Raw genomic sequence first — 115,343 nt, forward strand, 5'->3', positions numbered from 1 at the left:
GAGGTGGTGCTCGATCCCGCCCAGCCGCTGGCGCCCGGCACCACGTACACCGCCACGCTCTCCGGGGTCCGGTCGACGGAGGGCACCACCCTCGCGACGACGACCTGGACGTTCGAGACCGAGGCGCAGCAGCCCACCACGACGACCCACACGCTGTTCGGGTCGACCACACCGGCGATCGGGGCCGTCGACGAGTCCGACCCGGTGGAGCTGGGCGTCGTCGTCACCCCGAGCGTGAGCGGCGACGTGACCCGGATCCGCTTCCACAAGGGCAGCGGCAACACGGGCACGCACGTCGGGTCGGTCTGGACGCTGGACGGCCGGCTCCTGGGCCGGGTGACCTTCACCGGGGAGTCCGCGAGCGGCTGGCAGAGCGCCGCCCTCGCCACCCCCGTGCGACTGACGGCGGGCACGTCGTACGTCGTCTCCTACCTCGCGCCCCGCGGGCACTACTCGGTGACGCCGGGCGGACTGAGGGCGGGGGCGGCCTCGGGGCCGCTCACCGCGGCCGCGCAGGACAACGGCCGGTACGTCTACGGCGCCGGCGGCGGCTTCCCCACCCGGTCGTGGGACGCGGCCAACTACTTCGTCGACCTCGAGTTCCGTCCCGCCGGCTGACACCCCGTCCGCCCCGTCGGCCCCGTCGGCCCCGTCGGCCGGGGACGGCCGGGTCTCAGGGGCCGGCGACGACGGTGGGCGACCAGGCCTGCTCGACGAGCAGCTGCGGCGCCGCGCCGGCGCGCTCGACGTCGAGCGACCAGACGTCGGTGACGCCGGCCTCGTCGGCGCGGGGCACGCCGTACATCAGGGTGTCGTCGTCGAGCCACGCCGCCTGGTCGTCCACGCCCCGGGTCTCGCCGGCGAGCACGGTCTCCTCGCCGCTGGCCAGGTCGAGCACCGCGAAGGACCAGTGCGTGCCGGGGGCGTCGTCGTCGACCTTGTACGCCAGGCGCGTGCCGTCGGGGGAGAGCGAGGGGCACTCGACGTTGGTGCGCAGGGCGGTGAGCGTGCGTGTGGTCAGGTCGCCGCGCACGAGGTGCGTGACGCCGCCGGTCGCGACGGTGGCGTAGAACCACCGGTCGTCGACGAACGTCACGCCCCACACGTTGCGGTCGACCGGGGCGACCTCGCGGCCGTCGACGACGAGCCGGAAGTCCTCCAGATCGCCGGCGTCGCCTCCCGACGAGCCGTCGGTCGCCCGGATCTCGGTCGCGGTGGAGAACCCGCTCTGCTGGTAGGAGTGGCCGGTGACGAAGGTCGTGGTCGCGACCAGCGAGCCGTCGGGGGAGAGCCGGGTGCGGCTCGGGATGCCCGGCAGCGGGGTGGTCGCCCGCGGTTCCAGGTCGGCCCCGAGCTCGACGAGCGCGTAGCGGGTGACGACGCCCCGCTGCACCTGGAGGCAGGAGACGCGCGAGCGCGACGCCGCCACCCGGTCGCACGCCACGTCGCCGACCGCTCGGGGACCGGCCGGGTCGTCGAGGGCGACCGCGGCGAGGTGGCCGTAGTCGCGGTCCAGCCCCGTGTGGCGGAAGACGATCGCCGGTCCGGCGGCGGTGAGGTCGGCGAGGTCGGTCAGCCGGTGCGAGGCGACCGCGACCGAGGGAGGCGTACGCGCCTGCTCGCGCTGCTCGGCGGCCTGGCGCAGGGCGAGACCCGCGGCCGCGAGGCCGACCAGCACGACGAGCGCCGTGAAGACCGCGACGCGAGCGCGCCGCGTCACGCCGGCACCGGCGCGCGGTCCACCCCGCGCACGGCGAGGAGGGCCGGCGGCACCAGGCAGGCCAGCACGGTCGCGACGACCAGGAGCGCGTTGGCCGGCCCGACCCAGAACCACAGCAGCCCGAAGCCCGCGGAGGCGCCCATGCGGCTCACCGCGACGACGGTCTGGGCGGTGGCGATGCCGCGGGCCCGGAAGGCGGGCGCCACGACGCGGCCCGCGACCGCGGCGAGCACGCCGTCGGTCGCGGCGTAGAACAGGCCGAGGAGCACGACGGTGAGGACGGTGGCACCCAGGGCGCCGACCGGCCACGCCGGCGCGAGGTACGCCGCCACCAGGGCGACGTGGCCGAGGACCATCGTGCGGGCGCGGCCCCAACGGTCGGCGAGGGCACCGAGGGGCACGGCGAGCAGCAGGTAGGTGACGCTCGTGCCCACGTAGAGCAGGGGGAACCAGTGCACCGCGAAGCCTCCCTGGTCGAGGAGCGCGAGGTAGAGGAAGCCGTCGCCGACCGTCACCAGCCCGAGCAGGCCGGCGACGACCAGCAGGCGACGCACGGCGGGAGACGCCAGCTCGCGCCAACCCCCGTCCGCCGGCCCGTCCGGCGGATCCGCGCTCGGAGCGCGCTCGGGGTCGCGGCGCGCCACGCGCGGCCGGTCCTCGACGAACAGGCCCAGCAGGGCCAGCCCGACCAGCGCGAACCCGAGCGAGACCACCATGACGGTCAGGTAGCCGCCGGGGATCCACCACAGCAACGCGAACGCGACGAGCGGTCCGAGGACGGCGCCGGTCGTGTCGAGCGCGCGGTGCACGCCGAAGGCCAGCCCCACGCTGTCTGCCGGTGCCGCGGCGCTGATCATCGCGTCGCGCGGCCCGGTGCGCAGGCCCTTGCCGACGCGGTCGAGGGCGACGATGGCGCCGACCGCGCCGGCGCCGGTCGCCACCAGCAGCCCGACCCGCGCCACGCAGCTCGTCGCGTAGCCGGCGAAGGCCACCCACTTCGGGCGCCCGGAGCGGTCCGCGCCCCAGCCGCCGGCGATCCGCACCAGCGCGCCGACGCCCTGGTAGAGGCTGTCGACGAAGCCGTACGCGACCGTCGACAGGCCGAGCCCGAGCGTCAGGTAGAGGGGCAGGACGGCGGCGACCGACTCCGACGAGACGTCCGTCAGGAGGCTGACGAGACCGAGGGTGACGACCACCCGCGGCACGCGCCGACGTCGGGGTGCGGTTGTCGCGGTGGCCGGGGGCGCGCCGTGGTCCTCGCGCACGGTCACGTACACGTCAGACGTCCTCGCGCAGCAGGGTGGCGAACAGGCTGTAGACGTCGCGCTCCGGACCGACGGTCACCACCACCGAGCTGCCGCCCCGGCGCAGCGCTACGGCGGAGCGGCCGGGAAGCGCGCTGGTCGCGACCTCCTCGAAGCCCTGGCGCCGCAGCTCGGCCAGGTAGAAGGCGACGACCTCGTCGCCCCCGGCCCCGGCCGCGACGAGCGCGACCTGGACGCGCTCGGTGGACGGCGACAGGCTGCTGGTGCGCACCGTCGAGCCGGGGACCGGCGGCACCACGTCGGCCGGGTACGACGGCACCAGCCGCCCGACGGCGCTCTCGGCCGAGGTGGGGAACGGCCCGTCGACCCGCGGCGTCGGCTCCTGCGCCTCGTCCGCGGCGCGCACGGCGTCGCCCGGCTGCTCGGTGGTCTCGGTGGTCGGCGCCGCCTCGATGCCGCCGGTGGGGCTGGAGCCGGGCGGCGGCGGGGCGCCGAGGGGGGCGGTGGCACCGGGCCCCGCGACGTCCCCGTCGCCCGGCTCGCCGGGCTCACCGGGCTCACGCGGCCCACCGGGGCCGTCGTCCGTGGGGCCCTCGCCCTGCGCGGCGTCACGACGCCCGTCGCCGCCGGGTCCGCCACCCGGTTCGCCGAGGAACGGCGACGTCACCACCACGAGCGTGACGGCGAGGACGACGGCGAGCAGCGCGGCGGCCGCGGCGCGACGCACGCCGATGGCCCGCAGAGCCTGTCTGGCGCTCATCCGACGACCTCCACCCGCGCTCCGACCTGCGCCCCGGGCGGTCGCCCGGGCGGGGACCGCGGGCCGAACCTAGGAGCGCTCGCGTCCCGACCGCGGCCGCCGCGGACCACTTACCCAATCCGGGGGAGAGGCACGTCACGCCCCCGGCGCAGCCAGGTGCCACCGGGTGGTCGGCCGCGCCCGGCCGGGTGGATAGGCTGGACCCCGTGACCCACTTCGATGTCCTCGTCCTTGGTGCTGGCCCCGGTGGATACGTCGCGGCGATCCGAGCTGCGCAGCTCGGTAAGTCCGTCGCCGTCGTGGAGGAGAAGTACTGGGGAGGTGTCTGCCTCAACGTCGGGTGCATCCCGTCCAAGGCCCTGCTCAAGAACGCCGAGCTCGCCCACACGCTGACCCACGACAAGGCCAAGTACGGCATCGAGGGCGACGCCACGATGTCCTACGGGCCGACCCACAAGCGGTCGCGCCAGGTGAGCGCCGGCATCGTCAAGGGCGTCCACTACCTGATGAAGAAGAACAAGATCACCGAGATCGACGGCTGGGGCACCTTCACGGGCCCGAAGGCGATCGACGTGAAGGACAAGGACGGCAACGTCACCTCGTACACGGCCGACGACGTCATCATCGCGGCCGGCGCGAAGGTCCGCACGGTGCCCGGCGTCGAGATCAGCGAGAACGTGGTCACCTACGAGGAGCAGATCCTCGACGAGACCCTGCCGAGCTCGGTCATCATCGGCGGCTCGGGCGCCATCGGCGTCGAGTTCGCCTACGTGATGAAGAACTTCGGCGTCGACGTCACGATCGTGGAGTACCTCGACCGGATCGTGCCCACCGAGGACGCCGACGTGTCCAAGGAGCTGCTGAAGCACTACAAGAAGCTCGGCATCAAGATCCTCACCTCGACGGCCGTCAAGGGCGTCGAGGACACGGGCTCGGGCGTCAAGGTGACCGTCGCCCCGGCCGCGGGCGGCGACGAGCAGGTCCTCGAGGCCGACAAGATGCTCGCCGCGTTCGGCTTCGCGCCGCGCCTCGAGGGCTACGGCCTGGAGAACACCGGCGTCGAGCTGACCGAACGGGGTGCGATCGCGATCGACGAGTACGGCCGCACGAACGTGGACGGCGTGTACGCGATCGGCGACGTCACCGGCAAGCTCATGCTGGCCCACGTCGCGGAGGCCATGGGCATCGTGGCCGCCGAGGTGATCGCCGGCGAGGAGACCATGCCGGTCGAGTACGACTTCGTCCCGCGCGCCACCTACTGCCACCCGCAGATCGGCTCGTTCGGCTACTCCGAGCAGCAGGCCAAGGACAAGGGCTACGACGTCAAGACGGCGACCTTCCCGTTCAGCGCGAACGGCAAGGCGCAGGGCCTCGGCGACGCCGTGGGCTTCGTCAAGGTGGTCGCCGACGCCGAGCACAACGAGATCCTCGGCGCCCACATGATCGGCCCGGACGTGACCGAGCTGCTGCCCGTGCTGACGCTGGCGCAGAAGTGGGACCTGACGGCGGACGAGGTGGGGCGCAACGTCTTCGCGCACCCGACGCTGACCGAGTCGGTCAAGGAGGCCATCCACGGCATCTCCGGCCACATGATCAACCTGTGACGTCACCCGACGGCCAGCAGCCCGCAGGTGGAGGGACCGACATGAACCGCGTCGTCATCATCGGGGGCGGCCCGGGCGGCTACGAGGCCGCCCTGGTCGCCGCGCAGGCGGGCGCCGACGTCACCGTCGTCGACAGCGACGGCCTCGGTGGGTCGGCCGTCATCACCGACTGCGTGCCCAGCAAGACGCTGATCGCCACGAGCGAGCTGATGACCGAGCTGGCCGGGTCGGCCGAGCTGGGCGTCGGCTTCCTCGGCGAGGCCGGCGACGCCGCCACCTCGATCCGGGTGGACCTCGGCAAGGTGAACGCCCGTGTCAAGCAGCTCGCCGCCGACCAGTCGGCCGACATCGAGCGGCGCCTGGTGCGCGAGGGCGTGCGCGTCCTGCAGGGACGCGGACGTCTCGACGGGCCGCAGCGGGTGCAGGTGGAGCTCGGCGACGGCGGCACGGAGACGATCGACGCCGGCGCCGTGCTGGTCGCGACGGGCGCCTCGCCCCGGGTCCTGCCGAGCGCCGTGCCCGACGGCGAGCGGATCCTGACCTGGGAGCAGGTCTACGACATCACCGACGTGCCCGAGAAGCTCGTGGTCGTCGGCTCGGGCGTCACCGGGGCGGAGTTCGCGTCGGCGTACCTCTCGCTCGGCATCGACGTCACGCTGGTCTCCTCGCGCGACCGGGTGCTGCCCGGCGAGGACGCCGACGCGGCGGCCGCGCTCGAGGACGTGCTGACGCGTCGTGGCATGAAGGTGCTCGGACGCTCGCGGATGGAGTCCGTGACCCGCGACGGCGACGTCGTCACCGTCCGGCTCACCGACGGCACCGAGGTGGAGTGCTCGCACTGCGTGCTGGCGCTCGGGTCGGTGCCGAACACCGCGGACCTCGGTCTGGAGGAGGCCGGCGTCCTCGTCGACGACGCCGGGTTCGTCCGGGTCGACCGGGTCTCGCGCACCACGGCGCGGGGCGTGTACGCCGCCGGCGACTGCACCGGCGTGCTGATGCTCGCCTCGGTCGCCGCCATGCAGGGCCGCATCGCGATGTCGCACCACCTCGGCGACGCCGTCGCGCCGCTGGACCTCAAGAAGGTGTCCTCCAACGTGTTCACGTCGCCGGAGATCGCGACCGTCGGGTGGACGCAGCAGGCGGTCGACTCCGGGGAGATCCAGGCGGAGACGGTCCTGCTGCCGCTGTCCGGCAACCCGCGCGCCAAGATGCAGGGCGTGCGCGACGGCTTCGTGAAGCTGCTGTGCCGGCCCGGCACCGGCATCATCGTCGGCGGCGTCGTGGTGGGTCCGCGGGCCTCGGAGCTGATCCACCCGGTGGCCGTGGCGGTGGGGGAGTCCCTGACCGCCGACCAGCTCGCCAGCGTGTTCACGGTCTACCCGTCGATGACCGGGTCGATCGCCGAGGCGGCCCGCCGCCTGCACCACGTCTGAGCGCCTCGCGCGCGTCCGTGCCGGAGCACCCCGTCGGGTGCTCCGGCACGGCCGTCTCGTCGTCGTGACGCGCCCGTCGCCGACCACCTCCGAACTACTCAGTTGTAGTTAGCACGATCAGATTGCAGCGCCGTCGCGCGCGTGGTCGGATCATCGTGCACACCAGTCACACGACCCCCACGGGTCGCACGCGTACCGCTCTCGGATCCCCCGTCCCCGTCCCTCGGAGCCTCCATGCCCTCCCGCAGCCCCCGTCCCCGCCTGCGCCTGCTCGGCGTCGTCCTGCTCGGCATCGGCATCGTGCTCGGGGCCCTCGGGCCCGCGACCGCGGTGCCGGTCAACCAGTCGATCACCATCCCCAGCCGGGCGACGGTGACCTTCACCGGGCACGGCTTCGGGCACGGCATCGGGATGTCGCAGTACGGCGCCCGCGGCGCCGCCCGCGCGGGTCTCAGCTCGTCGCAGATCCTCGGGTTCTACTACCCGGGCACGCAGCAGACGACGGCCGCGGACGTCTGGGTGGACGTGCGGATCACGAAGGACTCCGACGGCGACGTGCAGGTCGCGTACCGCAACAACCTGCAGGTGGTGGACCGCCACACGGGCAGCCGCTTCACCGTGCCCGGCGGCCGCTCGTCGACCTGGCGGCTCGCCAGCTGGGGCGATCGCACGACGCTGACCTACTGGGCGAACGGCCGCTGGACCAACTACCACTGGTCGCCCGGCACGCTGGAGTTCTACGCCGACGGCAGCCCGATCACCCTGCTGACGAACAACAACCGCACCCGCACGCAGTACCGCGGGTTCCTCAAGGCCGCCGTGCCCTCCCCGGGGTCGTGGCGCCGCGAGACCGTGAACTCGCTGCCGCTCGACTTCTACCTGCGCGGCGTCGTCCCGCACGAGATGCCGAGCAGCTGGGAGCCCGCGGCGCTGCAGGCCCAGGCCGTGGCCGCCCGCACGTACGCCATGCGCCTGCGCGCCCAGCCGGCCACCAGCTACTACCACCTGTGCGACACGACGAGCTGCCAGGTCTACGGCGGCTACGGCGCCGAGGCCCAGCGCTCCAGCGACGCGATCGTGGCGACGTCCCGCCGCATCCTGACGGTGAACGGCACGCCCGCGCTCACGCAGTACTCCTCGTCCAACGGCGGATGGTCCGCCCGTGGCTCGCAGTCGTACCTGCCGGCGAAGCAGGACCCGTACGACACCCCGGCGATCAACCCGAACCACAGCTGGCGGGTCTCCTTCACCGACGCGGACTTCGAGCGCCGCTGGCCCCAGCTCGGCGACCTGACCGGCCTGACCGTCACCGACCGCACCGGCGACGGCAAGTGGAGCGGCCGCGTGAACTCGCTCACCCTGCGCGGCACGCGGGGCTCGGTCACGCTGACCGGCGCGCAGGTGCGCTCCTCGTTCGGGCTGAAGTCCACCTGGTTCGCGGTCTCCGCGGCCCAGCGCTGATCCACGCGCTGCGCCGGTACGCCCGGTACGCCTCGGCGGGCTGTCCTCAGGGCAGCTCGCCGACGCGTACCTGGGCGCCGTGGCCCAGGTCGAGCACGTCGCCGGAGGCCAGGCGCGCCGGCACGGAGGTCAGCCGCACCGGCTGCTCGCCGCGACGGCACAGGAACGTGCCGTTCGTGGAGTCGAGGTCGGCGGCCGTGACGTCCCAGCCGTCGGGGCGGATCTCGAGGTGGGTCGCGGACACGTGGGGCTCGGGGATCGTCACCAGCACCGCCTCCTCCTCGCGGCCGGCCCGGGCCCGGGGCGCCCGCCCGACGACGACGGCCGCCTCGATGTCGACGTCCTGGCCGCTGCTGGTGGTCAGGCGGCCGAGGGAGGGGCGCGCCACGGGGCGCGGGGGGCCCGCGACCGGAGCGGCGCAGTAGCGGCAGGAGTCGCTGCCCGGCCGGTTCGGGTGGCTGTTCGAGCACAGCTCGCCGAGGACGGGGGTGCCCGGACCGCGCCACGGCCGGGGGCCCGGGGTGCTCGGCGCGCCGGGGGCCGGCACCAGGCCGAGAGGGCGTGCCGACGTCGAGGGGGAGTGGATCGTCGCGCCGTCGTGGACGACGGGCGCCGCGGCGGCGGGGCGATCGGCGGTCATCCGCCAGGCCGGGGCCGTCGCGGAGGAGCCGGCAGCCTGCGGCGTGCGTGGGCGCTGCAGCCGTCGGGCCCGCACGACACCGGAGAGCAGCGGCAGGAGCTCGTCCTCCTCGTCGGCCGGCTCCGTCGGGGCCGCGGGGGCGGCGGAGCGGACGGCGATCCACTCGACGTCCTCGGCGGTCCGTTCCGACCAGGTGGCGACGCCGCCGCCGGTGACGGAGCGGTCGACGGCCCCCCGCGCGCTGGCGACGAAGCTGCCGCGCGCGGCGAGGAGCACGCCGCGGTCGGCACCGGGCACGTGGAGGGCGGCGGCGAAGCCGGGCAGCTCGACCGTGCGGCGCCCGGTGGCCTGCAGGAGCACGTCGACGAAGGCGTCGAGCTCGAGGTCGCCCTCGAGCTGGTGCCAGAGCCGGCCCACCGCCTCGGCGCCGGCGCCGCGGTCGAGGACGGCGACGCCACCGGTCCAGGCCACGCCGAAGTGCTCGCCCGGCAGCCAGCTGACACTGACCGGGGTGGCCGCGAGGGCCCGCGCCCGGCGCTCGTCGCCGAGGGAGGGCCCCGAGGGGTCCGTCGAGTCGAGCTCGCTCACGCCTGATCCTCTCGTGTCGACGACCGGGCCCGCCGTTCCTGGACGGGTGTCAAGACGCGTGGGTCGGAGCCTAGCGGACGACGGCGACGAGGTCGCCGCCCTCGACGGGTCGCGTGCCGGTGAAGGGGAGCCGCTCGACGGTGCCCGCGCGGGGGGCGGTGATGGCGGCCTCCATCTTCATGGCCTCGATGGTCGCGAGGGTGGCGCCGGCCTCGACCTGGCTGCCCTGCTCGACGACGACGGTGACGACGCCCTGGAACGGGGCCGCCACGTGGCCGGGGTCGCTCGGGTCGGCCTTCTCCGTGGTGACCTCGTCGGCGGCCACCGAGCGGTCGCGCACGGAGATCGGTCGCAGCTGGCCGTTGATCGTGCACATCACGGTGCGCAGGCCCCGCTCGTCGGCCTCGCTGACGGCCTCGAGCCCGAGGATGAGGGTCTTGCCCTCGTCGAGCTCGACGGTGTGCTCGCCCCCGCGCCGCAGCCCGTACAGGTAGTCGAGGGTCGCGAGCCGTGAGAGGTCGCCGTAGGCCTCCCGTGCGGTCCGGAACTCCCGGGTGGGACCGGGGAAGAGGAGCTCGTTGAGGGCGTCGCGGCGTCCGGGCCCGGCGTCGGCGAGCGCCGCCTGCTGCGCGTCGTCCAGCGGGGTCTCGGCGGGGCGGGCGGCGCGGCCGGCGAGGGCCTTGGTGCGGAAGGGCTCGGGCCAGCCGCCGGGCGGGTCGCCGAGCTCGCCGTTGAGGAAGCCGATGACGGAGTCGGGGATGTCGTGCTCCCCGGGGTTCTCGGCGAACTCGGCGAAGCGCTCGGGGGTGTCGATGCCCTGGCCGACGAGCGAGAGCGCGAGGTCGCCGATGACCTTCGAGGACGGGGTGACCTTGGGGATGTTGCCGAGGATGTCGTTGGCCGCGGCGTAGGTGTCCTCGATCTGCTCGAAGCGCTCGCCGAGGCCCAGGGCGATGGCCTGCTGGCGCAGGTTGGACAGCTGGCCGCCCGGGATCTCGTGGCGGTAGACGCGCCCGGTGGGCGAGGAGAGGCCGGACTCGAAGGGGGCGTAGACGCGGCGCACGGCCTCCCAGTACGGCTCCAGGGCGCTGACGGCGCCCAGGGAGAGACCGGTCGCGCGAGCGGTGTGGTCCGTCGCCGCCACGAGCGCCGTGAGCGACGGCTGGCTCGTGGTGCCGGCCATCGTGGCGGTCGCGGCGTCGACGGCGTCGACGCCGGCGTCGACGGCGGCGAGGAGGGTGGCGAGCTGGCCGCCGGCGGTGTCGTGGGTGTGGAGGTGGACGGGGACCTCGAAGCGCTCGCGGAGGGCGGTGACGAGGGTGCGGGCGGCGGGGGCGCGCAGGAGGCCGGCCATGTCCTTGATCGCCAGGACGTGGGCGCCGGCGTCGACGATGCGTTCGGCCAGGCGCAGGTAGTAGTCGAGCGTGTAGAGCTGCTCGCCGGGGTCGGAGAGGTCGCCGGTGTAGCACAGGGCGACCTCGGCCAGGGCGGTTCCGGTGGCGCGCACGGCGTCGATGGCGGGGCGCATCTGGTCGACGTCGTTGAGGGCGTCGAAGATGCGGAACACGTCGATGCCGGTGGCCGCGGCCTCGGCGACGAAGGCGTCGGTGACGGCGGTGGGGTAGGGGGTGTAGCCGACGGTGTTGCGTCCGCGCAGCAGCATCTGCAGGTTGATGTTGGGCACCGCCTCGCGCAGGGCGGCGAGGCGCTCCCACGGGTCCTCGGACAGGAACCGCAGCGCGACGTCGTAGGTCGCGCCGCCCCACGCCTCGAGCGACCACAGCTGGGGCGTGAGCCGGGCGACGTGGCCGGCGACCCCGAGCAGGTCGTGGGTGCGCACCCGGGTGGCCAGCAGTGACTGGTGGGCGTCGCGGAAGGTGGTGTCGGTGACCGCGACGGCCTCCTGGGCGCGCAGGCGACGGGCGTACCCCTCGGGGCCCAGCTCCTGCAGCGCCTGGCGCGAGCCGGACGGGGGCGCGGTCTCGAGCACGTCGGCGTCGAGGTGGGGGAGCTTCTCCGTCGGGTCGAGGGAGACGGGCGCCTCGCCGTGCGGCCGGTTGACGGTGACGTCGGCGAGGTAGGTCAGCAGGCGGGTGCCGCGGTCGTTCGAGGCGCGTGCGCTCAGCAGCTCGGGGTGGGTCTCGATGAAGCTGGTCGTGACGCGTCCGGCGGTGAAGTCGGGGTCGGCCAGGACGGCCGAGAGGAACGCGATGTTCGTCGACACGCCGCGGATGCGGAACTCGGCGACCGCGCGGCGGGCCTTCTCGACCGCGAGCTCGAAGGTGCGGCCCCGGCACGTGAGCTTGGAGAGCATCGAGTCGAAGTGCGGGCTGATCTCGGCGCCGGCGTACGTCGTGCCGCCGTCGACCCGCACCCCGGGGCCGCCCGGGGAGCGGTAGGTGGTGATCTTGCCGGTGTCGGGGCGGAACCCGTTGGCGGGGTCCTCGGTGGTGATGCGGCACTGCAGGGCCGCGCCGCGCAGCTGGATCGAGTCCTGGCTCAGGCCGAGGTCGGCGAGGGTCTCGCCCGCGGCGATGCGCAGCTGGGACTGCACGAGGTCGACGTCGGTGACCTCCTCGGTCACGGTGTGCTCGACCTGGATGCGGGGGTTCATCTCGATGAAGACGTACTCCCCGTCCGGGTTCAGCAGGAACTCCACCGTGCCCGCGCAGGTGTAGCCGATGGCCTTCGCGAACCTCACCGCGTCCGCGCAGATCCGCTCGCGCAGCTCGGGGTCCAGGTGGGGGGCCGGGGCGATCTCCACGACCTTCTGGTGACGTCGCTGCACCGAGCAGTCGCGCTCGAACAGGTGGATGACCTCGCCGGTGGCGTCGGCCAGGATCTGCACCTCGATGTGGCGCGGCTCCACGACCGCCTGCTCGACGAACACCGTGGGGTCGCCGAACGCGGCCTCGCCCTCGCGCATGCACGTCTCGACGGCCTCGCGCAGCAGCTGCTGGTCGGGGCCGGGCTCGTCGACGCGGCGCATGCCGCGCCCGCCGCCGCCGGCGACCGCCTTGACGAACAGCGGGAACGGCAGCTCGGCGGCCGCCGCCACGATCGCGTCCACGTCGGTGGAGGGCTCCACGCTGCGCAGCACCGGTACGCCCGCCGCCTTCGCCGCCGCGATCGCCCGGGCCTTGTTGCCCGTCAGCTCCAGGACCTGCGCCGAGGGCCCCACGAACGTGATCCCCGCGGCCGCGCACGCCTCCGCCAGCGCAGGGTTCTCGGACAGGAAGCCGTAGCCGGGGTAGACCGCGTCGGCACCGGCGGCGACCGCGGTCGAGACCACGAGGTCGGGGTCGAGGTAGTTGCGCACCGGGTGGCCCTCGTCGCCGATCTCGTAGGCCTCGTCGGCCTTCAGCCGGTGCTCGGACCAGCGGTCCTCGTGCGGGAACACCGCCACGGTCCGCACGCCCAGCTCGTACGCCGCGCGGAACGCCCGGATCGCGATCTCGCCGCGGTTGGCCACCAGCACCTTCGAGAACATGGGGCCGAGGTTATCCAGGTCACGTTCCCGCCGGGGCGCGGGTGTCCGAGGAGTGGGTCAGCGGCGCCGACGGCTCGCCCCGCTCGGGGCACGGACCAGGAAGGTGCGCCCCGTCCGCCGCCGCAGCAGACCGATCAGCACCCACACCACGAACCCGCCGAACAGGCCGACGAAGACCCCGGCGACGACGCCGAAGACGGTGTCCTCGCGACCGGTCGCCTCCTCCTGGGCGGCCCGGCGCTCGTCCACGACGTCCTCGATCCCGTCGGGCAGCGCCCGCGCCCACTCCGTCATCCGCAGACCCGCGTCGCCGAGCATCTCGTACTGCTCGATGGCCTCGTAGGCGCTCGCCTCCTCCGGCGTCAGCGTGAACCCCTGCTCCTCGAGCTGGTACGAGGGCGGCAGGGGCCGGTCGCCGCTGAGCCGGACCTGGCCGGTGACCGTGCCGTCGGGGCTCTGCTCCCACAGCACCAGGAGACCGTCCACCGTCGCGTTCGCCATCATCTGGTCGAACGCGTGCCCCGCCTGGCGGTAGCCCGCGTTCCAGGACTCCTCCACGACCAGCACGAACATCGGTGCCTGCTCCTGGTCGATGACCTGCTCGAGGGCGGCCTCGTCCTCGGGGGACAGGTACGCCGACGAGCCGGGCGCCACGACGACGTGGTCGCCGTCGGCGAACGCGTCGAGCGCGTCCTGCACGACGTCGCCGGGGACGAGGTCGTCGCGGGTGGACGGCGCCGACCCGTCGAAGCGGCCGACGACCGCGAGGCAGGCGAGCACGCCGCACACCAGGCCGACGAGGGTCGGGGCCAGTCGGCGCACGAGGCCGTTCACGACGCACCTCCCGCGCGTCGCGCCCTGGCGACCTGGGTCCACAGGTCGTCGGTCAGGGCGCCGTAGCCCGTGCGGGCCCAGACGTCGTCGCGCGCGAAGTAGGGCTCGCGGCGCAGCCCGCGCTGCACCACGAAGGGGTGGGAGAGCGGGCCGCGGGCGCAGGCGCGGCAGACCGGCACCTCGACCCCGGCGGCGCCGACGTCACGCCGGTCGGTCGCCTCGCCGTGGAGCGGATTCACGTAGCAGGGGCGGTACGCCGGTGCGCCGGGGTCCTCGAGCGCGCGACGCGCGATGCGCGCCAGGACGAGGGCGCCGACGAGGTCCGGCTCGCGGCGGTGGCCGCGGCCCGCGTGGTCGAGCAGGGTGCGCGCGGCTGCCAGGGACCCGTCGACCCGGTCGCGCACCGCGTCGTCCAGACGCCGTCCGGCCCGCGCCGCACGCAGGTCCTCCACCTGCGCGACCTCGTCGGCCACCGCGGAGCGGAGCGTCGGGACCGCGTCCGACTCCGGCGACGTCGCGTCCTTCCTCAGGCGGACCGCCGCGGACCCGCCGGTGGGAGTGGTGGGCGCCGTGGCGCGCCAGGTGAGCGCGGTCCTCACGACGAGCGCGACCACGATCGTCACCAGCACGAGGGCGGTCGTCGGGACGAACGTCGCCTGGAACTCGTCCGAGGCGCTGCCGTCGCGGTCGTACTGCCACTCCGGCTTCTGCCAGACGCCGGCCAGGTACTGCGCGGGGTCCTCGCCGTTGTCGGCCAGCTGGTCGATGCCGTACGCGACCCCGCCGACGAGCGCGGTGACGGACCCGTCCTCGTCGGACTGTCCCGGCACCCAGTCGAGGCGGACGTCCTCCCACGCTCCGGTCCCGGCATCGGCCGGGTAGAGGGAGTGGGGGTCGGTGGCGGCGAAGTAGACACCGTCGCCGAGGCGGTCCGCGAGCCGCACCGCGAGGTCCTCGGCGGCCTCGCTGCCGTAGTCGCCCTGCGCCAGGCCGGGCACGTCCGGCACCAAGGCGACGTAGACCGGCACGCCCGCCTCCGCCGCCTCGGCGACCTTGGCCGTCAGGGCCGCGTCGACCTCGTCGCGCGCGCCGTTGCCGAAGAGGGGGTGCACGAGCACGGGGTCGTCCCGCAGGGCGGCGACGACCTCGTCGAGGGTGGGCGCGTCACCGAGGACGTCGCGGGCGAGGTCCTGGCCCGGGGGTGTGGGCTCCTGGCTCATCGGCGCGCCCGGTGCAGCGCGGTCACGAGGTCCGGGACGAGCGCGCCGAACCCGGTGTCGGCCCACGGACGGGCGTCCGTCTCGAAGTAGTGGCGGGGGCTCCCGTCGACCATGACGTCCAGGATGGCCGGCTTCCCGCCCCGCTTGAGGTCGCGGCGGCAGCGGGTGCACAACGGCGCGTGCAGCCGTTGTCCGCCGACCTCGACGTCCCGTTCCGTGGTCCCCGGACCGTGCAGGGGGTTGAGGAAGCACGGGGCCTGCGGCGACCACGCCCTGCCGCGCGACGCGGCCGCGAGCGCCGCGCGTCCGCGCTGCGCCAGCACCAGCCCGCCGACGCCGTCGAGCAGCGGCACGTCGTCGGCCGGGTCCTCGGGCCGGAGCACCCGGCGCGCCGCGTCGTAGTGGTCGAGGGCTGCCTGCCACGAGTCCGCGTCGCCGCGAGGGGTCAGCTCCGCGGCGTCGACGGCCTCGCCGAGCGCGAGGAGCTCGTCGCGACCACGGGTGACGACCCGGGCGTCGTGGGCGGCCCGCACGAGCTCGACCGCCGACGGCGGCAGCGTGTACGCCGCGCCGCGCGAGCCCTGTGCGGACGCGCGGACGCCTCGCTCGGGCGTACCCGGCCGGGCGCCGGAACGGGCGCGGCGGGAGAGCAGGACGCCGGCGACCACGATCGCGAGGACCGCGCCGGCGCCGAGGAGGACGGTGCCGCCCGCTCCGTCGGACCCCTCCTCCTGGGCGCGGTCCTGCTCGCGCGCCTCGCGCACGGAGCCGATGTAGCTGTCCCACTGCGTGAGGTCGCCGTCGACGCGGGCGGCCATCGACTCCGTGAGCAGGACCAGACCGTCGCCGAGGTCGTCCTCGACCTGGTTCACGTCGAGAGCGTCGAAGTCCGTCGGCAGCTTCTCGGAGACGGACCAGCCGCGGTCGGAGAGGGTGTACGGCGCGATGCCCTCCCGCTCGGCGTAGTCGGCGGAGTAGAACCAGTCGGTGGCGACGTAGAGGCCCTCCAGGGGATCGCCGTCCGTGACGCTGCGGTCGTGCACGCGGGTCAGCAGGCTGTCCATCGAGCCGAACCGGCCCGTCTCGGAGACGTCCTCGACCACCACGTAGACCGGGGCGCCGGCCTCGCGCAGCTCGGCGAGGTTGGCCTCGATCTGCTCCTGCTGCTCCGCCGGGACGAGCTGGGCGGCGCTGGGGTGCACGTACAGCCCGTCGGCTCGCAGCTCCGCGAGGATCGTCTGGACCTCGTCCTCCGCCACCGTCACCTCGTCTGGTCGTCCCCCACCCCGGACGGGGCCTGGCTCAGCGCCGCCGGGGATACCCGCGAAGGGCCGGTGGCACACCTATTCTGCGCCACCGGCCCGTTCGACCCCCAGGGGTGGTCGAGCATCAGGAGGACGCGGCGCGCAGCTTCTCCAGCAGGGGCTCGGCGGCCTCGGCGAGGAAGGCGTCGAGCGAGGAGTCGCCGACCTGGACGAGGGCGACGTCGGTGAAGCCGGCCTCCCAGAACGGCTTGACCGCCTCGACGATGGCGTCGAGGTCGGGGCCGCACGGGATGTTGTCCGCGACGTCCTCGGGCCGCACGAACTGGGTGGCCCCGGCGAAGCCCGCGGTCGTCGGCAGGTCGGCGTTGACCGACCAGCCGCCCGCGAACCAGCGGAACTGCTCGTGGGCGCGGGCGACCGCGGCGTCGCGGTCCGGGTCCCAGCAGATCGGGATCTGGCCGACCGCGCGCGCCGGACCGGAACCGATCGTGGGCGCGCCGTCGGTGCCGTTCCACGCGCTCACCAGGTCGGCGGAGGGCTCGGTGGCGACCAGGTGGTCCGACAGCGGGGCGAAGCGCTGCACCGCCTTCTCGCCCCCGACGGCGACGCCGATGCCCACGGGGGTCTCCGGGAGGTCCCAGATCCGGGCGGAGTCGACGCGGAAGTAGTCGCCCTCCCACGTCACGAGGTCGCCGGTGTGCAGCGCCCGGATGATCTCGATCGCCTCGACGAGCATGTCCTGGCGGGCGTCGACGCTCGGCCAGCCCTGCCCGACCACGTGCTCGTTGAGGTTCTCGCCGGCGCCGAGGCCGAGCGTGAAGCGGTCGTCGGAGAGCAGCGCCAGGGTCGCGGCCTTCTGCGCCACGACGGCCGGGTGGTAGCGGATCGTCGGGCAGGTCACGTAGGTCATCAGGTCCACGCGCTCGGTCGCCTGGGCCACCGCGCCCAGGACGCTCCAGGCGTACGGCGCGTGGCCCTGGGCCGCGAGCCAGGGGAAGTAGTGGTCGCTGGCGACCTCGAAGTCGAAGCGCGCCCGCTCGGCGGCCACGGCGTGGCGCACCAGGTCCTTCGGGCCGGACTGCTCGGTCATGAGGGTGTAGCCGAAGCGTGTCGTCATGGCCCCACTGGACCACCGGGCACCAAAGCCGCGGGGCCGGGCCGCCCGGAGGCGACCCGACCCCGTGGTCGGACGGTGCTGGGGTCGGCCGGTGCGGCCGCCGCCGGAGTCAGTCCTTGAGCTCGCAGACCACGCCGCCGTTGGTGACCGTGGCGCCCACCTCGGCGTCGAGACCCGTGACGGTGCCGGCCTTGTGCGCCTTGAGCGGCTGCTCCATCTTCATCGCCTCGATCACGACGATGGTGTCGCCCTCGGCGACCTCCTGGCCCTCGGAGACCACGACCTTGACGATCGTGCCCTGCATCGGGGAGGCCACCGCGTCGCCGGAGACGGCGGCGCCGGCCTTCTTGCCGCCCTTGCGCTTGGGCTTCTTCGCGCCCGCCGCGGGCCCGGCGGAGAGCCCGCCCAGACCGGCGGGAACGACGACCTCGAGGCGGCGACCGCCGACCTCGACGACGACCGTCTGGCGCTCGCCCGCCTCCTCGGCCTCGGCCGCCTCGCCGCCGAACGGCTCGATCTGGTTGTCGAACTCCGTCTCGATCCACTGGGTGTAGACGTCGAACGATCCCTCGCCGGAGGGGTTGGAGGAGCCGACGTACGCGGGGTCGGAGACCACCGCGCGGTGGAACGGGATCACCGTCGGCATGCCGTCGACCACGAACTCGCCGAGCGCGCGGCGGCTGCGCTCGAGCGCCTGCGTGCGGTCGCGGCCGGTGACGATCAGCTTGGCGACGAGGGAGTCGAACGAGCCCGGGACGGTCTCGCCGTTCTCGTAGCCGCCGTCGAGGCGCACGCCGGGGCCGCTCGGGGGGCTCCAGGCCGACAGCGTGCCGGGAGCGGGCATGAAGTTGCGCCCGCCGTCCTCGGCGTTGATCCGGAACTCGATCGAGTGCCCGCGGATCTCCGGGTCGCCGTAGCCGAGCTCCTCGCCGGCCGCGATCCGGAACATCTCGCGCACCAGGTCGATGCCCGTGACCTCCTCCGAGACGCAGTGCTCGACCTGCAGGCGGGTGTTGACCTCGAGGAAGGAGATGGTGCCGTCCTGGGCGACGAGGAACTCGCAGGTGCCGGCGCCGTAGTAGCCGGCCTCGCGCAGGATCCGCTTGGAGGACTCGTAGAGCTCCTCGAGCTGCGCGTCGCTGAGGAAGGGCGCGGGCGCCTCCTCGACCAGCTTCTGGTTGCGGCGCTGCAGCGAGCAGTCGCGGGTGGACACGACCACCACGTTGCCGTGCTGGTCGGCGAGGCACTGGGTCTCGACGTGGCGCGGCTTGTCGAGGAACTTCTCGACGAGGCACTCGCCGCGACCGAAGGCCGTCACGGCCTCGCGGACGGCCGACTCGTAGGCGTCGGGGATCTCCTCGAGGGTGCGCGCGACCTTGAGGCCGCGGCCGCCGCCGCCGAAGACCGCCTTGATCGCCACCGGCAGGCCGTTGTCCTTCGCGAACGCGACGACCTCGTCGGCGTCGGCGACCGGGTCCTTGGTGCCGGGCGCGAGCGGCGCGTTCGCCCGGTCCGCGATGTGCTTCGCCTTCGCCTTGTCGCCCAGCGCCTCGATGGCCGACGGCGGGGGACCGATCCACGTGAGCCCGGCGTCGATGACGGCCTGGGCGAAGTCGGCGTTCTCGGCGAGGAAGCCGTAGCCGGGGTGCACCGAGTCGGCGCCGCTCTGCTCGGCCACGGCCAGGATCTTGGCGATGTCGAGGTAGGACTCGGCGGGCGTCGCACCGCCGAGGGAGTGCGCCTGGTCGGCGAGCCGGACGAACAGCGCGTCGCGGTCCGGCTCGGCGTAGACGGCGACGCTGTCGATGCCCGCGTCCTTGCAGGCACGGACGACGCGGACCGCGATCTCACCGCGGTTCGCGATGAGCACTCGACGCAACGGCTTGATCTCGGGCACGGGCACTCCTCGACAGGTCGGTTCACGAGCGGCGACGGACCCTCCGGCGAGGGCAGCCGCTGGGGAGTCTAGGGCGAGGGCCGGACGTGTCGACGGGGGGTCCGGTCCTCGGTCCCATTTTTCCGGTACGTCGTCCCGCTGTCGATGCGGCGTCGCCGGGGCGCCCGGCGTCCGTCGGCCCGAGGTCGCCGGACGGTAACCTCGTCGCCGTGGGGGGACAGGGTCGGCGCTGGCGGCGCCTCGGCGCCGAGGTGAGCCGGTTCAGCCTCGTGGGCGTGGTGGCGACCTTCGTCGCCGTCGTCCTGTTCAACGTGCTGCTGCACGGGGCGTGGCTCGTGGAGCCGCTCCTGCGGGACCGGCCGCTGACCGCCTACGTGCTGGCGAACACCGTGGGGATGCTCGTCAGCTACAACGGCACCCGCTACTGGGTCTTCAAGCACCGCACGGCCCCCGGCGACGACAACGGCTTCTGGGCGTACGTGGTCATCAACGTCGCCACGATGGCGCTCCCGGTGGCCTGCCTGTGGTTCAGCCGCAACGTGCTGGGGTTCACCGACCCCGTCTCCGACAACGTCGCGGCCAACGTCGTCGGCCTGGCGCTGGGCTTCGCGGCCCGCTTCTACCTGTTCCGCCAGGTCGTGTTCAACCAGCCTCGGCGTCGCGTGGGCGCCACAGGTCCGGCCACGCGTGACCGAGTCGAGCCAGGAGCACCCTGAGCAGCGGCACGCTGACCCCCACCACGTTGTGCGGGTCGCCGTCGACGCCGGCGACGAAGGCTGCCCCGAGACCCTCGAGCGTGAAGCCGCCCGCGACCGCGAGCGGCTCGCCGGTGGCGACGTACGCCTCGATCTCGGCGTCGCTGGGCTCCGCGAAGCGCACGAGCGTGGAGCCGACCTCGACCTCGCCGCGACCGCTGGCCAGGTCCAGCACGGCGTGACCGGTGTGCAGGACGCCCGTGCGGCCCCGCATCCGGTGCCACCGCTCGACGGCGACCTCGGCGGTCCCGGGCTTGCCGTGCGCCTCGCCGTCGACCTCGAGGACGGAGTCGCAGCCGAGCACGACGGCGTCGACGGGCAGCTCGTCGCTCCGGGCGGCGACGGCGTCGCGCTTCAACCGCGCGAGCTCGGCGGACAGCTCCCGCGGCCCCAGGCCGTCGGCCACCGACTCGTCGACGCCGGAGACGACCACGAGGGGGTCGAGGCCGGCGGTCCGCAGGGTGCGCAGGCGGGCGGGGGAGGCGGAGGCGAGCACGAGGGTCGGCACACGGGCACCGTACGTGGCGGCCGTTTCGAGGAATGTCGGTGCGCTCGCCTACGTTGGCCCATCGCCCCCGCAGCTCCGTCGAGGAGACGTGGTCGGCCGCCCGCTCCACCCGACCGACCTGACGGAGGCCCCGACCCGTGCCGCGCACCACCTCGACCACCCGAGCCGGCCTGCGAGTGCTGGGGGTGGCGATCCGTCGGGAGCCCTGGGTCTTCGCGGTGGCGGCGATCGGCAGCGTCCTCTTCGGGGCGCTCACGGTCGCCGACGCCTGGGTGCTGGGCTGGGCCACGGAGAACGTCGTGCTGCCCGCGTTCGACACCGGCGAGGTGGGCTCCGGCGCTCTCGTCGCCGTGGTCGCGCTGTTCGTGGGCGTGGCCATCCTGCGGGCCGCGGGGATCGTCGCGCGGCGTCTGGGCGCGGGGATCATGCAGTACCGGATGGAGGCGCACGACCGGAAGGCCGTGACGCGGCAGTACCTCGCGCTGCCGATGGAGTGGCACCACCGCCACCCGACCGGTGTGCTGCTGTCCAACGCCAACTCCGACGTCCAGGCTGCCTGGGGCCCGGTCGCGCCCCTGCCGATGGCGGTCGGCACGATCGCGATGATGGTGATCGCCGTCGTCCAGATGGTGCTGACGGACCTCGTGCTGGCCCTGGTCGGCCTGCTGGTCTTCCCGGCCGTCATCGTGGTCAACCTGTGGTTCCAGCGGAAGACGTCGCCCCTGATGACGCGCGTCCAGGAGCTGCGCGGCGAGGTCAGCGAGATCGCCCACGAGTCCTTCGAGGGCGCCCTGGTCGTCAAGACCCTGGGCCGCGAGGCCGAGGAGACCCGCCGCTTCGCCGAGCGCAGCGCCGAGCTGCGCGACGTCGCGATCCGGGCGGGTCGGCTGCGGGCCGCGTTCGACCCGCTGCTGAACGCGCTGCCGAACGTCGGCGTCCTCCTCGTGCTGGTCGTCGGCGTCGCCCGGGTCACCACGGGGGCCAGCGACCCCGGGTCGGTGGTCACGGTGGCGTACCTGCTGACCATCGTCGGCTTCCCGATCCGCTCCATCGGCTGGTTGCTCGGCGACCTGCCCCGCAGCGTGGTGGGGTACGACCGGGTGCGGGCGGTCCTGTCCGCGGACGGCTCCCTGACCTACGGCCCCGAGAGCGTCGAGGGCTCCGACGTGCGCCGCGACGGCGCGCACCTCGAGGTCGACGGGGTCGACTTCTCCTACGTCGCGGGCGCGCCCGTGCTGCAGGACCTCTCGTTCGACGTCGCCCCCGGCCGGACGGTCGCCGTCGTCGGGGCGACGGCCTCGGGCAAGAGCACCCTCACCTCCCTGCTGACCCGATTGGTGGACCCCGACGCCGGTGCCGTGCGCATCGACGGCGTCGACCTCGCCGACCTGCGCTACGGCGCCCTGGCCGAGGCGGTGGCCGTCGTGGGACAGACGGCGTTCCTCTTCGACGACACCGTGCGGGGCAACGTGGCGCTGGGCACCGACGTGGACGACGAGGCGGTCTGGGCCGCCCTGCGCACCGCGCAGGCCGAGCAGTTCGTCCGACGGCTGCCGCACGGCCTCGACACCCAGCTGGGGGAGCGGGGCACGACCCTGTCGGGCGGCCAGCGACAGCGGTTGTCTCTGGCCCGCGCCCTCGTGCGCCGCCCGCGGCTGCTCGTGCTCGACGACGCCACGTCCGCGGTCGACCCTGAGGTCGAGGCCCGCATCCTCGGTGCGCTGCGTGCCACCAACGACGCGACGCTGCTCGTGGTCGCCTACCGCAAGGCCACCATCGCGCTGGCCGACGAGGTCGTCCACCTCGAGGACGGGCGCGTCGTGGACCGCGGCACCCACGCGGACCTGCTCTCCCGCGACGCGGGGTACGCCCGGCTGGTCACGGCCTACGACCTGCCCGATCCCGGGGGGCCCGGGGGCCCCGCCGGCACGACCGACCCGAGTGCGACGGAGGCCGTGCGATGAGCGTGAAGGTGGCCTCCGGCGAGGAGATCGGCGCGATGGCGACCATCCGTCGCGGCGTGCGGCACTCGCCCGAGCTCGCCGACGGGATCGTCGGCACCCTGCTGCTCGCGGTCGTCGCGACGGGCGGGCAGGTCGTGATCCCGATCGCGGTGCAGCAGACCCTCGACCGCGGCGTGAACGCGCCGGGCGGCACCGACGTCGGCTTCACCGCGCTGGTCGCGGCCCTGGCGGCCCTGGCCGTCCTCGTCACCGGGGTGGCGTCGTACTTCATGACCAAGCGCCTGTTCGTCGCCGCGGAGACGGGATTGGCGTCGCTGCGCGTCAAGGCCTTCCGCCACGTCCACGACCTGCCCCTGGGCACCCAGGACTCGGAACGTCGCGGGGCGCTGGTGTCGCGGGTGACCAGCGACATCGACCAGGTCAGCCAGTTCATCGTCTTCGGTGGCGTCCTCTTCGTGGTCAGCGTCGGCCAGGTGCTGGTCGCGACCGTCGTGATGGCGGTCTACGACTGGAAGCTGACCCTCGTCGTGTGGGTCTGCTTCGCCCCGCTCTTCCTGTCGTTGCGGTACTTCCAGCGCAAGCTCTCGGCGGCGTACGGCATCGTCCGCCGCCAGGTCGGCGTGATGCTCTCGGCCATCGCCGAGCCCGTCGTCGGGGCGGCCGTGGTCCGCGCGTACGCCGTCGAGGGGCGCACCCAGGAGCGCATCGACACCGCCGTCGACACCTACCGGGCCGCCGCGGTGCGGGCGCAGGGCTTCACCGCCGTGACCTTCTCGCTCGGCGGCATCTCGGCGGGGCTGGCCAACGCCGGCGTCATCGTGATCGGCGTGTGGCTGGGGCTGGCCGGCGACATCACGGCGGGCGAGATCCTCGCCTTCGCCTTCCTCGTGACCCTGTTCGTGGGCCCGGTGCAGATGGGCACGCAGATCCTCACGGACGCCCAGAACGCGATCGCCGGATGGCGGCGCACCATCGGTCTGCTGGACACCCCGGCCGAGCTCGTCGACCCGGGAGAGGCCGGCGCGGACCTGCCGGACCGCGCCGTGGACGTCGAGATCGACCACGTGTGGTTCTCCTACCCCGGCGGCGAGCCGGTGCTGCGCGACGTGACCCTGCGGATCCCCGCCGGTCGACGCGTCGCGGTGGTGGGGGAGACCGGGTCGGGCAAGTCGACGATCGCCAAGCTGCTGACCCGGCTCGCCGACCCCGACTCCGGCTCGATCCGGCTCGACGGCACCGACCTGCGCGACGTGCGGGGAGCGTCGCTGCGGCGCCGGGTCGTGCTCGTGCCGCAGGAGGGGTTCCTGTTCGACGACACCGTGCTCGCCAACGCGCGCTACGGCGACCTGGACGCCGACGAGGCCCGGGTCACGGCCGCCGCGGCCGAGCTCGGTCTCGACGACTGGCTGGCGGACCTGCCGCACGGCCTGGCCACCCGGGTGGGCCAGCGCGGCGAGTCGCTGTCGGCCGGGGAGCGCCAGCTCGTCGCGCTGCTGCGGGCCCACCTCGCCGACGCCGACCTGCTCGTCCTCGACGAGGCGACCAGCGCGGTCGACCCCGCGCTGGAGATGCGGATCAACCGGGCGCTGGAGCGGCTGATGGCCGGGCGCACCTCCGTGACGATCGCCCACCGGCTCTCGACCGCCGAGTCCGCCGACGACGTCGTCGTCGTCGACGCCGGCGAGGTGGTGCAGCACGGCCCGCACGCCGAGCTGGTCGGCCAGGCCGGCAGCGTGTACGCACGGCTGCACGCCTCCTGGATCGCCCAGCGGGAGGTGCGGGCGTGAGCGCGGGCCTCGACGCGGATACTGGTGGGGTGAGCCCGTTGCCCGCCGACCTCGCCGCCCGCCTCAAGCGCACCGCCGACGGGCTGGTGGCCGCGATCGTGCAGCAGCACGACACCGGCGAGGTGCTGATGCTCGGCTGGATGGACGACGAGGCGCTCGAGCGGACGCTGACCACCGGTCGCGCCACGTACTGGTCCCGCTCCCGCGGGGAGTACTGGGTCAAGGGCGCCACGTCCGGCCACCACCAGCACGTGCGCGAGGTCCGGCTCGACTGCGACGGCGACGCCCTGCTCGTGAAGGTCGACCAGGTCGGCGCCGCGTGCCACACGGGGGAGCGCACCTGCTTCGACGCGGACCTGCTGGAGCTGCGGTGAGCGGCGTCGGCCCCGGGGCCCGACGCACCTTCGGCCCCGTCGTCCTCGTCGGTGTGGCCGCCGCGGGCCTCGTCGCGTTCGGCGGCACCCGCACGTGGGCCGACACCGGCGGCGCGACGGGCCCGGTCGCCGGCCTCGGCCAGAGCGGGATCGCGACGACCGCCGACCTCGGCGAGTCGCCCCTCGCCGCTGCCCTCGGCCTCGTGGTCCTGGCCTGCTGGGGCGTGGTCCTGGTGACCCGCCGCTGGTTCCGCCGCGTGGTCGCGGGGCTCGGCGCCGTGGCGTCGCTGGGGGTCGTCGCAGTGGCGGTCGCGGCCGCCCGCACGCTGCCCGACGACGTCGCGGCCGAGCTCGCCCGCTCGGGCACGCCCGGCGTGGAGCCCACGCTGACCTGGTGGCTGGCCGCGACCGGCGTCGCCGCCCTGGTCAGCGCGCTGGCGTTCGCGGCCGCCGTGCGCCTCGCGCCGAGCTGGCCGGAGATGGGCTCGCGCTACGACGCCCCCGGGGGCGACGGCGCGGGGCGCGAGGCCGGCGCCGGCACCGCGGACACGTCGACCTCGACGTCGCTCGACCTCTGGAAGGCGATCGACGCGGGCGACGACCCGACCGCGGGCCCCACCGCCGGACCGACGCGCTGACCCGACCCGTCGTCCCGCGCCCCCCGCACCTAGACTCGTCCCCGGCCCGACCAGCAACCAGCAGCAACCCCGAGGAGCCCAGCATGGCCAACAACCACGGCAACACCCCCGCGGCGTGGACCGGTGTCTCGGTCGCCCTCCTGGGCTTCGCGGTGGGTTCGGTGGGCCTGATGCTCGACCCGATCAACATGGTGGTCTTCTGGGTCGGCCTCGCCCTCGCCGTCGGCGCCTTCTTCCTGTTCCTCGTGCTGGCCAAGATGGGTCTGCACGAGGAGAAGCACTGACCTCGGTGACCGTCCTCGACGACATCGTCGCCGGCGTCCGGGAGGACCTCGCCGAGCGCGAGGCCCTGGTCCCGCTCGCCGAGCTCCGGGCGCGTCTCGGTGACGTCGCCCCGGCGCTCGACCCGCTGCCCGGCTTCCGCGGCCCCGGCACCGGCGTGATCGCCGAGGTCAAGCGCCGCAGCCCCAGCAAGGGGCACCTGGCGGACATCCCCGACCCGGTCGCGCTGGCGCAGCAGTACGCGGCCGGCGGCGCGGCCGCCATCAGCGTCCTGACGGAGCAGCGCCGCTTCGGCGGCTCGCTCGGCGACCTGGTCGCCGTGCGCGCGGCGGTGGACGTCCCGCTGCTGCGCAAGGACTTCGTCGTCACCGACTACCAGGTCCTCGAGGCGCGCGCGGCCGGCGCCGACCTGGTCCTGCTCATCGTCGCCGCGCTCGACGACCCCACGCTGCACCGCCTGCACGACCTGGCCCGCGACCTCGGGATGACCGTGCTCGTCGAGGTCCACGACGAGGCGGAGACCGAGCGCGCGGCAGCGCTCGACCTGCAGCTGCTGGGGGTCAACGCCCGCGACCTCAAGACGCTCGAGGTGCACGCCGATACCTTCGGCCGCCTCGCCCCGCTCGCGCCCGCCGGCGCGCTGCTGGTCGCCGAGTCCGGCATCGGCGGCGTCGCGGACGTCGAGCGCTACACCGGCGAGGGCGCCCACGGCGTGCTCGTCGGCGAGACCCTCGTCAAGGGAGGGGACCCCGCCGGCGCGGTGCGCGCCATGGCGGCCGTCGGGACAGGAGCTGCACGATGACCCGCTACGAGGTCGACGACGCCGGGTACTTCGGCGAGGCCGGGCAGTGGGGCGGCCGGTTCATGCCGGAGGCCCTCGTCGCCGCGCTGGACGAGCTGACCGAGGCGTGGCAGGAGGCGATGGCGGACCCGTCCTTCCTGGGCGAGTTCGAGGCGATCCTGCGCGACTACGCCAACCTGCCCAGCCCGCTCTACGAGGCCACCCGCCTCTCCGAGCAGGTCGGCTGCCGCGTGCTGCTCAAGCGCGAGGACCTCAACCACACGGGCGCCCACAAGATCCGCAACGTGCTGGGCCAGGCGCTGCTGACCAAGCGGATGGGCAAGAAGCGGGTGATCGCGGAGACCGGAGCCGGCCAGCACGGCGTCGCCAGCGCCACCGCGGCCGCGTACCTCGGTCTCGACTGCACGGTCTACATGGGCGCGGTCGACACGCGCCGCCAGGCGCTCAACGTCGCCCGCATGCAGCTGCTGGGCGCGGAGGTCGTGCCGGTCGACACCGGCAGCGGCACCCTCAAGGACGCCATCAACGAGGCGTTCCGCGACTGGGTCGCGAGCGTCGACCACACCGCGTACCTGTTCGGCACGGCCGCCGGGCCCCACCCGTTCCCCAGCATGGTGCGCGACTTCTGCCGCGGCATCGGCGACGAGGCGCGGGCGCAGGTGCTGGAGCGGTACGGCCGCCTGCCCGACGCCGTGACCGCCTGCGTCGGTGGCGGGTCCAACGCCATCGGGCTGTTCGCCGGCTTCCTCGACGACCCCGAGGTCGCGATCTGGGGCTTCGAGCCCGGGGGCGACGGCGTCGAGACCGGCCGGCACGCGGCTACGATCACCGCCGGCGAGTCCGGGGTGCTCCACGGGGCGCGGACCTTCGTGCTGCAGGACGACGACGGCCAGACCGTCGAGTCGCACTCGATCTCCGCGGGCCTGGACTACCCGGGCGTCGGCCCGCAGCACTCCCACCTCGCCCACGTCGGGCGCGCCACCTACGCGCCCGTGACCGACGCGCAGGCCATGGACGCGATGTCGCTCCTGGCGCGCACCGAGGGGATCATCTGCGCCATCGAGTCCGCCCACGCGGTGGCCGGCTCGATGCAGCTGGCCCGCGAGCTGGCCGCGACGAAGGGGCCCGAGGCGATCGTCCTGATCAACCTCTCCGGGCGCGGGGACAAGGACATGGGCACCGCCATCGAGTGGTTCGGCCTGGGCGACGCGGGACGGGGCGTCGAGGCATGAGCGTGACCCCCGCCTTCGAGCGCGCACGGTCGGAGGGCCGCGCCGCCCTGGTCGGCTACCTGCCGGCCGGCTTCCCCGACGTGCCCGGCGCGGTCGACGCGCTGCACGTCATGGTCGACGCCGGCTGCGACGTCATCGAGATCGGCCTGCCCTACAGCGACCCGGTGATGGACGGACCGACGATCCAGGCCGCCGCCCAGCAGGCGCTCGAGGGCGGCTGCCGCACGGCCGACGTCCTGCGCACGGTGGAGGCGGTCGCCGCGACCGGCACGCCGACGCTGGTGATGACGTACTGGAACCCCGTCGAGCGCTACGGCGTCGAGCGGTTCGCCGCCGACCTGGCCGGCGCGGGCGGCGCGGGGCTGATCACGCCCGACATCACGCCCGACTACGGCGCCGAGTGGATCGCGGCGGCCGACGCCCACGACCTCGACAAGGTCTTCCTCGTCGCCCCCTCCTCGACCGACGAGCGCGTCACGATGACCACGGCCGCGTGCCGCGGGTTCGTGTACGCGACCGCCGTGATGGGCGTGACCGGTGCCCGCACCACCACCTCCGACCTCGCCGGCCCGCTCGTGTCCCGCACCAAGGCGCTCTCGCCCGCGGGGGCGTACCTGCCCGTCGGTGTCGGCCTCGGCGTCAGCACCGGCGACCAGGCGGCCGAGACGGCTGCGCACGCCGACGGCGTCATCGTCGGCTCCGCCTTCGTGCGCACCCTGCTGGAGGCAGGCGGCGACCGGCAGGCCGGGCTCGCCGCGCTCCGGACGCTGACGGCCGACCTGGCCGACGGCGTGCGTCGCGCCCGCGTCGCCGGCTGAGGGTCGCTCGCCGAGGCCCGTTTCCGACCTGGGGGAGCGGCAGTCCATGATGGGCGCCATGCTCTCCGTGCTCGGCACCCTCGCGCTGCTGCCGCTGACCATCCCCAGCCCGGCCGAGGGGGTCTGGAACCTCGGCCCCGTGCCCATCCGCGGGTACGCGCTGTGCATCATCGCGGGCGTCGTGGCGGCGGTCTGGATCGGCGAGAAGCGCTGGCAGGCGCGCGGCGGCGCCTACGGCGACGTCCAGGACATCGCCCTGTGGGCGATCCCGTTCGGCCTGGTCGGCGCGCGGGCGTACCACGTCGCGACCGACTGGGAGCTCTACTTCGGCGAGGGGCGGCGCCCGATCGAGGCGTTGTACCTGTGGAACGGCGGGCTCGGGATCTGGGGCGCGATCGCGCTCGGCGCGGTGGGCGCGTACATCGGCGCACGCCGCAAGGGCATCAGGTTCCTGCCGTTCGCGGACGCCCTGGCGCCGGGGCTGCTGGTCGCGCAGGCGCTGGGCCGGTGGGGCAACTGGTTCAACCAGGAGCTGTTCGGGCGCCCGACCGACCAGCCCTGGGGGCTCGAGATCGACCCGGCCTACCGGCCCGACGGCTACGAGCAGTACGCGACCTTCCACCCCACGTTCCTCTACGAGTTCCTGTGGAACCTCGCCGCGTTCGCCCTCATCATCTGGCTCGACCGCCGGTTCCGGCTCGGGCACGGCCGGGTGCTGGCCCTCTACGTCGCCGCCTACACCGCCGGTCGCGGCTGGAACGAGATGCTGCGCATCGACGAGGTGCAGCTCAACGACGTGCTGGGCCTGCGCTGGAACGTGTGGGTCTCGCTGCTCCTGCTGCTCGGGTCGCTGCTGTACCTCTACCTGCACCGCGGCCGGGGCCGCGAGGAGGCGGTGTACGTCGAGGGCCGGGCGCCGCTGACCGAGGACGAGTCCGAGGGCGAGGCCGACGCGAAGGCCGACGCGAAGGCCGACGCGAAGGCCGACGCGAAGGCCGACGGGACATCGTCCTCCGACGACGACGTCGCGACGGACGATCCCGCGCCGCGCGGCGGCTCGACCGCCGACTGACCGTCGAACGGGCGCCGTCGCGCCCGTCGTGCACGACCACGCCGGGCCCGGCGTGAAACCTGGCGTAGCGCGCAGGTTTCACGGTGGTAACCTGAGCGCCTGCAGGGCCAACGTCGTCCCTCCTCAGTGAGCCCCGGAGGCCACGCAGACCCGGCGATCGCCGATCTCGTCCGTGCCACCTCCGCGGCCCGCACCCAGCACAGCTACGTCCGGTTCGTGCACGCACGGACGGACCCCGACGACGGGAGAGCATCCGTGCCCATCTCGCACGCGATCCCCGAGGCCCAAGGGCTCTACGACCCTCGCTTCGAGCACGACGCCTGCGGCGTCGCGTTCGTGGCGACGATGACCGGCGTGGCCAGCCACGACATCGTCGCGAAGGCGCTCCAGGCCCTGCGCAACCTCGACCACCGCGGCGCCGCGGGCGCCGAGCCCAACTCGGGCGACGGCGCCGGCATCCTCCTGCAGGTGCCGGACGCGTTCCTGCGCGCCGTCGCGGGCGTGGAGCTGCCCGAGGCCGGCCGGTACGCGGTCGGCGTGGGCTTCCTGCCCGCCGACGCGGACGACCTCGCCAAGACCCGCACGAAGATCGAGGAGATCGCCGCCCAGGAGGGCGTGCGCGTGCTCGGCTGGCGCGACGTCCCGGTGGCCCCCGAGGTCCTCGGTTCGATGGCGCTCAGCGTCATGCCGACGTTCAGCCAGCTCTTCCTCGCCCCGGTCGACGAGTCGGTCACCGGCATGGACCTCGAGCGGCTCGCGTTCTGCGTGCGCAAGCGGGCGGAGCGCGAGGCGGAGGCGTACTTCCCCTCGCTCTCGTCGCGCACCCTCGTCTACAAGGGCATGCTGACGACCGACCAGCTCGACCACTTCTTCCCCGACCTGCGCGACGAGCGCATGGCCTCGGCGATCGGCGTCGTGCACTCGCGCTTCTCGACCAACACGTTCCCGAGCTGGCCGCTGGCCCACCCGTTCCGGTTCATCGCCCACAACGGCGAGATCAACACCGTGATGGGCAACCGGAACTGGATGCGCGCCCGCGAGGCGCTCCTGGCCTCCGACGTCATCCCCGGCGACCTCGACCGGCTCTTCCCGATCTGCACCCCGGGCGCCTCGGACTCGGCGTCGTTCGACGAGGTGCTCGAGCTGCTGCACCTCGGCGGCCGCAGCCTGCCGCACTCGGTGCTGATGATGATCCCCGAGGCGTGGGAGAACCACGGCGAGATGGACGACGCCAAGCGCGCGTTCTACGAGTTCCACGCCTCGACCATGGAGGCCTGGGACGGCCCCGCGTGCGTCGTGTTCACCGACGGCGCCCAGATCGGCGCGACGCTGGACCGCAACGGCCTGCGCCCCTCCCGCTTCTGGGTCACCGACGACGGTCTGGTCGTGCTGGCCTCCGAGGTCGGCGTGCTCGACATCGACCCGGCGACCATCGTGCGCAAGGGCCGGCTGCAGCCCGGCAAGATGTTCCTGGTCGACCTCGAGGAGCACCGCATCGTCGAGGACGAGGAGATCAAGGCCGGCCTCGCGGCCGAGCAGCCGTACGCCGAGTGGCTCGCGGGCGGTCTCCTGCACCTCAAGGACGTCCCCGAGCGCGAGCACATCGTGCACACGCACGCCTCGGTCACGCGCCGCCAGCAGATCTTCGGCTACACCGAGGAGGAGCTGCGCGTCCTGCTGACGCCGATGGCGAACGCGGGCGCCGAGCCGATCGGCTCCATGGGCACCGACACCCCGATCGCGGCGCTGAGCGAGAAGCCGCGACTGCTGTTCGACTACTTCGCGCAGCTGTTCGCCCAGGTGACGAACCCGCCGCTGGACGCGATCCGCGAGGAGCTCGTCACCTCGCTCAACGGCTCGATCGGCCCCGAGTCGAACCTGCTCGCCCCGGGCCCCGACTCGTGCCGCCAGATCGTCCTGCCGTTCCCGGTGATCGACAACGACGAGCTGGCCAAGATCCGCCACATCAACCGCGACGGGGAGCACCCCGGCTTCGTCACGCACGTGGCGCGCGGCCTCTACGAGGTCGAGGGCGGCGGCGCCTCCATGGCGCAGCGGATCGCCGAGATCTGCGCCGAGGTCAGCGCCGCGATCGCCGACGGGGCCCGGATCATCGTGCTCTCCGACCGGCACTCGACCCGCGAGCTCGCCCCGATCCCGTCGCTGCTGCTCACGGGCGCGGTGCACCACCACCTGGTGCGTGAGAAGACCCGCACCCAGGTCGGCCTGCTCGTCGAGGCCGGCGACGTGCGCGAGGTCCACCACGTCGCGCTGCTGGTCGGCTACGGCGCGGCCGCGGTGAACCCGTACCTGGCGATGGAGTCCGTCGAGGACCTCGCCCGGGCCGGCTACTACGTCACGGCCGACCCGCAGGTCGCCGTGCGCAACCTCGTGAAGGCGCTCGGCAAGGGCGTGCTCAAGGTGATGAGCAAGATCGGCGTCTCGACGGTGGCCTCCTACACGGGCGCCCAGATCTTCGAGGCCGTCGGGCTCTCGCAGGAGCTGGTCGACGCGTACTTCACCGGCACCACCTCCAAGCTCGGCGGCATCGGCATCGAGACGGTCGCCGAGGAGGTCGCGCGGCGCCACGCCACGGCGTACCCGCCGAGCGGCGTCGCCCCGTCGCACCGCGAGCTGTCGATCGGCGGCGAGTACCAGTGGCGTCGCGAGGGCGAGCCGCACCTGTTCGACCCGGAGACGGTCTTCCGCCTCCAGCACTCGACCCGCGCGGGCCGCTTCGACGTGTTCCAGCAGTACACGCAGCGGGTCGACGAGCAGTCCGAGCGCCTCATGACGCTGCGCGGGCTCTTCCGGCTGCGCAGCGCCGAGGACGCCGGGCGCACGCCCGTCCCGCTCGAGGAGGTCGAACCCGTCGAGGCGATCGTCAAGCGGTTCTCGACCGGCGCGATGTCCTACGGCTCGATCTCGCAGGAGGCGCACGAGACCCTCGCGATCGCGATGAACCGGCTCGGCGCGAAGTCGAACACCGGTGAGGGCGGCGAGGACCCGGAGCGTCTGCACGACCCGGAGCGACGCAGCTCGATCAAGCAGGTCGCCTCGGGCCGCTTCGGCGTCACGAGCGAGTACCTGACCAACGCCGACGACATCCAGATCAAGATGGCGCAGGGCGCGAAGCCCGGCGAGGGCGGGCAGCTGCCCGGCCACAAGGTCTACCCGTGGGTGGCCAAGACCCGGCACTCCACGCCGGGAGTGGGCCTGATCAGCCCGCCGCCGCACCACGACATCTACTCGATCGAGGACCTGGCGCAGCTGATCCACGACCTCAAGAACGCCAACCCGGCGGCCCGCATCCACGTGAAGCTGGTCTCCGAGGTCGGTGTCGGCACGGTCGCGACCGGTGTCTCCAAGGCGCACGCCGACGTCGTCCTGATCTCCGGGCACGATGGCGGCACGGGCGCCTCGCCGCTGACGTCGCTCAAGCACGCGGGCGGTCCCTGGGAGCTCGGGCTCGCCGAGGCGCAGCAGACGCTGCTGCTCAACGGCCTGCGCGACCGGATCGTGGTGCAGGCGGACGGTCAGCTCAAGACCGGCCGCGACGTGGTCATCGCCGCCCTGCTGGGCGCCGAGGAGTTCGGTTTCGCGACGGCCCCGCTGGTGGTCTCGGGCTGCATCATGATGCGCGTGTGCCACCTGGACACCTGTCCGGTCGGCGTCGCGACGCAGAACCCGGTGCTGCGCGAGCGGTTCAGCGGCAAGGCGGAGTACGTCGTCAACTTCTTCACCTACATCGCCCAGGAGGTCCGCCAGTACCTGGCCGACCTCGGCTTCCGCAGCATCGACGAGGCGGTCGGCCAGGTCGCCAGCCTCGACGTCGAGCGTGCGGTCGACCACTGGAAGGCGTCCGGGCTCGACCTGGCGCCGATCCTGCACGTGCCGGACAACGTGATGTTCCCGGACCAGGACCTGCGCTGCACCGGCACGCAGGACCACGGCCTGGACAAGGCGCTCGACAACGAGCTCATCGCCATCGCCGCCCCGGCGCTGGAGAACGGCGAGCCGGTGCGGGCCCAGGTCGCGGTGCGCAACGTCAACCGGACGGTCGGCACGATGCTCGGCCACGAGGTCACGAAGCGCTACCGGGGCGAGGGGCTGCCCGAGGGCACCATCGACATCACCTTCACCGGCTCGGCGGGCCAGTCGTTCGGCGCGTTCGTGCCGCGCGGTGTCACGCTGCGCCTCGAGGGCGACGGCAACGACTACGTCGGCAAGGGCCTGTCCGGCGGCCGCATCGCGATCCGCCCGGACCGCTCGGCCACGTTCGCCTCGCAGGAGCAGATCATCGCCGGCAACACGATCGCCTACGGCGCGACGTCGGGCGAGATCTTCATCCGCGGCGGGGTCGGCGAGCGCTGCTGCGTGCGCAACTCCGGCGCGCTGGTCGTGACCGAGGGCGTGGGCGACCACGCCGCGGAGTACATGACCGGTGGACGCCTGGTGGTGCTCGGCAAGACGGGCCGCAACTTCGCGGCCGGCATGTCGGGCGGCATCGCGTGGGTGCTCGACCTCAAGCCGTGGCGGGTCAACGACGAGCTCGTCGACCTGCGTCCGGTGGAGGGCGAGGCCGCCGAGGAGCTGCACGCGTACGTGCGTGCGTTCTCCGAGGAGACCGGGTCGGAGGTCGCCGAGCAGCTGCTCGCCGACTGGCCGGCCGCCGTGGGCCGCTTCACCGAGGTGATGCCCCGCGACTTCAAGCGGGTGCTCGACGCCCGCGCCGAGGCCGAGGCCGAGGGCCTCGACGAGGACCAGACCGCTGCGCGGATCATGGAGGTGCTGCATGGCTGACCCCAAGGGCTTCCTGAAGGAGGGCCGCCAGGTCGCGACCCGTCGTCCGGTGGACGAGCGGGTGCGGGACTGGAACGAGGTGTACCCCGACGGGATCGGCCGCGCGCTGCTCCCGATCATCACGCCGCAGGCCGGGCGCTGCATGGATTGCGGCATCCCGTTCTGCCACCAGGGCTGCCCGCTGGGCAACATCATCCCGGAGTGGAACGACCTGGTCTGGCGCGACGACTGGGAGGAGGCCATCGAGCGTCTGCACGCGACGAACAACTTCCCGGAGTTCACGGGCCGCCTGTGCCCGGCGCCGTGCGAGACGGCCTGCGTCCTGGGCATCAACCAGGACCCGGTGACGATCAAGAACGTCGAGGTCTCGATCATCGACCGCGCCTGGGAGGAGGGCTACGTCAAGCCCCAGCCCCCGGAGTGGCTCTCGGGCAAGACGGTCGCCGTCGTGGGCTCGGGCCCCGCGGGACTCGCCGCCGCCCAGCAGCTGACGCGCGCCGGCCACACGGTCGCGGTCTACGAGCGCTCCGACAAGATCGGTGGCCTGCTGCGCTACGGCATCCCCGAGTTCAAGATGGAGAAGCAGCACGTCGAGCGTCGTCTCGACCAGATGCGCCGCGAGGGCACGATCTTCCGCACCGGCAAGAACGTGGGCGTCGACATCACGGGTGAGGAGCTGCGCACGCGCTACGACGCGGTCGTGCTCGCCACCGGTGCGACGGTGCCCCGCGACCTGCCGGTCACCGGGCGCGAGCTCGGCGGGATCCACCAGGCGATGGACTTCCTGCCGCAGGCCAACCGCGTCGCGGTCGGCGAGGACCCGACGACCGACGGCACGGACCAGATCCGCGCCGACGGCAAGAACGTCGTGATCATCGGCGGCGGCGACACCGGCGCCGACTGCCTGGGGACCTCGATCCGCCAGGGCGCCGCGTCGATCACCCAGCTCGAGATCATGCCGCAGCCGGGCGGCGCGCGACCCAGCGCGCAGCCGTGGCCGACGTACCCGCAGCTGTTCCGCGTCTCCTCGGCCCACGAGGAGGGCGGCGACCGCGTGTACGCCGTGTCCACCAAGGAGTTCCTGGGCGACGAGGACGGCAACGTCCGTGCCCTCGTGCTCGTGGACGTCCGGTTCGAGGACGGCAAGCTGGTCGAGGTGGAGGGCACGGAGCGGGAGATCCCGGCCGAGCTGGTGCTCTTCGCGATGGGCTTCACCGGGCCCGAGACCGACTCGGTCGTCGCCCAGCTCGGCCTCGACCTGGACGAGCGCAACAACGTCAAGCGCGACGCCACCTACCGCACGTCGGTCAGCGGCGTGTTCGCCGCCGGCGACGCCGGGCGTGGGCAGTCGCTCATCGTCTGGGCCATCGCCGAGGGTCGCGCCGCCGCGGCCGCCGTCGACGAGTACCTGACGGGTTCGACGTCGCTGCCGGTGCCGATCAAGTCGACCGAGCGTCCGCTCGTCGTCTGAGCCGTAGGACGTCCTACGACGTCGCGCGAGGACGTCCCGACGGCCCCGGCCCGCCACGGCGGACCGGGGCCGTCGGCCGTCCGGAGGCGTTCCGCGAGGGGTCTCAGGGCTCTCACAGGTCGTCCTGACCGAACGTTGTTGGAACGTTCAAGGTCCGGTGCGCTGCGGCAGCGCGCACGGCGATAGGCTCGTGCCGTGCGCAGAGCCAAGATCGTCTGTACGTTGGGGCCGGCCACCGCGAGTGCCCGCCGCATCCAAGAGCTCGTCTACGCCGGCATGGACGTCGCGCGACTCAACATGAGTCACGGCAGCCACGCCGACCACGAGCAGAGCTACCAGCTGGTCCGACAGGCGTCGGACTCCAGCGGGCGCGGCGTGGGCATCCTCGCCGACCTGCAGGGTCCGAAGATCCGCCTGGAGACCTTCGCGGACGGTCCCGTCGTGCTGCGGCGCGGGCAGAGCTGGTGCATCACGACCCGCGACGTGCCGGGGGACGCCGCGATCTGCGGCACCACGTACAAGGGCCTGCCCGGCGACGTGAAGCCCGGGGACCTGCTGCTGATCGACGACGGCAAGGTGCGTCTGCGCGTCGTGTCCGTCACCGACACCGACGTCGAGACCGAGGTGCTGATCGGCGGCAAGGTCTCCGACCACAAGGGCATCAACCTGCCCGGCGTCGCCGTCTCCGTGCCGGCGCTGTCGGAGAAGGACATCGAGGACCTGCGCTGGGCGCTGCGGATCGGCGTCGACTTCATCGCGCTGAGCTTCGTGCGCAACGCGGAGGACGCGGACGACGTGCGCGCGATCATGGCGGAGGAGGGCCGCACGGTCCCGATCATCGCCAAGATCGAGAAGCCGCAGGCGATCGAGAACCTCGAGGGCATCGTGGCGGCGTTCGACGCCTTCATGGTGGCCCGTGGCGACCTCGGGGTGGAGTGCCCGCTCGAGGACGTGCCGTTCCACCAGAAGCGGATCATCGACCTGGCCCGCCGCAACGCGAAGCCGGTCATCGTGGCCACGCAGATGCTCGAGTCGATGGTCAACGCGCCCGCACCGACGCGCGCCGAGGCCTCCGACGTCGCCAACGCGGTGCTCGACGGGGCTGACGCCGTGATGCTCTCGGGCGAGACGAGCGTGGGGGAGTACCCCGTCACGACGGTCGAGACCATGGCGCGCATCATCGAGAGCGCCGACCGGCACGCGGCGAAGGACATCCGCGAGATCGACTGGGACCCGCACACCAAGGGCGGCATCATCGCGCTGGCCGCGGCCCAGGTCGCCGAGCGCGTGGGCGCCAAGTACCTCGTCGCCTTCACGCAGAGCGGCGACTCGGCCCGCCGGGTCGCCCGCTATCGCGGCCCGATCCCGGTGCTCGCCTTCACCCCGCTGGCCTCCACGCGATCGCACCTGGCGGTCACCTGGGGTGTCGAGACCTTCAAGACCGCTCCGGTCGAGCACACCGACGAGATGGTGCGCCAGGTCGACGAGGCCCTGCTGCGCATCGAGCGCGTCGAGGAGGGCGACCTCGTCGTCATCATCGCCGGCGCGCCCCCCGGCATCCCCGGCTCGACCAACGCGCTGCGCGTGCACAAGATCGGCGACGCCATCAACGAGGTGGCGCCCGCCTACCGACGCAGCTGAGCGTCACTCCTCGGGACCGATCAGCGTGTCGAGACGAGCCACCCCGGCCCGTCGCGACACGCTGATCGGCCACCACGACGACGCAGCCAGGAGGATGCGCGCCACGGGCACGACGAGGTCGAGGGCCCACGTGCCCAGGTCGCGGACGTCGGCGGAGTGGTTCACGAACTGCCAGCGGGCGTAGTCGAGGCGCCGCTGCCGGCCGTCGACGGTCCGGGTCGCCCAGTTGCGCACCCGCGAGCCGTCGGAGTGGAACAGGCCGCGCAGGAAGGCCGCCGGCTCGGCCTCGACCAGCGCGCGCTGCCACGGCTCCAGCACGATGGGCCGCTCGTGCTTGCGCCCCGGTCCGTGCTGCGGGAACAGGCAGGGCCAGAGCTTCCAGTGCTGGGAGACGACGATCGTGCCCGGCGCTCGGACGAGGTGGACGGGCCGGCGGGGATGGACCCGACGGCACAGCGCGACGACGTCCTCGACGATGCCGGGCAGGGACGCGTCGCAGCTGACCCGCAGCGTGTGGCACCGCCGCGCCGCGCTCACGTGGCCGTCGCCGAGGTAGAAGCCGAGGAGCGCCGAGTACGCCCGCGCCTCGAGCGACCGGCCGTGGCATCGGGGGCACGACGCCGCACCAGCACCCGCTCCGTCCCGCCACGACCGCGACGTGGAACGGCTGACCCCGGTGCGGCGGGACACCTCGGAGAGCGAGTGCTCTGCGTCGAGCAGCAGCAGCGCCTCTCGGCGCACGGACGGCGGGTGCACGCCCTCAGCCTGTCTCGCGCCACCGACAGCCGGGCCGCCGTCGGCCCTCGCGCGAGCGCTCACGGGGTGCCCCGAGTGGGATTCGAACCCACACTGAATGGTGTTTGAGACCATCGCCTCTGCCGTTGGGCTATCGGGGCCGCGGCTGCGCTGCGCAACCGTAGCGGATGACGTGACCGACACGACCCGGCGGCGGCGCGGTCGCTGCGGCGTCGGCCAGCACGGCGCGGCGACGGCGGGCTAGCCTTCTGCCCGTGACCGTTCAAGAGCAGCCTCCCCGTCGCCGCGTCGTCATCGCCGAGGACGAGGCGCTGATCCGGATGGACCTCGCCGAGATGCTGGCCGACGAGGGCTTCGAGGTCGTGGGGGAGGCCGGGGACGGGCAGCGGGCCATCGAGCTGGCGGAGGAGCTGCGGCCCGACCTCGTCGTGCTGGACGTCAAGATGCCCGTGCTCGACGGGATCTCCGCGGCCGAGCGCATCGCGGCCGAGCGGATCGCGCCGGTCGTCATCCTCACCGCCTTCTCGCAGCGCGACCTCGTGGAGCGGGCCCGCGACGCGGGAGCGATGGCGTACCTCGTCAAGCCCTTCTCGGCGACCGACCTGGTGCCCGCCATCGAGATGGCGGTGAGCCGCTTCGCGGAGCTCAGCCACCTCGAGCGCGAGGTCGGCGACCTCACCGAGCGCCTCGAGACGCGCAAGCTGGTCGACCGCGCCAAGGGCGTCCTGCAGGCGGACCTCGGGCTCAGCGAGGCCGACGCGTTCCGGTGGATCCAGAAGACGGCCATGGACCTGCGCCTGTCGATGCGGCAGGTCGCCGAGGGCGTCATCACGCACGGCCCCGGCGTCGGCGCCTGAGGGCGACGCGGCCGGCGGGTCCGTCCGGGGCCCGTCGCGGACGCGTCCGATGACACTCGGAGACCCAACTGTTACCTGTCGGGTGCCGATTACGTCACAGGGCCGCTCCGAGCGCGGTTAGGGTGTGCCGACCAATGGGCGCGCCACCCCTGCGCCCGAACGACAGGAGCCACTGCGTGCGATTGCGTGTGACCGCGCTGCTCGCGTTCCTGGTGGTCGTGCTGCTGCCTCTCGGCGCGCACGCTGCCACCCAGGAGACGACCTCCCCCACGGCCGACCCCACCGCTGAGGCGACGGGCGAGCCCGGAGGAACCGAGACAGACGCGCCCCAGGAGATCCCGGAGGGCCCGTACATCCGGGTCCGGCTGGTCGACAAGGCAGCGGACGACGCCCCCGTGGTGGGCGTCGAGCTGACCGTCGCGTCCGAGGACGGCGGCGAGGTGGGAACGGCCGAGACCGACGCCGAGGGCGTCGTCATCGTCGCCATCCCGGAGCTCGGCACCTACACCGTCGAGCTGGACGAGGACACCCTCCCGTCCGGCATCGAGCTGAGCGACGACACCGGCACGGAGATCACGATCACCGCGCGCATCAACGGTGCGAACGGCGGCCTCTTCCCGATCGGCGTCCAGGAGGTCTCGACCGTCTCCTTCGCCGACCGGCTGACGACGAGCCTGATGTCGGGCGTGAAGTTCGGCCTGATCGTGGCCCTCGCGGCCCTCGGCCTCTCGCTCATCTTCGGCACGACCGGACTGACCAACTTCGCCCACGGCGAGCTCATCACGTTCGGCGCGATCGCGACCTACGTGATGAACCGGGTGCTGGACCTGCCCGTCGTCGCCGCCGGCGTCGCCGCCGTGCTCACGGCGGCGATCTTCGGCTGGTTGCAGGACCGGGTGCTGTGGAGACCGCTGCGCAGACGCGGCACCGGCCTCATCGCGATGATGATCGTCTCCATCGGTCTGGGCCTGCTGCTGCGCAACCTGTACCAGTACTCGATCGGCAGCTCGCGCAAGTCGCTGAGCCAGTACGTCAGCCAGGGCCGCAACGACTACGGTCCGATCAGCCTGGCCGACAAGGAGATCGCGATCATGGGCGTCGCCCTGGTCACGATCGTGATCGTGTGCGTCGCGCTGATGCGCACGCGGCTCGGCAAGGCGATGCGGGCGGTCTCCGACAACCCGGCGCTCGCCGCGTCCTCCGGCCTCAAGGTCGACCGCGTGATCAGCTCCGTGTGGGTGCTCGGCACCGCGCTGACGGGCCTGTCGGGCGTGCTGCTCGCGGTCAACAGCCAGGTCAACTTCCTCATGGGCTTCAAGCTGCTGCTGCTCGTGTTCGCCGCGGTCACCCTCGGCGGTCTCGGCACCATCTGGGGCGCGCTGTTCGGCTCCATGGTGATCGGCATCATGGTGGAGGTCGGCCCGCTGTTCGGCGTGCCCTCCTCGATCAAGGAGGTCGGCGCGCTCGTCGTCCTCATCCTGGTCCTGCTGATCCGGCCGCAGGGTCTCCTCGGCCGTCGCGAGCGGATCGGGTGACGCCGATGAACCTCTGTCCCCCCACCGTGCCGGCCCGCCAGGATCGGAGCAGGTCATGAACGCCACCACCCTCGACAAGCCGACGACGGCGAAGCAGCCGACCCACAACGGGGCCATCGGCTCGGTCGTGCTCGGCATCGTCGGCATCACCGTCGCGTTCGGCTTCACGTCGCCGTTCGCCTACCTCAAGGGCCGCCGCGCCGTCACCGAGATCGACGCCGCCCCGGGGCAGTACTCCGGACGCGCCCTCGCCGTCGGCGGGCAGGTGCTCGGCGTCATCGGCACCGTCTACCTCGCGCTGTGGCTGATCATCGGCTTCACCGCCGGCATCGGCGACGTCGAGCTCACCGGCGTCTTCCGCACCGCGTTGAACCAGGCCTTCGGCCCGAACGCGATCGTGTACGCGCTCGCGGCGATCGGCCTCAACGTGCACTTCGGCTACACCGGCCTCCTGAACTTCGGCCAGGCCGGGTTCATGGCGGTCGGGGCGTACGGGCTCGCGGTCACCGTCGTCACCTGGGAGCTGCCCTTCTGGCTCGGCGTGGCGATGGCGCTCGTCGCGCCGGTCGTGCTGGCCATCGTCCTGGGCCTGCCGACGCTACGGCTGAGAGCGGACTACCTCGCCATCGCGACGATCGCCACGGCGGAGATCCTGCGTCTCGTCTTCGGCGCGGTCGAGACCCGCGAGGTCTTCGGCGGCTCGAACGGTCTGACGAACTTCGCCGGCGACTACCAGAGCCTCAACCCGTACAGCGAGCGGCTCGACCTCGGGATCGTGTCCTTCAGCGCTCGCGACCTGTGGTCGATGACGGTCGGCTGGACCCTCGTGCTGGTCAGCTGCCTCATCGTGTGGGCGCTCATGCGCAGCCCGTGGGGCCGCGTGCTCCGCTCCATCCGCGAGGACGAGGACGCCGTGCGCTCGCTCGGCAAGAACGTCTTCGCCTACAAGATGCAGGCGCTGATCCTCGGCGGTGTGTTCGGTGGTCTGGCCGGTCTGTTCCTGGCGCTGAAGCAGGCCTCCGTCGTGCCGAGCGACTACTCGACCAACATGACGTTCCTCGCCTTCACGGCCCTGCTGATCGGTGGCGCCGCCCGGGTCTTCGGTCCCGTCATCGGCGCGATGATCCTGTGGTTCCTCATCGCGGGCCTCGGGGACTTCTTCGACCGTGCCACGTCGGGTTCGAGCCCGCTCATGCCCGACTGGATCATGGACAACACCCAGGCGAGCCTCGTGCGCTTCATCGCCACCGGCCTGGGCCTCATGCTGCTGATGATCTTCCGACCGCAGGGGATCTTCGGCGACCGAAGGGAGATCGCGATCGATGGCCGCTGACACCGCAGGCGCCGCTGACGCCGGGGGCACCACCCCCACCACCCCCACGACGCTCGAGAAGCGGCCGCGCCCCGACCTGTCCGGCGTCGGCAACGCCCCGGGCAGCAAGAAGCCGGACCCGATCATCGTCGGCGACGGCATCACCCGGCAGTTCGGTGGTCTCAAGGCCGTCGACGTCGACCACATCGAGATCCAGCGTGGCGCCATCACCGCGCTGATCGGCCCGAACGGTGCCGGCAAGACGACGCTGTTCAACCTGCTCACGGGCTTCGACGTGCCGGACTCCGGCAAGTGGAGCTTCAACGACAAGTCTCTCGAGCGGGTCGCGCCCTACAAGGTCGCGCGCCTCGGCATGGTCCGCACGTTCCAGCTCACCAAGGTGCTGGCCAAGCTGACCGTCATCGAGAACATGCGCCTCGGGGCGACCAAGCAGCGCGGCGAGCGCTTCTGGGCCGCGCCGTTCGCGGGTCTGTGGCGAGGACAGGAGAAGTCGAACACCGAGCGTGCCGACGACCTCCTCCAGCGCTTCAAGCTCGACGCCAAGCGCGAGGACTTCGCGGGCTCGCTCTCGGGCGGCCAGCGCAAGCTGCTGGAGATGGCGCGTGCGCTGATGGTCGACCCCGAGCTGATCATGCTCGACGAGCCGATGGCCGGCGTGAACCCGGCGCTCAAGCAGTCGCTGCTCGGGCACGTGAAGTCGCTGCGCGACGAGGGCCGCACCGTGCTCTTCGTCGAGCACGACATGGACATGGTCCGCGACATCTCCGACTGGGTCATCGTGATGGCCCAGGGGCAGATCGTCGCGGAGGGCACGCCCGACACGGTGATGCAGCAGCAGGCCGTGATCGACGCGTACCTCGGTGCGCACCACGACACCGACCTGCGCGAGATGGACGAGAAGGCGCTCGAGGCCGAGGCCGAGGCCGAGCTCGACGCCGAGGCGGAGGAGGGCAAGGCATGACCCAGGCAACCACCACGCCGGAGCGCGAGGCGCACCTGGCCGCGGCGGGCGACGCCATCCTGCGGGCCGACGACCTCTTCGGCGGCTACCTGCCGGGCGTCGACATCCTCAACGGCGCGGACCTGTACTGCAACCGCGGCGAGCTCGTCGGCATCATCGGGCCCAACGGCGCCGGAAAGTCGACGCTGCTCAAGGCCCTCTTCGGCCTGGTCAACGTGCGCCGCGGCTCCGTGGTGCTCGAGGGGCGCGACATCACCAACAAGCGCGCCGACCAGCTGGTGACGGCCGGGATCGGCTTCGTGCCGCAGACGAACAACGTCTTCCCGAGCCTGACCATCGAGGAGAACCTCGAGATGGGCTGCTACCAGGCGCCCAAGTCGTTCACGGAGCGCTTCGACTTCGTGACCGACATCTTCCCGAGGCTCGGGGAGCGCCGCAAGCAGCGCGCGGGCTCCCTGTCCGGCGGCGAGCGGCAGATGGTGGCGATGGGCCGGGCGCTGATGATGTCGCCGTCCGTGCTCCTCCTCGACGAGCCGTCGGCGGGTCTCTCGCCGGTCCTCCAGGACGAGGTGTTCGTGCAGACGCGCAACATCAACCGCGCCGGTGTCTCGGTGATCATGGTCGAGCAGAACGCCCGCCGCTGCCTGCAGATCTGCGACCGAGGGTACGTCCTCGACCACGGCCGCAACGCGTACACGGGCACCGGTCAGTCCCTGGGCAACGACCCCAAGGTCATCCAGCTCTACCTGGGCACCCTGGGCGCCAAGGACTGACCCGCACGACCCGCACGACCCCGCACCACCACCGCGACGACCCCGTGGGCCCCGGCCCACGGGGTCGTCGTGCGTCTCGGGCCCGGCACCAGGAGGTCCAGGCGTACGCCCGGGGCCCGGGGCCCGCGGCCGTCGCCCGCGCCGCCTCGACCGAGCCCGTCGTCGGGACCGCGTCTCCCGGAGCCGGTGGAGAAAACGCGGACCGGGGAGCGCTCCACGTGTCCTCCGGTCCGCGTTCTCTCTCGACCGGTCCGCGTTTTCCTCACCGCAGTCCGCGGCGCCCGGAGCATCCCGCGGCGCCCGGAACAGCCCGGAGCAGCCCGGAGCAGCGCGGGCTGCCTGGTGCGCGCCGGCCCGGTCGGCGGCGGAACGGCGGGCCCCGGGAGACCTGAGGGCGGGGGTGGCCCGCCGGCACAGTCGGCGCCGCCTGCAGACGCAGGACGGGCCCGGCACCTCGTGGAGGTGCCGGGCCCGTCCCGGTGGGTCAGCGACCCGTCGCGGGGCGACGGATCAGATCTCGCCCTCGATGTAGTCGATCGGCGAGTTGCGGTTCTCGGCGTCGTACTCGTAGATGCCGATGGAGGCCGCGGTCGGGCTGCCCGTCTCACCGAGCTCGATCGGGCCGGAGGCGCCGTCGTAGTCGATGTCCTCGCCGGCCTCGAGCAGCTCGAGGCACTCGGCGAACGACGTGCACTTCGTGCCGTCCTTGGTGACGTTGACGATCTCCTGGGCGATGGCCTCGCCCGAGTCGTTGCCGGCCGCGACGGCCGCGAGGGCCGACACGATGACCGCGTCGTAGGACTCGGCCGCGTACGCGAACGACGTCAGGTCGGGGTCGATCGCGAGCAGGCGCTCCTGGAAGTCGCCGGCGGTGTCGGCGCCCGGGATGGTGCCCTTCGTGCCCTCGAGCGTGCCCGGGGGCAGCGACGGGTCGGAGTCGGCGCTGTAGTCGGCGGTGTTGCCGTCGACGAAGTACGTCGGGACGTCCGCCGGACCGGCGCCCGCGGTGATCAGCTGCGGGATGATCGTGGCGGTCTCCTCGAAGCCGATCACGAGCACCGCGTCGCCACCGGCGGCCGCGATCTCCTCGACCTGCGAGTCGTAGGACTGCGCGTTCTCGCCGTAGAAGACGGTCGTGGCGACCGACGAGCCGGCGTTCTCCAGGTTCGTCTGGACCTGGTCGGCCAGGGTCTGGCCGTACGCGTCCTGGCGGGCCAGGATCGAGACGTTGCTGCGGCCGTCCTCGATGAGCAGGTTGGCCATGACGGCGCCCTGCAGGATGTCGGAGGGGGCGGTGCGGAAGTAGAGGTCGGGCTCGGCGTAGGCGCCCTCGTCGAAGTCCGTCGACGTGTTGGCGGGCGAGAACATGACGACGCCCGCGTCGAGGATCTGGTCGATGACGGTCATCGAGACGCCGGACGAGGCGGCGCCGACGATGACGTCCGCGCCCGACGCGATGAGCTGGTCGCTCTCGGCCGGGGCGATGCCGGAGTCGGTGTCGCCCGAGTCGCCGCGCACGTGCACGACGTCCTGGCCGAGCACGCCGCCGGCCTCGTTGATCTCCTGGACGGCCAGGTCGACGCCCGCGAACTCCGGGGGGCCGAGGAACGACAGGCTGCCGGTCTCGGGCAGCAGCGAGCCGATGGTGAGGGTGCCGTCGCCCTCCTGGACGGCCGCGTCCGACGAGCTGTCGCCGCTCGAGGAGCCGTCGTCGGAGGAGTCGTCGTCTCCGCCGCCGCACGCGGTGAGCGTGAGCACGCCGACGGTGGCGGCCGCGGCGAGGCGGAACATGGTGGACCTGCGCTTCATCAATCCTCCGTTGAATCTCGGGAACGCGCCGTCGCTTGGGAGCGGCGTGTGCGGGAGAACCTAGTCCTCAGGCCGCCCCCGCGTCGGCGGCTCCGGAACTCTGGGGCATTTGTGTCCGTTTCGTGACCTAGGTCTCAGGACCGTCGCGCACCGGTCACGAACCGGGTCGGGGGGTCAGCGCAGACGGACGACGGCCTCGACCAGCACGGGGGCGACCACGAGCGCCGGCAGCAGCGACGCGACCGCGACGTCCTTGATCGCGAGCAGGCGCAGCGCGACGCCGATCAGCAGCACACCGCCGACGGCGCTCAGCGCGAGCACGTGCGCCTCCGGCAGGACGTCGCCGACGGCGAGACCCACCAGCGTCAGGCCGCCCTGCACCACCACGATCGTCACGATGCTGGCGGCCACGCCCCACCCGAAGGTCGCGGCGAAGGCGACGGCCGCGAACCCGTCGAGGGTGGCCTTCAGGTACAGCTGCTCCGCCCCGTTGCCCAGGCCGTCGTTGAGCGAGCCGAGCACGGTCAGCGGCCCCGTGCAGAACACGAGGGAGGCGGCGACGAAGCCCGCCACGAACCGGTCCGCCTCCGGAGCGGTCGCGTCGCCCGCGTCGGTGGCGGTCGCGCCCTCCGACGCCCCGGACCGCCGCCGGGCCGCCACTCCGTGCACCGCGCGGCCCAGGGCGACCAGCCGTCCGTCCAGGTCCAGCGCCGACCCGACGATCCCGCCGACCAGCACGGACCCGAGCACGATCAGCATCGGCGCCCCGCGACCGGTCGCCTCGGTGAGCCCGGGGGCCACAACGTCGGCGGCCGCGGTCGCGGCCACCAGCAGCGTGACGAGGCCCAGGCCGTCGGTGACCACGCGGCGTACCCGCTCGGGGAGCCGGGCCCCGAGCGCCACCCCGAGACCGGAGCCGACGAGGACCGTCAGGACGTTGACGAGGGTGCCGCTGCCGATCACGCCCGTGCCCTTCCACACTTTGCCGGACTCGGGTGTCGCGGCCCTGCGGGCGAGCGTAGGGTGAGGGCCGGTCACCGGTGGGGGCGGGTGCCGCGCTGTCGTCAGAGGTCGACGCCGCCGAGCCGCGGGCGTCGCCACAAGGGTCGAAGGCTGTGGTGTCGAGATGGTTGCTCCGTTGACGTTGCGTCCCGCGGAGTCCTCCGACCTGCCCAGCCTGGTCGAGCTGTGGGGCGACTCCCTGCGCTCGGGCGAGGCGGGCGACGGCCTGGGTGACCTCGAGGTGGTGCTCGAGCGCTGCGAGCGCGACGACCGGGTACGCCTCGTGGTCGCGGAGCACGACGGCACCTTCGCGGGCGCGGTCCTTCTCGTCGTGAGCACCGTCTCGCCGCTCAACCTGGCCCCGATGGTGCACGTCGTGTCGCCGACCGTCGTCGAGGGGATGCGTCGCCGCGGCGTCGGGCGCTCGCTGGTCGAGGCCGGCGTCGCCTACGCCGAGGAGCTCGAGATCGCGCAGATCGGCACGGCCTCGGCGAGCACGTCGCGCGACGCCAACCGCTTCATGGCCCGTCTGGGGCTGGCGACCCGGGCGTCGTTCCGGCTCGCGCCGACCGCCGCCGTGCGGGCCCGGATCAACGCCATGCGCCCGACCATGACGCGCCCGCCGCGCCAGCAGCTCGGGCACGTGCTCGCGGCTCGCCGCTCCATGCGGCGCCAGGCCGCGTCCCGCGCGAGCTGAGCCGGCCGCCCAGGCCGGCCGCCCTGCCGCTCAGCCCAGCCGGTCGGCGGGCAGCAGGGAGCAGGTGATCCGCGACGTGCACACGCGCTTGCCGCGCTCGTCGGTGATCACCACCTCCCAGCAGGTGGAGGTGCGACCCAGGTGCACCGGCGTCGCTGTGCCGGTGACGAGACCGCTCGTGGCCGAGCGGTGGTGGGTGGCGTTGATGTCGACCCCGACGGCGATCCGGTCGGGGTAGGCGTGCACCGCGGAGCCGATCGAGCCGAGGGTCTCGGCCAGCACGACGGAGGCACCGCCGTGCAGCAGGCCGTAGGGCTGCGTGTTGCCCTCGACCGGCATCGTCGCGACCACCCGCTCGCGGGTGACCTCGACCAGCTCGATGCCCATCTTCTCGTTCAGCGAGCCCTGCCCGTGCGGCAGCGTCGCCAGGATCTCGTCGATGCGGGGCTGGTCGTCGCTCGTGGCAGGCATGGTCGACATTGTGCCCGGCGGTGCCGTCGTTCGGCCGCGACGGCCGTGGGCCGGGGTGTCGGTCCGCGGCGTTAGAGTCGCGGCGTGCCCGTGACGACCGCTGACGACGCCCGCCCCCGCCTGCTGCTGCTGGACGGCCACTCGCTGGCCTACCGCGCGTTCTTCGCCCTGCCGGTCGAGAACTTCTCCACGACGACGGGCCAGCCGACGAACGCGGTCTACGGGTTCACGTCGATGCTCATCAACGTGCTCCGCGACGAGGCGCCCACCCACGTCGCCGTCGCGTTCGACCGCTCGCGCCAGACGTTCCGCCTGGAGGAGTACGCGGAGTACAAGGCGAAGCGCAACAAGACGCCGGGGGAGTTCTCCAGCCAGCTGCCGCTGATCAAGGAGGTGCTCGACGCGCTCCGGATCCGGCACCTCGACCTGGAGGGCTACGAGGCCGACGACATCATCGCGACGCTGACCACCGAGGCGAAGGCCGAGGGGCTCGACGTGCTGGTGCTGACCGGGGACCGTGACTCGCTGCAGCTGGTCAGCGACACCACCACGATCCTCTACCCGATGCGGGGTGTCTCCGACCTGGCCCGGATGACGCCGGCCGCCGTCGAGGAGAAGTACGGCGTGCCGCCGCACCGCTACCCCGAGCTCGCGGCGCTGGTGGGGGAGACCTCCGACAACCTGCCCGGCGTCCCGGGCGTCGGCGCCGGCTTCGCGGCGCGGTGGATCAACACCTACGACGGTCTCGACAACGTCATCGCCAACGCCGACAAGATCACGGGCAAGAAGGGCGAGGCGCTGCGCGAGCACCTCGGCGACGTGATCCGCAACCGGCGGCTCAACGCGCTGGTCACCGACCTCTCGCTCCCGCTGCACCCCACCGACCTGCTGCGTGCGCCCTGGGACCGCCAGGAGGTGCACACGCTCTTCGACGGCCTCGAGTTCCGCGTGCTGCGCGACCGGCTCTTCGAGAGCCTCGAGTCGGAGGAGGACGTGGCCGAGGGCGGCTTCGAGCTCGAGACGGTACGCCTGGGCCCCGACGCGGTGGGCGCCTGGCTGGCCGACGCGGGCACCGACCGCGTGGGCGTGCACGTGCGCGGCACGTGGGGCGCCGGCACGGGACGCGTCGAGGGCCTGGCCGTCGCGCTCGCGGACGGCCGCGCGGCGTACGTGGACACCACCACGCTGACGCCCGCCGACGACGCGGCGCTCGGCGAGTGGCTGGCCGACGCCGGGCGCCCGAAGGTCCTGCACGACGCGAAGGGGCCGGCGCTCGCGATCGCGGCGCACGGCTGGACCCTCGAGGGGGTGGCCAGCGACACCGCGCTGGCGGCGTATCTGGTGCGGCCCGACCAGCGCTCCTACGACCTGGCCGACCTGACGGTGCGCTACCTGCGCCGCGAGCTGCGTCCCGAGACCTCCGACGCCGACCAGGGCCTGCTCTTCGACGACGACGACGCAGTGGTGGGCACGGCGGCGCTGCACGCCCGGGCGGTGCTGGACCTGGCGGCCGCCCTGGACGTCGAGGTGGAGGAGCGCGGCGGCACGGCGCTGCTCGGTGACGTGGAGCTGCCCCTGGTGCGGCTGCTGACCCTGCTGGAGCAGACGGGCATCGCGGTCGACACCGACCGCCTCGACGAGCTCGAGGCGGGCTTCGCCACCTCGGTGCGCGAGGCCGCCGAGGACGCGTTCGCGGTGATCGGCAAGGAGATCAACCTGGGCTCGCCCAAGCAGCTGCAGGTGGTCCTCTTCGACGAGCTCAACATGCCGAAGACGAAGCGCACCAAGACCGGCTACACCACCGACGCCGACGCGCTGACCACCCTGTTCGAGAAGACCGAGCACCCGTTCCTGCAGCACCTGCTGCGCCACCGCGACGTCTCGCGGCTGCGCCAGACGGTCGAGGGCCTGCTCAAGACGGTCCAGCCGGACGGCCGGATCCACACGACGTTCAACCAGCTCATCGCCGCCACCGGCCGGCTCTCGAGCACCGACCCGAACCTGCAGAACATCCCGGTGCGCACCGAGGAGGGTCGCCGGATCCGCGAGGCGTTCGTGGTCGGTGGCGGGTACGCGACGCTGATGACGGCGGACTACAGCCAGATCGAGATGCGGATCATGGCGCACCTCTCCGAGGACGAGGGGCTGACCGAGGCCTTCCGCTCGGGCCAGGACTTCCACTCGATCACCGCCGCGCGCGTCTTCGGCGTGCCGGTGGACGGCGTCGGCGTCGAGGAGCGCGCCAAGATCAAGGCGATGAACTACGGCCTGGCCTACGGACTGTCCGCCTACGGGCTCTCCCAGCAGCTGCGGATCACCCCGGGCGAGGCGCAGGGCCTGATGGACGAGTACTTCGAGACGTTCGGCGGCGTGCGCGACTACCTCGCCGGGATCGTCGACGAGGCGCGCCGCTCGGGCTTCACCGAGACGATCCTCGGTCGTCGCCGCTACCTGCCCGACCTGACCAGCGACAACCGGCAGCGGCGGGAGATGGCCGAGCGGATGGCGCTCAACGCGCCGATCCAGGGCTCGGCCGCCGACCTGATCAAGGTCGCCATGCTGGGCGTCCAGCGTGCGCTGGAGAGCACCGGCGCCGCCTCGCGGCTGCTGCTGCAGGTGCACGACGAGCTCGTGCTGGAGGTCGCTCCGGGCGAGGAGGAGTCCCTCGAGGCCCTGGTGCGCGACCAGATGGCCGCGGCTGCCGAGCTGAGCGTCCCGCTGGACGTCTCGGTCGGCACCGGCGCGAGCTGGCACGCCGCCGCGCACTGAGCGCCCGTCGGGCGGGTGGGGCCCGCCCGCTCAGGCGCCGCGCGCGGCGTCGTCCGCGAGCTCGGTGCCCTCGCCGGCACCGCTGCGGCGGCTCGCGCCGGGGGTGCTGCGCCGGGCCACGACGAGCAGGGCGACCAGCACGACGGCGTCGACGGCCAGCACCCACACGACGAGGGCCTGCGTCGAGTGGGCCAGCGCCACGGCGGCGACCATGCCGACCAGGCCCGCCCACACGGCGTACACGCCCAGGCGGTTCTGCCGCGCCACGACCTCGTAGACCATCACCTGCATCATCGCGAGCACGGTGCCGAGCAGGGCGAAGAGCCACAGCGTGCCGCCGATCTCGGCGTACGCGGCGCCGCCGACGAACTCGACGACGAGCGAGCGCTCCTCGCCGGGCGGCCCGAACACGATCAGCTCGCCGACCGCCCACGCGCCGCCGGTCGCCAGCGCGCCGAGGCCGCCGACGAGGGCGAGGCCCTTGAGGTACATGCCGTGCGCACCGTCGGCCATCGACGGGAACACGATGACGACGACGAACTGGGGCAGGAACAGCACGGCCTTGGCGAGGATCAGCCCGCCGGCGTAGAGGCCGGCGTCGTGGGAGTCGAGGGCGGCGCGGGCGAGCACGACGTCCGCGTTGGTGAGCGCGAAGAACGCCAGCAGCGCGTGGGAGTTGTGCCCGACCTCGGAGAGCACCGACCGCACCTCGGCGGTGGCGGGCCGGGAGCCGCGCCGACGCCGCAGCGCGGTGCCGCCCACCAGCGTCGGGAGCACGGCTCCGACGAGGACGCCGGCCATGGCGCCGACGGCGTCGGGGCTGATCGCCAGGCCGACGGCGCCCAGGCCGAGGCGTCCGACGCCCACGGCGAGGTAGATCCCGGCCAGCGGGGTCCAGCTCTTCTCGCCCTGGAAGATGCCCGCCTGCCCGCCCATGATCGTCAGCGGCACGGCGGTGACCGCGACGAGCGCGGCCGGCAGCCAGGAGTCCAGCTGCAGCGCGACGGTCGCGACGGGGGAGAGCACGAGGCAGACCGCGCCGAGCGCCCACGCCGAGCGCCGGGTGGTCACGATGATCCGGTTCTCGATCTCGTCGCGTCGGCCGGGGTCGGAGGCGACCTGCCGCGCCCCGGTCGCCTGCAGCCCCAGGGAGAGCACGTTGATCACGAGCAGCAGACCCATCAGGGCCGCCACCGCGCTGTACTCCCGGGGCCCCAGCACCCGTGCGGCGACGAGGGTGAACGCGTAGGTGCCGACGTTCATCACGGCCATCGCCACGGCCACGCCCGCGCCGGAGCGCAGCAGCTCCCGTAGCGTGCCCCTCGTTCCGCTCACCCGGCGGAGCCTAGAGGACGTGTGGTGGGTAGGAGTCGCCGTGGTGCGCAGGACCGGTCGGTGGGCCGACGCGCCGTACGACGCGGTGGTCCTGCTGAGCGCCGTCGTCGTGCTCGGACCCGCGCTCGGGGTCGGTCTGGTGCTCGGCTACGACATGGTCTGGGTGCCGGACCTGGCCGTGACCCGGGAGGGCTGGGGCCTCGCCGACGGGGTGCCCCGCGCGGTGCCCTCCGACCAGGTCGTCGCGCTCCTGGACGAGGTCGTGCCGGGTGCGCTGCTGCAGAAGCTGGTGCTGCTCGGGTCGCTGGTGGCCGCCGGGGCGGGCCTGCACCGGCTCGTGCGCACGGCTCCGGCCGCCGCCCGCGCCCTGGCCGCCGTCGTGGCGGTGTGGAACCCGTTCGTGGCCGAGCGACTCGCGATCGGCCACTGGCCCCTGCTGGTCGCCTACGGTGTCCTGCCCTGGCTGCTCCTCGTGGGACGTCGCCTCCGGACCTCGGGGCACACCGGCCTGCGACCCGTGCTGCCGGTCCTGCCCGTGCTCCTCGCGCTCGGTTCGCTGAGCGCCGCCGCGGGACTGATGACCGCGCTCGCGGCCCTGGTCGCCGTCGGCGTGGGCGGCCGGCTGCGCCGCTCCGCCGCGTGGGCCCTCGTGGCCCTGGTCGCGGCCGCGAACGCGCCCTGGGTCGTGGCGGGCGCGTTGGCGGGGGGTGCGACGCGGGCCGATGCGGCGACGGCACGGGCCGCGGCCGAGGCGTTCGCCGCCCACGGCCACGACGGCGTGCCGACCGCGGTCGCGGTCCTGGGGCTGGGCGGGGTGTGGAACGGAGAGGTCGCGGCGCCCTACGACGTCGTCCGGGCGCTGCTCTGGGCCGGGCTGGTGCTCGGCGCTCTCGGCTCGCTCGTCCCGCTGCTGCGCGCCGGCAGCGGGCGACGTCGCGAGACTGCCGTGCTGCTGGCGCTCGCCGGGGCGGGTGTCGCGGTGGCGGCGCAGTCGTGGCTGTTCCCGCAGGTCGGCGGCGCCCTGGCGACGTACGTGCCGGGCGGCGGCGTCCTGCGCGACGCCACGCGCCTGCAGGCCCTGGTGGTCCCCGGGGTGGTGGAGGGCGCGGCCGTGGCGGTCGCCGTCGGTGCCCGGCGCCTGCGCGCCACCGCGGCGCCGGCGCGCGCGGTGCTCGGCGTGGCGGTCGTGCTGGCGCCGGTGGCCCTGCTGCCCGGGCTCGCCTGGGGTCGCGCCGGGGAGCTGGCCGCGGTGCGCCTGCCGGCCGCGTACGCCGACCTGGCCGCGGTCGTCGCGGCCGACGCCCGTGCCCAGGGCCTGGCGCGCCCCACGGTCCTGAGCCTGCCGTACGCCGCCTTCCGCGCGCCCGACCTCAACGACGGCCGGACGGTCCTGGACCCCGTGCCGCGCCTGCTCGGGGACGTCGGGGTGCTCGCCTCCGACGAGCTGGTCGTCGACGGCCGGGCCGTCGGGAGCGAGGGCTCGCGCACCGGCGACGTCCTCGCTGCGCTGGGACGGCCGACCGCGGCCGACCGCACGGCGGCGCTGGCCGAGCTCGGCGTCGACTACGTGGTCCGGGCGCGCGGCGCCGACGTCGACGCGGCGGTGGCGGCGACGGGGCCGCTCGACGAGGTGGTCGTCGCCGACGCGCCGGCGCTGACCGTGACGCGGCTCGTGCCGGGCGGCGCGGAGACCGCCGTCGAGCCCGTGCCGACGTGGGACGCGGCGTGGCTCGCGGTGGCCTGGACCGTCTACGCCTCGCTGCCGCTGCTCGCCCTGGGGGCTCTGTCCGCCCAGGTCAGACGTGCTTCGCGGCCCCGGCCGGGTTCCGCCGCACGAGGCCCCGCGACGCGCCCGTGACGAGCGTCACCGAAGAAGGGTGAACGTGACAGTTCCGCTGCTACACTCCGCGACGGACGAGGGAGGTATCCACATGGGAACCGGAATCATCGGCACGATCGTGTCGCTGGTGGTGGGTGGCGCGGTCGCCACCGTCACGGTCGTCGGCGTCGTCGGATCGCAGACGTCGGCCCCGAACGAGTCGCCGGTCGACTCGAGCCAGCCGGCATCGCAGATCGTTCAGTACGGCTCGAACTGATCTCAGCCTCGAGCACGCTCGCGAACTCACCGCGAGCGTGCTCCCAGGTGAACTTGGAGCTCCGCGCCCTCGCGCCTTCGCCGAGGTGGTTGCGGAGCTCGTCGTCCGTCAGCAGGCGCCGCAGCGCCGCGACGAGCTCGTCGAACGTGTCGACCAGCAGCCCCGACTCGTCGTGGGCGATCGACTCCCGCGTGCCCCCCGCCGAGGCGTAGGCGACGCTGGGCACCCCGTGCGCCCCGGCCTCGACGATCACCAGGCCCCAGCCCTCCTTGAGCGACGGGGTCGCCATCACCCAGGACGCGGCGTACGCGTCGTGCTTGGGCTGCTCGTCGAGGTGCCCGGTGAACGTCACCGCGTCGGCGACCCCGGCCTGCTCGGCGTGGTCGTGCAGCTCGTCGGCCCACCAGCCGTCACCCACGACCAGCAGCCGCAGGCCGGGGATCTCGGGACGCAGGGCGGCGACGGCGTCGATCGCGTGCTCGACCTGCTTGTGCGGCACGAGGCGTCCCACCACGCAGATCGTCGGCTGCGGCGAGCGCGGCGCGGTGGTGGGCAGCGGCTCGTCGGTGCCGTTGTGCACGACCCGCACGCGCGCGCGGTCGACCCCCAGCTGGCCGAGCTCGTCGCGGGTCGCCTGCGAGACGGCCACGTAGGCGCTGTCCCGGTAGACGCGGGGGGCCAGACGGCTCTCCACCCACCAACCGACCCGGCCGACGAGCCCCGGGTAGACGACGGGCCACTGCTCGCGGTGCACGTGGTGCACGAGCACGACGACCGGCGCGCGGGTGACGAGTCGGGTCAGGAACGGGAGGCCGTTCTGGACGTCGACGACGACGTCGGGTCGCCCGAGCCGTCCCGTGGCGAGGTGCCGCAGGGCCTGGGCGTACACGCTGGTCTTCGTGCCGGCGCGCACGTAGCGCACCCCGCCGCGCACCTCCTCGCGGGCCCCGCCGTCGAAGGCGGCACAGAAGACCGTGACGTGCGCACCGCGTTCGGCGAGGCCCTCGGCCATCTGCTCCAGGTAGCGCTCCGCGCCCCCGCCCTCCGGGTTGTCCGTGTCCCGCCAGCTGGTGAAAACGACCTGTCGTCCGCGCACTGCACCGCTCCCTCGTCCCGGCTGCGGAGGTTATCCCAACTCATCGGTAACCGGGGCGTTATGGTGCCCCGCGTGCCCCGGTGGAAGCGGACGTCCCGCGCGACCCTGCGTCGCTCGCTGCACCTGTTCTCGGAGTTTCGCTACGAGCAGCCCGACCCCGAGCGCTTCTACACCGCGCTCGCGCAGGACTCGGCGGCCCAGCTCGACGAGCACGCCGCCCTCGACGGCGCGACGATGCTCGACGTCGGCGGCGGGCCGGGCTACTTCCGCCGGGCCTTCGAGGCCCGCGGGGCGACCTACGTGGCGCTCGACGCCGACGTCGGTGAGCTCAGCGGGGCGGGCGACATCCACCCGCGCACGGTGCTCGGCAGCGGGATGGAGCTGCCCTTCGGCGACTCGACGGTCGACGTCTGCTACTCCTCCAACGTCCTCGAGCACGTCCCGGACCCGTGGCGGATGGCCGACGAGATGCTGCGGGTGACACGTCCCGGCGGCACCGTGTTCCTGTCCTGGACCGTCTGGTTCGGCCCGTGGGGCGGGCACGAGACGGCCCCCTGGCACTACCTGGGCGGCTCGCGGGCCCGGCGGCGCTACCGACGCACGCACGGCCACGAGCCGAAGAACCGGTTCGGCGAGTCGCTGTTCGCGGTGACGGTCACCGACGGGCTGCGCTGGGCCCGGCGCCAGCAGGCGGGCGACGTGCTCGCGGTGCTGCCGCGCTACCACCCGTGGTGGGCGCGATGGGTCGTGCGCGTCCCGCTCCTGCGCGAGCTGGTCACGTGGAACCTCGTGATCGTGCTGCGCAAGCGGTGAGCGACGGGAGCAGCAGCGAGGTCGCCTCCTCGCGCACCACCCTGGGGCTGCGGGTCGCCGCCGGCGTCGCCCTGCTCACCGGGCTCGCGTTCGTGCAGTCGCCCGGTCTGCTCGTCTCCGACACGAAGTTCGACCTCGTCGCCGACCCCGGCGGCTTCCTCGCCCGCGCCCTCACGCTGTGGGACGCCGAGGGGGCGTTCGGGCAGCTGCAGAACCAGGCGTACGGCTACCTGTGGCCGATGGGCCCGTTCTTCTGGCTCGGCGAGGCAGTCGGCCTCCCGGGCTGGGTGGTCCAGCGCCTGTGGTGGGCGGTGGTGCTGGGGGTCGCGTTCGTCGGCGCCGCGTTGCTGCTGCGTGCCCTCGGGGTCCGCTCCGACGTCGGCGTGCTGGTCGGGGCGGCGGCGTACGCCCTGTCCCCGCGGATGCTGACCGTCATCGGTCCCATCTCCAGCGAGGCGTGGCCGAGCTCGCTCGCGCCCTGGGTCCTGCTCGCGCTCGTGGTCGGCAGCAGACGCGGTTCCCCGCGGCGCGCCGCGGCGCTGGCCGGCCTGGGGATCGCCGCGGTCGGAGGGGTCAACGCCGCCGCGACCTTCGCGGTGATCCCGCTCGGAGCGGTGTGGCTCCTCACCCGCGAGCCCGGTCCCCGGCGACGCAGCCTGATGCTGTGGTGGCCGCTGTTCACCCTCCTCGGCACCCTGTGGTGGCTCGTGCCGCTGTTCGTGCTGGGCGCCTACAGCCCGCCGTTCCTCGACTTCATCGAGACCAGCAGCGCCACGACCTTCCCCACGACCGTCTTCGACACCCTGCGGGGGACGTCGAACTGGGTGCCCTACATCGACGCGCGCTCGCGGGCGGGCAACGACCTGGTCACGACGGCGTACCTCGTCCTCAACAGCGGCGTCGTCCTGCTGCTGGGGGCCTGCGGACTGCTCGACCGCCGCACGCCGCACCGCGGCTTCCTCGTCACGGGTCTCGCGGTCGGTGTCGTGATGGTGACCGCCGGTCACTCCGGCGTCGTGCAGGGCGTGCTCGCCGGCGACGTCGCCGCCCTCCTCGACGGGGTGCTGGCGCCGCTGCGCAACGTCCACAAGTTCGACCCGGTCGTGCGGCTGCCGCTGGTCGTGGGCCTGGCGTTCCTCGTCGACCACGCCGTCTCCCGGCGGGCCGGCTCGGCCGGCTCCGGGCGGGTGCTCGAGCGCAGCTCGGTCGTGGCGGCCGCGGTGCTCGTCGTCGCCGGCGCCGCCGTCCCGGCCGGGCTCGGGCGCCTCGCGCCGACCGGCGAGACGGCCGCCGTCCCGGAGTACTGGACCGAGGCCGCCGCGTGGCTGGCCGAGCGCGACGGAGCCGGGGGAGCCGGGGGAGCCGGGGGAGCCGGGGGAGCCGACCCGACCGCCGACCCGGCCACCGGGACCGGTGCGCTGCTGGCGCCCGGGTCGCGCTTCGCCGACTACGACTGGGGCAGCCCGCGCGACGAGCCGCTGCAGTTCCTGGCCGACAGCCGGTGGGCCGTGCGCAACGTCATCCCGCTGACGCCGCCGGGCGCGATCCGGATGCTCGACGGGATCGAGACGCGTCTCGCGCAGGGTCGCGGTGGGCAGGGGCTCACCGACTACCTGCGGCGGGCCGGCGTGCGGCACCTCGTGGTGCGCAACGACCTGCGCCCGGACGGCGACGTGCCCTCCCCGGCCCTGGTCCGCCAGGCCCTCGGCTCGTCCCCGGGCATCGCCCGCGTGGCGACCTTCGGCCCCCAGGTCGGGGGACCCGCCGTCCTGGACACCGAGACCGCGGAGGACCCCGCCACGGTCGGCGACCCCGTCGCGGCGGCCGAGGAGGCCGAGGCAGGGCGACCGCGGACGGTCCTGGAGGGCGGCTGGCGCACCACGTACCCGGCCCTCGAGATCTACGAGGTGCGCGACGTCGCCGCCACGGTCACGGCGGGCACGCCCGACGTCGTCGTCGGCGGGCCGGAGGACCTCGTCGACCTCCTGGACGTCGGCGCGCTCGACGACCGACCGGCCGTGCTCGCCGCCGACGCCCCGCTCGACGAGGGGGACGGGCTCGCGGACCCGCTCGCCGGCGCCCGGGTCGTGCTCACCGACGGCCTGCGGGCCCGCGAGCGTGACTTCGCGCGGATCAACGACGCGACCTCGGCGGTCCTGGCCCCGGGGGAGCGGCGCTCCTCGGCGAGCCCGCAGCGCGACTACCTCGTCGACGACGCCGACCGCTGGTCGACGACCGCGCGCGTCGCCGGCGCGGAGGCGGTCAGCGCGTCCTCGTCGGTGGCCGACCCCGGCGGCTTCGGCGGCACCACGCGGGGCGGCCTGCCGACCGCGGCCGTCGACGGACTGGAGTCGACGTCGTGGACGGCCGACGCCGACCTCGCGGGCGCCGCCTGGTGGCAGATCGACCTGCAGGAGGAGCTGCCGGCCGGCAGCACCACCAGGGTCACCCTCACCGGCGGGGACCGCGCGGCCGAGGACCAGGTCGTGCGCCTGCGCTGGCCCGGCGGTGCCAGCGACGAGGTGCCCCTGCCGCAGGGCGAGTCGAGCACCGTCACCGTCGCCGCCGCGGAGGCGGTCGGCTGGCTGCGGGTCGAGGACGCGTCGCCGGACGGCGACCAGGACATCTCGCTGGCCGAGGTCGCCGTGCCCGGCGTCGAGGTGCAGCGCTGGCTGGACCTGCCCGAGCTCCCGGAGAGCTGGCCCGCGCCCGACCAGGTGGTCCTGCGCGCGGACCGCGACGCGCGCGACGGGTGCGCGAGCGTCGCCGCGCCCGGCGCCGACCCGGTGCGGTGCGCCGCCTCCCTCGTCGTGCCCGACGAGGAGGCCGGCCCGCTGCGTCGCACCGTGTCGATGCCCCGGACGGGCACCTACGACGCCAGCGTGACGGTGGTTCCCCGCGCCGGCGAGGAGCTCGACGCGCTGGTCGCCCAGCTCGCCCCCGCCGGCCGGCAGGTCCGCGTCGCCGCGTCGTCCACGGCTGTGCCCGACCCCCGCGCGTCCGGGCTGGCCGCCGTCGACGGGAAGGCCGGCACGACGTGGCTGGCGGCCACCGACGACCTGCGGCCCACCCTCGACCTGACGTTCGCCGCGCCCCGCACGCTCGACCGGGTCGAGGTGGACCTCGACCCGGCGACCGCCGCCCGGGTCCCCACCCGCCTGCGGCTGACCTGGCCCGACGGCACGAGGGAGGTGGAGCTGCGCGACGGCGTCGCCCGGTTCCCGGCGTTGACCACGGACACGCTGCGGATCGCGGTCACCGGGGCGGAGGAGGACGTCGTCGCCCCCGGTGCCGGCGGCGACGAGCCCTCCATCGGCATCGGCGAGCTGCGCCTCGACGGGGCTCCCGAGCTGCCGGCACGACCCTCCGCGCTGCTGCGGACCCTGCCCTGCGGCAGCGGCCCGGACCTGGAGGTGGACGGACGGACCGTGCGGACCGCGGTGACCACGTCGGCCGCCGACGCGGCGGCGGGGGAGCCGGCCGTAGCCACGGTCTGCGGGGGCGACGAGCGCATCGTGCTCCCGCGCGGGGCCACCGACGTGGTGGCGAGCGACGCCGGGGCCTTCGCGGTCTCCGCGGTCGTGCTGACCGCGCCGGGCGGCGGGCCCGGCACGGGCGAGGGCGCCACCGGGCTGCGCGAGGGCGGCCTGGACCCGGGGACCGACGCACGCACGCTGCGACCGGGGCCCGGCGACGCGGTCGCCGTGGCGCGGGAGAACGTGAACCCCGGCTGGGTCGCCCGGCAGGGCGACGACGCGCTCAGGCCGCTGACCGTGGACGGGTGGCAGCAGGGCTGGGCCGTCGCCGGGGACGACGCCGTCGAGGTCGAGTTCGGCCCGGACGGCACCTACCGTGCCGGTCTCGCCGTCGGCCTGCTGGCCCTGGTCGGCCTGGTCGTCGGGCTGCTGCTGGGCCTGCGCCGCACGTCGCGAGCCCGTCGCGAGGCAGCGCCGGCCCCGCCGCCGGCCGTCGGTCGACGGGGTACGCGCGCGCTCGGCCTGGTCGGGACGCTCGCCGTCCTCGCCTGGGTCGCCGGCCCGGGCGGCGTCGTCACCGGCCTCGCCGTCGGCCTGGTGCTCGCCCTGGTCGGCGTGCGCTGGCGCGACGCGGCGGACGACGTCGTGCCGTGGCTCGCGGCCCTGCCGGTGTTCGGGGCGGCGCTGGGCTACGCCCTGCTGCCGTGGGGCTCGTCGTCGGGATGGGCGGGGGCCGAGGCGTGGCCGCAGTACGCCGCCCTGGTCACCCTCGCCGCGGTGCTGATGCGGGCCGTGCTGCACCCGAGCCGGAGCCAGGTGCCCCCGGCGTCCCCGGCGTCCCCGGCGCGGTGAACCGGTCCTCCCGGCGCCGACCGAGCCGCTGCGCCGGCTCCTCGACCCAGCGGTAGGCGAGCTCGGCGACGACCAGGGTCACCGCCACCGTCATCAGCCAGGTGAGGGTGAAGCGACCGTTGAACACGCCCCACCCGGTGGCCCACAGCACCAGGTGGAGCACCGGCAGGTGCAGGCAGAAGATGCCGTAGGACACGATGCCGAGCCGGCGCCCCGCGCGGTGCGTGAGCACGGTCGTGTAGCGGGGCGAGGACGGGAACACGCCGGTCAGCACCACGAGCCCGGCGACCACGGCGTACACGACCACCTTGATCACGTGCGCCGTGGGCGTCACCGGCGCCAGCGTCGCCGGGCCGGCGATCGGGGTCGCCATCAGCAGGAGCAGGCCGCCCGCGACGGCCCAGCACACGCCCGGCTGCCGGGCGAGGCGCCGCAGCAGCACCGCCGGCCACCCGCCACGTCTCACGCGGTCGAGCTCGAACAGGCCCGCCAGCGCGATGCCGACGGCGAACCACAGGGCGTACCCGAACGGCCACGTCGTGGGCGAGCCGATCGCGCCGGCCGCCTCGACGGCGGGCACCGCGAGACCGAACCAGAGCACCGAGACCGCCGCGCCGACGACGAGCAGCCCGACGAGGCGGTCGGCCCGCAGCCGACGTGAGCGTCGGCCCACGACGAGCACCATCAGTGCGGGGAGCGCGACGTAGAAGACGACCTCGACGGCCAGGCTCCAGAAGTGCGTGATGCCGGCCGGGTACGACGGGGTGGCGTAGCTGCTGGTGAGGGTCAGCGCCGCGACCCGGTCGAGCCACGACAGATGGCGATTGTCCTCGAGGAAGACGAGCGCGACGACGACGGTCAGGAGCGCGAGCGGGACCACGCGCAGGAACCGCCGGCGGGCGTACACACCGGTCGCCGGCGCCGGGCGCCCCTCCGCGGCGCTCGCGAGGTACGGCCGCGCGAGCAGGAACCCGGAGAGCACGAAGAAGAGCGCGACCCCGACGTCGAGCCGCGCGAGGAGGACGCCGAGGTAGCCCGACGGGACCGTGTACGCCGTCGTGCCGTAGGCGACGTGGGTGGTCAGGACCGCCAGGGCCCCCACCGCGCGCAGCGTGTCGAGGACGGGGAACCAGGCGCGGGCCGGCTCGGGCGGGGTGACGGTCATCGGGCCTCGCCCCCCGCCGGCACCCCGACCCGCACCGAGACGACGCAGACCGGCCCGGCCTCGTCGGTCGTGGCGTCGGGGGCGAGGGGTGCGGGGTTCACGACCACGGAGTCCACCACACCCGAGGCCCGCACGTGCACGGTCTTGGTCCCGGCCCGCAGCTCGACGTCGGCCGTGCCCCACCCCGCGCCGACCACCACGTCGCGGTTGGCGCCGGACAGGTAGCCGATCTCGACCCACCAGCGGCCGTCGGGGGTCGGCGAGGTCAGCGGGATCCGGACGAGCGCGTCGTCCACCCGCCACCCGCAGGTCGGGTCGGGCCCGGGCAGTCCGTCGATGCCGAGCACCCGGGCGGCCCGCAGCCGACCGTCCTCGTCGACGACGTCGAGGTCGGCGCTCAGCGCGGGGAAGCGGACGTTGTCGGCCAGCAGGCCCATGACCGTCCGCGTGGTGTCGTACGGCGCGGCCTCGCGCGGCAGCACGGTCTCGGGGACCCACGTCTCAGCCAGGTCGACCACGCCCCGGGAGCCGGCCTCCGCCTGGGCGGTGCGCGCCCAGGCGGCGCCGGGGTCGTCGCCACGCACCTGGACGTAGCCGTAGGAGGACCAGCCGGCAGCGGCCAGCACGGCCACGGTGGCGAGCACACCGGCGGCCCGCAGGGCACCGGCCCGGGACCGCGCGCGGGCGGACGCCGGCGGCCGCACCGGCTGGACGGACGACCCGGGAGGCACGGACGCCGCGGCGGCGACCGTCAGGAGGGCGCCGGGCCACAGCACCCCGGCGAGCAGGAGCGCGGCGAGGCGCTGGTCGCCGACCACCGCTGCCGGGCCGAGGCCGGCCACGGCGACGGTGAGCGCGGCCCAGACGCCGCCGCCCAGCAGGCACACCGCGGCACGGCGTCCGCGCCGGCGCAGCAGGAACGCGCCGAGCGCCACCGACGCCAGCAGCGCGGCCGCGACGAGTGCGGGGGGGACGGCGGGCTCGGGCAGCGGGGCCTCGCCGGCGGCCCAGGCCCACGGACCGCCCCAGGGGGCGACGAGGAGGGCTCGCAGCAGCGTGCCCGGCGCCGGGGCGGTGACCGACGCCGCGTCCGACAGCCACAGGTGCACGCCGGCGGCGGCGAGCGTCAGCGTCGCGCCGACGGCCGCCGCGGCCGTCAGTCCCGCGCGTCCGACCTGCAGGAGGCGGGGGAGGGGAGCGGCGACCGCGGCGGCCGCGAGCAGGGGGACCGGCACTCCCCACGGGGTGACGAGGGCCGCGCCCAGCGCGGTGAGGGCTGCGGCCGCGGCGGCCGCCCGGCGAGCGCGCGGGCGCGTCGGTCGGCTCGTCCGCGCCATCGCGACGAGCGCGACGGACGCCGCGACGAGGGCGACGAGCGGCAGGACGGTGGTAGCGGGCGCCCACCACAGGGCGACGCCCCAGGTCAGGGGGGAGACCAGGTAGGCCGCCAGCAGGACGGGGACCCAGCGGCGCGCGCCCAGCACGGCGAGCAGCGCGCCCGCCAGCGCGAGCGACGCGAGCACCTGCAGGCCGACGACGACGACGACGGCGTCCGCCCACGCGACCGGTTGGCCGCTCGCGACCCAGCCGGCCGCGAGGCGTGTGGTGGGTGCGAACGCACCGTCGACGGGGGTGCGCACCGCCTCGAGGAGCCCGACCTCGCGCGCCTGGGCGAGGACGACGTAGTCGTGGGTCCCGAAGAAGGACCTGCGCAGCACGAGCGTGAGGAGGACGGCGTGGCCCGCGACCAGCAGCAGGACCAGCCGCACGACGCGTGCATGCCGGGCCGTGTGCGGGCGAAGTGCCTGCTCAGCGCCCACGTGCACCCCCTCTCGACACGCCGTGGCCCAGATCACTCGATCGTGGTGACCCGTGCGTAACTTACTGCTAATGTCCGCTCGCCACCGACGGTGTCCTTGGGAGGGATCTGATGAAGAAGTTCGGTTCGTGGGCGCTGTTGGGCGTCGGAGCGTTCCTCGTGGTGACCGCGTTGGTCGCCCGCCTGTGGGGCCTTCCGGCCGCCGAGCGCACGCCGCTCGACACGGACACCGAGACCCTCCTGTCGGGCGAGGCGTCCGGCGTCGTCGTGCAGGTGGGTGACGGCGAGCCGCAGCCCGTCGTGGCCAAGAACGTGACGCGCGCCGACTCCGAGGCCTCCGACGACGACGTCGTCGTCTTCGCGGCCACGACCTGCCTGACGGTCGACGAGGACCTCGAGGGCACCGACTACTGCGTCGGCGGCGACGACCTGCGCACGGTGACGATCTCGGCGGACGTCTTCGCCACCGACCGCCGCGACGGCGAGGCCGTCGAGAACGGCGACTACGTCGGCGGGGACTACGGCCAGAAGGAGGGCCTCGTCAACAAGTGGCCCTTCGGCGCGGAGAAGAAGGACTACGAGATCTGGGACGACGTCCTCGACCGCGCGGTGACCGCCACCTACGAGGGCGTCGAGCGGATCGACGGGCTCGAGACGTACAAGTACGTCTACTCCGTCGACGGCGAGGAGACCGAGATCGCCGACGGCACCGACGGCACGTACAGCCAGACGAAGGAGTACTGGGTCGACCCGGGCACGGGCTCGATCATCAACCAGACCCAGGAGGAGGAGCGGCTCACCGAGGACGGCGCGACCGCCCTGTCCCTGAGCCTGGCCTACACCGACGAGACCGTGCAGAACAACGTCGACACCGCGAAGGACAACAACCGCCTGCTGACGATCATCGGCGGCTGGATCCCCCTCGGTGGCGGCATCCTCGGCGTGCTCGCCCTCGGCGGCGCGGCCCTGCTGATGACCCGCGAGGGCAAGCGCGGCGACCGCGTGGCCTGACGCTGCGCCGGCCCCGGTGCTCAGCGCACCGTGGCCACGAACACCGCCGTACCCGGCAGCACGCGACCGCGTGTGGGCGACCATCCCGCCCACACGCGGTCGTTGCTTTCCGGCCACTCCGGCTCGACCAGGTCGTCGAGCCGGAAGCCGTGACGGGCCAGCAGCCGCACCCAGTCGCCGAGCGTGCGGTGGTGCTCGGCGTAGGTGACCTCCCCGGTCTGCGGGTCCGTCTCCACGTACGGCCTGCGGTCCCAGTACGACGTGGCCGCGACGAGCCCCGCCGGGCCGGGGTCGTCCGGGAAGCTCCACCGCACGGGGTGCGTCACCGAGAACGCGAAGCGTCCGCCGGGACGCAGCGTCCGCGCCACCTCCGCGACCAGCGCGTCGGCGTCCGCCACGAACTGCAGCGCGCCGTAGGAGGACAGCACGACGTCGAAGACGCGGTCGGCGAAGGGCAGACGGGTGGCGGTGGCGTGCACGAGCGGTACGCCCGCCGCGTCGCGGTCGTCGTCGATGCGGCGCGCGTGCTGGAGCTGGCGGAAGGAGAGGTCGAGGCCGTACGCCTCGCCGCCGCGCTCGCGCACCCACCGGGCGCACTGCGCCGCGCCGCAGCCGAGGTCCAGCACCCGCCGGCCCGCGACGTCGCCGAGCAGCCCGGCCTCGTCCTCGGCCAGGCCCTCGGGACCCCACACGAACCCGGCGTCGCCGAGGAACGCCCCGTGCTCGGCCTGGTAGTCGTCCGCGTGGCGGTCCCAGTCGCTACGGTTGGCGCGTCGGGTCGTCTCCTCGTCCACGCCGTGCAGCGTAGGCCGCACGGGAGGGCCGGACCCCGGTTGGACGCGCCCGCGGCGACGGGCGTACCCTGACGGATGCGCCAGCGGTCTGCCTGCGTCCCGGACGGAGCGGACCCGAGCTCGCCCTCCGTCGCACCCGCCCTCGAGGCGCCCGCGCGGGCGGTGAACCAGGACCGTCGGTGTGCCCGCACGATCCACTGTCCACCGCAAAGGTTTCCCTTTCCACATGACGAGCAGCATCTCCACCTACCCCGGCACCGAGGCACCGCAGGTCGCGGTCAACGACATCGGTTCCGAGGAGGACTTCCTGGCCGCGATCGACGCGACCATCAAGTACTTCAACGACGGCGACATCGTCGACGGCACGATCGTGAAGGTCGACCGTGACGAGGTCCTCCTCGACATCGGGTACAAGACCGAGGGCGTCATCCCCTCCCGCGAGCTGTCGATCAAGCACGACGTCGACCCCAACGAGGTCGTCGAGGTCGGTGACAAGGTCGAGGCCCTGGTCCTCCAGAAGGAGGACAAGGAGGGTCGCCTGATCCTGTCCAAGAAGCGCGCGCAGTACGAGCGCGCCTGGGGCACGATCGAGAAGGTCAAGGAGGAGGACGGCGTCGTCGAGGGCACCGTCATCGAGGTCGTCAAGGGTGGTCTCATCCTGGACATCGGCCTGCGCGGCTTCCTCCCGGCGTCGCTGGTGGAGATGCGCCGCGTGCGCGACCTGCAGCCCTACGTCGGCCAGAAGCTCGAGGCGAAGATCATCGAGCTCGACAAGAACCGCAACAACGTGGTCCTGTCGCGCCGCGCCTGGCTGGAGCAGACGCAGTCCGAGGTCCGCCAGGGCTTCCTCACGCAGCTGCAGAAGGGCCAGATCCGCAAGGGTGTCGTGTCCTCGATCGTCAACTTCGGTGCGTTCGTGGACCTCGGCGGCGTCGACGGTCTCGTCCACGTCTCCGAGCTGTCGTGGAAGCACATCGACCACCCCAACGAGGTCGTCACCGTCGGCGACGAGGTCACCGTCGAGGTCCTCGACGTGGACATGGACCGCGAGCGTGTCTCCCTGTCGCTGAAGGCGACGCAGGAGGACCCGTGGCAGCACTTCGCCCGGACGCACCAGATCGGTCAGATCGTGCCCGGCAAGGTCACCAAGCTGGTCCCCTTCGGTGCGTTCGTGCGCGTCGAGGAGGGCATCGAGGGCCTGGTCCACATCTCCGAGCTGGCCGAGCGCCACGTCGAGATCCCGGAGCAGGTCGTCCAGGTCAACGACGACGTCATGGTCAAGATCATCGACATCGACCTCGAGCGTCGCCGGATCTCGCTGTCCCTCAAGCAGGCCAACGAGACCGCGGCCGCGGCGGACGCCGACGAGTTCGACCCGACGCTCTACGGCATGACCGCGTCGTACGACGAGCAGGGCAACTACATCTACCCGGAGGGCTTCGACTCCGAGACGGGTGAGTGGCTCGAGGGCTTCGACGAGCAGCGCGCGACCTGGGAGGAGCAGTACGCCAAGGCGCACGCTCGCTGGGAGGCGCACGTCAAGCAGCAGGCCGAGGCCAAGCAGGCCGACGCCGAGGCCGGCGAGGCCACGTCGTACTCCTCCGGCGGCGACGTCGCCGAGCAGGGCGACGAGCAGGGCGGCTCGCTCGCCTCCGACGAGGCGCTGCAGGCGCTCCGCGAGAAGCTGACCGGCGGCAACTGAGTCACCGGCTCGGGCCTCGAGCCCGATGCACGCCGACGGCGCCCGTCCCCCTCGGGGGGCGGGCGCCGTCCGCATCTCCGCTCGCGCCGACCGGCGGGCGCAGGTCGTCTAGCGACGCAGGTCGAGGGGATGGGCGAGCGGGTCGGTCCGCTGGGAGCGCGGAGGTGCGCCGCGGTCGGCACGGACGGTGCGGACGAGCGCAGCGGCGAGGACCGCGAGCGCCAGGACGAGGATCGCTGCGAAGAAGGTCATGGCAGAAAGAATGCCCTCGTGCAGATCCTGCCACGAGTGGCAGTGATGCCGATGTGCGTCGATTTGCTGCCATTCGTCTGGCATGCTGGTCGGCATGCTCTCCAACGTGGCCGTGCTGGCCTACGACGGTGTCGCCCCCTTCGAGCTCGGGGTGGCGGTCGAGGCCTTCGGGCTGGACCGCTCGGACGACGCGGTTCCGGTTCCGGACTTCGCCGTCTGCGGCATCACGCCCGGGCAGGTGCGGACCAACGGCGGCTTCTCCCTCGTCCTCGAGCACGGCCTCGACCGCCTCGTCGAGGCGGACCTGGTCGTGGTTCCGGCGCTACCTCACGAGGGGACCCCCGGAGTCGTGCTCGACGCGCTCGTCGAGGTCGTCGACCGGGGTGGTCGCGTCATGTCGGTCTGCGGCGGCGCGTTCGTGCTGGGGGAGGCGGGCCTGCTCGACGACCGCGAGTGCACCACCCACTGGCGCTACACCGCCGAGCTGGCGGCCCGCTTCCCCCGGGCGCGGATCGTGCCCGACGTCCTCTACGTCGACGCGGGGCAGGTCGTGACGAGCGCGGGGACCGCGGCGGGTCTCGACGCCTGCCTGCACGTCTGGCGCCAGGAGCACGGGGCGGCGATCGCGAGCATCGTCGCGCGCCGGATGGTCGTGCCGCCGCAGCGCGAGGGCGGGCAGGCGCAGTTCGTCGCCCGCGCCGTGCCCGAGCGCGCCGCGGAGACGCTCGGGCCGCTGCTCGCGTGGATCGACGAGCACCTCGCGGACGACCTCGGCGTCGAGACGCTCGCGCGGCGCGCCCACATGTCGCCGCGGACGTTCGCCCGCCGCTTCCGCGCCGAGACAGGCACGACGCCGCACGCCTGGGTGACCGCCCAGCGCGTACGCCTCGCGGAGGAGCTGCTGGAGCGCACCGACCTCCCGGTCGACCGGGTGGCTGCCGAGGTGGGCTTCGCGAACGCCGCGACGCTGCGCCACCACTTCGTGCGGGTGCGGGGCGTGGCCCCCCACGCGTACCGGCGCACGTTCGCCTGCTGACGCTGCGGCGCGATGGGCGAGGATGGGCCCATGCGGATCGGACTGACGGGCGGCGTCGCCTCGGGCAAGAGCACGGTGGCCGGGTTCCTCGCGGAGCTCGGCGCCGTGGTGATCGACTCGGACCAGCTGGCGCGGGAGGTGGTGGCGCCCGGTTCCGAGGGGCTGGAGCGGGTGGTCGCGGCCTTCGGTGACGAGGTGCTCGCCGACGACGGGACGCTCGACCGTCCTGCCCTCGGCGCCATCGTCTTCGCCGACGAGGGGCGGCGACGCGAGCTGGAGGGGATCCTGCACCCGCTGATCCGGGCCCGGGGGGCCGAGCTGGAGCGCGCGGCCCCGCCGGGCGCGCTGGTGGTGCACGACGTCCCGCTCCTGGTGGAGACGGGTCAGCAGGGGACGTTCGACGCCGTCGTGGTCGTGGACGTGCCCGTCGAGGAGCAGGTGCGCAGGATGGTCGCCGACCGGGGCTGGAGCGAGGCCGACGCGCGCTCGCGCGTGGCGGCCCAGGCGAGCCGTGAGGAGCGGCTGGCCGCGGCCACCATCGTCGTCGACAACACCGGGACGCACGACGACCTCCGCCTGCGGGTGGCGGAGGTCGTCGAGGAGCTGCGGGGCACCCCCCGTGCGTGACGGGGGACGCGCTCGGGTGCCGCAGCGGTGAGCGGTGGGACCGCTCAGGCAGCGAGGTCCGGGTCGGCGAAGCCGCGCAGCTTCTGCAGGGCCTCCCGCTCGAGCTGACGGACGCGCTCGGCCGAGATGCCGTGCTTGGTGCCGATGTCGGCCAGCTTGTGCTGGCGACCGTCGGCGAGGCCGTAGCGCGAGCGGATGATGTCGGCCGAGCGGTCGTCGAGCAGGCCGACCAGGTTGGCCAGGCGGTCGCGCGACTCGGTGTCGAGGACCGTCAGGTCGGGGCTCGGGGACGTCTCGAGCGCCATCAGGTCGCCCAGCGAGGTGTCGCCGTCGTCGTCGACCGGGGAGTCGAGGCTGACGTGCTCGCGGCCCCACGACATCAGGTCAGTGACGCGGTCGACGGCCATGCCGAGCTCCGTGGCGATCTCCTCCGGCTCCGGGTCGCGGCCGAGCTGGCGCTCGAGCGTGCGACGCGCGCCGCTGACCTGGTTGAGCTCCTCGACGACGTGCACGGGGAGCCGGACGACCCGGGCCTGCTGGGCGATGCCCCGCGTGATGGCCTGGCGCACCCACCACGTGGCGTACGTCGAGAACTTGAAGCCCTTCGCGTAGTCGAACTTCTCGACCGCGCGGATCAGGCCGGTGTTGCCCTCCTGGATGAGGTCCAGCATCGGCATCTGCGAGCGCCCGTACTTGCGGGCGATCGAGACGACGAGCCGCAGGTTCGCCTGGATGAACGTGTCGATGGCCTTCTGGCCCTCGGCGGCCAGCCACTCCAGCTCCTCGCGGCTGGCGCTCTTGGGGGCGCCGCCGCCGCGACGGCCGACACGGCCGGTGGCGAGCAGGTGCTCGGCGAACAGCCCCGCCTCGATCGTCTTCGCCAGCTCGACCTCGGTGGCCGCGTCGAGCAGTGGCGTGCGGGCGATCTCGTCCAGGTAGAGGCCGACGCTGTCGCGACCCTCGATCTCGCGGTCGCCGGTCGCCCGGGTGGTGGTCGTGGTGCGTGTGGACATGAGACCCGCCTCCTCGTGTGTGCGGCACGGGGTGGTGCGCCGCACGTGTGGTCCAACTCCTCCGGCGCGATCGGCATTCCCCGGTGCGGTTCCCTGGACCGTCCCGACGTCCACCTCAGCGTCGCCTGTCACCCACCCTGACGAGTCGCCGCGCCCAGGAGTTGCACCGCAGCGCTAATCTCAGGCACTTCTCAGTCCCCGGGGAGAGGTCTCAGGAGTCGCCCTCGCGAGGGCCCACGTGACCGGCAGGGACCGCGTCGGCGAGGCCCATCCGGTCCAGGATCCAGGCGAGGCTGAAGGCGCGGTCCTTCCACGACTTGTAGCGGCCCGACACGCCCCCGTGGCCGGCCGCCATCTCGGTGCGCAGCAGCACGTCGCGACGGCCCACGGCCTCGGCGCGCAGACGGGCGACCCACTTGGCCGGCTCGACGTAGAGCACCCGCGTGTCGTTGATCGAGGTCTCGGCCAGGATCGGCGGGTAGTCGAGGGCGGCGACGTTGTCGTAGGGCGCGTAGGCGGCCATCCGGGCGTACGCGTCCGGGTCGTCCTCGGGGTTGCCCCACTCCTCGTACTCGCCGATCGTCAGCGGCAGGCTGGAGTCGAGCATCGAGGTGAGGGCGTCGACGAAGGGCACGGCCGCGACGACCCCGCCCCACAGCTCCGGCGCCTGGTTGAGCACGGCGCCCATCAGCAGGCCGCCGGCGCTGCCGCCCTCGGCCACCATCCGGTCGGGGGTGGTCCAGCCCGTCTCGACCAGGTGGCGACCACAGGCGATGAAGTCGGAGAAGGTGTTCTGCTTGTGCTCGAGCTTCCCGGCGTCGTACCAGCGGCGGCCCATCTCGCCGCCGCCCCGCACGTGCGCGATGGCGAACACCGCGCCGCGGTCCAGCACGCTGAGGCGTGCGACGGAGAAGTACGGGTCCATCGACGCCTCGTAGGACCCGTAGCCGTACAGGTGCAGGGGGGCGGGCGTGCCGGCGGCGACCGCCTCGGCGACCTCGCGGCGGGCCACCAGCGAGATCGGCACCCGCTCGCCGTCGACCGAGGTCGCCCACAGGCGCTCCTCGACGTAGTCGGCCGGATCGAAGCCGCCGAGCACCGGCACGCGGCGCAGCAGCCGGCGCTCACGGGTGCGCACGTCGTAGTCGTAGACCGACGCCGGCACCGCGAGCGTCGTGTAGCCGATGCGCACCACGGGCTGGTCGAAGGCGGGGTTCGAGCCGCCCTCGATCGTGTAGAGCTCGTCGTCGAACCCGACGAGGTAGTCGTCGCCGAGGCCGTTCGGCGCCGACTCGTCGAGCTCGACGATCCGCAGCTGCGTCAGCCCGTCGCTGCGCTGGTGGACCACCAGGTGCCCGGCGAAGGCCTCGACGGCCTCGAGCCGCACCGAGGGGTCGTGGGGGACCAGCGGCGCCCAGCGCTCCTGCGGCGTCGGGGTGGTCGGGGTCGTCGCGACCGCGAAGTCCGGGCCGTCGGCGTTGTGAAGCACGAGGAAGATGTCGCGACCCGACAGGCGGGCGTGCTCCAGGCCGTACTCGAGGCCGTCGACGCGCGGCGCGAACAGCTGCAGGCCGGCCTCGGGCGCGTCGAAGTCGAGGAACCGCACCTCGGTCGTCGACTTCGAGCCCGTGACGACGTAGAGGAAGCGGTCGGTGCGCGAGCGCCCGATGCCGGTCCAGTAGCGGCCGTCGGGCTCGGTGAACAGCAGCTCGTCGTCGGTCTGCGGGGTGCCGAGCACGTGGCGCCAGACCTTGTCGGGGCGCCAGGTGTCGTCGACCGTCGTGTAGTAGAACGCCGCCGAGTCGCGGTCCCAGGTCACGCCGCCGAGGACGCCGGTGAGCTCGTCCTCGAGGAGGTCGCCCGTGCCGAGGTCCTTGACCCGCACGGTGTAGCGCTCGTCGCCGACGGTGTCCGTGGCGTACGCCAGCAGCGCGGTGCTCGGGCTGACCGACGACCCGCCGAGGGAGAAGAACTCGTGGCCCTCCGCGAGCTCGTTGAGGTCGAGCAGCAGCTGCTCGCCGGGGACCGCGGGCTCGTCGGGGGAGCCGGCCGCGTCCGGTCGCGGGGGCGTCCAGTCGTCCTCGTCGGCGACCGGGACCCGGCAGCTGGCGCCGTACTCCTTGCCCTCGAACGAGCGTGAGTAGTACCAGAACCCCCGGCTGCGCGTGGGCACGGACAGGTCCGTCTCCTGCGTGCGCTCCTTGATCTCCTCGAAGATGCGCTCACGCAGGCCCGACAGGTGGGCCGTGCGCTCCTCGGTCCAGGCGTTCTCGGCCTCCAGGTACGCGACGACCTCGGGGTCCTCCTTGTCGCGCAGCCAGTCGTACGGGTCGGTGCGCTCGATCCCGTGGTGCACCGTCGTCACGGGACGGGGCTCGGCGACGGGCGGCTGCGTGGGCTCGGTGGCGCTCGACATGACGGCGAGGCTAGCCGTCGACGCCCGTCGTCGACGACGGGCGTCGCCACGGCCGCAGGGCGGGGTCGTCGGCGGCGAGGCTGCGCACGGGCCCGGGGCCCGAGGTCGCGGTCTCGAAGCGCACCGTCACCAGGCCGCGGCCCGCGCCCCACACCCAGCCGCGGCCGTGCACGTCGTGCTCGACGTCGGCGCCCGGCACCCACTCCGGCGGGGCGGTCGGCTCCGGGACCGGTGAGGGCGTGCCCGTGTCGACGTCCCCAGGAGTCTCCGCCGTCTCGGCCTCGGCGGTCGTGGGCTCGTCGGGGGCGGGCTCGTCCACGGTGCTGAACAGGTCGTCCTGCACCCAGTCCGCGAGCCCGGCGACGCCGACCCCCAGGAGGCGCACGCCTCCACGCAGGTCGACCTCGCGCGCGAGGTCGAGCAGGAGGGTGCGGGCGACGCGGGCGATCGGCCCGGGGGTGTCCACGGGGGCCGGGAGCGTGGCGGAGCGGTTGAGCGTGGTGAAGTCGGCGAGGCGCACCTTGATGGTCACGGTCCGCCCCGACAGCCCGACGTCGGCCAGGCGGCGGGCCACCCCGGAGGCCTGGCGCGTCAGGATGTCGGACATCACGTCGAGGTCGGTGTGGTCGGTCTCGTAGGTGCTCTCCACGCTCACGGACTTGGCCTCGCGCTCCGCGACGACGGGGCGCGGGTCGACGGCACGGGCGAGGTCGAAGAGCGTACGCCCGTGCGCGCGGCCGACCTGGCGCACCAGCTCGTCGACGCTCAGGCCCTCCAGGTCGGCGACCGTGCGCACGCCGGCGCGCCGCAGCCGCTCGGCGGTCGCCGGGCCGACGCCGGGGATCACGGTCACGGCCATCGGTCGCAGCAGCTCGCGCTCGGTGCCGGGCGGGACGACCACCAGGCCGTCGGGCTTGTCGAGGTCGCTGGCCACCTTGGCGACGAACTTGGACGAGGCGAGGCCCACCGAGGCCGTCAGCCCGCCCGTCGCGTCGGCCACGCGGACGCGCAGCGCCTCCGCGACCTCCGCCAGGGCGTCGGTAGCGAGGTCCCGCTCGCCGACCGCGAGGTCGACGAACGCCTCGTCCAGCGACAGCGGCTCCACCAGGGGCGAGACCTCCCGCAGGATCCCCATCACGATCCCGCTGGCCTCGCGGTAGGCGTCGAAGCGTCCCCGCAGGTACGCCGCGTGCGGGCAGCGGGCACGGGCCTCGCGGGTCGACATCGCCGAGCGCACGCCGAAGACGCGCGCCTCGTAGGAGGCGGTGGCGACCACCCCGCGGTTGCCCACCCCGCCCACGACGACGGGTCGTCCGCGCAGCGACGGCTTGTCGCGCTGCTCCACGGCGGCGAAGAACGCGTCGAGGTCGAGGTGCAGCACCGAGGCGTGGGGACGACCTGGGGGCACGGGCACACCGGGAACGCTAGCCCCCGGCGCCGGCGGGCCGGTTGTCGTCCCCAGGCGTCGCTCGCGACGGCCTCCTCCACAGCGCCCGCCCCTCGTTGCGTCGGCCCTTGGGCACGGGGGATTCGGGGCTGCATGGACACACGAGACGCCTCCGGGGCACCCGAGCCCACGCCCGAGCCCACGCCCACGCCCACGCTCGAGCCCACACCCGCTCCGGGGGCGGTGCCCGCACCGGAGGAACCGGTCCGACTGCGTCTGAGCACGCCCGAGGACCTGCTCGCCGCCGTGCCCGTCCTGCTCGGCTTCGAGCCGGCCGACTCGCTGGTGCTGCTGACCTTCACCGCCCCGGGCGCGCCACGGGGACCGCAGCTGCGCGTCGACCTGCCCGACGCGGGCGACGCCGTGGCGCTCGACGAGCTGGTCGACCTCGTGCTCGCCCCCTGCGTGCGGCACCGCGTGGAGCGGGTCGCGATGGTGCTCTACACCGTTGCCGAGCGTGCCGCAGCGACGGTCGCCGACGCGCTCGTGCCGGCCCTGCTCGACGTGGGGGTGGACGTCGTGACGGTGGTCGCCGCCGACGGCCGGACCTGGTGGCGTGTCGACGACCCCGCAGGTGCGCTCGGCATGCCGGCCGTGCGCACGGCGTACCGGGTCGACGCCCACCCGATCCGCGCCGACGCGGTCGTGCGAGGCCAGGTCGTGCACGCCAGCCGCGCCGAGCTGGCGGCCACGCTCGCGCCGCACGAGACCCGGCAGACGCGGGTCACGCGTGCCGCGCGGGACGAGCGGCGCCGTGACCGGGCACGCACCTCCGCCGCCGAGACGGCGTGGGTCGCGGGCACGGTGAGCGACCTCGTGCGACGACGGCTCGCCCCGCCCACGGGCGCGTCGGACCGGCGGACGACGGTCGACCTCGACCCCGCGACGGCGGCGCGCCTGCTGCTCGCGCTGGAGGTCGGGGTCAACCGCGACGCTGCCTGGCGAGGCCTCGACCGTGCCACGGCCCAGGCGCACCACGACCTGTGGACCGACCTGCTCCGCTGCGCGCCGGCCGGGCTGCGAGCCGCGCCCGCGGCCCTGGTCGCGCTGACCTCGTGGCTGCTCGGCAACGGCGCCCTCGCCTGGTGCGGCGTGGACGCGTGCCTCGAGGAGGCGCCGCAGCACGGTCTGGGCTGCCTGGTGCGCGACCTCCTGGTCGCCGCGACCCCGCCGACGTGGTGGGAGGAGGTCGCCACCCTCGTCCACGGCGACCCTGCGTGACGGTGGGGTGATCGCGCGGCTCGGGCGGGTCGACGGCGTGGCACGCACCACTACGCTGCCGGCATGGGCGAGGAGGTCGAGCAGCAGGAGTTCTCGAGGGCGGACCGCACGCGGCACCGGGAGAAGGTGCGGGCGTCCCTCGACGTGCTCGCCCGGATGCTCTCGGCGGACGCGTTCACGGGGGAGGACCCCCGCACCGGGCTCGAGGTCGAGCTGAACCTCGTCGACGAGCGGGAGGAGCCCGCCCTGCGCAGCGCCGAGGTCTTGGACGCGGTGTCCGACCCGGACTTCCAGACAGAGCTGGGCCAGTTCAACGTCGAGATCAACGTGCCGCCCGCCCGGCTGCGACCGACCGAGCCGGGGGGCCCCGGCGGCCTGACCGTCTTCGAGGAGACGCTGCGCCGCAGCCTCAATGAGGCGGAGCAGGCCAGCGCCCGCGTCGGCGCCCACCTCGTCATGATCGGCATCCTGCCGACCCTCGGCCAGGGCCACATGCACCCCTCGAGCCTCAGTCCGAACCCGCGCTACGCGCTCCTCAGCGATCAGATCCTCGCCGCCCGAGGCGAGGACATCGTCATCGACATCGAGGGCGTCGAGCACGTCACGACCACCACCGACACCATCGTCCCGGAGGCCGCCTGCACGAGCACCCAGCTCCACGTGCAGACGAGCCCGGACGACTTCGCCGCGTATTGGAACGCCTCGCAGGCCGTCGCGGGGATCCAGGTGGCGCTGGGCGCGAACGCGCCGTACCTGCTGGGTCGCGAGGTGTGGCGCGAGACGCGGATCCCGCTGTTCGAGCAGGCCACCGACACGCGCAGCGAGGAGCTCAAGGCGCAGGGCGTGCGCCCCCGGGTCTGGTTCGGCGAGCGCTGGGTGACCTCGGTGTTCGACCTGTTCGAGGAGAACGTGCGCTACTTCCCGGCGCTCCTGCCCGTCACCGACGACGAGGACCCCGCGGCCGTGCTGGAGGCCGGCGGCGTGCCCGGGCTCTCCGAGCTGCGCCTGCACAACGGCACCGTGTACCGCTGGAACCGTCCGGTCTACGACGTCGCCGACGGCGAGCCGCACCTGCGGGTGGAGAACCGTGTGCTCGCGGCGGGACCGACGGTGGTCGACACGATGGCGAACGCCGCCCTCTACTTCGGCCTCGTGCGATCCCTCGTGAGCGAGGACCGGCCGCTGTGGACGCGGATGTCGTTCAGCGCGGCCGAGGAGAACTTCCACGTCGGCGCGCGCGACGGCATCGACGCGCACGTGTACTGGCCGGGGGTCGGCCAGGTCGCGGTGACCGAGCTGGTGCTGCGGCGGCTGCTGCCCGCCGCTCGCGCCGGGCTCGCCGACTGGGGGGTCCCGGACTCCGAGGCCGACCGGCTGCTCGGCATCATCGAGCAGCGGTGCCTGACGGGCCGCAACGGCGCACGCTGGTTCGTCGACCGGGTGCACGCCGAGCGCACGGCCGGACGCGAGGAGGCCCTGCGGATCGCGCTGGCCGACTACCGCGCCCGGATGCACAGCAACGACCCGGTCCACTCCTGGGACTGACCCGCCTCACGCGGCCGGCGCCGGCGGGCGAGCGGGGCGCGGGTCGTGGCGTCCGTTGCGACCGTCGCGCCGGTCCCGCAGCCGGCGCCAGGTGCGGCCGCTCGCCGTGGCCGGGCACCACCAGCCCTCGCGGGTGACGACCACGAAGGGCGCGACGGCGCCGGTCTCGCCGGTGACGCACCGGGTGGCGCGCTGCCAGGCGAGGTCGACCTCCAGGACCTCGTCGGCGGACGGGCGCGTCAACCACACCAGGGGCGGGCGTGCGGCGGCGGGGGAGCGCAGGTGGGCCTCCAGCAGACCCGTCAGGAGGTCGGCGCGCAGCGCGTCGTCACGCAGTCCCGGCGGCAGGTCGGCGTCGACGGCCCGGCTCGTGCCCGGCACGCCCACGTGCAGCCGCGGGGCGAACCGCCGGCGGGCGCTGCTGCCCTCCAGGAGGTCCAGGACCGCGCGACGCAGGTCGGCCGCCGTCGTGCCCGGCGGCACCGCGGGGTCGGGAACGGACGAGCGCGCGGGCATCGCCCCAGCGTGCCAGGGGTGCGCTGCGGCCGCGGACCGTTCTCCACAGACCGGGGATCGGCTAGCGTGCAGACGGGTCCTGCGCGGACGACGCCGGACCAGCGAGGAGGACGCGTGTCGACGATCGTGGTGGGTTATGTCGCCAAGCCCGAGGGCGAGGCGGCGCTCCGCAGCGCGCTCGAGGAGGCCCGTCTGCGCAGCAGCCGGGTGGTGCTGGTCCACGCGACCCGCGCGGACGAGCCGGACGCGGGGCTGGCCGAGGCGGTGGAGCACCTGGCCGGGTCCGGGCTGGAGCACGAGGTGCGGGTGTCCACGGGTGCCTTCGACCCCGCCGAGGACCTGCTGCGGATCAGCGAGGAGGTCGGCGCGACGCTCATCGTGATCGGACTGCGACGGCGTACGCCCGTGGGCAAGCTGCTGCTGGGCAGCAACGCCCAGCGGATCCTGCTCGACGCCGGACCGCCGGTGCTGGCCGTCAAGGTGGGGGACTGACCCGGCTCCCGGGCCGTGGGAGCATGCCGTCATGGGCTTCCAGATCGCCGGTGAGCCGGCTGCCGACCAGGTGCTCGACGACCATGCGTTCGCGCCGCTCGTCGGGATGATGCTGGACCAGCAGTACGGCATGGAGCACGCCTTCAGGGGGCCGTGGAAGGTGCTGAGCCGCTTCGGGACGCTCGAGCCGGCGGCGATCGCCGCGGCCGACCCCGAGGAGTTCGTGGCGCTGTGCAGCCAGCCGCCGGCCATCCACCGCTTCCCCGGCTCCATGGCGGCGCGCCTGCAGGACCTCGCGCGCGTGATCACGCAGGAGTACGGCGGTGACACCTCCCGCCTGTGGTCCGAGGCCACGTCCGGCAAGGACCTCCTCAAGCGCATCAAGGCGCTGCCGGGCTTCGGCGACCAGAAGGCGCGCATCTTCGTCGCGTTCCTCGCCAAGCACCTCGACGTGCGGCCGGAGGGCTGGGAGGCCGCGGCCGGCGACTACGCCCTCGAGGGGTACCGCTCGGTGGCCGACGTGGTCGACGCCGACTCGCTGTTGAAGGTGCGCGAGTACAAGCAGGCCAAGAAGGCGGCCGCGAAGGCGTGAGCGGGACGTCGGGCCTGGTCGTCTCCTGATCGGGGACCGATGGAGGGGGAGGGAATGAGCGAGCGCCGTCTCTACCGGCAGGGCGACCGGTTCACCGTCGCGTGGGTACGCGTCGCGCTGGGCCTGGTGGTGGCCCTGCTCGTCGCGGCCCTCGTGGCCGTGCTCCTGGGCGCGCCGTGGCGTCTGCCCGCCGGCCTCGCGGGGCTCGCGGTCGTCCCCGCAGTCGCCGCCCTGATGGGCCTCCTCGACGACGGGACCCCGCCCGACCAGTCCGTCACGGACGTGTCGACGAACCTCTGAGCTCCGCCCCCGGGTCGGCGCCGGGGCGCCCCGGGCGGGCGGAGGGGAGCCACAGCGCTGCGAGGACCGCCACGCCGAGCACCCCCGCGGGCACCAGGAGCGCCGCGCGCAGCCCCTCGTGGTCGCCGAGGAACCCCAGGGCCGGCGGACCCACGAGGAACGCGACGTAACCGGCCGTGGCGACGAGGGCGACGCGCCGGGTCGGGTCGGGGCCCGACCCGCCTGCCGCGGAGATGGCGACCGGGAACCCCAGCGAGGTGCCCAGGCCCCACAGCACGACCGCCAGTGCTGCCACGACCTGGTGGTCGACCACGGAGACCGCGACGATGCCGACCACGCCGAGCGCCGCGCTCGCGGCGAGCACGCGGGCGTGGCCCAGGCGGACGATCACGGGGCCCCCGGCCAGCCGACCGACGGTCATGGCGGCCGCGAACAGCGCGTACACGCCCGATCCGAGCGCCGGGTCGAGGTCGTGGCCGTCGACCATGACGAGCGGCAGCCAGTCGTTCGCCGTGCCCTCGGCCAGGGCCATGGCCAGCACGACGACGCCGACGAGCACGAGCGTGCGGTCCGGGCGCGGCCGTCCGGGCGCGGGGGAGGGGGCCTCCTGCGTCTCCGCGGCCGGGACCGCGGCGGCGCCCCGCACGCGGCCGGTCCCGTGCGGCAGGCGCGGCACCCCGAGCGCGACGAGGACCGCGCCGATCGCGCCGACCGCGAGAAGGTGGGGCAGCACGGGCACGGCGCGGGCGGTGAACGCGATCCCGGCGACCGCACCGACGACGGTGCCGAGGCTGAACCAGCCGTGCAGGGCGTGCAGGAACGGGCGCCCGCTCTGCTCCTCGACCGCGGCCCCCTCGACGTTCATCGCCACCTCGCCGCCGCCCATGCCGGCGCCGAACAGGAACAGGCCCGCGGTCACCAGCGGGGCGGAGCCGACCTCGGCCCCGAGCCCTGTGGTCGGCATGCTGGCCACCACGGCCACCACGCCGAGCAGGATCACCGGACGCGCGCCCATGCGGCGCACGAGCGCGCCCGACGACAGGATGCCCAGCATCGACCCGGCCGAGAGCCCGAAGAGCACCAGTCCCATCTCGGCCGTCGACGCCCCGAGCTCGTCGCGGATCGCGGGGGTCCGGGTCACCCACGAGGCGATCGCGAGGCCCGGGAGGAAGAACAGGGCGGTCAACGCTCGGCGGCGCTGCATCGGCGTGGACACGGGACGGGGCTCCTGGGCGGGTGAGGGCGGGTGTGCGGGCGGGTGCGGGCGGGTGCGGGCGGGTGCGGGAGCCCATGACACCGCACGCCCCCGACGGGCCGGACGGCGAGGTCGCACGAGGTGTCGTGGCGCCCCGGGGAGACCGGATCGGGCGGAAGGACGTACGCCCGGGGCGGGTGGCGTTGTGGGGAGTCGTGCAGGTGCGTGGCATCATGGTCCGAGCGGCCCTTGACAGTCCCTGGCTCCGCCGCGCCCCGATACTGTGTGACGAGAGGTTTTCGTGGCTTCGATCCCCCGCAAGAAGCTCCCTGACGAGGTGCTCACCCATCCGGCCGTGACCGCCCTCGTGGAGCAGGGTTCGGCGACCGGTGTGGTGACGCCCGACGCGGTCCGACAGGCGAGCGAGGACGCGGCGATCGAGCCGATCCACCTCAAGGCGCTGCTGGCGCACCTCAGCACCCACGGCATCACGGTCGACATCGGCGCCGCCAGCACGCGTGCGGTCGCCGCGTCCTCGACGCGCAAGAAGACGACGGCCACGGCGACCGCCAAGAAGGCGACGGCCAAGAAGACCGCCGCGAAGCCCGCCGCGAAGAAGGCGGCGGCCGCGAAGGCCACGGCCGTCGTCGAGGACGATGCGGAGGGCGACGAGGGCGACGAGGCCGTCGATGTCGAGGGCATCGAGGAGGTCGACCTCGGCGAGGAGCTGGTGATCGAGACCGGCGACGGTGAGGACTCCGACAAGGAGCCGACCAAGATCGGCCCGGACGGCAAGAAGATCCTGCCGGACATCCCCGACGACCAGTTCGAGAAGGACGTCGCCGCCGACCCCACGATCAAGCAGGACGAGAAGGAGGCCTCCTTCGTCGTCTCGGCCGCCGACGACACGGACGAGCCCGAGCAGCAGGTCATGGTCGCGGGCGCCACGGCGGACCCGGTCAAGGACTACCTGAAGCAGATCGGCAAGGTCCCGCTGCTCAACGCCGAGATGGAGGTCGAGCTCGCCAAGCGGATCGAGGCCGGCCTGTTCGCGGAGGAGAAGCTCGCCAAGGGCGGCAAGATCTCCGCGTCGGCGCTCGAGGAGCTCGAGTGGATCACCGACGACGGGCGTCGCGCGAAGAACCACCTGCTCGAGGCCAACCTTCGTCTCGTCGTGTCCCTGGCCAAGCGCTACACCGGCCGCGGCATGCTGTTCCTGGACCTCATCCAGGAGGGCAACCTGGGCCTGATCCGGGCGGTCGAGAAGTTCGACTACACCAAGGGCTACAAGTTCTCGACGTACGCCACGTGGTGGATCCGTCAGGCGATCACCCGCGCGATGGCCGACCAGGCGCGCACCATCCGCATCCCGGTGCACATGGTCGAGGTCATCAACAAGCTGGCCCGCGTGCAGCGCCAGATGCTCCAGGACCTGGGTCGCGAGCCCACCCCGGAGGAGCTGGCCAAGGAGCTCGACATGACGCCCGAGAAGGTCGTCGAGGTCCAGAAGTACGGTCGCGAGCCCATCTCGCTGCACACCCCGCTGGGCGAGGACGGCGACTCCGAGTTCGGCGACCTGATCGAGGACTCCGAGGCCATCGTCCCCGCGGACGCCGTGTCCTTCACGCTCCTGCAGGAGCAGCTCCACGCCGTGCTCGACACGCTCTCCGAGCGCGAGGCCGGCGTGGTCTCGATGCGCTTCGGTCTGACCGACGGCCAGCCCAAGACGCTCGACGAGATCGGCAAGGTCTACGGCGTGACGCGTGAGCGCATCCGCCAGATCGAGTCGAAGACGATGAGCAAGCTGCGCCACCCGTCGCGCTCCCAGGTCCTGCGCGACTACCTGGACTGAGCAAGCAGCACCACCGACGCCGAGGGCGTCCTCGGACGAGCCGTCGTCCCGCTTCCCGCGGGGCGGCGGCTCGTCCGTCTCCACGGACCGGAGACCTCCGCCGCCGGTGTCCTTGACCCTGTGGTGTGACGCGGCTCACGATGCCCGGGACCAACACTCTCGGGAGGTCTGCCATGGTCGTACGTCCTCGTGACCGCGTCAGGACGCGGTCGCTGCTCACCCTGTCGCTCGTCGCGGCGGCGCTCGCCGCCCCCGGCGCGGCCCTCGCCGCCCCGACGGGGCCGCCGTCGGATCCGGCGCCCGGCCCGTCCGCGACAGCGTCGGCACGCACCGCAGAGCTGCCGACCGCGGCCGTCGCCCTCGGCGACAGCTTCGTCAGCGGCGAGGGCGCGGGCGACTACCGCGCCGTGCCCGACGAGAACGGGGTGGCCCAGGCGTTCCCCGGCTGGGACGCGCCGAACAGCAACGCGTACTTCTGCCACCGCTCGGCGAACGCCTCGATCGAGGTGGCGGAGCTCGACGGCATCGACGCCCGCTTCAACCTGGCCTGCTCCGGGGGCCGACCCGCCGACGTCGCGCAGGCCTCCTCGGCGCGGGAGGGCGGTCGGGGCGTGGCGGCGCAGCTCGAGCAGCTGCGGTCGGTCGCCGGCACCCACGACATCGACCTCGTGCTGGTCGGCCTGGGCTCGAACAACAGCACCTTCACGTTCGGCGACGTCGCCGCGGAGTGCGCGGGCCGGTTCGTGGGCGACGGCTACACCGGCTGGTGGGAGGTGTGGATCCACCTCCTGAACTGGATCACGGGCAGCGAGCTGCCGGAGCGGCCGTGCACCGAGGCCGACCTGGCGAGCGCCGAGCAGCTGGCGGCGGCGCAGGCCGAGACGGCCGCGGCGGTCGGACAGATCCTCGACACCCTCGCCGAGATCGACCCGGACGGTGAGCACCGGGTGGTGCTGCAGGACTACACGAACCCGCTGCCGGAGGCGTACGCGCAGGAGTACCTCACCGAGTCCGGCCGCGACGACGGCCGGGACAAGTTCCGGGCGCTGGTCGACGAGCGGTACGCCGCGGGTTGTCCGGCGCACGTGGCCTCGCTGGGTCCGGCCCACGGGTTCTCCGCGGGTCTCGGCACGCTGGTCGGGGGAGTGGCGGACACCGTGCGCACGACCCACCCGGACAGCGACGTGGTCTACCTGGACGTGCAGTCCGCGTTCGACGGAGCGCGGCTGTGCGAGGCCCCGGGAAGTCCGACCACGGCGCTCGCCACGCCCCTTCGGGTCATGGACGGTCCGAGCGGCCAGCACGTCGAGAGCTTCGCGCCGTTCGACAAGCTGGACATCAAGCGGGTCACCGACACGTGCCAGGAGTACTACCAGACCTGCCAGGAGTCGTGGCACCCGAACGTCGCCGGGCACGAGGTGCTCGGACGGTGCCTGACGGGCGCAGCGAGCACCGCCAGCGCCACGGTGACGTGCGTACGTCAGCCGGACGGCACGGTGAGTACCGGCTGAGGGAGCGGTCAGAGCTGGAAGACGGCGACGACCCACACGGTGATCGCCACCACGGCGGCCGTGGCCTCGATGGCGATGCTCAGCCCGACCGCCTTGAGGGCGTGGACCGTCGAGGCACGGGCCTCGGAGGTCCCCAGGCGGGCGCTCTCCGCGGCGTACACGCCCAGCACGAAGCCTGCGAACAGCCCGACCACGGGGACGACGAAGAAGCCGACGATCCCCACCAGGCCGCCGAGGAGCAGGGTGCGGCCGGGCACGCCGGCGTCCTTGAGCCGCTTGCCGGGCACCGCGTACTGCACCACCGTGCCCACGGCCAGGACCACCGCCGCGGCGGCGAACCAGGCCCACGCGGTGCCACCGGTCAGGGCGGCCCAGGTGAGCAGGGTCGCGGCGATCAGGAGGGTGCCGGGCAGCACGGGCACGACGATCCCCGTGATGCCGACGAGCAGGAGGAGGGCGACGAGCCCGTCGGTCCAGGTCATGGGCTCATCCTCGCAGCAGCACGACGGCCCCGGACCTGTCGGTCCGGGGCCGGTCGTGGTCGGGCGCGATCAGGTCGCGCGGTGGCTCAGCGCTCGTCGGTGGTGGCGGACGCCGGCGTCCCGGCCAGCTTGTGGGTCTCGTCCTGGACGTGGCTCGCCACGGAACGCAGCGCGTCGCCGTGCTGCCGGGCGTGGTGGGCACAGAACAGGAGCTCGCCGCCGCTGGCGAGCTCGACCCGCAGGTAGGCCTGGGCGCCGCAACGGTCACAACGGTCCGTCGCGGTCAGTGCCGCGGAGTCAGGGGCAACTGCAGTGGTCACATCGGCCTCATTTCTCTTCATCGGTGCCAGGTCCAACCTAGCGGCCGGGGGAAAGATTCCCGGCCCCCGTGGGTGGGGCTGACGTCCACGATCACATCACGTCGTGCTGTACCCGTCGCAGGCCGCCCCCATTCCTGAGATCGGCCACGAACTGCGCCGTCCGGTCCGGGTGACGTCGTCATCCTGCGTTCTCCATCGACACCCTGGTCGGATTTCGGAGGAAGTCGGGGGCGATTCCTCCCACGGCCCCGCCGGCCGTGTCGACCGTGGTTCGTCGCCGCGCCGCCGGTAGATTGCCTGGCGCGCGACCCCGTCCGCACCGACCGCCGCACCGAGGAGCACCGTCATCGACACCGCGTACAACGCCGCCAACCTGCTGGTCCTGGAGGGCCTGGAGGCGGTGCGCAAGCGACCCGGCATGTACATCGGGTCGACCGACACCCGCGGTCTCATGCACTGCGTGTGGGAGATCATCGACAACGGCGTGGACGAGGCCCTGGGCGGGCACGCGCGGCGCATCGAGGTCGTGCTGCACGCCGACGACTCGGTCGAGGTGCACGACGACGGCCGCGGCATCCCGGTCGACATCGAGCCGAAGACGGGTCTGCCGGGCGTCGAGGTCGTCTACACGAAGCTGCACGCGGGCGGGAAGTTCGGCGGCGGCTCCTACACCGCCACCGGTGGTCTGCACGGCGTCGGCGCCTCGGTCGTCAACGCCCTGTCCTCGCGCCTCGACGTCGACATCGAGCGGCCGCCGGCGCGCCAGGGCATGTCGTTCCGCCGCGGCGTGCCCGGTGTCTTCGACGGCGAGGGTCCGCTGGCCGGCTTCGAGCCCGAGTCCGGGCTGACCCGCAAGGGCCCGCGCGTCACCGCGAAGTCCCCCACGGGCACGCGGGTCCGCTTCTGGCCGGACCGGCAGATCTTCACCAAGGACGCCCGGTTCGTCTACGACGACCTCGTGGCGCGGGCCCGGCAGACGTCGTTCATCGTCCCGGGCCTGGAGCTGGTGATCCGCGACCTCCGCGGCGAGGAGCCCGTCGAGGGGCGGTTCCTGCACGACGGCGGGATCGCGGAGTACGTCGAGTTCCTCGCCACCGACGAGCCCGTCACCGACATCCTGCGGCTGCAGGGCCGCGACACGTTCACCGAGACGGTCCCGGTGCTCGACGAGCGGGGCCACATGACCCCGCAGGAGGTCGAGCGGGAGCTCAGCGTGGACGTCGCGGCCCGCTGGGGCCACGGCTACGAGACGGAGCTGCGCTCCTACGTCAACGTGATCGCGACCCCGAAGGGCGGCACGCACGTCGCCGGCTTCGAGCAGGCCGCGACGCGCACGTTCAACGAGGTCCTGCGCTCCACCAAGGCGCTCAAGCAGAACGACGCGGACGTCATCAAGGACGACGTGCTGGAGGGGCTGACCGTGGTGGTCACGGTGAGTCTCGCCGAGCCGCAGTTCGAGGGCCAGACCAAGGAGATCCTGGGTACGCCCGCCGCGCGCGGCGTCGTGCGCAAGGTCGTGGCGCGCGAGCTCAAGGCGTTCCTCACGAGCACGAAGCGCGACGAGAAGGCGCAGGCGCGCCAGCTGATGGAGAAGGTCGTCGGGGCCTCGCGCACCCGGCTGGCGGCCCGTCAGCACAAGGAGAACCAGCGTCGCAAGAACGCGCTGGAGTCCTCGGCCCTGCCGGCGAAGCTCGCCGACTGCCGCTCGGCCGACAACGAGCGCAGCGAGCTGTTCATCGTCGAGGGCGACTCGGCGCTGGGCACGGCGAAGCTGGCCCGCAGCTCGGAGTTCCAGGCGCTGCTGCCGATCCGCGGCAAGATCCTCAACGTCCAGAAGGCCTCGGTGGCCGACATGCTCAAGAACACCGAGTGCGCGTCGATCATCCAGGTCGTGGGAGCGGGCACGGGACGCTCGTTCGACCTGGACGCCGCGCGCTACGGCCGGATCATCTTCATGGCCGACGCGGACTCCGACGGCGCGCACATCCGCTGCCTCCTCGCCACGCTGTTCTTCCGCTACATGCCGGGCCTGATCGAGGCCGGTCGCGTCTTCTCGGCGGTGCCGCCGCTGCACCGCATCGAGCTGACCAACCCGCGCAAGGGCCAGGAGCGCTACATCTACACGTACTCCGACGCCGAGCTGCAGCGCAAGCTCGCCGAGCTCAAGCGCAAGAACCTGCGCTGGAAGGACCCCATCCAGCGCTACAAGGGGCTCGGCGAGATGGACGCCCAGCAGCTGGCGGAGACCACGATGGACCCGCGGCACCGGACGCTGCGGCGGCTGACCGTCGACGACGCGGCGGGCGCGTCCGACGTCTTCGAGCTGCTGATGGGTTCCGAGGTCGCGCCGCGCAAGGAGTTCATCGTCGCGGGCAGCTACAGCGTGGACCGCGACGCCATCGACGTGTGACCGGACGCGACCGGGGAAGGTGAGGGCGGGCCGCCGACGCGGTCCGCGGGGGCTGCGGGCGTACGACGCCGGGTCCCGGGAAGTGCGATGCTGGAGGAATGGTGGAGAACGAGACGACGTCGATGATGGACGCGTTCCTCGACCCCGAGGGAGAGGAGCCCCGCGAGGAGGAGCCGCGCCGCACGGGCGGCACCTCGGCCCGCCAGTGGTTGGTGCTGCTCGCCGGGGTGGTCCTGTTCGCGGTCGTGGTGGTCGCGGCCGTCCTCGTGCTGCGGGCCTCCGCCGACGAGCCCGCGGAGGGTACGCCCGTCGCGTGGCGCGACCCGGTCGTGTCCGGGACGTCGGTGACCGTCAGCTGGGACGCCAGCCCCTGCGCCGAGGAGGGGACCGCCACCGTCGAGGAGACGACCGACACCGTGGTCGTCACCGTCCGCGAGGTGCCGCGCCAGGCGCTCTGCTCCTCGCCCGGCGACGTGCGCGAGAGCACCCTGCAGCTGGACTCCCCGGTGGGGGAGCGGCAGCTGGTCGACGGCTCGCTCGACGCCGACGCCGAGGGCTGAGCCACCGGCCCGGGCCCGCTGCGGGGCCCGAGCCGGACGGGTCGGACGGGTCGGGTGGAACGGGTCGGGCAGGTCAGGCGACCGGCTGCAGCAGCCCCGAGTCGACGTCGTAGAGGAACCCGGCGACCTTCACCGAGCCCGGCACCAGCGGGTGCGTGCGCACCCGGTGCACGTCCTCGGTCAGGGTGGCCGCCTGGTCGCGCACGACCGGGAAGCTCTGCCAGGTCGCGTCCATGCCCGCCGAGGCGCCGACGCGCTCGCGCAGCTCCTGCTCGGTCGAGGACGCGACGGCGCACCGGGTGTGGGGCACCACGAGGACCCGGTCCACGTTCAGCAGGTGCACGCCCAGCACGATCGCCTCCAGCGCCGCCTGCGTCACGCGGCCGCCGGGGTTGCGGAAGATCTTGGCGTCGCCCGGCTTGAGGCCGACCATGGCCAGCGGGTCGATGCGGCTGTCCATGCAGGTCACGATGGCGACGCCCGCACGGGCGATGCCGTCGAATCCGGCCAGGTCGAAGGATGCGGCGAACGAGCGGTTCGCCTCCAGCAGGTCGTCGAATTCGCTCACGGTGGAGGAACCTAGCCGATGAGCAGGGCGCCGGCCGCGCGGTTCCGGGTCGCGGCGCCCCGGAAGAGCAGCAGCGCGAGCACGGCGGCGATCACGGCGCAGCCGGCGGCGCCGGCGAAGACGACCTGCTCCTGGGCGAGCGCGGCGCCCTTGAGGAGGTCGTTGTACGCCCCGCACGGCGACGGTTCGCCGCAGACCTCGGCGACCGGGGGCAGCGCGTCCCGCTCGGCGTAGAAGGCCTGCAGGCCCAGCGCGGTGAGCGCGGAGACGCCCACGAGCATGCCGACCATCCGGGCGACGACCACGAGGGCCGAGGCCAGGCCGTGCACCGCGTCCTTGGTCGTCGCGAGCACAACGGCGTTGACGGGGGCGAGGGCGAGCCCGAAGCCGAGCCCGGTCAGCAGCAGCGGCACGTTCGCCAGCAGCGACTCGAGCGCGTCGGCCTCCCACCGCGACATCCACACGAAGCCGACCGCCGCCAGGAGCATGCCCGCCCCGGCGACCACCCCGGCGGGCACGCGGCTCAGCAGCCACCCGCCGAGGACGGCGCCGACCGGCAGGGCGACCAGGAGGCGTACCAGCACCAGCGAGGCCAGCACCTGGGAGTCCGGGTAGACCGTGGTCCGCGCGAACAGCGGCAGCGACACGACGGCGGCGATCAGGGCGGCGCCGACGAAGAAGCTGACCAGCAGCCCGCCCCAGGCGGGACGGGCGGCGAGGGCGCCGCGCGGGACGACGGGGGCCTCGGCGCGGCGCAGGTGCCATACGAGCAGCGCGGTCGCGACGGCGCTGCCGACGAGGTACCAGTGGCCCTGGTCGGAGAAGAGCTGGATCTCGGGGTCGCCGGTGCCGAAGGCGAGCACCACGCCGCCGAGGGCGGCGGCGAGCAGGAGCGAGCCGGGCAGGTCGGCCTGCACCAGCGCGCGACCCCAGCGGCGCAGGTCGAGCAGCGGCGCGGACGCCGTCGCCGACCACACCAGCAGCACGAGCAGGGGCAGCACGGTGAGCAGCCCGACGGGGCTCAGCCAGCGGCTGTCCCCGGCGTACGGGGAGAACAGCCGGCCCCAGGTGGCGTCGCTGAGCAGGCCCGGGGGCTGCAGCGACACGAGGGTGCCGGCGACGGCCACCAGGCCGATCAGCATCCACGACACGACGTCGGGCGGGTGGGTGCGCGGTGGTGGTCCGAGGTCCTTCGTGGCCGAGCGGCGCCCGGCGGTCCCGACGGCGACCAGCAGCACGAGCCCGGCTGCGACGTTGAGGGCGAAGATGGCCCGCCAGGTGCCGACGGCGAGGATGCCGGCGCCGGCGACGGGCCCCAGGACGCTGCCCGCCTCCTGCACGGCCGAGACCAACCCGAGGGGGAGGCCGCGCCGCTCCACGGGGTAGAGGTCGGCGACCAGGGCCATGGTCGCGGGCACCAGGCCGCCGCCGCCGACGCCCTGGAGGAAGCGTCCGCCCACCATCGTGGGCAGGTCGAAGGCGACCGTGGTGACGGCCGAGCCGATCGCGAAGACCGTGAGTGCCATGAGCAGCACGGGCACGCGCCCCTCGAGGTCGGCGACCCGGCCGATGAGGGGCAGCATCGCGACGTAGCCGAGCAGGAACCCCGAGATGATCGGGGCCGCCTTCTGCAGGTCGACGACCGAGATGCCGGCCGCCGCGCTCATCTCGGGCAGGGCCAGGACGACGACGTACGTGTCGGCCGCGGCGATCGCGACGGCCACCGCCGCCAGGCCGAGCAGCAGGCGGTCGGCCGTCCGGAGGCTCACGGGGCCGTGATGTCGATCGTCGTGCCGTAGTCGGAGAAGACGACGGTGTAGGTCATCGGGTCGGTGCCGGGGTAGAAGGCGCCGGTGAGCCGCGCGTTGCACAGGCGGCCCTCGTCGTCGATCAGGTAGCGCGCGTCGAAGGTGCCGTCGTCGGCGCCGGGGATGAAGTTGCGGACGACGGCGCCGTCCAGGGTGCCCGTGTAGGGGAACCCGGTGCGGTCGTCGCCGCTCGCGCACGCCTCGGCGTCCTCGCCGTCGGCCGCCGGGTCGTCGGTGGCGGTCAGCAGCGTCGAGATGCCCTGGTCGGGATCGAGCAGCAGGCCCGGGTCGGGGGCGTTGTAGTCCTGGGGGTCGACGACGGACCAGCCGACGAAGGGCAGGTCGGCGTTGACCACGCCGTCCAGGGCCACGATGTCGGCGTCGACGACGCCGCCGGCGAAGCGGACGTTGAGCACGCCGGAGAAGCCGTCGGGCCGCACGGCCGTGCCGTCGGCGCCGACCAGCGCGGTGGAGACGTCGTCCGGGATGTCGCTGGCGGTGATGGCGATCCGGACCCCGTCGGTCTCGTCCAGCTCGTCCTTCGCGGCCTTCAGCACCTCCTCGGGCGTCTCGTCGGGACGCTCGAACCCGCGGTCCCCACCGAGCAGCAGGGCGGGGACGGCGACGGCGACCACGAGGGCGACGACGATGATGCTGCCGATGATCCAGCCGCGACGGCTGGGGCGCGGCTGCGGCTGCTGCTCGCCGTCGGACGGGGGCGGGGTGCTCATGGCGCTCACCCTTCCACACCCTCGGGGCCCGAAACGGCGGATCGTGGGCCCTGCAGGGCGACCACGGGGGAGCCGCACCCGGCGACCGGCTGGGCCAGCGGCTGACCCGAGCCGTCACGGCGGCCCAGGGCGGGCGGCAGCGGCACGGGAGCGCCGGACGCGGCGGACGCGCGGGCCGGGCCGAGGCCCACCCAGGCCAGCAGCAGGGTGTCCTCGCCCTTGAGGAAGCGGTGGCAGCGCACGCCGCCCGTCGCCCGACCCTTGCCCGGGTACTCCACGAACGGGGTGACCTTCGCGGTGCCGGACTCCGTGCCCGGCAGCGCGGTCGAGGACCCGGCGACCGTGACGACGACCGTCTCGTGCTCGGCGTCGTCGCCGCGCAGCGCGGTGAACGACACGACGCGGGCTCCCGAGGCGAGCTTCACGCCCGCGACGCCGCCACCGGCGCGGCCCTGCGGGCGTACCGAGGAGGCGGGGAAGTGCAGCAGCTGGGCGTCGCTGGTGACGAAGCACAGCTCCTCGTCGCCGGTGGCCAGGTCGACGGCGCCGACGACCTCGTCGCCGTCGCCGAGGCGTACGACCTCCCAGTCGTCCTTGCTCGGCACCTCGGGGTTGACGCGCTTCACGACGCCGTCGCGGGTGCCGAGCGCGAGCCCCGGGCCGTCGGTGCGCAGCGCCGTCAGCGCGACGACCCGCTCACCCCCGGACAGGGCGACGAACTCGGCCACCGGGTGGCCGCCCGCGAGGTGCGGGTCGGCGGCGGTGTCGGGCAGCAGCGGCAGGTCGAGCACCGGCAGCCGCAGGACGCGTCCCGCCGAGGTGACCACACCGACGTCGGCGCGGGCGGTCGCGGCCACCGCCGAGACCACCACGTCGTGCTGGACGCGGGCGCCGCCCGGCCCGCCCGAGCCCGCCGGCTCCGCGGTCCGGGTGCGTGCCAGCAGGCCCGTCGAGGACAGCAGCACCCAGCAGGGGTCGTCGGCCACCTCGAGCGGCACGGCGGCGGTGGCGGGCAGCTGTCCGGCCTCGAGCAGCACGGTGCGCCGCGGCGTCCCGTGCTCGCGGGCGACCTCGGCCAGCTCGTCGGAGACCACGGCACGCAGCCGGGCGTCGTCGGCGAGGATCTGGTCGAGGTCGTCGATCGTCTGCTGGAGCTCCTCGCCGCGCTTCTCCAGCTCGAGGCGGGAGAAGCGGGTCAGGCGCCGCAGCGGCATCTCGAGGATGTACTCCGACTGCACCTGGCTGAGGTCGAAGACGCTCATCAGCCGCTCGCGGGCCGCCGCGGTGTCGTCGCTGGTGCGGATCACCTGGATGACCTCGTCGATGTCCAGCAGCGCCAGCAGCAGCCCCTGGACCAGGTGCAGCTCGTCGGCGGCCTTCGTGCGCCGGAAGGCCGAGCGGCGCCGCACCACGTCGTAGCGGTGGGCGAGGAAGACCTCGAGCATCTCCTTCAGGCCGAGCGTGCGCGGCTGCCCGTCGACCAGGGCCACCGCGTTGATGCCGAACGAGTCCTCCATCGGCGTCTGCTTGTAGAGCTGCTCGAGCAGAGCCTCGGGGTTGATGCCGTTCTTGACCTCGATGACGAGGTGCAGGCCCTTCTCGCGGTCCGTGAGGTCCTTGATGTCGGCGATGCCCTGCAGCTTCTTGTTGAGCACGAGGGTCTTGATGCGCTCGACGACCTTCTCCGTGCCGACGCCGTAGGGCAGCTCGGTCACCACGATGCCCTTGCGGCGGCCGATGGTCTCGATCCGTGCGGTGGCGCGCATCTTGAACGAGCCGCGGCCGGTCTCGTAGGCGTCGCGGATCCCGTCGAGGCCGATGATCTTGCCGCCGGTCGGGAGGTCGGGGCCGGGGACGAACCGCATCAGCGCCTCGAGGTCGGCCTCGGGGTGCTCGATGAGGTGGCGCAGTGCCGCGACCGTCTCGCCCAGGTTGTGCGGCGCGCAGTTCGTCGCCATGCCGACCGCGATGCCGGTGGTGCCGTTGACGACGAGGCTCGGGATGGCGGCCGGCAGCACCACCGGCTCGAGCTCGCGCGAGTCGTAGTTGGGCCGGAAGTCGACCGTGTCCTCCTCGATGGAGGACGTCATCGCGACCGCGGGCGAGGCCATCCGGCACTCGGTGTAGCGCATGGCGGCGGGCGGGTCGTCGGGCGAGCCGAAGTTGCCGTGACCGTCGACCATCGGCAGCCGCATCGCCCAGGACTGGGCCTGGCGCACGAGCGCGTCGTAGATGGCGCCGTCGCCGTGCGGGTGCAGGCGACCCATCACCTCGCCGACCACGCGCGCCGACTTCACGTGCCCACGGTCGGGCCGCAGGCGCATGTCGTTCATCGTGTGCAGGATCCGCCGCTGGACCGGCTTGAGGCCGTCGCGGGCGTCCGGCAGGGCGCGCGAGTAGATGACGGAGTACGCGTACTCGAGGAACGAGTTGCGCATCTCGTCGGAGACGTCGATGTCGAGGATGTGCTCCTCGACCTCGTCGGCGGGCGGAGGCGGCGGCGTGCGGGGTGCCATGCGCGCATTCTCGCGGAGGCCGGCGCCCCCGCAGCACGCGGCTCGCCGTCGTGCGTGCCGCGGGGCCGCGGGCGATAGGTTGTACGCGTGAGCGAGACGCCCCCGACTGCCGCCCCCGAGACGCCCCCCGTCGTGGAGGACGTGCCGGAGGCGCCGCACCACTGGGAGGCCGACGTCGTGCTCCGCGACGGGCGTACCGCGCACATCCGCCCGATCGGTCCCGGCGACGCCGAGCTGCTCGTCTCGTTCTACGCGCGCGTCTCGGACGAGTCGAAGTACTACCGGTTCTTCGCACCCATGCCGCGCCTGTCCGAGCGTGACGTCCTGCGCTTCACCAACGTCGACCACGATCGCCGGGTCGCGTTCGTGATCACGGTGGGGGAGAACATGATCGCGGTCGGTCGCTACGACGCCGTCGACGACGAGCACGCCGAGGTGGCGTTCCTCGTGCAGGACGACCACCAGGGCCGCGGCATCGCGCAGATCCTGCTGGAGCACCTGGCGCAGGCCGGGCGCGAGCGCGGGATCTCCTCCTTCACCGCCGACGTCCTGCCGGACAACAAGCGGATGATCCAGACGTTCCGCGACGCCGGCTACCAGATCGTGTCGGGCTTCGAGGACGGCGTGGTGACGCTCGAGTTCGACATCGACCCCACCGAGACCGCCATCGGAGTGATGCAGCAGCGCGAGCACCGCGCGGAGGCGGCCTCGATCGAGGCGTTCTTCAACGCCCGCTCCGTCGCGATCATCGGCGCCAGCCGCCGGCAGGACACCGTGGGTCGCACGCTCGTGCGCAACCTCGTCACGGGCGACTACACCGGCCGGGTCTACGTGGTGAACCCGTCGACCGAGGCCGTGGCGGGACTGCCGTCCTACTCCTCGGTGGGCGAGATCCCCGGCGACGTGGACGTCGCGGTGGTCGCGGTGCCGGCGGAGGCCGTCCAGGACGTCGTGCTCGACTGCGCGGCCAAGGGCGTCCACGGCCTCATCGTCATCTCCTCGGGCTTCGCCGAGACCGGCGAGGAGGGCCGTCAGCGCCAGCGCCGGCTCGTGGGCCTGGCCCGCAGCTACGGCCTGCGGCTGATCGGTCCCAACTGCCTGGGCATCATCAACACCGACCCCGCGCACCAGCTCAACGCGTCGTTGTCCACGGTGATGCCGCCGCGCGGCCGGGCCGGCTTCTTCTGCCAGTCGGGCGCGCTCGGCTCCGCGATCCTGGAGAAGGTCAACAACCGTGGTCTCGGCCTGTCGTCGTTCGTCTCGGCCGGCAACCGCGCCGACGTCTCCGGCAACGACCTGCTGCAGTACTGGGAGGAGGACGCCTCCACCGAGGTCGTCCTGCTCTACCTGGAGTCCATCGGCAACCCGCGCAAGTTCTCCCGGATCACGCGCCGCGTCTCGCGCCGCAAGCCCATCGTCGCGGTGCGCTCGGGCCGCAACACCCAGGGCGTACCGATGGGCCACGCCGTGCGCACCATCGGCGCGCCCCCGGAGGCGGTCGACGCCATGTTCGCCCAGTCGGGCGTGATCCAGGTCGACACCCTCGAGGAGATGTTCGACGTCGCGCAGCTGCTGGCCCACCAGCCGCTGCCGCGCGGACGACGGGTCGCGGTGGTCGGCAACTCCGACGCCCTCGCGCTGCTCGCGACCGACGCCGCGGTCTCGGTGGGCCTGGTCGTCAACAAGACCACCCAGCTCGGCGCGGACGCCGGCGCGGAGGACTTCGAGGACGCCCTCGACGACGCGATCGACGACCCGGACGTCGACGCCGTCGTCGCCGTCTACATCCCGCCGCTCAACGTCTCCGGCGAGGACGTCGCGAACGTCCTGGCCGCCGTGGGCGAGCAGTCCGACAAGCCGCTGGTCTCGACCTTCCTCGGCGCCGAGGGCGTGCCCGAGCTCCTGCGCGTGCCCGACGTCGCGGGCTCCACGGCGGGCCGCGGCTCGGTGCCGTCGTACCCCGCCGTCGAGGCCGCGGTGCGCGCGCTCGCGCGCGTGGTCTCGTACGCCGTGTGGCTGCGCAAGCAGGACGTCGAGGACGACGACGAGATCGACCCCACGGCCGCGAAGCGCTTCGTCAACGAGCTGCTGCTGCGCCACCCCGACGGCCACACCCTCGACATGGACGAGCTGGTGGACCTGCTGGCCTGCTACGGCATCGAGATGTGGGCCGGGCGTCCCGTCGCGAACGTCGAGGAGGCGATCGCCGCCGGCGAGCGGCTCGGCTGGAGCGTCGTGCTCAAGGCGACCGCCGACCGGCTGCGCGAACGTCCCGACCAGGCGCACGTGTGGCGCAACATCGACGACGCGCGCGAGATGGCCGACGCCTGGGAGTTCCTCACCGGCGTCATCTCGGACCCCGCGACCGCGGGCTTCGTGGTGCAGAAGGTGGCCCCGCCCGGCGTGCCGGTCTCGATCGGCTCGCTCGAGGACCCGCTGTTCGGGCCCGTCGTGTCGTTCGGCGTGGCCGGCCCGCTGACCGAGCTGCTGGGCGACCGGGTCTACCGGATCCCGCCGCTCAGCCGGGTCGACGCCGCCGAGATGGTGCGCGAGATCAAGGCCGCGCCGCTGCTGTTCGGCTACCGCGGCGGCGACGTCGCCGACGTCGAGGACGTGGAGCGCCTCGTGCGCCGGGTCGCGCAGCTGCAGAACGACCTCCCGCAGCTGCGCCAGCTCGACCTCGCGCTGGTGCTGGCGGGACCGGACGGCGCCACCGTGCTGAACGCGACGGCGAAGGTCGAGCCGGTGACCGACGCGAGGTCGGACTGGTTCGTGCGGCGGCTGACCGCGATCGTCGGGGACACGCTGCCGGAGTGAGGTGCGGCGCGACGCTCCTGCCGCGTCGTGCCACACTTCGACCCATGCAGTCACGCTCCACCCGCTCGGGCGACTCCACCGCCGACCTCCGGGTCGCGATCGAACGAACGGGCTACTACCCCGAGGTCGTCGTCGACGGCGTGCGCGGCGCGGTCGGCGGCGAGGAGGTGGTCGCGTTCTACGTGCACCACGAGCCGACGATCGAGCGCGACGAGGTCCGCCGCCACATCACCGTCGCGGTGCTCACGCCGACCCGCCTCATCCAGGTGCACACCGACGAGCACGCCGGCGACCACCTGCTGCCGCAGCCCTACACCTCGACGTCCTCGGAGGCCGTGGCGCTGACGGCGGTGAAGTCCGTCGTGGTGACGCGGATGACGACGAACCCGACGAAGGGCCCGAGCCTGCCCGCCGAGGCCGTCCTCACGATCGGCTGGGGCGGGGTGAGCCGGATCGAGCTGATGCCGGCCGGCTGCGACGACGCCGAGTGCGACGCCGACCACGGCTACACCGGCGAGCTGCTGAGCGACGACTTCTCGCTGCGCGTCTCCGCGGCCGCCGACGGCAAGGACGCCGTGCTGGGCCTGCTCGACTTCGCCGACGCCCTCTCCGCCCGCACGCGCCCGGTCTGACGGGCGTCGGGGTGGACGCGGGTCACGCCGGGCACGCACCGGCCCCGGGCGACGCGGCGGCCGGGCGCTTCGTCGCACCGGCCTACGGCGCCCGCTCGCTCTCCGACGTCGTCCCGGCCGTCGCGCACGCGCTCGGCGTGGGGCGCGCGCTCGACCTCGCGGCGCCCAGCGGGCTCGTGCTGCCGGACGCACCGGCGTACGTCGTGTTCCTGGTCGACGGCCTCGGCGCCCGCCTGCTGGAGCGGCACGCCGACGTCGCGCCCTTCCTCTCCGCGCTGGCGGCCGGCGCCGAGCACGCGACCGCCGGGGTGCCCTCGACCACCGCGACCAGCCTGACCTCGCTGGGCACCGGCCTGGTCCCCGGCGCCCACGGCCTCGTGGGCTTCACCAGCCGGGTGCCCGGCACCGACCGCCTGTTCTGCCCGCTGCAGTGGGACGACGACATCGACCCGCTCGAGTGGCAGCCGCACCCCACCCTGTTCGAGCGGCTCGTGGGCGCGGGCGTCGCCGTGACCAGCGTCAACCGACGCGAGTACGAGGGCTCCGGCCTGACCGTCGCCGCCCACCGCGGCGCCACCTACGTCGGCGCCGACCGGGTGGGGGAGCGGATCGCCGCCGTCCAGCGCGCCGTCGCGCTGCGGCCGTCGCTGACCTACGTCTACGACGCCGACCTCGACTGGACGGGCCACCGCCACGGCGTCGCATCCGCGGCCTGGCTCCAGCAGCTGGCCATGGTCGACGCCGAGGCCGAGCAGCTGCGCGAGGCGCTGCCCGCCGAGGTGCGCCTCGTCGTGGTCGCCGACCACGGGATGGTCGACAGCCCCGTGCACGCCCGCGTCGACGTCGACGACCGGCCCGAGCTGCTCGACGGCGTCTGGCTGCTGGGCGGCGAGGCGCGGCTGCGTCACCTGTACTGCGCCACCCGCGCCGTGCCCGACGTCATCGCGACCTGGCGGGAGGTGCTCGGCGCCGGCGCCGAGGTGCTGACCCGCGAGGACGCCCTCGAGCGGGGGTGGTTCGGGGACACGACAGCGGCCGTGCGCCCGCGCCTCGGCGACGTGGTCGTCGCCTGCACGGGCAGCACGGCCGTGGTGTCGCGGCGGCTGTTCCCCCACGAGGCCACCCTGGTGGGCCTGCACGGGTCGCTCACCGCCGACGAGATGCTGATCCCGGTCCTGGTGGCCTGAGCCCCCGCGGACGCGGGGGCCTCAGGGCCCGGTTCAGTCGCGCTGCGCCCGGACCACGTTCAGGTCGGCGTCGAGCACGACGTCCCAGTCGAGGTTCTGCTGGTCGACGACCTCGACCTCCCAGGCCTCGCCGGCGTCGTCGCTGCGGTCCACGTCCACCGCGGTCGCGCCGCCCTCGACGGCCGCCTCGGCCGCCGCCGCGACCTCCGCACGCTCAGCGTCGCTGATCGGGGCGTCGTCGTCGACGCCCTGACCCGCCTGGCCGCCCTGGCCCGCCTGGCCGCCCTGGGCGTCCTGGCCGCCCTGGCCGGCCCCCTGGCCGCCGAGGGACCCGCGGTCGTCGCGGTCGTCGTCGCGGTCGGGGTCGGCCACCAGCACGACGAAGTCCTCGTCGAGCGTGAGGTCCCAGCGACCGCCGTCGGCGTCGACGACCTCGACCTCGTAGACGCGGGCGCCGCCCTCGTCGGTGTCGTCGTCCACGTCGACCTCGAGCACGCGTCCGCCGCCGACCTCGTCCAGCGCGGCCTGCGAGGCGTCGTCGCGCTGCGAGCTGCTGATCTGGTCGTCGTCACCGTCCACGACGGCCCAGGCGACGCCGCCGGCTCCGACGATCGCCAGGGCGGCGACGGCGGGGACGATGACGCGCTTGCTGCGGATCTTCTGGTTCAGGGCCATGGTGTGCTCACTTCCGTCTCGGGTGCCCGGGCGCCTCGCCCGGGCTGGTGAGGACCACTCTCCGGCAGGGTCGCTGAAGCGGACCTGAACGCTCCTGAAGGCGCGTTCAGGAGGGGTGCGCGGGCCCGTGCGAGGGCCCGTGCGGGGGATGGGGGACGCCCGTCGCGAGGCTCACCACGAAACGCGCGCCGCCGGCCGGCGACGTCTCGACGCGCGCGTCGCCGCCGTGGGCCCGGGCCACCTCGCGCACGATCGCCAGCCCCAGGCCGCTGCCGCCCACGTCGCGGGAACGGGCCTCGTCGAGTCGCACGAAGCGCTCGAAGACGCGGTCGCGGTCCTGCGGGGCGACGCCGGCGCCGTCGTCGTCGACCGTGATCTCGACGCCGCCCGGCAGCTCGCGGCAGCCGAGGCGTACCTCCCCGACGGCGTGGCGGGCGGCGTTGTCGGCCAGGTTGCGCACGACCTGCGCGAGGGCGGGGCCGTCGGCCGTCGCCCGCGCCGCCCCGACGGCGGACGAGTCGACCCGCAGGTCGCCGCGCTCCCGGCGCAGCCGCGCGGCCTCGGTCTGCAGCAGGTCGTCGACGTCGACGTCGGAGCGGGGCCGCGCGGCGGCGGACTCCTCGGTGCGCGCCAGCACCAGCATCTGCTCGACGAGGTGCTGCATCCGCGCGGTCTCCTCGAGCACCGCCTCGCTGAGCTCGCCGTCGTCCATCGCGCCCGGGTGCAACCGGGCGACCTCCGCGGTCTGGCGGATGCTCGCCAGCGGCGAGCGCAGCTCGTGCGAGGTGTCCGAGACGAACTGCGCCTGCCGCCGCGACGCCTGCTCGAGGCGTTCGAGCATGGCGTTCATCGTGAGCGCGAGACGGGCGACCTCGTCGCCGGAGGGTGGGACGGGTACGCGCTGGTCCAGCGCCCCTGCGCCGATCCCGGCCACCCGCGCCCGGATCTGCTCGACCGGCCGCAGGGCGCGGCCGGCGACCACCCAGGTGGTGCCGGCGACCAGCAGCACGGCCGCCGGGATGCCGACGGCGAGGAGGGGCCACAGGGCGGCCACGGACTCGTCCGCGTCGTCGAGGGAGGCGGCCGCCGCCACGAGGTAGCGCTCGCCGTCGACCTCGACGTCCTCGACGACCACCACGTAGGGGTCGCCGTCGAGGCGGACCCGGCCGTCTCCCAGCGGCAGCGAGCGCCCACCCGTGCCGGCCGACGCGACGACCGAGGAGTCCCGGGTGACCTGCCAGGCGAGGTCCGCGACGTCCTCGTCGTCCGAGGCGGTGCCCGGCACGGCCTCGGCGCCGTCACGCTCGATCGCGGTGGCGATCTCCTCGGCGCGGGTCTCGGCGGCGTTCTCCGCAGCGTCGCGCAACGAGGCGCCGAGCGCCCACAGCAGGGCCAGCGAGCCGACCGTGAAGGCGACGGCGACGACGAGGGTCGCGGCCACGGTGGTGCGGACGCGTACGCCTCCCCGCCCACGACGCCGGGACGGCGCGGGAGCCGGGGGAGCCGGGGGCGGCGGGGGACCCGGGACCGGCGGGCCGGTGGGGGGTGGAGGCGGGGGCGCGTGCAGGTCGCTCACGTCAGCCCCCGTCGCTGGAGAGGCGGTAGCCCGCTCCGCGGATCGTCTGGATGGCCGCGCGGTCGTAGGGACGGTCGAGCTTGTTGCGCAGGTGGCGCACGTAGACCTCGACGATGTTCGGGTCGCCCTCGAAGTCGTCGTCCCAGACGGCCTCGAGCACCTGGCGCTTGGAGACCACGTCGCCCTTGTGCCGCATCAGGAACGCGAGCATCGAGAACTCCCGCGAGGTCAGGGTGATCTCGTCGTCGCCGCGCCACGTGCGGCGGGCGGCGGGGTCGAGCCGCAGGTCCCCGGCCTCCAGGACCGTGGGGCGCTCACGGGCGCCGCGGCGAGCGACGGCGCGCAGCCGCGCGACCAGCACGGGGAACGAGAACGGCTTGGTCAGGTAGTCGTCGGCGCCGGTGTCGAGGCCCTCGACCTGGTCCCACTCGCCGTCCTTGGCGGTGAGCATCAGCACGGGGGTCCAGTTGCCCTCCTCGCGCAGCGTCGCGCACACCCGGTAGCCGTTGATCCCGGGCAGCATCAGGTCGAGCACGATGGCGTCGTAGGTGTTCTCGCGGGCCATCCACAGCCCGTCGGTGCCGTCGTGCGCGACGTCGACGGCCATCCCCTCGGCCTCGAGACCCAGCTCGAGGGAGCGGGCGAGCCGCCGTTCGTCGTCGACCACCAGCACGCGCATGGGCGTCATCGTGCCGCACGGGTCCTGAACCTGCGCTGAACGGACGTCCGTGCGAGGATTGCGCCTCGTGGCCGAACTGCACTTCTTCACCGGGACGATGGACTCGGGGAAGAGCACCCTCGCCCTGCAGACCAACCACAACCACGCGACGCGCGGTCGTCTGGGACGCATCTTCACCAGCCACGACCGGGCCGGCACGGCCACCCTGTCCTCGCGCCTGGGCCTGTTCCACGACGCCCTCGAGGCGCCGGAGGACCTCGACTTCTGGAAGTACGTCGTCACCGAGCTCACCGGCGGCGCCCGGATCGACTACCTCATCTGCGACGAGGCCCAGTTCTACACGCCGCTGCAGATCGAGCAGCTCGCCAAGGTGGTCGACGAGCTGCAGATCGATGTCTTCTGCTTCGGCATCCTCACCGACTTCCGCACCCGGCTCTTCCCGGGCGCCGCACGTCTCGTCGAGCTGGCCGACCGGATGCAGGTGCTGCAGGTCGAGGCCCTCTGCTGGTGCGGTGAGCGGGCCACGCACAACGCCCGCACCGAGGACGGCGTGATGGTCACCGAGGGCGACCAGGTCGTGGTGGGCGACGTCGAGCAGACCGGCCAGCCGCCGGCCGAGGTGGCCTACGAGGTGCTCTGCCGCCAGCACCACCGCCGCAAGCTGACCGCGGCCCGCGCCAAGGCCGTCTCCCTGGTGCCCGAGCCCCTGCCCTTCGGCGACTGAGCCGGGACGGCCCCGCTCGACTGAGACCTCCGCCACCCCACGCCCCGTCCGGGATGCGCCGCGGGGCGACCGGCGTTGGGGCAGGTGTGGACGGGGTCGGGGACGCGACGGTGTGGGACGCGGTCGTCGTCGGCGCCGGCCAGGCGGGGCTCTCGGCGTCGTTCCACCTGCGCCGCCTGGGGCTGCGCCACGTCGTGCTCGACGCCGCCACCGCGCCCGGGGGCGCCTGGCAGCACCGCTCGCACTCGCTGACGATGGCCGACGTCCACGGCGTGGCCGACCTGCCCGACCTCGCCGCGCCGCCCGCGGATCCCGCCACGGCCGCGCGCACCGCGGTCCCGGCGTACTTCGCCGCCTACGAGCAGCGCTACGACCTGCCGGTCCTGCGACCCGTCGACGTGGACCGCGTGGAGGAGGGCCCGGAGCGGCTCCTGGTGGTGCACGCCCGCGACGGACGCACCTGGACCGCCCGGACCCTCGTCAACGCCACCGGCACCTGGCGCCGGCCCTTCGTCCCGCACGTCACCGGCGCGGAGGACTTCGCCGGCCTCAGCCTGCACTCGTCGCGCTACGACGGCCCCGAGGCGTACGCCGGGCGCACGGTGCTCGTCGTCGGCGGCGGGGCGTCGGCCGTGCAGGTCCTCGGGGAGCTCGCGCCGGTGACCTCGACGCTCTGGGCGACCCGCCGGCCGCCGCTGTGGCGCGACCCGGACTCCGAGCCGTTCGACGGCCGGGCCGCCGTGGCGCTGGTCGAGGAGCGGGTGCGGCGTGGGCTGCCGCCGGCGAGCGTGGTCAGCGTGACCGGTCTGCACCTGCGGCCGCAGGAGCAGCGGGCGCGCGAGCTGGGGGCGTACGCCTCCCGCCTGCCGATGCCGCGGCGGCTCGTCGCCGACGGCGGCGTGTGGCCCGACGGGACGCACCGCGCCTTCGACGTCGTGCTCTGGGCGACGGGCTTCCGCCCCGACGTCGCCCACCTCGCCCCGCTGGGCCTGCGCGCGCCCGGCGGTGGCATCGCGCTGGACGGGACGAGCGCCGTGGCGGACCCGCGCGTGCAGCTCGTGGGCTACGGACCGTCCGCGAGCACCATCGGCGCGAACCGCGCCGGTCGTCAGGCGGCGCTGGCGGTGCGGCGCGTCGTGGGCGGGCACGTGCTCACCAGTGCACGCCCCTGAAGACGCGCGCCAGCAGCAGCTGCTCGCTCTGGGAGCCACCCGGCTCGCCCGCCTGGCCCGGCTCGCCCGTGACCACGGGTGCCGGGCCGCGGCCCTTGGCCGCCGCGGAGTCCGGGAACACGTGGTAGGCCGCGTTGAGGATGCGGAACGCCAGCTTCGGCGCCAGCGTGTGCGCCAGCGCGCCCACGTTGCCGAGCGGGGTGTTGATCTCGTGGGGCTTCTCGACGAGCGCCTTCACGACCAGGTCGGCGGCCTGGGCCGGCGAGATGGTGGGGAAGTGGTCGTAGAGCTTTGTCGGCGCGATCATCGGGGTGCGCACGAGCGGCATGTGGATGCTCGTGAACGTGATGCCCTCGCCGACCAGCTCGGAGGCGACCACGTTGCTCCACGAGTCGAGGGCGGCCTTGGAGGCCACGTACGCCGAGAACCGTGGCGGGTTCGTCTGCACCCCGATGGAGGAGACGTTGACGACGTGCGCGCCGGTGCCGCCGCGCATGAACGGGATCAGTCCGATCACCAGCCGGATCGCGCCGAAGTAGTTGAGCTGCATCGTGCGCTCGAAGTCGTGGAACCGGTCCTGGGAGAGCCGCAGGGATCGGCGGATCGAGCGCCCCGCGTTGTTCACCACCCCGTCCACCGAGGGCAGGTCGCGGGTCAGGGCGCCGCACAGGTCGTCGATGGCGGTCAGGTCGGAGAGGTCGCAGGGGAACACGTGGGCGGTCCCGCCCTGGCGCTCGATGTCACGCCGCAGCGCGTCCAGCTTCTCCTTGCCGCGCGCGACCAGCACGGGCACGCCGCCGGCCTGGGCGACCTTGAGGGCGGTCACCCGGCCGATGCCGGAGCTCGCCCCGGTGATGACGATGTGCTTGCCGGTCAGCGCCGCGCGGTTGGCGGTGCTGCGGCCGGTGCTGGTGTCGAGGTGCTCCTCCCAGTACGCCCACAGCGTCGAGGCGTACGACTCCAGCCGCGGCACGCTGATGCCCGACCCGGCCAGCGCCTTCGTGGTGCGACGGGCGTCGAAGACGGCCGGGAACGAGGAGTGGGCGAGCACGGCCGCCGGGATGCCCAGGCGGCCCAGCGTCTGGTCCAGCACGCCCTGGGCGGGCCCGGAGCCGAGCACCCGCGAGGCGACGTCGGCGGGCCGCAGGCCCCGGGGCAGCACGCGCCGCTCCAGCGACGCCCGGCCGGTCGGCGTCGAGCCCGCGAACGTGGGGGCGCCGGCGGCCGCGCACAGCACGTTGACCATCTCGAGCACGGGCTGGGGCTCGGGGTCGACGAGGTGGAACGTCTCGCCGTCGCGCCCGGGCAGGTGCGCCAGGTGGTCGAGGGCGTCGGCGACGAAGTCGACCGGCACCAGGTTGGTGTCGCCGAGGTCGACGCCGAACAGCGGGGCCCAGCTCGGCACCGTGTCGCGCAGGCGCTTGATGAGGCCGAAGAAGTAGTAGGGCCCGTCGACCTTGTCCATCTCGCCGGTGTGGGCGTCGCCCACGACGATCGCGGGGCGGTAGACGCGCCACGGCACGGTCGCGGTCTCGCGCACGATGCGCTCCGACTCGAACTTCGTGCGGTGGTAGGGGGAGGAGAAGGTCTGGCCGACGTCGAAGTCGGTCTCGGCGAAGGTGCCGCGGTGGTCGCCGGCGGCGGCGACCGAGGACACCTGGTGGAAGCAGCCGACGTCGAGCGCGGCCGCCAGCTCCAGCGCGTGCCGCGTGCCGTCGAGGTTCAGCCGGTCGTTGGTCGCGTCGTCGGCGGCCATGTCGTAGCTGGCGGCGAGGTGGAAGAAGTGCTCGACCTCCCCGGCGTGCTCGGCGACCCAGGCGGGGTCGACCCCGAGACCGGGCTCGTCGAGGGAGCCGACCACCGGGCGGACGCGGTCGGTGCCCCACTCCTCGATCTGGCGCTCGAGACGCGGCAGCGAGGACGCGCGGACGAGCACGTGGACGTCGCCGTCGCGGTCCTCCAGCAGTCGGGACGTGAGGAACCGACCGATGAAGCCGGTCGCGCCGGTGACGAAGTAGGACATGCCGGGCAGCGTAGTGCTCCCGCGCGACGTAGGGCCACGGATCGGGCGGTCAGTCCCCGCCGCCGCCGAACATGATCTCGTCCCAGCTCGGCACGGAGGCGCGACGCTTGCGCCCGCTGCGCTTCTGCGGCGGCGGCGCCGGGGCGACGGGCTCGTCGGTGGGCTGGTCGCCGGGGTCCTGGCTCGACCGGTCGCTCGACGGGTCGCTCGCGGGGGAGGCCTGCTCGTCCGTCGCCCTCGTCACGGTCTCCGCGACGACGCCCTCCGCAGCGGTCGGCGCGGTCTCGGGCAGCTGGTCGGGCGTCTGCTCGGGACGCTCGGTACGCCCGGGGGCCGGGCGCTCCGGTGACGCCGGGGCGCCCTCGCCGCGGCGTACCGCGTCGGCGACCTCGCTCAGGTCCACCGTGGGCTCGCGGTCGCGGGGCTCGGCCACCAGGGCGATCGCGTCGGAGCCCAGCGGGCCGTCGCCGAGGTCGTGGTCGGGGCTGTCGAGCTCCAGGTCGAGCACGGCGTCGGGCATCGTGGCGCGGCCGGCGCGCCGGCGGCGGGCCTGCTGGAGGTCGTCGCGCGCGGCGGCCGGGGGAGCGGTCTCCTCGCCGATCAGCCAGCGGGCGGCGTCGTCGTCGGCGACCACGTAGCTGCCGCGCACGTCGTAGCTGAAGGTCCCGGTCCCCGACCGCTCGGACGTCGCGAAGGTGGCCTGCAGGGTCCAGCGGCCGTCGTCGCGGCGCCAGGCGTCCCACTCGACCTCCTCGCCCGTCGAACGGTGCCGCGACAGGTGCGCCGACACGGCCTCGCCCAGGGTGCGGGCGCCGCCGCCGGAGCCGTCCGGGCGACGGCGGACGGAGGACGACTGCGCGCGCTCGGCGACGTGGGCCCGCTCGGCGAGCACGGGGGCCACGAACGGCATGATCTTGTCCACGGTCGTCTGGCCGGCCCGCGCGACGTCGTCGGGGGTCGCGCCCGCCCGGATCCGGGACTGGATGTCGCGCGGACGGAGGGTCGATTCCATGGTGATCTCCAGCTGTCCGAGTCGATCCGTGTCGCCCCTCAGTGCCGCCCGCAGCCGGGCGTCCACGTCGAGCGTGAACTCGACGCCCGCGTCGCTGACCAGCACCAGGCGCGACTTGTCCTGGCTCAGCCCGGCGAGCGTCAGGTGCACCATCGGGGCGGTCGGCTCCTGGTCTGGTCGGCGGTGGGGCGGTCGTCGCGAGGGGTGGTCGCGCGTCGTGCGTGCGGGGACCCGGTCGGGCTCCCGTACCGGCCGAGCCTACGCCCTGGGCAGGCCTGACGCAGGGCGACGGGCCGAGCCGCGGCTACCCTGCGGCCGTGAGCTCCTGGGTCGCCCATCCCGAGGTCGTCCTCGTCGTCTTCGACCTCCTCGGGATCTTCGTGTTCGCCATCTCGGGAGCCCTGGTGGCGGTGCGCAAGGAGCTGGACCTCTTCGGCGTCCTGGTGCTGGCCGGGACCACGGGGCTGGGCGGCGGCTTCCTGCGCGACGTGCTGATCGACGCGACCCCGCCGGCGGCGCTCGCGGACTGGCGCTACCTGCTCGTGCCGATCGTCGCCGGGCTCGTCGCCTTCTGGTTCCACCCCACCCTGGGGCGGCTGGAGCGGCCGGTGACGATCTTCGACGCGTTCGGGCTCGCCCTGTTCTGCGTGGCCGGCGCGGCCAAGGCGCTGGAGCACGGCCTCGGCCCTGCGCCCGCGGCCCTCATGGGCATGGTGACCGGGATCGGCGGCGGGATGATCCGCGACCTGCTGGCGGGTCGGGTCCCCGTCGTCTTCCGGGCCGAGCTCTACGCGACGCCCGCCCTGGCCGGCGCGGGGGTGGCGGTCGTGGGGATCGAGGCCGGGCTCCCCGTGCTCGGGCCGGCCGTCGCCGGCGCGGTCGTCTGCCTGACGTGGCGTCTGCTCGCGCTGTGGCGGGGCTGGCAGGCCCCCATGCCGTCGGGTCCCGCGAGCGTCTGAGGCTCAGGCGCCCAGCACCCGCTCGAGGTAGGCGTTGGCGAAGACGCGCTCCGGGTCGAGCCGCTCGCGCAGCACGAGGAAGTCCTCGAAGCGGGGGTAGAGCGGCGCCAGGTCCGCCGCGGTGCGGGTGTGCAGCTTGCCCCAGTGCGGCCGGCCGCCGGCCGCGACCAGCACCGGCTCGACGCCGGAGAAGTACGCCCGGTGGTCGCGCGTGCGCGGCACGTGCAGGGCGACGTAGACCGAGTCGCGGCCGTAGCCGGTCGACAGCGGGACGTCGTCCGCGCGCGCCGAGCGGATCTCGACGGGGAAGCTGAGGCGCCAGTCGGAGGCCTCCACGCGGTGACGCACCTCGGTGAGGACGTCGACGGCGACCGCGCGCGGCACGGCGTACTCCATCTCGCGGAACCGCACGCGGCGCGGGGAGGTGAGCACCCGGTGGGCCACGTCGGAGAAGGTGCGCGCGGAGAGCGCCCGGGACGTGAGCTGGTTGAGGCGCGGGATCGTGCGGGGCGCGCGCTCGCTCACGGCGACGAGCCCGCCGAAGACCGTGTTCGCCAGCAGCTCGTCGTCGACCCAGCCGCGCAGGCGTCCCAGTGGCTCCGCCTCCTCCAGCGGCGTGTCGACGCGGTTGTTGCGCTTGGTCAGCAGCCGGTCGGTGTGGGGGAACCAGTGCAGGTCCACGTGGTGGTTGTCGTCGAGCAGCGCGTCGAGGTCGCCGATCGCCTCGTCCCAGCGCATCGGCTGCTCGACCGCCTCGAGCAGGAACAGCGGCTCGACCGCGAAGGTCAGGCTCGTGACGACCCCGAGCGCCCCGAGGGCGACGCGGCCCAGGTCGAGCACGTCGGGGTTCTCGGACGCGTCGGCCCGCAGCACCTCGCCGGTGCCGGTGACCAGCTCGAGCCCCACGACCTGGGGCGCGAGCCCCGCGAAGGTCCCGCCGCTGCCGTGCGTACCGGTCGAGACCGCGCCCGCGAGCGTCTGCGCCGCGATGTCGCCCATGTTGTGCAGGCTGAGGCCGAGGTGCTCGAGGGTCGCGTTGAGGTCCTCGAGCCGGGTGCCGGCGCGCACGGTCACGGTCAGCGCGTCGAGGTCGACCGCGGTGATGCCGGTCAGACTGCCGGGCTCGAGGAGCTCGCCCGTGGTCACTGCGACGTCGGTGAAGCTGTGGCCGCTGCCGACCATGCGCACCGTCGAGCCCTCGGCCCGTGCACGCTGCACCGCCGCAACGACGTCGTCGGTGCCCTCCGGCCGGCTGCGCCGCCGCGGCACCGCGCTCGCCGTGCCCGCCCAGTTGGTCCACGCCTGCGTCATGGCCGGAGCGTAGGACGTTCCGCGCGATGGTGGGCGCGGTGCGGGCGGCGCGGTGGCGAGGTCGGGCACGAAAGTCGGAGAACCGGGCCTTCAAGGCCCCGGGGAGGGGTGCCGGGCGTCGGTTCTCCGACGCCGGTGCGAAGCGGGCGGCGCTGGGCGCGGGGCGGCGTGAAGCGGCGGGGATCGGGGCGTCGAGTTGCGGGTTGTGCCACGGTTCGGAGCGTCGAGCTGCGGGGTGTGCAGCGGGGTGCGACGGGGTGCGTCGGGGGTACGCGCGGGAGGGTGCGCAGGTGAGTTGACCTGCGGAAACGTTCTCCACAGATGGGTCCGCGACCCTGTTCCGGAGGGCCGGTTCGGCGTAGAATTCGGGGCATGGATCGGGGGACCCAGCAGCACACGAACAGCCCGTCGCGGGCTGCGCTGCTGGACGCCGCGTCCGAGGCGATGCGGGCCCAACGTGCTGCCGAGGCGGGTGCGTTCTTCGCCGCGGCGGACTACGCCGATGCCCACCTGGATGTGGAGTGCGGCAGCTCGATCGTGGGTGACCCGATCGGTGCTCTCGGGATGTGGGTCGAGGAGAACGACCTCCCGGCGGTGCCGGGTGGGGATCGGTGGCTGGCGTACGGCGGACCGGGCGCGCCGCTGGTGTCGGAGTTCGCGGTCCTCGAGTTGGTCACCGCGATGGGTCTCAGCCAGGACGCGGGTCGGAGCTTGGTGGGTGATGCGGTCGAGGTCCGCCACCGCCTCCCGCTGCTGGCCGGGCGGGTCGCGGCAGGTGGGGTGCAGGTGTGGCGGGCTCGTCGGATCGCCCGCGCGACGCGGACGTTGACGTTCGAGGGTGCGGGGTTCGTGGACCGCAACCTCGCCCACGTCGCGCACTCCATCTCCGGTGCGGGGATCGACCGGCTCGTCGCCGAGGCTTCGGCGCGGTTCGATCCCGAGACCACCGAGGCCGACCTGGCGGATGCGGACGCGGGCCGGTTCTTCTCGATCGACTTCCGCGCCCGTGAGGCACTCGGGGTGCACGGTCAGGTCGGCGGGACCGTCGCCGTGGCGGGTGAGCTGGACCTGGCTGATGCTCGTGACCTCGAAGAGGCCGTCGCCCGGGGTGCCGCCGAGCTCGCCGCACTCGGGTCGGGTGAGTCGCTCGACGTGCGCCGGTCCATCGCGGTCGGGGAGCTGGCCCGCAAGCAGACCGCCCTCGACCTGACCGGCCACGACGGTCATGACGGGCCTGTGGCGGCGTCGACGGTCGCTGCCCGTCAGGTGGTGCTGTACGTCCACCTGTCCCAGTCGGCGTTGGAGTCGACGTCGATCGGCATCGACCCGCTCACCGGCGGCACCGGGATCGACCTGGCCACCGTGACCGCCCCGGGCGTCGGGCTGCGGACCGTGACCGCGGAGCAGGTCCGCGACTGGTGCCGCACCACCGACACCCAGGTGGTGGTCAAGCCGGTGATCGACCTCAACGAGCACATCACGACGCCGAGCTACCGGATCCCCGACCGCCTCGTCGAGCAGGTGCAGCTGCGCTACCCGACGTGCCGGTTCCCTTACTGCAACCGGCCAGCGCGGGTCAGTGACCTCGACCACCGCGTCGAATGGCACTCCGGCGGCCCCACAGCCAGTGACAACCTCGTCCCGTTGTGTCGGTTGCACCACCGCGCCAAGACCCATCCCACGCACGCCGGCACCGACCCACCCGACGGACCCGATCACGAGCAGCACCACGAACGCCGCTGGCGCTACCGACCCACACGCCCCGACGAACCACCAGACGGCTTCGTCTGGACCAGCCCCCGCGGCCGCCGCTACCTCGTCACACCGACCGGAACGACGGCGCTCGAATAGCCGGATCCGACGACAGCCCTACACCCGCCCCGCACCACCGGCAGGCCCGCCGACACCATGTCGCCGGGCCCACCGGCATGCCCGGGACCTCCATCTCCACCTGCACCTCCACCTGCCGAGGAACGTGGCGGACCGACGCGTGCTCGGCCACGCAGCGCACGCCACCCTGCGCGCCCAGGGACGCGGCCCGCACCACCCGGCAGGTCCGCCGCGACCACGACGCCCGACGAACGACGCAGGACGCCGGGCGAGGCCCCCGCGCGAGGATGACCGCATGCAACCGTGGGTCCCCAGCACCGCCGGGGTGGTGGAGCTGCCGAGCGGTCGGCGCGTGCGCTGTCGCGCCCTCCGCGCCGCCCCGGCGGCCGACGCCCCGGCGGTCCTCGGCTCCGGACAGACCGGCCAGGTGCCGGACCTCGGCCTCTACCTCACGGCTCGTCCGCACCGGGAGCGCTGGCCGTCGCGGTGGATCGCGTGGCCGGACTTCCTCCTGCCCCGGGACCGGGGGGAGGCGCTCGCTGCGCTGCGCGAGGCGCACTCTCGTTCCGCTCGGGAACGGGTCGAGATCGCCTGCGGCGGCGGGGTCGGGCGTACCGGCACGGCGCTGGCGATCCTGGCCCGGCACGACGGGGTGCCGGCCGACGAGGCCGTGGCCTGGGTGCGCGCGACCTACCACCCGCGGGCGGTCGAGACGCCCTGGCAGCGTCGCTTCGCGCGCCGGGCGCGGCTGAGTCCCGACCCCCTGGCCCCCGAACGGACCTGACCCAGCGAGGGCGCGTCCTGCCGCCTCAGACCTTCGTGTCCACCGCCACGGGCGCGTCCGAACCGATCTCCGGGTCCGGCGTGAGCCAGGCGAACACGACGGCGAGCGTGCCGGCGACGACGGGCACGACGTACGCGGCGTGCGCGCCCCAGTGGTCGATGCCCAGGCCCGCGAGGGCGGCGCCGGGTGCGACGCCCGCCGCCATGCCGGTGTGGACCACGGCCATGGCCTCGGTGACGCGCTCGCGGGGGCTGTGGCGCTCGACCAGGCTCATCGTCGAGATCAGGGTGGGGGAGATGGCCGCGCCCGCGACGAGCAGCGCGACGCCGAGCAGGGGCACCGAGTCGACGACGATGATCGGGGCCATCGCGAGGGTCAGGGCCAGCGCGGACCAGCGCATCCGGGTCGCCGGGCCGACCGTCCAGCTGACGGCTCCGACGACCACGCCGGCGCCGAGGCTGCCCGCCGCCCAGATGGCCAGCAGCACGCCGGCCCAGGCCTGCGCGCCCCGCTCCTCGGCGAACGCGACCGTGGCGACCTCCGCCGACCCGAACACCGCGCCGAGGCCGAAGCAGACCGCGGTCAGGGGGACGACGACGCGCCACGCCTGCGGCGGGCGTCGGGCGTCGAGGGCCGGGTCGACCGGGCCGACCGGCGGCTGGGTGGAGCGCAGGCTCGCGAACGCGAGGGTGCCGACGACACCGAGGGCGACGGCGGTGACGAGCCCCGCGGCGGGGTGCACGAGGGTGGCCAGCACGGTCACGGCGATGGGGCCGACGATGAAGACGGCTTCGTCGACCACGGCCTCGAACGCGAACGCCGTCTGCACCGACCGCGGGTCGCCGCGCAGGGCGTACGCCCACCGCGCCCGGACGCAGGAGCCCACCTGCGGCAGCGCACCACCGGTCATCGCGGCGGCGACGTAGGTGGTCCAGGTCGGGAGGTCGGCCAGCACGCTCGCCAGGACGGCCACGCCGCCGAGGCCGAACACGGTGATCGCGGGCGCGAGCGCCCGGGCCTGGCCGAGCCGGTCGGCCAGGCGACCGTGGACGATCGCGAGGGCGGCGTTGGCGAGGACGTACGCGGCGGCGACGGCGCCCGCGAGGCCGTACGAACCGGACCGCGCGGAGACCAGCAGCACGATGCCGAGGGAGACCGTGGAGATGGGGATCCGCGCCACGAGTCCGAGGAAGCTGAAGGTCCTGGCACCCGGGACGGCCAGGATCCGGGCGTACGGGGAGAGCACCGACGCAGCGTACGGCGGTCCACCCGGCCGACCCGCATCCACGGATCCCTACGATGGTCCCATGTCGAGCGACGTTTCCCGGTCCGCCCCGCCCCCCGACGTCGCGCCCTACGACGCCCTCCTGCTCGTCGGCTTCGGCGGCCCCGAGGGACCCGACGACGTGGTGCCGTTCCTCGAGAACGTGACCCGCGGCCGCGGCATCCCGCGCGAGCGGCTCGTCGAGGTGGGCGCGCACTACCAGCTGTTCGGCGGACGCTCCCCGATCAACGACCAGAACCGAGCCCTGCTGGCCGCCATCCGCGAGGACCTCGCGGCGGCCGGGATCGACCTGCCGGTCTACTGGGGCAACCGCAACTGGGACCCCTACCTGGACGACGTCGTCACGCAGATGGCGCGCGACGGGCACCGGCGGGTCGCGGCGTTCGTGACGTCGGCGTACTCCTCGTACTCCTCGTGCCGGCAGTACCGCGAGAACCTCGCCCACGCGGCCCAGGCCGCCCGCGACGCCGGGCTCGAGGCGCCGGTCCTCGACCGGTTCCGCGTGTACTTCAACCACCCGGGCTTCGCCGGCCCCAACGTCGAGGCGGTCCTCACCGCCCTCGAGGAGCTGCCGGCCGAGCACCGCGACGCCGCGCGCCTGGTGTTCGTGACGCACTCGATCCCGACGACGATGAACGACGGCAGCGGGCCCGACGGCGACGCGTACCGGCGCCAGCACCTCGACCTCGCCGCCCACGTCGCCGCCGAGGTGGCCGCCGCGCGCGGCGTCGAGCACGCCTGGGACCTCGTCTACTGCTCGCGCTCCGGGCCCCCGCAGATGCCGTGGCTCGAGCCCGACGTCAACGACCACCTCGAGGAGCTCGCCGGCGCCGGCGTGCCCGCGGTCGTGATGGCGCCCATCGGCTTCGTGTCCGACCACATGGAGGTCATCTACGACCTCGACACCGAGGCCCTGGCCACCGCGGCCGACCTCGGTCTCGCCGCCGCGCGCGCCGCGACGGCCGGCGTGCACCACGACTTCGTCGCCCTGGCGCGCGAGCTGCTCGTCGAGCGGGCGGCCGCCGAGCGCGGCGAGCAGCCGGAGCGTCCTGCGGTCGGCTCGTTCGGCGCCTGCTGGGACCGCTGCGCCGTCGACTGCTGCCCCAACCCCCGCGCGGCGCTGCCCGTCGCGGGCTCCCGAAAGGAGGTCGACGCGTGAGCCGTCGCACCCGCACCCGTTCGTCGGACCGCTCGTCGCGCTCGGGGTCCTCCTCGCGGTCCGGCCGCTCCCGCTCGGGCTCCGGGTCGGGCTCGGGCGCGGAGACCCCCGGCGCCGTCGAGGTCCCGCGGACGCCCGCCGCGAAGGCGCCCGACGGCACCGGCCACGACGAGCTGCGCGACCTCGCCGTCGGCATCGCCCAGCAGGCCGCCGGCCTGGTGCGCCGGCTGCGCGTCGACGGTGTCAGCGTCGCCGCCACGAAGACCAGCGACATCGACATCGTCACCGAGGCCGACCGCGCCAGCGAGGCGCACGTGCGCGACCTGCTCGCCCGTCTGCGCCCGGACGACGCCGTCGTCGGCGAGGAGGACGACGAGCGCCCCGGCACCAGCGGCGTGCGCTGGGTGCTCGACCCCGTCGACGGCACCGTCAACTTCTTCTACGGCATCCCGGAGTACGCGGTGTCGCTGGCCGTGCAGGTCGCCGAGGGGCCCGTCGGGTCCGGTGGCCCCGCGTCCGCGGTGGAGCCCGCGGAGTACCGCACCGTGGCCGGGGCGGTCGTCAACATCGCCACCGGCAGCGTCCACGAGGCGTACCTCGACGGCGGTGCCCGGCGTGACGGCGTGCCGCTCCAGGTACGTGAGACCGTCCCGCTCGCGCAGCGGCTGGTGCGCACCGGCTTCTCCTACGACGCCGCCCAGCGCGAGCGGCAGGCGCAGGCGCTCGTCGCCCTGCTCCCGCGGGTGCGCGACGTGCGACGGATGGGCTCGTGCGCCCTCGACCTGTGCGCCGTCGCGGCGGGGGAGGCGGACGCGTACGTCGAGGAGGGCACCCACCTGTGGGACCACGCCGCCGGGCTGCTGGTCGCCTCCGAGGCGGGGGCCCGAGCAGAGCTGCTGCCGGGCGCCGGAGGCCGCGACCTGGTGCTCTGCGGTCCCGCCGACGGGTTCGACGAGCTGCTGGCTGCGGTGCGCGATGCGGGGTACCTGGCCACCGACGCGGCAGCGTCGCCGACCGGGGAATAGCCCCCGACCGCGCGCCGTTGAGCGGCCGGTGTCCCCGACGTGGACACCGGTGTCGAGACCGGGCCGGCGATGGTGCACAATCTGCCGCGCTCGGGCACGGGCACCACAGGTGAGACGAACTTCCGGGGATGGGGACTGATGGCAACCGACTACGACGCACCTCGCAAGAACGAAGAGGACCAGAGCGAGGAGAGCATCGAGGAGCTCAAGGCGCGTCGGCACGACAAGAACTCGGGCAAGGTCGACGTCGACGAGACGGAGGCGGAGGAGTCGTTCGAGCTCCCCGGCGCCGACCTGTCGCACGAGGAGCTCGCCGTCGAGGTGAAGCCGCGGCAGGAGGACGAGTTCACCTGCATGAGCTGCTTCCTGGTGCACCACCGCAGCCAGCTGGCCGACTCCACGCGACTGATCTGCCGCGACTGCGTCTGAGCCCCTCGAGTCTCGGACGAGCCCCGCGCACACGACAGGCGCCGGACCCCACGGGGGATCCGGCGCCTGTGTCGTTCCCGGGGGCGGGCCCCGGTCGGGCTCAGTGGGTGGGCGCGGGAGCCTTGCTCGCGTCCTGGCTGTCCTTGCCCAGCTCGGCCGGCAGGTGCCCGGTCGAGCGCGCGTAGTACTCCGCCGCCTTGCGGGCGGCGAGCATCCGCGCCAGGGCGATGATGGTGCCGCTGGCCGCCGCCCACGCGACCGCCTCCCACAGCTCGACGTCGGGGTCGGCGGGGTTGGCCGGCGGGTTCTTGCCGGTGGCGGCCCGCCACGAGGTCGTCAGGGCCTTCTTGGCCACCGCCGCCGCCGCGATGGCCGCGACCGCGGACCCGGCGCTCCACACCTTCGAGCTCTGCTGCTTGCTTCCCTTGGACAAAGGTCGGTCCTCTCGTCGCGTCCCAGGCGTTCTCGCGCCCAGCCTAGGACCCGGCCCGCGACGGGCCCGCTCAGGAGGTCGAGCGCGCGGACGCCAGCGCGGCCACGACCCGCTCGGGGTTGCGGCAGCTGACGAGCCAGTACGGCGCGGGGTCGGCCGGGTCGGTGACCTCGACCTTCACGCTGCGCCGCAGGTAGGGACGCAGCAGCAGGTACGCCCGCACGTCGGCGTCGCGACCGGCGACCAGGTGCGTGTGCTCGGCGTCCAGGGCGACGGCGTCGCCCAGGTGCTCCACCCCGATCTCCGCGCGACCGGCCACGAACGTGCCGTGGTCGGTGACCGCGACGCGGGCGCCGCCGAAGGCGGAGAGGGCGAGGGCGAGAGCCGCCAGCGCGCCCGCGGTCAGGAGCGTCGGGACCCAGAACAGGTGCACCGGGAACGCGACGATGGCCGCGAGCCAGAACGTGGCGATCAGCATCGTGCCCTGCGCCCACCAGCGCAGGGGCACGGTGAGGCGCTCGGAGTACACGCCGCGAGTTTCCCATCCCCGCCCCGTAGGGGCACCACCGCCCCGGCGGCGACTATCGTCGCCGTCGTGCCCGATCCCGTCGCGCCCGTCCCCGCCGTGCCTCCGCAGCCGGTGCCTCCGCCGGTGCCGCTGCCGGTGCCGCTGCTCCTGCTCGACGAGGGCCTCGAGCCCCCCGCGTACGCCCACCCGGGCGACGCGGGCGCCGACCTGCGCACCACGGTCGACGTGGAGCTCGCGCCGTTCGAGCGGGCGCTCGTGCCCACGGGCGTGGCCGTCGCGCTGCCCGAGGGGTACGTCGGTCTCGTGCACCCCCGGTCGGGCCTGGCGCACCGCCACGGCCTGTCCGTCGTGAACGCCCCCGGCACCGTCGACGCGGGCTACCGCGGTGAGATCAAGGTGCTGCTCGTCAACCTCGACGCGGGCGAGACCGTGCGCCTGTCGCGGGGGGACCGGATCGCGCAGCTCGTCGTGCAGCGGGTGGAGCGGGCCGCCTTCGTGCCGGTCTCCGCCCTGCCGGGCTCCGTGCGTGGCGAGGGCGGTTACGGTTCCACCGGGGGGTTCGCCGCGAGCGGCTCCACCGATCCCGGTCGTCCAGAGGAGAAGTAGTGAAGTTCCGCCGCAAGCGCACGCCCGCCGGCAACCCCGCCGCCAACGGCGTCGCCGGCCCCACCGCGCTGACGCCGGCCTTCGGGGCCCCCGACCGCGTCGACGAGGTGACGGAGGGACCGTTCGACGTCAAGGACGTGGACCTCGAGGACGGTGTCGAGCGGATCGACCTGGGCTCGCTGCTGATCGCGCCCGGTGCGGGTCGTGACGTCCGGCTGCAGGTCGACCAGAAGACGCAGCGGGTGCAGGCCGTGCTGATCGCCGGCTCCGACGGCGCCATCGAGTTGCGGGCCTTCGCCGCGCCGCGCGGCGGCGACCTGTGGGAGGAGACGCGGCCCCGCATCGCCGAGGACATGAAGAAGCGCGGCGCGAGCGTCGCCGAGGCCGAGGGTCCGATGGGCACGGAGCTGCGCTGCGAGGTGACCGTCAAGCGTCCCGACGGGACGCCCGCCCAGCAGCCGTCGCGGATCGTCGGTCTCAACGGCCCCCGCTGGTTCCTGCGCGCCACGCTGCTCGGACAGCC

Annotated in this window: 94 protein-coding genes and 1 tRNA gene (2 of these 95 cut by a window edge); 53 read left to right on the forward strand and 42 right to left on the reverse strand. The window is 73.9% G+C overall.

Translation table 11 applies throughout. The features are described from left to right. Positions 1-618: the final stretch of a DUF4082 domain-containing protein gene (locus RDV89_RS15625; RefSeq protein WP_315734360.1), read on the forward strand. 4,131 nt of this gene lie to the left of the window's left edge; 618 of the gene's 4,749 nt are visible here — the last part of the coding sequence; the start codon falls outside the window, past its left edge; the stop codon is at positions 616-618. Between the two features lie 55 nt (positions 619-673). Here RDV89_RS15625 and RDV89_RS15630 read toward each other — a convergent pair whose 3' ends face one another. The 3 genes from RDV89_RS15630 to RDV89_RS15640 are packed head-to-tail and all read right to left on the reverse strand — an operon-like array spanning position 674 to position 3,745. Then, positions 674-1,720, reverse strand: a complete 1,047-nt coding sequence (locus RDV89_RS15630) for a hypothetical protein (RefSeq protein WP_315734362.1) — start codon at positions 1,718-1,720, stop codon at positions 674-676. Then, positions 1,717-2,997: an MFS transporter gene (locus RDV89_RS15635; RefSeq protein WP_315734364.1), complete on the reverse strand. Its 1,281-nt coding sequence runs from the start codon at positions 2,995-2,997 to the stop codon at positions 1,717-1,719. Before RDV89_RS15635 ends, RDV89_RS15630 begins: the two co-directional genes overlap by 4 nt. 1 nt (position 2,998) lies before the next feature. Further along, the gene (locus tag RDV89_RS15640; RefSeq protein WP_315734366.1) at positions 2,999-3,745 is read right to left on the reverse strand and encodes a hypothetical protein; all 747 of its coding nucleotides are present in this window, start codon (positions 3,743-3,745) and stop codon (positions 2,999-3,001) included. 206 nt (positions 3,746-3,951) lie between these two features. Here RDV89_RS15640 and lpdA point away from each other — a divergent pair, with 206 nt between their 5' ends. The 3 genes from lpdA to RDV89_RS15655 all read left to right on the forward strand — a co-directional run bounded on the left by lpdA (position 3,952) and on the right by RDV89_RS15655 (position 8,243). Next, the gene (gene lpdA, locus RDV89_RS15645; protein WP_315734368.1) at positions 3,952-5,349 is read left to right on the forward strand and encodes a dihydrolipoyl dehydrogenase; all 1,398 of its coding nucleotides are present in this window, start codon (positions 3,952-3,954) and stop codon (positions 5,347-5,349) included. Between the two features lie 41 nt (positions 5,350-5,390). Next, entirely contained in the window at positions 5,391-6,782 is a 1,392-nt protein-coding gene (locus RDV89_RS15650; RefSeq protein ID WP_315734678.1) for an NAD(P)H-quinone dehydrogenase, read from the forward strand. A 234-nt stretch (positions 6,783-7,016) separates the two neighbouring features. Then, positions 7,017-8,243: a SpoIID/LytB domain-containing protein gene (locus tag RDV89_RS15655; RefSeq protein WP_315734370.1), complete on the forward strand. Its 1,227-nt coding sequence runs from the start codon at positions 7,017-7,019 to the stop codon at positions 8,241-8,243. A gap of 46 nt (positions 8,244-8,289) precedes the next feature. Here RDV89_RS15655 and RDV89_RS15660 read toward each other — a convergent pair whose 3' ends face one another. From RDV89_RS15660 to RDV89_RS15690, 7 genes are all read right to left on the reverse strand, one after another. Continuing rightward, positions 8,290-9,471, reverse strand: a complete 1,182-nt coding sequence (locus tag RDV89_RS15660; RefSeq protein WP_315734372.1) for an FHA domain-containing protein — start codon at positions 9,469-9,471, stop codon at positions 8,290-8,292. Between the two features lie 70 nt (positions 9,472-9,541). Then, entirely contained in the window at positions 9,542-12,961 is a 3,420-nt protein-coding gene (locus RDV89_RS15665) for a pyruvate carboxylase (protein WP_315734374.1), read from the reverse strand. A 57-nt stretch (positions 12,962-13,018) separates the two neighbouring features. Then, positions 13,019-13,795 carry a hypothetical protein gene (locus tag RDV89_RS15670; protein WP_315734376.1) on the reverse strand — a complete coding sequence of 259 codons (777 nt, stop codon included), beginning with the start codon at positions 13,793-13,795 and terminating at the stop codon, positions 13,019-13,021. Further along, positions 13,792-15,015: a hypothetical protein gene (locus RDV89_RS15675; RefSeq protein ID WP_315734378.1), complete on the reverse strand. Its 1,224-nt coding sequence runs from the start codon at positions 15,013-15,015 to the stop codon at positions 13,792-13,794. The genes RDV89_RS15670 and RDV89_RS15675 overlap by 4 nt, the downstream gene beginning before the upstream one ends. Beyond that, on the reverse strand, positions 15,012-16,274 hold the full coding sequence (locus RDV89_RS15680; protein WP_315734380.1) for a hypothetical protein: 1,263 nt from the start codon (positions 16,272-16,274) through the stop codon (positions 15,012-15,014). Before RDV89_RS15680 ends, RDV89_RS15675 begins: the two co-directional genes overlap by 4 nt. Before the next feature lie 130 nt (positions 16,275-16,404). After that, positions 16,405-17,397, reverse strand: coding sequence for an LLM class F420-dependent oxidoreductase (locus tag RDV89_RS15685; RefSeq protein WP_315734382.1), 993 nt, complete (start codon positions 17,395-17,397; stop codon positions 16,405-16,407). Between the two features lie 109 nt (positions 17,398-17,506). Next, the gene (locus tag RDV89_RS15690) at positions 17,507-19,294 is read right to left on the reverse strand and encodes an acetyl/propionyl/methylcrotonyl-CoA carboxylase subunit alpha (protein ID WP_315734384.1); all 1,788 of its coding nucleotides are present in this window, start codon (positions 19,292-19,294) and stop codon (positions 17,507-17,509) included. A gap of 209 nt (positions 19,295-19,503) precedes the next feature. Here RDV89_RS15690 and RDV89_RS15695 point away from each other — a divergent pair, with 209 nt between their 5' ends. Next, entirely contained in the window at positions 19,504-20,010 is a 507-nt protein-coding gene (locus tag RDV89_RS15695) for a GtrA family protein (RefSeq protein ID WP_315734385.1), read from the forward strand. On the opposite strand, the gene RDV89_RS15700 is transcribed toward RDV89_RS15695, so the two are convergent. Beyond that, positions 19,937-20,557 carry a Maf family protein gene (locus tag RDV89_RS15700; RefSeq protein ID WP_315734387.1) on the reverse strand — a complete coding sequence of 207 codons (621 nt, stop codon included), beginning with the start codon at positions 20,555-20,557 and terminating at the stop codon, positions 19,937-19,939. The genes RDV89_RS15695 and RDV89_RS15700 overlap by 74 nt on opposite strands. A 137-nt stretch (positions 20,558-20,694) precedes the next feature. Here RDV89_RS15700 and RDV89_RS15705 point away from each other — a divergent pair, with 137 nt between their 5' ends. From RDV89_RS15705 to pyk, 12 genes are all read left to right on the forward strand, one after another. After that, positions 20,695-22,521 carry an ABC transporter ATP-binding protein gene (locus RDV89_RS15705; protein ID WP_315734389.1) on the forward strand — a complete coding sequence of 609 codons (1,827 nt, stop codon included), beginning with the start codon at positions 20,695-20,697 and terminating at the stop codon, positions 22,519-22,521. Then, positions 22,518-24,308, forward strand: coding sequence for an ABC transporter ATP-binding protein (locus RDV89_RS15710; RefSeq protein WP_315734391.1), 1,791 nt, complete (start codon positions 22,518-22,520; stop codon positions 24,306-24,308). The genes RDV89_RS15705 and RDV89_RS15710 overlap by 4 nt, the downstream gene beginning before the upstream one ends. A 29-nt stretch (positions 24,309-24,337) precedes the next feature. Beyond that, positions 24,338-24,682 (forward strand): phosphoribosyl-AMP cyclohydrolase, encoded by a 345-nt coding sequence (gene hisI / locus RDV89_RS15715; RefSeq protein ID WP_315734393.1) that lies wholly within the window; start codon positions 24,338-24,340, stop codon positions 24,680-24,682. Then, positions 24,679-25,320 (forward strand): Trp biosynthesis-associated membrane protein, encoded by a 642-nt coding sequence (locus RDV89_RS15720; RefSeq protein ID WP_315734395.1) that lies wholly within the window; start codon positions 24,679-24,681, stop codon positions 25,318-25,320. The genes hisI and RDV89_RS15720 overlap by 4 nt, the downstream gene beginning before the upstream one ends. Positions 25,321-25,403: 83 nt before the next feature. Continuing rightward, a complete protein-coding gene (locus tag RDV89_RS15725; protein ID WP_315734397.1) occupies positions 25,404-25,604 on the forward strand; it encodes an HGxxPAAW family protein in 201 nt (66 codons plus the stop codon). Between the two features lie 5 nt (positions 25,605-25,609). Beyond that, a complete protein-coding gene (gene trpC / locus RDV89_RS15730; RefSeq protein WP_315734398.1) occupies positions 25,610-26,404 on the forward strand; it encodes an indole-3-glycerol phosphate synthase TrpC in 795 nt (264 codons plus the stop codon). Continuing rightward, the gene (gene trpB, locus RDV89_RS15735; protein ID WP_315734400.1) at positions 26,401-27,636 is read left to right on the forward strand and encodes a tryptophan synthase subunit beta; all 1,236 of its coding nucleotides are present in this window, start codon (positions 26,401-26,403) and stop codon (positions 27,634-27,636) included. Before trpC ends, trpB begins: the two co-directional genes overlap by 4 nt. Beyond that, a complete protein-coding gene (gene trpA / locus RDV89_RS15740; protein ID WP_315734401.1) occupies positions 27,633-28,454 on the forward strand; it encodes a tryptophan synthase subunit alpha in 822 nt (273 codons plus the stop codon). The genes trpB and trpA overlap by 4 nt, the downstream gene beginning before the upstream one ends. 58 nt (positions 28,455-28,512) lie before the next feature. After that, positions 28,513-29,526: a prolipoprotein diacylglyceryl transferase gene (lgt, locus tag RDV89_RS15745; RefSeq protein WP_315734403.1), complete on the forward strand. Its 1,014-nt coding sequence runs from the start codon at positions 28,513-28,515 to the stop codon at positions 29,524-29,526. 255 nt (positions 29,527-29,781) lie between these two features. Further along, positions 29,782-34,329 carry a glutamate synthase large subunit gene (gene gltB, locus RDV89_RS15750; RefSeq protein WP_315734405.1) on the forward strand — a complete coding sequence of 1,516 codons (4,548 nt, stop codon included), beginning with the start codon at positions 29,782-29,784 and terminating at the stop codon, positions 34,327-34,329. Beyond that, complete coding sequence (locus tag RDV89_RS15755) at positions 34,322-35,800, forward strand: glutamate synthase subunit beta (RefSeq protein ID WP_315734407.1); 1,479 nt, start codon at positions 34,322-34,324, stop codon at positions 35,798-35,800. The genes gltB and RDV89_RS15755 overlap by 8 nt, the downstream gene beginning before the upstream one ends. A gap of 195 nt (positions 35,801-35,995) precedes the next feature. Continuing rightward, the gene (gene pyk, locus RDV89_RS15760; RefSeq protein ID WP_315734409.1) at positions 35,996-37,441 is read left to right on the forward strand and encodes a pyruvate kinase; all 1,446 of its coding nucleotides are present in this window, start codon (positions 35,996-35,998) and stop codon (positions 37,439-37,441) included. Between the two features lie 3 nt (positions 37,442-37,444). Here pyk and RDV89_RS15765 read toward each other — a convergent pair whose 3' ends face one another. Further along, positions 37,445-38,197, reverse strand: coding sequence for a transcriptional regulator (locus RDV89_RS15765; protein WP_315734411.1), 753 nt, complete (start codon positions 38,195-38,197; stop codon positions 37,445-37,447). Positions 38,198-38,264: 67 nt separating this feature from the next. Beyond that, positions 38,265-38,337 (reverse strand) — tRNA-Leu (locus RDV89_RS15770). Between the two features lie 114 nt (positions 38,338-38,451). On the opposite strand from RDV89_RS15770, the gene RDV89_RS15775 reads away from it, so the two are divergent. The 5 genes from RDV89_RS15775 (at position 38,452) to RDV89_RS15795 (ending at position 43,656) form a co-directional block, all read left to right on the forward strand. Next, positions 38,452-39,054 carry an ANTAR domain-containing response regulator gene (locus RDV89_RS15775; protein WP_315734413.1) on the forward strand — a complete coding sequence of 201 codons (603 nt, stop codon included), beginning with the start codon at positions 38,452-38,454 and terminating at the stop codon, positions 39,052-39,054. Between the two features lie 176 nt (positions 39,055-39,230). Further along, a complete protein-coding gene (locus RDV89_RS15780; protein WP_315734414.1) occupies positions 39,231-40,589 on the forward strand; it encodes an ABC transporter permease subunit in 1,359 nt (452 codons plus the stop codon). Positions 40,590-40,644: 55 nt separating this feature from the next. Further along, positions 40,645-41,922, forward strand: a complete 1,278-nt coding sequence (locus tag RDV89_RS15785; protein WP_315734416.1) for a branched-chain amino acid ABC transporter permease — start codon at positions 40,645-40,647, stop codon at positions 41,920-41,922. After that, the gene (locus tag RDV89_RS15790) at positions 41,912-42,883 is read left to right on the forward strand and encodes an ABC transporter ATP-binding protein (RefSeq protein WP_315734418.1); all 972 of its coding nucleotides are present in this window, start codon (positions 41,912-41,914) and stop codon (positions 42,881-42,883) included. The genes RDV89_RS15785 and RDV89_RS15790 overlap by 11 nt, the downstream gene beginning before the upstream one ends. Continuing rightward, positions 42,880-43,656, forward strand: coding sequence for an ABC transporter ATP-binding protein (locus RDV89_RS15795; protein WP_315734420.1), 777 nt, complete (start codon positions 42,880-42,882; stop codon positions 43,654-43,656). The genes RDV89_RS15790 and RDV89_RS15795 overlap by 4 nt, the downstream gene beginning before the upstream one ends. 510 nt (positions 43,657-44,166) lie before the next feature. On the opposite strand, the gene RDV89_RS15800 is transcribed toward RDV89_RS15795, so the two are convergent. Together RDV89_RS15800 and RDV89_RS15805 are read right to left on the reverse strand one after the other, a co-directional pair. Beyond that, positions 44,167-45,465, reverse strand: coding sequence for an ABC transporter substrate-binding protein (locus tag RDV89_RS15800; RefSeq protein ID WP_315734422.1), 1,299 nt, complete (start codon positions 45,463-45,465; stop codon positions 44,167-44,169). Between the two features lie 174 nt (positions 45,466-45,639). Beyond that, on the reverse strand, positions 45,640-46,446 hold the full coding sequence (locus RDV89_RS15805; RefSeq protein ID WP_315734424.1) for a DUF554 domain-containing protein: 807 nt from the start codon (positions 46,444-46,446) through the stop codon (positions 45,640-45,642). A 145-nt stretch (positions 46,447-46,591) separates the two neighbouring features. Between RDV89_RS15805 and RDV89_RS15810 the strand changes: the two genes are divergently transcribed. After that, positions 46,592-47,164: a GNAT family N-acetyltransferase gene (locus tag RDV89_RS15810; protein WP_315734426.1), complete on the forward strand. Its 573-nt coding sequence runs from the start codon at positions 46,592-46,594 to the stop codon at positions 47,162-47,164. 30 nt (positions 47,165-47,194) lie between these two features. Here RDV89_RS15810 and RDV89_RS15815 read toward each other — a convergent pair whose 3' ends face one another. Beyond that, positions 47,195-47,635, reverse strand: coding sequence for a hotdog fold thioesterase (locus RDV89_RS15815; RefSeq protein ID WP_315734427.1), 441 nt, complete (start codon positions 47,633-47,635; stop codon positions 47,195-47,197). An 84-nt stretch (positions 47,636-47,719) separates the two neighbouring features. Here RDV89_RS15815 and polA point away from each other — a divergent pair, with 84 nt between their 5' ends. Beyond that, positions 47,720-50,404: a DNA polymerase I gene (gene polA, locus RDV89_RS15820; protein WP_315734429.1), complete on the forward strand. Its 2,685-nt coding sequence runs from the start codon at positions 47,720-47,722 to the stop codon at positions 50,402-50,404. 30 nt (positions 50,405-50,434) lie between these two features. Here the strand turns inward: polA and RDV89_RS15825 are convergent, their stop codons facing one another. Then, entirely contained in the window at positions 50,435-51,739 is a 1,305-nt protein-coding gene (locus RDV89_RS15825) for an MATE family efflux transporter (RefSeq protein WP_315734431.1), read from the reverse strand. Between the two features lie 40 nt (positions 51,740-51,779). Here RDV89_RS15825 and RDV89_RS15830 point away from each other — a divergent pair, with 40 nt between their 5' ends. Continuing rightward, on the forward strand, positions 51,780-53,597 hold the full coding sequence (locus RDV89_RS15830) for an MmpA family trehalose lipid delivery protein (protein ID WP_315734433.1): 1,818 nt from the start codon (positions 51,780-51,782) through the stop codon (positions 53,595-53,597). Between the two features lie 134 nt (positions 53,598-53,731). On the opposite strand, the gene RDV89_RS15835 is transcribed toward RDV89_RS15830, so the two are convergent. After that, complete coding sequence (locus RDV89_RS15835) at positions 53,732-54,931, reverse strand: glycosyltransferase family 4 protein (RefSeq protein WP_315734435.1); 1,200 nt, start codon at positions 54,929-54,931, stop codon at positions 53,732-53,734. 72 nt (positions 54,932-55,003) lie between these two features. Between RDV89_RS15835 and RDV89_RS15840 the strand changes: the two genes are divergently transcribed. Both RDV89_RS15840 and RDV89_RS15845 read left to right on the forward strand, forming a co-directional pair. Continuing rightward, complete coding sequence (locus RDV89_RS15840; protein ID WP_315734437.1) at positions 55,004-55,744, forward strand: class I SAM-dependent methyltransferase; 741 nt, start codon at positions 55,004-55,006, stop codon at positions 55,742-55,744. Continuing rightward, on the forward strand, positions 55,741-60,072 hold the full coding sequence (locus RDV89_RS15845) for an alpha-(1->3)-arabinofuranosyltransferase domain-containing protein (protein WP_315734439.1): 4,332 nt from the start codon (positions 55,741-55,743) through the stop codon (positions 60,070-60,072). The genes RDV89_RS15840 and RDV89_RS15845 overlap by 4 nt, the downstream gene beginning before the upstream one ends. On the opposite strand, the gene RDV89_RS15850 is transcribed toward RDV89_RS15845, so the two are convergent. Further along, on the reverse strand, positions 59,984-61,237 hold the full coding sequence (locus RDV89_RS15850) for an acyltransferase family protein (protein ID WP_315734440.1): 1,254 nt from the start codon (positions 61,235-61,237) through the stop codon (positions 59,984-59,986). The genes RDV89_RS15845 and RDV89_RS15850 overlap by 89 nt on opposite strands. After that, entirely contained in the window at positions 61,234-63,006 is a 1,773-nt protein-coding gene (locus RDV89_RS15855; protein WP_315734442.1) for a hypothetical protein, read from the reverse strand. Before RDV89_RS15855 ends, RDV89_RS15850 begins: the two co-directional genes overlap by 4 nt. Before the next feature lie 161 nt (positions 63,007-63,167). On the opposite strand from RDV89_RS15855, the gene pgfA reads away from it, so the two are divergent. Further along, entirely contained in the window at positions 63,168-64,067 is a 900-nt protein-coding gene (gene pgfA, locus RDV89_RS15860) for a cell envelope lipid trafficking protein PgfA (RefSeq protein ID WP_315734444.1), read from the forward strand. A gap of 20 nt (positions 64,068-64,087) precedes the next feature. Here the strand turns inward: pgfA and RDV89_RS15865 are convergent, their stop codons facing one another. Next, on the reverse strand, positions 64,088-64,861 hold the full coding sequence (locus RDV89_RS15865) for a class I SAM-dependent methyltransferase (RefSeq protein WP_315734446.1): 774 nt from the start codon (positions 64,859-64,861) through the stop codon (positions 64,088-64,090). A gap of 226 nt (positions 64,862-65,087) precedes the next feature. Between RDV89_RS15865 and rpsA the strand changes: the two genes are divergently transcribed. Further along, positions 65,088-66,563, forward strand: a complete 1,476-nt coding sequence (rpsA, locus tag RDV89_RS15870) for a 30S ribosomal protein S1 (protein WP_315734448.1) — start codon at positions 65,088-65,090, stop codon at positions 66,561-66,563. Between the two features lie 108 nt (positions 66,564-66,671). On the opposite strand, the gene RDV89_RS15875 is transcribed toward rpsA, so the two are convergent. Then, the gene (locus tag RDV89_RS15875; RefSeq protein ID WP_315734449.1) at positions 66,672-66,815 is read right to left on the reverse strand and encodes a hypothetical protein; all 144 of its coding nucleotides are present in this window, start codon (positions 66,813-66,815) and stop codon (positions 66,672-66,674) included. A 94-nt stretch (positions 66,816-66,909) separates the two neighbouring features. Here RDV89_RS15875 and RDV89_RS15880 point away from each other — a divergent pair, with 94 nt between their 5' ends. Next, a complete protein-coding gene (locus RDV89_RS15880; protein ID WP_315734451.1) occupies positions 66,910-67,851 on the forward strand; it encodes a helix-turn-helix domain-containing protein in 942 nt (313 codons plus the stop codon). 30 nt (positions 67,852-67,881) lie between these two features. Further along, positions 67,882-68,478, forward strand: a complete 597-nt coding sequence (gene coaE, locus RDV89_RS15885; RefSeq protein ID WP_315734452.1) for a dephospho-CoA kinase — start codon at positions 67,882-67,884, stop codon at positions 68,476-68,478. Between the two features lie 44 nt (positions 68,479-68,522). Here the strand turns inward: coaE and RDV89_RS15890 are convergent, their stop codons facing one another. The 3 genes from RDV89_RS15890 to RDV89_RS15900 form a co-directional block, all read right to left on the reverse strand. Further along, complete coding sequence (locus RDV89_RS15890; protein ID WP_315734453.1) at positions 68,523-69,491, reverse strand: sigma-70 family RNA polymerase sigma factor; 969 nt, start codon at positions 69,489-69,491, stop codon at positions 68,523-68,525. A 211-nt stretch (positions 69,492-69,702) separates the two neighbouring features. After that, the gene (locus RDV89_RS15895; RefSeq protein WP_315734455.1) at positions 69,703-71,907 is read right to left on the reverse strand and encodes a S9 family peptidase; all 2,205 of its coding nucleotides are present in this window, start codon (positions 71,905-71,907) and stop codon (positions 69,703-69,705) included. 10 nt (positions 71,908-71,917) lie between these two features. Further along, positions 71,918-73,321, reverse strand: a complete 1,404-nt coding sequence (locus RDV89_RS15900; protein ID WP_315734457.1) for a DNA polymerase IV — start codon at positions 73,319-73,321, stop codon at positions 71,918-71,920. Between the two features lie 126 nt (positions 73,322-73,447). On the opposite strand from RDV89_RS15900, the gene RDV89_RS15905 reads away from it, so the two are divergent. Both RDV89_RS15905 and RDV89_RS15910 read left to right on the forward strand, forming a co-directional pair. After that, positions 73,448-74,575, forward strand: coding sequence for a DUF4192 domain-containing protein (locus RDV89_RS15905; RefSeq protein ID WP_315734459.1), 1,128 nt, complete (start codon positions 73,448-73,450; stop codon positions 74,573-74,575). 63 nt (positions 74,576-74,638) lie between these two features. Continuing rightward, positions 74,639-76,120 (forward strand): glutamate-cysteine ligase family protein, encoded by a 1,482-nt coding sequence (locus RDV89_RS15910; protein ID WP_315734461.1) that lies wholly within the window; start codon positions 74,639-74,641, stop codon positions 76,118-76,120. A 6-nt stretch (positions 76,121-76,126) separates the two neighbouring features. Here RDV89_RS15910 and RDV89_RS15915 read toward each other — a convergent pair whose 3' ends face one another. After that, a complete protein-coding gene (locus RDV89_RS15915) occupies positions 76,127-76,636 on the reverse strand; it encodes a hypothetical protein (protein ID WP_315734463.1) in 510 nt (169 codons plus the stop codon). Between the two features lie 114 nt (positions 76,637-76,750). Between RDV89_RS15915 and RDV89_RS15920 the strand changes: the two genes are divergently transcribed. The 3 genes from RDV89_RS15920 to RDV89_RS15930 are packed head-to-tail and all read left to right on the forward strand — an operon-like array spanning position 76,751 to position 78,020. Then, the gene (locus tag RDV89_RS15920; RefSeq protein WP_315734465.1) at positions 76,751-77,128 is read left to right on the forward strand and encodes a universal stress protein; all 378 of its coding nucleotides are present in this window, start codon (positions 76,751-76,753) and stop codon (positions 77,126-77,128) included. Between the two features lie 31 nt (positions 77,129-77,159). Then, a complete protein-coding gene (locus RDV89_RS15925; protein ID WP_315734466.1) occupies positions 77,160-77,720 on the forward strand; it encodes an HhH-GPD-type base excision DNA repair protein in 561 nt (186 codons plus the stop codon). A 54-nt stretch (positions 77,721-77,774) separates the two neighbouring features. Continuing rightward, a complete protein-coding gene (locus RDV89_RS15930; RefSeq protein WP_315734468.1) occupies positions 77,775-78,020 on the forward strand; it encodes a hypothetical protein in 246 nt (81 codons plus the stop codon). Here RDV89_RS15930 and RDV89_RS15935 read toward each other — a convergent pair. After that, positions 77,995-79,353, reverse strand: a complete 1,359-nt coding sequence (locus tag RDV89_RS15935; RefSeq protein WP_369012415.1) for an MFS transporter — start codon at positions 79,351-79,353, stop codon at positions 77,995-77,997. The genes RDV89_RS15930 and RDV89_RS15935 overlap by 26 nt on opposite strands. Positions 79,354-79,516: 163 nt before the next feature. Between RDV89_RS15935 and RDV89_RS15940 the strand changes: the two genes are divergently transcribed. Together RDV89_RS15940 and RDV89_RS15945 are read left to right on the forward strand one after the other, a co-directional pair. Further along, a complete protein-coding gene (locus RDV89_RS15940; protein WP_315734471.1) occupies positions 79,517-81,067 on the forward strand; it encodes an RNA polymerase sigma factor in 1,551 nt (516 codons plus the stop codon). A 173-nt stretch (positions 81,068-81,240) separates the two neighbouring features. After that, positions 81,241-82,578 (forward strand): SGNH/GDSL hydrolase family protein, encoded by a 1,338-nt coding sequence (locus tag RDV89_RS15945; protein ID WP_315734472.1) that lies wholly within the window; start codon positions 81,241-81,243, stop codon positions 82,576-82,578. Positions 82,579-82,586: 8 nt separating this feature from the next. Here RDV89_RS15945 and RDV89_RS15950 read toward each other — a convergent pair whose 3' ends face one another. Beyond that, positions 82,587-83,060: a DUF456 domain-containing protein gene (locus RDV89_RS15950; protein ID WP_315734474.1), complete on the reverse strand. Its 474-nt coding sequence runs from the start codon at positions 83,058-83,060 to the stop codon at positions 82,587-82,589. A gap of 86 nt (positions 83,061-83,146) precedes the next feature. Then, the gene (locus RDV89_RS15955; RefSeq protein ID WP_315734476.1) at positions 83,147-83,401 is read right to left on the reverse strand and encodes a DUF7455 domain-containing protein; all 255 of its coding nucleotides are present in this window, start codon (positions 83,399-83,401) and stop codon (positions 83,147-83,149) included. 325 nt (positions 83,402-83,726) lie between these two features. On the opposite strand from RDV89_RS15955, the gene RDV89_RS15960 reads away from it, so the two are divergent. Together RDV89_RS15960 and RDV89_RS15965 are read left to right on the forward strand one after the other, a co-directional pair. Continuing rightward, complete coding sequence (locus RDV89_RS15960) at positions 83,727-85,790, forward strand: DNA gyrase/topoisomerase IV subunit B (RefSeq protein WP_315734680.1); 2,064 nt, start codon at positions 83,727-83,729, stop codon at positions 85,788-85,790. Between the two features lie 98 nt (positions 85,791-85,888). Further along, on the forward strand, positions 85,889-86,350 hold the full coding sequence (locus tag RDV89_RS15965) for a hypothetical protein (protein WP_315734478.1): 462 nt from the start codon (positions 85,889-85,891) through the stop codon (positions 86,348-86,350). Between the two features lie 73 nt (positions 86,351-86,423). Here RDV89_RS15965 and RDV89_RS15970 read toward each other — a convergent pair whose 3' ends face one another. The 4 genes from RDV89_RS15970 to RDV89_RS15985 are packed head-to-tail and all read right to left on the reverse strand — an operon-like array spanning position 86,424 to position 91,973. Then, positions 86,424-86,918, reverse strand: coding sequence for a beta-class carbonic anhydrase (locus tag RDV89_RS15970; protein WP_315734480.1), 495 nt, complete (start codon positions 86,916-86,918; stop codon positions 86,424-86,426). Between the two features lie 11 nt (positions 86,919-86,929). Next, a complete protein-coding gene (locus RDV89_RS15975) occupies positions 86,930-88,687 on the reverse strand; it encodes an MFS transporter (protein ID WP_315734481.1) in 1,758 nt (585 codons plus the stop codon). Continuing rightward, complete coding sequence (locus tag RDV89_RS15980; protein ID WP_315734483.1) at positions 88,684-89,457, reverse strand: LppX_LprAFG lipoprotein; 774 nt, start codon at positions 89,455-89,457, stop codon at positions 88,684-88,686. Before RDV89_RS15980 ends, RDV89_RS15975 begins: the two co-directional genes overlap by 4 nt. Positions 89,458-89,462: 5 nt before the next feature. Then, a complete protein-coding gene (locus RDV89_RS15985; protein WP_315734485.1) occupies positions 89,463-91,973 on the reverse strand; it encodes a DNA gyrase/topoisomerase IV subunit A in 2,511 nt (836 codons plus the stop codon). Between the two features lie 87 nt (positions 91,974-92,060). Here RDV89_RS15985 and RDV89_RS15990 point away from each other — a divergent pair, with 87 nt between their 5' ends. The 3 genes from RDV89_RS15990 to RDV89_RS16000 are packed head-to-tail and all read left to right on the forward strand — an operon-like array spanning position 92,061 to position 96,609. Beyond that, positions 92,061-94,790 (forward strand): bifunctional acetate--CoA ligase family protein/GNAT family N-acetyltransferase, encoded by a 2,730-nt coding sequence (locus RDV89_RS15990; protein WP_315734487.1) that lies wholly within the window; start codon positions 92,061-92,063, stop codon positions 94,788-94,790. Positions 94,791-94,834: 44 nt separating this feature from the next. Further along, positions 94,835-95,422 (forward strand): DUF5998 family protein, encoded by a 588-nt coding sequence (locus RDV89_RS15995; RefSeq protein ID WP_315734488.1) that lies wholly within the window; start codon positions 94,835-94,837, stop codon positions 95,420-95,422. Between the two features lie 11 nt (positions 95,423-95,433). Next, positions 95,434-96,609, forward strand: a complete 1,176-nt coding sequence (locus tag RDV89_RS16000; protein WP_315734490.1) for an alkaline phosphatase family protein — start codon at positions 95,434-95,436, stop codon at positions 96,607-96,609. A gap of 33 nt (positions 96,610-96,642) precedes the next feature. On the opposite strand, the gene RDV89_RS16005 is transcribed toward RDV89_RS16000, so the two are convergent. The 3 genes from RDV89_RS16005 to RDV89_RS16015 all read right to left on the reverse strand — a co-directional run bounded on the left by RDV89_RS16005 (position 96,643) and on the right by RDV89_RS16015 (position 99,539). Continuing rightward, positions 96,643-97,284 carry a PepSY domain-containing protein gene (locus RDV89_RS16005; protein ID WP_315734492.1) on the reverse strand — a complete coding sequence of 214 codons (642 nt, stop codon included), beginning with the start codon at positions 97,282-97,284 and terminating at the stop codon, positions 96,643-96,645. A gap of 106 nt (positions 97,285-97,390) precedes the next feature. Beyond that, positions 97,391-98,725, reverse strand: coding sequence for a sensor histidine kinase (locus tag RDV89_RS16010; protein ID WP_315734494.1), 1,335 nt, complete (start codon positions 98,723-98,725; stop codon positions 97,391-97,393). 136 nt (positions 98,726-98,861) lie between these two features. Next, complete coding sequence (locus RDV89_RS16015; RefSeq protein ID WP_315734497.1) at positions 98,862-99,539, reverse strand: response regulator transcription factor; 678 nt, start codon at positions 99,537-99,539, stop codon at positions 98,862-98,864. 67 nt (positions 99,540-99,606) lie between these two features. Here RDV89_RS16015 and RDV89_RS16020 point away from each other — a divergent pair, with 67 nt between their 5' ends. Continuing rightward, on the forward strand, positions 99,607-100,263 hold the full coding sequence (locus RDV89_RS16020) for a thymidine kinase (protein ID WP_315734499.1): 657 nt from the start codon (positions 99,607-99,609) through the stop codon (positions 100,261-100,263). Between the two features lie 86 nt (positions 100,264-100,349). After that, complete coding sequence (locus RDV89_RS16025) at positions 100,350-101,435, forward strand: NAD(P)-binding domain-containing protein (protein WP_315734501.1); 1,086 nt, start codon at positions 100,350-100,352, stop codon at positions 101,433-101,435. Here RDV89_RS16025 and RDV89_RS16030 read toward each other — a convergent pair. Then, on the reverse strand, positions 101,416-103,458 hold the full coding sequence (locus RDV89_RS16030) for an SDR family oxidoreductase (RefSeq protein WP_315734503.1): 2,043 nt from the start codon (positions 103,456-103,458) through the stop codon (positions 101,416-101,418). The genes RDV89_RS16025 and RDV89_RS16030 overlap by 20 nt on opposite strands. A 49-nt stretch (positions 103,459-103,507) precedes the next feature. Then, positions 103,508-104,623 carry a septation protein SepH gene (gene sepH / locus RDV89_RS16035; RefSeq protein ID WP_315734505.1) on the reverse strand — a complete coding sequence of 372 codons (1,116 nt, stop codon included), beginning with the start codon at positions 104,621-104,623 and terminating at the stop codon, positions 103,508-103,510. Between the two features lie 164 nt (positions 104,624-104,787). Here sepH and RDV89_RS16040 point away from each other — a divergent pair, with 164 nt between their 5' ends. Further along, entirely contained in the window at positions 104,788-105,429 is a 642-nt protein-coding gene (locus tag RDV89_RS16040; RefSeq protein WP_315734507.1) for a trimeric intracellular cation channel family protein, read from the forward strand. A gap of 3 nt (positions 105,430-105,432) precedes the next feature. Here the strand turns inward: RDV89_RS16040 and RDV89_RS16045 are convergent, their stop codons facing one another. Continuing rightward, on the reverse strand, positions 105,433-106,740 hold the full coding sequence (locus tag RDV89_RS16045; protein ID WP_315734509.1) for a D-arabinono-1,4-lactone oxidase: 1,308 nt from the start codon (positions 106,738-106,740) through the stop codon (positions 105,433-105,435). A gap of 372 nt (positions 106,741-107,112) precedes the next feature. Between RDV89_RS16045 and RDV89_RS16050 the strand changes: the two genes are divergently transcribed. Both RDV89_RS16050 and RDV89_RS16055 read left to right on the forward strand, forming a co-directional pair. Continuing rightward, positions 107,113-108,591 carry an HNH endonuclease signature motif containing protein gene (locus RDV89_RS16050; RefSeq protein ID WP_315734511.1) on the forward strand — a complete coding sequence of 493 codons (1,479 nt, stop codon included), beginning with the start codon at positions 107,113-107,115 and terminating at the stop codon, positions 108,589-108,591. Between the two features lie 274 nt (positions 108,592-108,865). Next, positions 108,866-109,354 carry a protein-tyrosine phosphatase family protein gene (locus RDV89_RS16055; protein WP_315734513.1) on the forward strand — a complete coding sequence of 163 codons (489 nt, stop codon included), beginning with the start codon at positions 108,866-108,868 and terminating at the stop codon, positions 109,352-109,354. A 25-nt stretch (positions 109,355-109,379) separates the two neighbouring features. Here the strand turns inward: RDV89_RS16055 and RDV89_RS16060 are convergent, their stop codons facing one another. After that, positions 109,380-110,600 (reverse strand): MFS transporter, encoded by a 1,221-nt coding sequence (locus RDV89_RS16060; protein WP_315734515.1) that lies wholly within the window; start codon positions 110,598-110,600, stop codon positions 109,380-109,382. A 61-nt stretch (positions 110,601-110,661) separates the two neighbouring features. Between RDV89_RS16060 and RDV89_RS16065 the strand changes: the two genes are divergently transcribed. The 3 genes from RDV89_RS16065 to RDV89_RS16075 all read left to right on the forward strand — a co-directional run bounded on the left by RDV89_RS16065 (position 110,662) and on the right by RDV89_RS16075 (position 113,252). Then, the gene (locus RDV89_RS16065; protein ID WP_315734517.1) at positions 110,662-111,798 is read left to right on the forward strand and encodes a ferrochelatase; all 1,137 of its coding nucleotides are present in this window, start codon (positions 110,662-110,664) and stop codon (positions 111,796-111,798) included. Next, on the forward strand, positions 111,795-112,823 hold the full coding sequence (locus RDV89_RS16070; protein ID WP_315734519.1) for an inositol monophosphatase family protein: 1,029 nt from the start codon (positions 111,795-111,797) through the stop codon (positions 112,821-112,823). Before RDV89_RS16065 ends, RDV89_RS16070 begins: the two co-directional genes overlap by 4 nt. Positions 112,824-112,961: 138 nt before the next feature. Beyond that, the gene (locus tag RDV89_RS16075) at positions 112,962-113,252 is read left to right on the forward strand and encodes a DUF4193 domain-containing protein (protein WP_315734521.1); all 291 of its coding nucleotides are present in this window, start codon (positions 112,962-112,964) and stop codon (positions 113,250-113,252) included. Positions 113,253-113,352: 100 nt separating this feature from the next. Here the strand turns inward: RDV89_RS16075 and RDV89_RS16080 are convergent, their stop codons facing one another. Both RDV89_RS16080 and RDV89_RS16085 read right to left on the reverse strand, forming a co-directional pair. Continuing rightward, positions 113,353-113,685, reverse strand: a complete 333-nt coding sequence (locus RDV89_RS16080) for a DUF4235 domain-containing protein (protein ID WP_315734523.1) — start codon at positions 113,683-113,685, stop codon at positions 113,353-113,355. Positions 113,686-113,755: 70 nt separating this feature from the next. Further along, positions 113,756-114,214: a DUF3093 domain-containing protein gene (locus RDV89_RS16085; RefSeq protein WP_315734524.1), complete on the reverse strand. Its 459-nt coding sequence runs from the start codon at positions 114,212-114,214 to the stop codon at positions 113,756-113,758. Between the two features lie 123 nt (positions 114,215-114,337). Between RDV89_RS16085 and dut the strand changes: the two genes are divergently transcribed. Together dut and RDV89_RS16095 are read left to right on the forward strand one after the other, a co-directional pair. Next, entirely contained in the window at positions 114,338-114,820 is a 483-nt protein-coding gene (dut, locus tag RDV89_RS16090) for a dUTP diphosphatase (protein WP_315734682.1), read from the forward strand. Beyond that, a protein-coding gene (locus RDV89_RS16095; RefSeq protein WP_315734526.1) for a DUF3710 domain-containing protein crosses the window boundary here: on the forward strand, positions 114,820-115,343 show its 5' portion. The gene runs 136 nt beyond the window's last position; the window shows 524 of its 660 coding nt (coding positions 1-524); the start codon lies at positions 114,820-114,822; the stop codon falls past the right edge of the window. Before dut ends, RDV89_RS16095 begins: the two co-directional genes overlap by 1 nt.

Source organism: Nocardioides imazamoxiresistens (genome assembly GCF_032378595.1).
Lineage (GTDB): Bacteria > Actinomycetota > Actinomycetes > Propionibacteriales > Nocardioidaceae > Nocardioides > Nocardioides imazamoxiresistens.

What these genes read in the sequence shown, in the direction of transcription:
- RDV89_RS15640 (WP_315734366.1), bottom strand. Translation starts at nt 3,745, where the DNA reads ATGAGCGCCAGACAGGCTCTGCGGGCCATCGGCGTGCGTCGCGCCGCG.
- RDV89_RS15650 (WP_315734678.1), top strand. Translation starts at nt 5,391, where the DNA reads ATGAACCGCGTCGTCATCATCGGGGGCGGCCCGGGCGGCTACGAGGCC.
- RDV89_RS15655 (WP_315734370.1), top strand. Translation starts at nt 7,017, where the DNA reads ATGCCCTCCCGCAGCCCCCGTCCCCGCCTGCGCCTGCTCGGCGTCGTC.
- RDV89_RS15665 (WP_315734374.1), bottom strand. Translation starts at nt 12,961, where the DNA reads ATGTTCTCGAAGGTGCTGGTGGCCAACCGCGGCGAGATCGCGATCCGG.
- RDV89_RS15675 (WP_315734378.1), bottom strand. Translation starts at nt 15,015, where the DNA reads ATGAGCCAGGAGCCCACACCCCCGGGCCAGGACCTCGCCCGCGACGTC.
- RDV89_RS15685 (WP_315734382.1), bottom strand. Translation starts at nt 17,397, where the DNA reads ATGACGACACGCTTCGGCTACACCCTCATGACCGAGCAGTCCGGCCCG.
- RDV89_RS15710 (WP_315734391.1), top strand. Translation starts at nt 22,518, where the DNA reads ATGAGCGTGAAGGTGGCCTCCGGCGAGGAGATCGGCGCGATGGCGACC.
- RDV89_RS15725 (WP_315734397.1), top strand. Translation starts at nt 25,404, where the DNA reads ATGGCCAACAACCACGGCAACACCCCCGCGGCGTGGACCGGTGTCTCG.
- trpB (WP_315734400.1), top strand. Translation starts at nt 26,401, where the DNA reads ATGACCCGCTACGAGGTCGACGACGCCGGGTACTTCGGCGAGGCCGGG.
- trpA (WP_315734401.1), top strand. Translation starts at nt 27,633, where the DNA reads ATGAGCGTGACCCCCGCCTTCGAGCGCGCACGGTCGGAGGGCCGCGCC.
- lgt (WP_315734403.1), top strand. Translation starts at nt 28,513, where the DNA reads ATGCTCTCCGTGCTCGGCACCCTCGCGCTGCTGCCGCTGACCATCCCC.
- RDV89_RS15755 (WP_315734407.1), top strand. Translation starts at nt 34,322, where the DNA reads ATGGCTGACCCCAAGGGCTTCCTGAAGGAGGGCCGCCAGGTCGCGACC.
- RDV89_RS15785 (WP_315734416.1), top strand. Translation starts at nt 40,645, where the DNA reads ATGAACGCCACCACCCTCGACAAGCCGACGACGGCGAAGCAGCCGACC.
- RDV89_RS15790 (WP_315734418.1), top strand. Translation starts at nt 41,912, where the DNA reads ATGGCCGCTGACACCGCAGGCGCCGCTGACGCCGGGGGCACCACCCCC.
- RDV89_RS15795 (WP_315734420.1), top strand. Translation starts at nt 42,880, where the DNA reads ATGACCCAGGCAACCACCACGCCGGAGCGCGAGGCGCACCTGGCCGCG.
- RDV89_RS15800 (WP_315734422.1), bottom strand. Translation starts at nt 45,465, where the DNA reads ATGAAGCGCAGGTCCACCATGTTCCGCCTCGCCGCGGCCGCCACCGTC.
- RDV89_RS15810 (WP_315734426.1), top strand. Translation starts at nt 46,592, where the DNA reads ATGGTTGCTCCGTTGACGTTGCGTCCCGCGGAGTCCTCCGACCTGCCC.
- RDV89_RS15815 (WP_315734427.1), bottom strand. Translation starts at nt 47,635, where the DNA reads ATGCCTGCCACGAGCGACGACCAGCCCCGCATCGACGAGATCCTGGCG.
- RDV89_RS15850 (WP_315734440.1), bottom strand. Translation starts at nt 61,237, where the DNA reads ATGACCGTCACCCCGCCCGAGCCGGCCCGCGCCTGGTTCCCCGTCCTC.
- pgfA (WP_315734444.1), top strand. Translation starts at nt 63,168, where the DNA reads ATGAAGAAGTTCGGTTCGTGGGCGCTGTTGGGCGTCGGAGCGTTCCTC.
- rpsA (WP_315734448.1), top strand. Translation starts at nt 65,088, where the DNA reads ATGACGAGCAGCATCTCCACCTACCCCGGCACCGAGGCACCGCAGGTC.
- RDV89_RS15875 (WP_315734449.1), bottom strand. Translation starts at nt 66,815, where the DNA reads ATGACCTTCTTCGCAGCGATCCTCGTCCTGGCGCTCGCGGTCCTCGCC.
- RDV89_RS15880 (WP_315734451.1), top strand. Translation starts at nt 66,910, where the DNA reads ATGCTCTCCAACGTGGCCGTGCTGGCCTACGACGGTGTCGCCCCCTTC.
- coaE (WP_315734452.1), top strand. Translation starts at nt 67,882, where the DNA reads ATGCGGATCGGACTGACGGGCGGCGTCGCCTCGGGCAAGAGCACGGTG.
- RDV89_RS15890 (WP_315734453.1), bottom strand. Translation starts at nt 69,491, where the DNA reads ATGTCCACACGCACCACGACCACCACCCGGGCGACCGGCGACCGCGAG.
- RDV89_RS15895 (WP_315734455.1), bottom strand. Translation starts at nt 71,907, where the DNA reads ATGTCGAGCGCCACCGAGCCCACGCAGCCGCCCGTCGCCGAGCCCCGT.
- RDV89_RS15905 (WP_315734459.1), top strand. Translation starts at nt 73,448, where the DNA reads ATGGACACACGAGACGCCTCCGGGGCACCCGAGCCCACGCCCGAGCCC.
- RDV89_RS15910 (WP_315734461.1), top strand. Translation starts at nt 74,639, where the DNA reads ATGGGCGAGGAGGTCGAGCAGCAGGAGTTCTCGAGGGCGGACCGCACG.
- RDV89_RS15915 (WP_315734463.1), bottom strand. Translation starts at nt 76,636, where the DNA reads ATGCCCGCGCGCTCGTCCGTTCCCGACCCCGCGGTGCCGCCGGGCACG.
- RDV89_RS15925 (WP_315734466.1), top strand. Translation starts at nt 77,160, where the DNA reads ATGGGCTTCCAGATCGCCGGTGAGCCGGCTGCCGACCAGGTGCTCGAC.
- RDV89_RS15930 (WP_315734468.1), top strand. Translation starts at nt 77,775, where the DNA reads ATGAGCGAGCGCCGTCTCTACCGGCAGGGCGACCGGTTCACCGTCGCG.
- RDV89_RS15945 (WP_315734472.1), top strand. Translation starts at nt 81,241, where the DNA reads ATGGTCGTACGTCCTCGTGACCGCGTCAGGACGCGGTCGCTGCTCACC.
- RDV89_RS15950 (WP_315734474.1), bottom strand. Translation starts at nt 83,060, where the DNA reads ATGACCTGGACCGACGGGCTCGTCGCCCTCCTCCTGCTCGTCGGCATC.
- RDV89_RS15955 (WP_315734476.1), bottom strand. Translation starts at nt 83,401, where the DNA reads ATGAAGAGAAATGAGGCCGATGTGACCACTGCAGTTGCCCCTGACTCC.
- RDV89_RS15965 (WP_315734478.1), top strand. Translation starts at nt 85,889, where the DNA reads ATGGTGGAGAACGAGACGACGTCGATGATGGACGCGTTCCTCGACCCC.
- RDV89_RS15980 (WP_315734483.1), bottom strand. Translation starts at nt 89,457, where the DNA reads ATGAGCACCCCGCCCCCGTCCGACGGCGAGCAGCAGCCGCAGCCGCGC.
- RDV89_RS15985 (WP_315734485.1), bottom strand. Translation starts at nt 91,973, where the DNA reads ATGGCACCCCGCACGCCGCCGCCTCCGCCCGCCGACGAGGTCGAGGAG.
- RDV89_RS15995 (WP_315734488.1), top strand. Translation starts at nt 94,835, where the DNA reads ATGCAGTCACGCTCCACCCGCTCGGGCGACTCCACCGCCGACCTCCGG.
- RDV89_RS16005 (WP_315734492.1), bottom strand. Translation starts at nt 97,284, where the DNA reads ATGGCCCTGAACCAGAAGATCCGCAGCAAGCGCGTCATCGTCCCCGCC.
- RDV89_RS16015 (WP_315734497.1), bottom strand. Translation starts at nt 99,539, where the DNA reads ATGCGCGTGCTGGTGGTCGACGACGAACGGCGGCTCGCCCGCTCCCTC.
- RDV89_RS16030 (WP_315734503.1), bottom strand. Translation starts at nt 103,458, where the DNA reads ATGTCCTACTTCGTCACCGGCGCGACCGGCTTCATCGGTCGGTTCCTC.
- sepH (WP_315734505.1), bottom strand. Translation starts at nt 104,623, where the DNA reads ATGGTGCACCTGACGCTCGCCGGGCTGAGCCAGGACAAGTCGCGCCTG.
- RDV89_RS16045 (WP_315734509.1), bottom strand. Translation starts at nt 106,740, where the DNA reads ATGACGCAGGCGTGGACCAACTGGGCGGGCACGGCGAGCGCGGTGCCG.
- RDV89_RS16050 (WP_315734511.1), top strand. Translation starts at nt 107,113, where the DNA reads ATGGATCGGGGGACCCAGCAGCACACGAACAGCCCGTCGCGGGCTGCG.
- RDV89_RS16055 (WP_315734513.1), top strand. Translation starts at nt 108,866, where the DNA reads ATGCAACCGTGGGTCCCCAGCACCGCCGGGGTGGTGGAGCTGCCGAGC.
- RDV89_RS16065 (WP_315734517.1), top strand. Translation starts at nt 110,662, where the DNA reads ATGTCGAGCGACGTTTCCCGGTCCGCCCCGCCCCCCGACGTCGCGCCC.
- RDV89_RS16075 (WP_315734521.1), top strand. Translation starts at nt 112,962, where the DNA reads ATGGCAACCGACTACGACGCACCTCGCAAGAACGAAGAGGACCAGAGC.